At 53.6% G+C, this 115,343-nt stretch carries 113 protein-coding genes and 1 other annotated feature (2 of these 114 running past the window's edge); of the genes, 112 read left to right on the top strand and 1 reads right to left on the bottom strand.

Annotated elements, in window-relative coordinates; translation table 11 throughout:
- From sucC to K2F33_RS28480, 102 genes are all read left to right on the top strand, one after another.
- A protein-coding gene (sucC, locus tag K2F33_RS28985) for an ADP-forming succinate--CoA ligase subunit beta (protein WP_076168179.1) crosses the window boundary here: on the top strand, nucleotides 1–412 show its 3' portion. It extends 749 nt beyond the left edge of the window; only the last 412 of its 1,161 coding nucleotides appear in the window; its start codon lies off the left edge, out of view; it ends in the stop codon at nucleotides 410–412.
- A gap of 34 nt (nucleotides 413–446) precedes the next feature.
- Nucleotides 447–1,376 (top strand): succinate--CoA ligase subunit alpha, encoded by a 930-nt coding sequence (sucD, locus tag K2F33_RS28980; protein ID WP_076168177.1) that lies wholly within the window; start codon nucleotides 447–449, stop codon nucleotides 1,374–1,376.
- A gap of 128 nt (nucleotides 1,377–1,504) precedes the next feature.
- On the top strand, nucleotides 1,505–2,623 hold the full coding sequence (gene dprA, locus K2F33_RS28975) for a DNA-processing protein DprA (protein ID WP_263880262.1): 1,119 nt from the start codon (nucleotides 1,505–1,507) through the stop codon (nucleotides 2,621–2,623).
- Nucleotides 2,624–2,676: 53 nt separating this feature from the next.
- Entirely contained in the window at nucleotides 2,677–4,779 is a 2,103-nt protein-coding gene (gene topA / locus K2F33_RS28970) for a type I DNA topoisomerase (protein WP_076168175.1), read from the top strand.
- A 25-nt stretch (nucleotides 4,780–4,804) separates the two neighbouring features.
- Nucleotides 4,805–6,145: an FADH(2)-oxidizing methylenetetrahydrofolate--tRNA-(uracil(54)-C(5))-methyltransferase TrmFO gene (trmFO, locus tag K2F33_RS28965; RefSeq protein ID WP_089546541.1), complete on the top strand. Its 1,341-nt coding sequence runs from the start codon at nucleotides 4,805–4,807 to the stop codon at nucleotides 6,143–6,145.
- An 18-nt stretch (nucleotides 6,146–6,163) separates the two neighbouring features.
- Nucleotides 6,164–6,706: an ATP-dependent protease subunit HslV gene (gene hslV, locus K2F33_RS28960; protein ID WP_076168171.1), complete on the top strand. Its 543-nt coding sequence runs from the start codon at nucleotides 6,164–6,166 to the stop codon at nucleotides 6,704–6,706.
- Nucleotides 6,707–6,722: 16 nt separating this feature from the next.
- Nucleotides 6,723–8,126, top strand: coding sequence for an ATP-dependent protease ATPase subunit HslU (gene hslU / locus K2F33_RS28955; RefSeq protein WP_076168169.1), 1,404 nt, complete (start codon nucleotides 6,723–6,725; stop codon nucleotides 8,124–8,126).
- A 532-nt stretch (nucleotides 8,127–8,658) separates the two neighbouring features.
- Complete coding sequence (gene flgB / locus K2F33_RS28950) at nucleotides 8,659–9,066, top strand: flagellar basal body rod protein FlgB (protein WP_076168168.1); 408 nt, start codon at nucleotides 8,659–8,661, stop codon at nucleotides 9,064–9,066.
- Nucleotides 9,067–9,078: 12 nt separating this feature from the next.
- A complete protein-coding gene (gene flgC / locus K2F33_RS28945; protein WP_234489631.1) occupies nucleotides 9,079–9,522 on the top strand; it encodes a flagellar basal body rod protein FlgC in 444 nt (147 codons plus the stop codon).
- A 41-nt stretch (nucleotides 9,523–9,563) separates the two neighbouring features.
- Nucleotides 9,564–9,875, top strand: a complete 312-nt coding sequence (gene fliE / locus K2F33_RS28940) for a flagellar hook-basal body complex protein FliE (protein ID WP_076168164.1) — start codon at nucleotides 9,564–9,566, stop codon at nucleotides 9,873–9,875.
- 99 nt (nucleotides 9,876–9,974) lie between these two features.
- A complete protein-coding gene (fliF, locus tag K2F33_RS28935; protein ID WP_076168162.1) occupies nucleotides 9,975–11,555 on the top strand; it encodes a flagellar basal-body MS-ring/collar protein FliF in 1,581 nt (526 codons plus the stop codon).
- An 11-nt stretch (nucleotides 11,556–11,566) separates the two neighbouring features.
- A complete protein-coding gene (fliG, locus tag K2F33_RS28930; protein WP_076168160.1) occupies nucleotides 11,567–12,583 on the top strand; it encodes a flagellar motor switch protein FliG in 1,017 nt (338 codons plus the stop codon).
- On the top strand, nucleotides 12,576–13,421 hold the full coding sequence (locus tag K2F33_RS28925) for a FliH/SctL family protein (RefSeq protein WP_076168158.1): 846 nt from the start codon (nucleotides 12,576–12,578) through the stop codon (nucleotides 13,419–13,421). Before fliG ends, K2F33_RS28925 begins: the two co-directional genes overlap by 8 nt.
- Nucleotides 13,408–14,727, top strand: coding sequence for a flagellar protein export ATPase FliI (fliI, locus tag K2F33_RS28920; protein ID WP_076168156.1), 1,320 nt, complete (start codon nucleotides 13,408–13,410; stop codon nucleotides 14,725–14,727). The genes K2F33_RS28925 and fliI overlap by 14 nt, the downstream gene beginning before the upstream one ends.
- A gap of 9 nt (nucleotides 14,728–14,736) precedes the next feature.
- Nucleotides 14,737–15,186 carry a flagellar export protein FliJ gene (gene fliJ / locus K2F33_RS28915; protein WP_263880261.1) on the top strand — a complete coding sequence of 150 codons (450 nt, stop codon included), beginning with the start codon at nucleotides 14,737–14,739 and terminating at the stop codon, nucleotides 15,184–15,186.
- A gap of 42 nt (nucleotides 15,187–15,228) precedes the next feature.
- On the top strand, nucleotides 15,229–16,164 hold the full coding sequence (locus K2F33_RS28910) for a MotE family protein (protein WP_089546543.1): 936 nt from the start codon (nucleotides 15,229–15,231) through the stop codon (nucleotides 16,162–16,164).
- Nucleotides 16,165–16,242: 78 nt separating this feature from the next.
- Nucleotides 16,243–17,709 carry a flagellar hook-length control protein FliK gene (locus K2F33_RS28905; protein ID WP_263880260.1) on the top strand — a complete coding sequence of 489 codons (1,467 nt, stop codon included), beginning with the start codon at nucleotides 16,243–16,245 and terminating at the stop codon, nucleotides 17,707–17,709.
- 18 nt (nucleotides 17,710–17,727) lie between these two features.
- The gene (locus tag K2F33_RS28900) at nucleotides 17,728–18,354 is read left to right on the top strand and encodes a flagellar hook capping FlgD N-terminal domain-containing protein (protein ID WP_212983212.1); all 627 of its coding nucleotides are present in this window, start codon (nucleotides 17,728–17,730) and stop codon (nucleotides 18,352–18,354) included.
- The gene (locus K2F33_RS28895; protein ID WP_116231250.1) at nucleotides 18,351–18,740 is read left to right on the top strand and encodes a TIGR02530 family flagellar biosynthesis protein; all 390 of its coding nucleotides are present in this window, start codon (nucleotides 18,351–18,353) and stop codon (nucleotides 18,738–18,740) included. The genes K2F33_RS28900 and K2F33_RS28895 overlap by 4 nt, the downstream gene beginning before the upstream one ends.
- Before the next feature lie 83 nt (nucleotides 18,741–18,823).
- The gene (gene flgG / locus K2F33_RS28890) at nucleotides 18,824–19,642 is read left to right on the top strand and encodes a flagellar basal body rod protein FlgG (protein WP_094593773.1); all 819 of its coding nucleotides are present in this window, start codon (nucleotides 18,824–18,826) and stop codon (nucleotides 19,640–19,642) included.
- Between the two features lie 56 nt (nucleotides 19,643–19,698).
- Nucleotides 19,699–19,923 carry a flagellar FlbD family protein gene (locus tag K2F33_RS28885; RefSeq protein ID WP_076168142.1) on the top strand — a complete coding sequence of 75 codons (225 nt, stop codon included), beginning with the start codon at nucleotides 19,699–19,701 and terminating at the stop codon, nucleotides 19,921–19,923.
- A complete protein-coding gene (locus K2F33_RS28880; RefSeq protein WP_076168140.1) occupies nucleotides 19,920–20,387 on the top strand; it encodes a flagellar basal body-associated FliL family protein in 468 nt (155 codons plus the stop codon). Before K2F33_RS28885 ends, K2F33_RS28880 begins: the two co-directional genes overlap by 4 nt.
- 34 nt (nucleotides 20,388–20,421) lie before the next feature.
- A complete protein-coding gene (gene fliM / locus K2F33_RS28875; protein WP_076168138.1) occupies nucleotides 20,422–21,420 on the top strand; it encodes a flagellar motor switch protein FliM in 999 nt (332 codons plus the stop codon).
- Entirely contained in the window at nucleotides 21,410–22,684 is a 1,275-nt protein-coding gene (gene fliY, locus K2F33_RS28870) for a flagellar motor switch phosphatase FliY (protein WP_076168136.1), read from the top strand. Before fliM ends, fliY begins: the two co-directional genes overlap by 11 nt.
- A 26-nt stretch (nucleotides 22,685–22,710) precedes the next feature.
- Entirely contained in the window at nucleotides 22,711–23,076 is a 366-nt protein-coding gene (locus tag K2F33_RS28865; RefSeq protein ID WP_076168133.1) for a response regulator, read from the top strand.
- Nucleotides 23,077–23,084: 8 nt separating this feature from the next.
- Entirely contained in the window at nucleotides 23,085–23,618 is a 534-nt protein-coding gene (locus tag K2F33_RS28860; protein ID WP_076168131.1) for a flagellar biosynthetic protein FliO, read from the top strand.
- Complete coding sequence (gene fliP, locus K2F33_RS28855; protein WP_089546549.1) at nucleotides 23,615–24,367, top strand: flagellar type III secretion system pore protein FliP; 753 nt, start codon at nucleotides 23,615–23,617, stop codon at nucleotides 24,365–24,367. Before K2F33_RS28860 ends, fliP begins: the two co-directional genes overlap by 4 nt.
- A 32-nt stretch (nucleotides 24,368–24,399) precedes the next feature.
- Entirely contained in the window at nucleotides 24,400–24,669 is a 270-nt protein-coding gene (gene fliQ / locus K2F33_RS28850) for a flagellar biosynthesis protein FliQ (RefSeq protein WP_076168126.1), read from the top strand.
- 12 nt (nucleotides 24,670–24,681) lie between these two features.
- On the top strand, nucleotides 24,682–25,470 hold the full coding sequence (gene fliR / locus K2F33_RS28845) for a flagellar biosynthetic protein FliR (RefSeq protein ID WP_089546550.1): 789 nt from the start codon (nucleotides 24,682–24,684) through the stop codon (nucleotides 25,468–25,470).
- A 22-nt stretch (nucleotides 25,471–25,492) separates the two neighbouring features.
- Entirely contained in the window at nucleotides 25,493–26,581 is a 1,089-nt protein-coding gene (gene flhB / locus K2F33_RS28840; protein WP_240913006.1) for a flagellar biosynthesis protein FlhB, read from the top strand.
- A gap of 21 nt (nucleotides 26,582–26,602) precedes the next feature.
- A complete protein-coding gene (gene flhA / locus K2F33_RS28835) occupies nucleotides 26,603–28,636 on the top strand; it encodes a flagellar biosynthesis protein FlhA (RefSeq protein WP_076168118.1) in 2,034 nt (677 codons plus the stop codon).
- Nucleotides 28,633–30,066, top strand: a complete 1,434-nt coding sequence (flhF, locus tag K2F33_RS28830) for a flagellar biosynthesis GTPase FlhF (protein WP_263880259.1) — start codon at nucleotides 28,633–28,635, stop codon at nucleotides 30,064–30,066. Before flhA ends, flhF begins: the two co-directional genes overlap by 4 nt.
- Nucleotides 30,063–30,977 (top strand): MinD/ParA family protein, encoded by a 915-nt coding sequence (locus K2F33_RS28825; protein ID WP_263880258.1) that lies wholly within the window; start codon nucleotides 30,063–30,065, stop codon nucleotides 30,975–30,977. The genes flhF and K2F33_RS28825 overlap by 4 nt, the downstream gene beginning before the upstream one ends.
- Nucleotides 30,978–31,012: 35 nt before the next feature.
- Nucleotides 31,013–32,407 carry a protein-glutamate methylesterase/protein-glutamine glutaminase gene (locus tag K2F33_RS28820; protein WP_263880257.1) on the top strand — a complete coding sequence of 465 codons (1,395 nt, stop codon included), beginning with the start codon at nucleotides 31,013–31,015 and terminating at the stop codon, nucleotides 32,405–32,407.
- A gap of 13 nt (nucleotides 32,408–32,420) precedes the next feature.
- Nucleotides 32,421–34,505 carry a chemotaxis protein CheA gene (locus K2F33_RS28815; RefSeq protein WP_263880256.1) on the top strand — a complete coding sequence of 695 codons (2,085 nt, stop codon included), beginning with the start codon at nucleotides 32,421–32,423 and terminating at the stop codon, nucleotides 34,503–34,505.
- An 80-nt stretch (nucleotides 34,506–34,585) separates the two neighbouring features.
- The gene (locus K2F33_RS28810; protein ID WP_076168106.1) at nucleotides 34,586–35,047 is read left to right on the top strand and encodes a chemotaxis protein CheW; all 462 of its coding nucleotides are present in this window, start codon (nucleotides 34,586–34,588) and stop codon (nucleotides 35,045–35,047) included.
- Between the two features lie 36 nt (nucleotides 35,048–35,083).
- On the top strand, nucleotides 35,084–35,677 hold the full coding sequence (locus tag K2F33_RS28805; protein ID WP_285855177.1) for a chemotaxis protein CheC: 594 nt from the start codon (nucleotides 35,084–35,086) through the stop codon (nucleotides 35,675–35,677).
- Nucleotides 35,670–36,167: a chemotaxis protein CheD gene (locus K2F33_RS28800; protein WP_076168100.1), complete on the top strand. Its 498-nt coding sequence runs from the start codon at nucleotides 35,670–35,672 to the stop codon at nucleotides 36,165–36,167. Before K2F33_RS28805 ends, K2F33_RS28800 begins: the two co-directional genes overlap by 8 nt.
- Before the next feature lie 2 nt (nucleotides 36,168–36,169).
- A complete protein-coding gene (locus K2F33_RS28795; RefSeq protein ID WP_076168097.1) occupies nucleotides 36,170–36,568 on the top strand; it encodes a hypothetical protein in 399 nt (132 codons plus the stop codon).
- Between the two features lie 12 nt (nucleotides 36,569–36,580).
- A complete protein-coding gene (locus tag K2F33_RS28790) occupies nucleotides 36,581–37,369 on the top strand; it encodes a FliA/WhiG family RNA polymerase sigma factor (protein ID WP_116231242.1) in 789 nt (262 codons plus the stop codon).
- 30 nt (nucleotides 37,370–37,399) lie between these two features.
- The gene (locus K2F33_RS28785; RefSeq protein ID WP_263880255.1) at nucleotides 37,400–38,809 is read left to right on the top strand and encodes a flagellar assembly protein A; all 1,410 of its coding nucleotides are present in this window, start codon (nucleotides 37,400–37,402) and stop codon (nucleotides 38,807–38,809) included.
- A gap of 108 nt (nucleotides 38,810–38,917) precedes the next feature.
- Nucleotides 38,918–39,229, top strand: a complete 312-nt coding sequence (locus K2F33_RS28780; protein WP_076168090.1) for a hypothetical protein — start codon at nucleotides 38,918–38,920, stop codon at nucleotides 39,227–39,229.
- 45 nt (nucleotides 39,230–39,274) lie between these two features.
- Nucleotides 39,275–39,868 (top strand): hypothetical protein, encoded by a 594-nt coding sequence (locus K2F33_RS28775; protein ID WP_263880254.1) that lies wholly within the window; start codon nucleotides 39,275–39,277, stop codon nucleotides 39,866–39,868.
- A complete protein-coding gene (locus tag K2F33_RS28770; protein ID WP_263880253.1) occupies nucleotides 39,865–40,500 on the top strand; it encodes a hypothetical protein in 636 nt (211 codons plus the stop codon). The genes K2F33_RS28775 and K2F33_RS28770 overlap by 4 nt, the downstream gene beginning before the upstream one ends.
- Before the next feature lie 206 nt (nucleotides 40,501–40,706).
- A complete protein-coding gene (gene rpsB / locus K2F33_RS28765; RefSeq protein WP_076168084.1) occupies nucleotides 40,707–41,405 on the top strand; it encodes a 30S ribosomal protein S2 in 699 nt (232 codons plus the stop codon).
- A 151-nt stretch (nucleotides 41,406–41,556) separates the two neighbouring features.
- Nucleotides 41,557–42,207: a translation elongation factor Ts gene (gene tsf, locus K2F33_RS28760; RefSeq protein WP_076168081.1), complete on the top strand. Its 651-nt coding sequence runs from the start codon at nucleotides 41,557–41,559 to the stop codon at nucleotides 42,205–42,207.
- Nucleotides 42,208–42,408: 201 nt separating this feature from the next.
- On the top strand, nucleotides 42,409–43,137 hold the full coding sequence (pyrH, locus tag K2F33_RS28755) for a UMP kinase (RefSeq protein ID WP_076168079.1): 729 nt from the start codon (nucleotides 42,409–42,411) through the stop codon (nucleotides 43,135–43,137).
- Nucleotides 43,137–43,691: a ribosome recycling factor gene (gene frr, locus K2F33_RS28750; protein ID WP_076168076.1), complete on the top strand. Its 555-nt coding sequence runs from the start codon at nucleotides 43,137–43,139 to the stop codon at nucleotides 43,689–43,691. Before pyrH ends, frr begins: the two co-directional genes overlap by 1 nt.
- Before the next feature lie 71 nt (nucleotides 43,692–43,762).
- Complete coding sequence (locus K2F33_RS28745) at nucleotides 43,763–44,530, top strand: undecaprenyl pyrophosphate synthase (RefSeq protein ID WP_076168074.1); 768 nt, start codon at nucleotides 43,763–43,765, stop codon at nucleotides 44,528–44,530.
- 21 nt (nucleotides 44,531–44,551) lie between these two features.
- Nucleotides 44,552–45,352, top strand: coding sequence for a phosphatidate cytidylyltransferase (locus K2F33_RS28740; RefSeq protein ID WP_145134901.1), 801 nt, complete (start codon nucleotides 44,552–44,554; stop codon nucleotides 45,350–45,352).
- Between the two features lie 18 nt (nucleotides 45,353–45,370).
- Nucleotides 45,371–46,510: a 1-deoxy-D-xylulose-5-phosphate reductoisomerase gene (locus K2F33_RS28735; RefSeq protein WP_263880252.1), complete on the top strand. Its 1,140-nt coding sequence runs from the start codon at nucleotides 45,371–45,373 to the stop codon at nucleotides 46,508–46,510.
- 216 nt (nucleotides 46,511–46,726) lie between these two features.
- Nucleotides 46,727–47,998, top strand: coding sequence for an RIP metalloprotease RseP (rseP, locus tag K2F33_RS28730; RefSeq protein WP_076168067.1), 1,272 nt, complete (start codon nucleotides 46,727–46,729; stop codon nucleotides 47,996–47,998).
- A gap of 52 nt (nucleotides 47,999–48,050) precedes the next feature.
- Nucleotides 48,051–49,499, top strand: coding sequence for a proline--tRNA ligase (gene proS / locus K2F33_RS28725; RefSeq protein WP_263880251.1), 1,449 nt, complete (start codon nucleotides 48,051–48,053; stop codon nucleotides 49,497–49,499).
- 197 nt (nucleotides 49,500–49,696) lie between these two features.
- Nucleotides 49,697–54,013, top strand: coding sequence for a PolC-type DNA polymerase III (locus K2F33_RS28720; protein ID WP_263880250.1), 4,317 nt, complete (start codon nucleotides 49,697–49,699; stop codon nucleotides 54,011–54,013).
- Nucleotides 54,014–54,208: 195 nt separating this feature from the next.
- On the top strand, nucleotides 54,209–54,670 hold the full coding sequence (gene rimP, locus K2F33_RS28715) for a ribosome maturation factor RimP (protein WP_076168060.1): 462 nt from the start codon (nucleotides 54,209–54,211) through the stop codon (nucleotides 54,668–54,670).
- Nucleotides 54,671–54,708: 38 nt separating this feature from the next.
- The gene (gene nusA / locus K2F33_RS28710) at nucleotides 54,709–55,806 is read left to right on the top strand and encodes a transcription termination factor NusA (protein WP_076168058.1); all 1,098 of its coding nucleotides are present in this window, start codon (nucleotides 54,709–54,711) and stop codon (nucleotides 55,804–55,806) included.
- A gap of 25 nt (nucleotides 55,807–55,831) precedes the next feature.
- Nucleotides 55,832–56,140, top strand: a complete 309-nt coding sequence (rnpM, locus tag K2F33_RS28705; RefSeq protein WP_076168056.1) for an RNase P modulator RnpM — start codon at nucleotides 55,832–55,834, stop codon at nucleotides 56,138–56,140.
- Entirely contained in the window at nucleotides 56,133–56,456 is a 324-nt protein-coding gene (locus tag K2F33_RS28700) for a YlxQ family RNA-binding protein (protein ID WP_076168054.1), read from the top strand. The genes rnpM and K2F33_RS28700 overlap by 8 nt, the downstream gene beginning before the upstream one ends.
- The gene (gene infB / locus K2F33_RS28695) at nucleotides 56,449–59,073 is read left to right on the top strand and encodes a translation initiation factor IF-2 (protein ID WP_076168052.1); all 2,625 of its coding nucleotides are present in this window, start codon (nucleotides 56,449–56,451) and stop codon (nucleotides 59,071–59,073) included. The genes K2F33_RS28700 and infB overlap by 8 nt, the downstream gene beginning before the upstream one ends.
- Before the next feature lie 14 nt (nucleotides 59,074–59,087).
- Nucleotides 59,088–59,441: a 30S ribosome-binding factor RbfA gene (rbfA, locus tag K2F33_RS28690; protein ID WP_076168050.1), complete on the top strand. Its 354-nt coding sequence runs from the start codon at nucleotides 59,088–59,090 to the stop codon at nucleotides 59,439–59,441.
- A 25-nt stretch (nucleotides 59,442–59,466) separates the two neighbouring features.
- Nucleotides 59,467–60,444 (top strand): DHH family phosphoesterase, encoded by a 978-nt coding sequence (locus tag K2F33_RS28685; protein WP_076168048.1) that lies wholly within the window; start codon nucleotides 59,467–59,469, stop codon nucleotides 60,442–60,444.
- The gene (gene truB, locus K2F33_RS28680; protein ID WP_263880249.1) at nucleotides 60,441–61,361 is read left to right on the top strand and encodes a tRNA pseudouridine(55) synthase TruB; all 921 of its coding nucleotides are present in this window, start codon (nucleotides 60,441–60,443) and stop codon (nucleotides 61,359–61,361) included. Before K2F33_RS28685 ends, truB begins: the two co-directional genes overlap by 4 nt.
- 32 nt (nucleotides 61,362–61,393) lie before the next feature.
- Nucleotides 61,394–62,341 (top strand): bifunctional riboflavin kinase/FAD synthetase, encoded by a 948-nt coding sequence (locus K2F33_RS28675; protein ID WP_163872664.1) that lies wholly within the window; start codon nucleotides 61,394–61,396, stop codon nucleotides 62,339–62,341.
- Nucleotides 62,342–62,502: 161 nt separating this feature from the next.
- Nucleotides 62,503–62,772, top strand: a complete 270-nt coding sequence (rpsO, locus tag K2F33_RS28670; RefSeq protein ID WP_076168040.1) for a 30S ribosomal protein S15 — start codon at nucleotides 62,503–62,505, stop codon at nucleotides 62,770–62,772.
- Nucleotides 62,773–62,922: 150 nt separating this feature from the next.
- Nucleotides 62,923–65,019, top strand: coding sequence for a polyribonucleotide nucleotidyltransferase (gene pnp, locus K2F33_RS28665; protein WP_263880248.1), 2,097 nt, complete (start codon nucleotides 62,923–62,925; stop codon nucleotides 65,017–65,019).
- Nucleotides 65,020–65,496: 477 nt separating this feature from the next.
- Nucleotides 65,497–66,486, top strand: coding sequence for a polysaccharide deacetylase family protein (locus K2F33_RS28660; RefSeq protein ID WP_212983226.1), 990 nt, complete (start codon nucleotides 65,497–65,499; stop codon nucleotides 66,484–66,486).
- 190 nt (nucleotides 66,487–66,676) lie between these two features.
- Nucleotides 66,677–67,906 carry a M16 family metallopeptidase gene (locus tag K2F33_RS28655; protein WP_412974024.1) on the top strand — a complete coding sequence of 410 codons (1,230 nt, stop codon included), beginning with the start codon at nucleotides 66,677–66,679 and terminating at the stop codon, nucleotides 67,904–67,906.
- Nucleotides 67,881–68,327 (top strand): dUTP diphosphatase, encoded by a 447-nt coding sequence (gene dut, locus K2F33_RS28650; protein WP_263880247.1) that lies wholly within the window; start codon nucleotides 67,881–67,883, stop codon nucleotides 68,325–68,327. The genes K2F33_RS28655 and dut overlap by 26 nt, the downstream gene beginning before the upstream one ends.
- A 250-nt stretch (nucleotides 68,328–68,577) precedes the next feature.
- Nucleotides 68,578–69,477, top strand: a complete 900-nt coding sequence (dpsA, locus tag K2F33_RS28645) for a dipicolinate synthase subunit DpsA (protein ID WP_263880246.1) — start codon at nucleotides 68,578–68,580, stop codon at nucleotides 69,475–69,477.
- Nucleotides 69,474–70,070: a dipicolinate synthase subunit B gene (locus tag K2F33_RS28640; protein ID WP_076168024.1), complete on the top strand. Its 597-nt coding sequence runs from the start codon at nucleotides 69,474–69,476 to the stop codon at nucleotides 70,068–70,070. The genes dpsA and K2F33_RS28640 overlap by 4 nt, the downstream gene beginning before the upstream one ends.
- Nucleotides 70,071–70,527: 457 nt before the next feature.
- Nucleotides 70,528–71,745 (top strand): aspartate kinase, encoded by a 1,218-nt coding sequence (dapG, locus tag K2F33_RS28635; RefSeq protein WP_263880245.1) that lies wholly within the window; start codon nucleotides 70,528–70,530, stop codon nucleotides 71,743–71,745.
- Between the two features lie 50 nt (nucleotides 71,746–71,795).
- Entirely contained in the window at nucleotides 71,796–72,683 is an 888-nt protein-coding gene (gene dapA, locus K2F33_RS28630) for a 4-hydroxy-tetrahydrodipicolinate synthase (protein WP_263880244.1), read from the top strand.
- A gap of 304 nt (nucleotides 72,684–72,987) precedes the next feature.
- Nucleotides 72,988–74,667: a ribonuclease J gene (locus K2F33_RS28625; RefSeq protein WP_076168017.1), complete on the top strand. Its 1,680-nt coding sequence runs from the start codon at nucleotides 72,988–72,990 to the stop codon at nucleotides 74,665–74,667.
- 254 nt (nucleotides 74,668–74,921) lie between these two features.
- Nucleotides 74,922–75,683, top strand: a complete 762-nt coding sequence (locus K2F33_RS28620) for a ClpP family protease (protein ID WP_076168014.1) — start codon at nucleotides 74,922–74,924, stop codon at nucleotides 75,681–75,683.
- Nucleotides 75,680–75,898 (top strand): YlzJ-like family protein, encoded by a 219-nt coding sequence (locus tag K2F33_RS28615; RefSeq protein WP_076168012.1) that lies wholly within the window; start codon nucleotides 75,680–75,682, stop codon nucleotides 75,896–75,898. The genes K2F33_RS28620 and K2F33_RS28615 overlap by 4 nt, the downstream gene beginning before the upstream one ends.
- Nucleotides 75,899–75,973: 75 nt before the next feature.
- On the top strand, nucleotides 75,974–78,655 hold the full coding sequence (locus K2F33_RS28610; protein ID WP_263882477.1) for an FtsK/SpoIIIE family DNA translocase: 2,682 nt from the start codon (nucleotides 75,974–75,976) through the stop codon (nucleotides 78,653–78,655).
- Between the two features lie 220 nt (nucleotides 78,656–78,875).
- Nucleotides 78,876–79,700: a spore cortex-lytic enzyme gene (gene sleB, locus K2F33_RS28605; RefSeq protein WP_076168007.1), complete on the top strand. Its 825-nt coding sequence runs from the start codon at nucleotides 78,876–78,878 to the stop codon at nucleotides 79,698–79,700.
- 181 nt (nucleotides 79,701–79,881) lie between these two features.
- Entirely contained in the window at nucleotides 79,882–81,162 is a 1,281-nt protein-coding gene (yfmF, locus tag K2F33_RS28600) for an EF-P 5-aminopentanol modification-associated protein YfmF (protein ID WP_076168004.1), read from the top strand.
- Nucleotides 81,163–81,165: 3 nt separating this feature from the next.
- On the top strand, nucleotides 81,166–82,446 hold the full coding sequence (gene yfmH, locus K2F33_RS28595) for an EF-P 5-aminopentanol modification-associated protein YfmH (RefSeq protein WP_089546572.1): 1,281 nt from the start codon (nucleotides 81,166–81,168) through the stop codon (nucleotides 82,444–82,446).
- Nucleotides 82,446–83,219 carry an elongation factor P 5-aminopentanone reductase gene (ymfI, locus tag K2F33_RS28590; RefSeq protein ID WP_076167998.1) on the top strand — a complete coding sequence of 258 codons (774 nt, stop codon included), beginning with the start codon at nucleotides 82,446–82,448 and terminating at the stop codon, nucleotides 83,217–83,219. Before yfmH ends, ymfI begins: the two co-directional genes overlap by 1 nt.
- 103 nt (nucleotides 83,220–83,322) lie before the next feature.
- On the top strand, nucleotides 83,323–83,577 hold the full coding sequence (locus tag K2F33_RS28585; protein WP_076167995.1) for a DUF3243 domain-containing protein: 255 nt from the start codon (nucleotides 83,323–83,325) through the stop codon (nucleotides 83,575–83,577).
- Between the two features lie 189 nt (nucleotides 83,578–83,766).
- Complete coding sequence (locus K2F33_RS28580; protein ID WP_076169541.1) at nucleotides 83,767–84,534, top strand: DUF3388 domain-containing protein; 768 nt, start codon at nucleotides 83,767–83,769, stop codon at nucleotides 84,532–84,534.
- Nucleotides 84,535–84,559: 25 nt separating this feature from the next.
- Entirely contained in the window at nucleotides 84,560–85,666 is a 1,107-nt protein-coding gene (locus tag K2F33_RS28575) for a helix-turn-helix domain-containing protein (protein ID WP_145134874.1), read from the top strand.
- 100 nt (nucleotides 85,667–85,766) lie between these two features.
- Nucleotides 85,767–85,937, top strand: a complete 171-nt coding sequence (locus tag K2F33_RS28570) for a hypothetical protein (protein ID WP_163872676.1) — start codon at nucleotides 85,767–85,769, stop codon at nucleotides 85,935–85,937.
- Nucleotides 85,938–86,164: 227 nt separating this feature from the next.
- The gene (locus tag K2F33_RS28565) at nucleotides 86,165–86,656 is read left to right on the top strand and encodes a YajQ family cyclic di-GMP-binding protein (protein WP_076169539.1); all 492 of its coding nucleotides are present in this window, start codon (nucleotides 86,165–86,167) and stop codon (nucleotides 86,654–86,656) included.
- Between the two features lie 255 nt (nucleotides 86,657–86,911).
- A complete protein-coding gene (pgsA, locus tag K2F33_RS28560) occupies nucleotides 86,912–87,499 on the top strand; it encodes a CDP-diacylglycerol--glycerol-3-phosphate 3-phosphatidyltransferase (RefSeq protein WP_076167990.1) in 588 nt (195 codons plus the stop codon).
- A 128-nt stretch (nucleotides 87,500–87,627) separates the two neighbouring features.
- Nucleotides 87,628–88,914 carry a competence/damage-inducible protein A gene (locus tag K2F33_RS28555; RefSeq protein WP_192714727.1) on the top strand — a complete coding sequence of 429 codons (1,287 nt, stop codon included), beginning with the start codon at nucleotides 87,628–87,630 and terminating at the stop codon, nucleotides 88,912–88,914.
- A 333-nt stretch (nucleotides 88,915–89,247) separates the two neighbouring features.
- The gene (recA, locus tag K2F33_RS28550; RefSeq protein WP_145021827.1) at nucleotides 89,248–90,309 is read left to right on the top strand and encodes a recombinase RecA; all 1,062 of its coding nucleotides are present in this window, start codon (nucleotides 89,248–89,250) and stop codon (nucleotides 90,307–90,309) included.
- Nucleotides 90,310–90,468: 159 nt separating this feature from the next.
- Nucleotides 90,469–91,245 (top strand): regulatory protein RecX, encoded by a 777-nt coding sequence (locus tag K2F33_RS28545; protein ID WP_263880243.1) that lies wholly within the window; start codon nucleotides 90,469–90,471, stop codon nucleotides 91,243–91,245.
- A gap of 326 nt (nucleotides 91,246–91,571) precedes the next feature.
- Nucleotides 91,572–93,113 carry a ribonuclease Y gene (gene rny, locus K2F33_RS28540; protein ID WP_076167981.1) on the top strand — a complete coding sequence of 514 codons (1,542 nt, stop codon included), beginning with the start codon at nucleotides 91,572–91,574 and terminating at the stop codon, nucleotides 93,111–93,113.
- Between the two features lie 70 nt (nucleotides 93,114–93,183).
- Entirely contained in the window at nucleotides 93,184–93,978 is a 795-nt protein-coding gene (locus K2F33_RS28535; protein WP_145023162.1) for a TIGR00282 family metallophosphoesterase, read from the top strand.
- A 131-nt stretch (nucleotides 93,979–94,109) separates the two neighbouring features.
- The gene (locus tag K2F33_RS28530; protein WP_006286829.1) at nucleotides 94,110–94,370 is read left to right on the top strand and encodes a stage V sporulation protein S; all 261 of its coding nucleotides are present in this window, start codon (nucleotides 94,110–94,112) and stop codon (nucleotides 94,368–94,370) included.
- Between the two features lie 162 nt (nucleotides 94,371–94,532).
- Entirely contained in the window at nucleotides 94,533–95,513 is a 981-nt protein-coding gene (locus tag K2F33_RS28525; RefSeq protein ID WP_318671450.1) for a dipeptidase, read from the top strand.
- A 194-nt stretch (nucleotides 95,514–95,707) separates the two neighbouring features.
- On the top strand, nucleotides 95,708–96,280 hold the full coding sequence (pduL, locus tag K2F33_RS28520) for a phosphate propanoyltransferase (protein WP_076167976.1): 573 nt from the start codon (nucleotides 95,708–95,710) through the stop codon (nucleotides 96,278–96,280).
- Nucleotides 96,281–96,511: 231 nt separating this feature from the next.
- Complete coding sequence (gene miaB / locus K2F33_RS28515; RefSeq protein ID WP_263880242.1) at nucleotides 96,512–98,074, top strand: tRNA (N6-isopentenyl adenosine(37)-C2)-methylthiotransferase MiaB; 1,563 nt, start codon at nucleotides 96,512–96,514, stop codon at nucleotides 98,072–98,074.
- Nucleotides 98,075–98,106: 32 nt separating this feature from the next.
- Nucleotides 98,107–98,550, top strand: coding sequence for a YlbF/YmcA family competence regulator (locus K2F33_RS28510; protein WP_076167971.1), 444 nt, complete (start codon nucleotides 98,107–98,109; stop codon nucleotides 98,548–98,550).
- A 318-nt stretch (nucleotides 98,551–98,868) separates the two neighbouring features.
- Nucleotides 98,869–99,270 (top strand): PaaI family thioesterase, encoded by a 402-nt coding sequence (locus K2F33_RS28505; RefSeq protein ID WP_263880241.1) that lies wholly within the window; start codon nucleotides 98,869–98,871, stop codon nucleotides 99,268–99,270.
- Nucleotides 99,271–99,460: 190 nt separating this feature from the next.
- Nucleotides 99,461–100,213 (top strand): NUDIX hydrolase, encoded by a 753-nt coding sequence (locus tag K2F33_RS28500; RefSeq protein ID WP_076169533.1) that lies wholly within the window; start codon nucleotides 99,461–99,463, stop codon nucleotides 100,211–100,213.
- A gap of 14 nt (nucleotides 100,214–100,227) precedes the next feature.
- Nucleotides 100,228–100,776 carry a cysteine hydrolase family protein gene (locus K2F33_RS28495; RefSeq protein WP_251674603.1) on the top strand — a complete coding sequence of 183 codons (549 nt, stop codon included), beginning with the start codon at nucleotides 100,228–100,230 and terminating at the stop codon, nucleotides 100,774–100,776.
- 65 nt (nucleotides 100,777–100,841) lie between these two features.
- Nucleotides 100,842–102,293, top strand: a complete 1,452-nt coding sequence (locus K2F33_RS28490) for a nicotinate phosphoribosyltransferase (protein WP_076167962.1) — start codon at nucleotides 100,842–100,844, stop codon at nucleotides 102,291–102,293.
- A gap of 390 nt (nucleotides 102,294–102,683) precedes the next feature.
- Nucleotides 102,684–103,685 carry an acrylyl-CoA reductase family protein gene (locus K2F33_RS28485; protein ID WP_263880240.1) on the top strand — a complete coding sequence of 334 codons (1,002 nt, stop codon included), beginning with the start codon at nucleotides 102,684–102,686 and terminating at the stop codon, nucleotides 103,683–103,685.
- A gap of 108 nt (nucleotides 103,686–103,793) precedes the next feature.
- The gene (locus tag K2F33_RS28480) at nucleotides 103,794–104,303 is read left to right on the top strand and encodes a hypothetical protein (protein ID WP_076167956.1); all 510 of its coding nucleotides are present in this window, start codon (nucleotides 103,794–103,796) and stop codon (nucleotides 104,301–104,303) included.
- 73 nt (nucleotides 104,304–104,376) lie between these two features.
- Here the strand turns inward: K2F33_RS28480 and K2F33_RS28475 are convergent, their stop codons facing one another.
- Nucleotides 104,377–104,898 (bottom strand): MogA/MoaB family molybdenum cofactor biosynthesis protein, encoded by a 522-nt coding sequence (locus K2F33_RS28475; protein ID WP_263880239.1) that lies wholly within the window; start codon nucleotides 104,896–104,898, stop codon nucleotides 104,377–104,379.
- A 212-nt stretch (nucleotides 104,899–105,110) separates the two neighbouring features.
- On the opposite strand from K2F33_RS28475, the gene K2F33_RS28470 reads away from it, so the two are divergent.
- From K2F33_RS28470 to K2F33_RS28425, 10 genes are all read left to right on the top strand, one after another.
- Nucleotides 105,111–106,220: a CobW family GTP-binding protein gene (locus K2F33_RS28470; RefSeq protein ID WP_263880238.1), complete on the top strand. Its 1,110-nt coding sequence runs from the start codon at nucleotides 105,111–105,113 to the stop codon at nucleotides 106,218–106,220.
- 77 nt (nucleotides 106,221–106,297) lie between these two features.
- Complete coding sequence (locus K2F33_RS28465) at nucleotides 106,298–106,636, top strand: four-helix bundle copper-binding protein (RefSeq protein WP_076169531.1); 339 nt, start codon at nucleotides 106,298–106,300, stop codon at nucleotides 106,634–106,636.
- 167 nt (nucleotides 106,637–106,803) lie between these two features.
- Nucleotides 106,804–108,717: an OPT family oligopeptide transporter gene (locus K2F33_RS28460; RefSeq protein WP_263880237.1), complete on the top strand. Its 1,914-nt coding sequence runs from the start codon at nucleotides 106,804–106,806 to the stop codon at nucleotides 108,715–108,717.
- Between the two features lie 4 nt (nucleotides 108,718–108,721).
- On the top strand, nucleotides 108,722–109,120 hold the full coding sequence (locus K2F33_RS28455) for a PqqD family protein (protein WP_263880236.1): 399 nt from the start codon (nucleotides 108,722–108,724) through the stop codon (nucleotides 109,118–109,120).
- Between the two features lie 83 nt (nucleotides 109,121–109,203).
- Nucleotides 109,204–109,454, top strand: a binding site (T-box leader).
- 59 nt (nucleotides 109,455–109,513) lie between these two features.
- The gene (argS, locus tag K2F33_RS28450) at nucleotides 109,514–111,214 is read left to right on the top strand and encodes an arginine--tRNA ligase (RefSeq protein WP_263880235.1); all 1,701 of its coding nucleotides are present in this window, start codon (nucleotides 109,514–109,516) and stop codon (nucleotides 111,212–111,214) included.
- A gap of 30 nt (nucleotides 111,215–111,244) precedes the next feature.
- On the top strand, nucleotides 111,245–112,198 hold the full coding sequence (locus K2F33_RS28445; protein ID WP_263880234.1) for an ABC transporter ATP-binding protein: 954 nt from the start codon (nucleotides 111,245–111,247) through the stop codon (nucleotides 112,196–112,198).
- Nucleotides 112,195–112,905, top strand: coding sequence for a hypothetical protein (locus K2F33_RS28440; RefSeq protein WP_263880233.1), 711 nt, complete (start codon nucleotides 112,195–112,197; stop codon nucleotides 112,903–112,905). The genes K2F33_RS28445 and K2F33_RS28440 overlap by 4 nt, the downstream gene beginning before the upstream one ends.
- A 163-nt stretch (nucleotides 112,906–113,068) precedes the next feature.
- A complete protein-coding gene (locus tag K2F33_RS28435; RefSeq protein WP_105443582.1) occupies nucleotides 113,069–113,551 on the top strand; it encodes a hypothetical protein in 483 nt (160 codons plus the stop codon).
- Between the two features lie 88 nt (nucleotides 113,552–113,639).
- A complete protein-coding gene (locus K2F33_RS28430) occupies nucleotides 113,640–114,596 on the top strand; it encodes a protease complex subunit PrcB family protein (protein ID WP_263880232.1) in 957 nt (318 codons plus the stop codon).
- A 259-nt stretch (nucleotides 114,597–114,855) separates the two neighbouring features.
- Nucleotides 114,856–115,343, top strand: the 5' portion of a protein-coding gene (locus K2F33_RS28425; protein ID WP_263882476.1) for an ABC transporter permease. Its footprint extends 403 nt past the window's final position; the window shows 488 of its 891 coding nt (coding positions 1–488); it begins with the start codon at nucleotides 114,856–114,858; the stop codon falls past the right edge of the window.

The raw sequence follows: 115,343 nt of genomic DNA, 5'->3' as shown, positions 1-115,343 counted from the left end.
GAGCTACATAGCTCTCGACGGCAACATCGGCTGTATGGTCAACGGCGCAGGCCTTGCCATGGCCACGATGGATATTATCAAGTACTACGGCGGAGACCCGGCCAACTTCCTCGACGTAGGGGGCGGTGCCACGAAAGAGAAGGTTACCGAGGCGTTCAAGATCATCCTGTCGGATGAGCAGGTCAAAGGCATTTTCGTCAACATCTTTGGCGGAATTATGCGCTGCGACGTCATCGCCGAAGGCGTGGTTGAAGCTGCCAAGCAGCTCGGTTTGACCCGTCCGCTGGTTGTGCGTCTTGAAGGAACCAACGTGGATCTGGGCAAGAAAATTTTGGCCGAATCCGGCCTGAACATCGTGCCTGCCGACTCCATGGCTGACGGCGCCCAAAAAATTGTCTCACTCGTAAAATAGAATCTTTAAAATACGATAGGGGATGTGAACAAACGTGAGTATTTTGGTCGATAAAAATACAAAAGTCATCACACAGGGCATCACCGGGAAAACCGCCCTTTTCCATGCGAAAGGCGCCCTTGACTACGGCACGCAAATGGTCGGAGGAACTTCTCCGGGCAAAGGCGGCACCAAGGTTGACATTACGCTGGAGAACGGCCAAACGGTCAGCCTGCCCGTATATAACACGGTTGTAGAAGCCAAGGAAGCGACTGGCGCAACTGCAAGCGTTATCTACGTACCGCCGGCATTTGCGGCCGACTCCATCATGGAAGCCGTCGATGCGGAAATGGAACTGGTCATCTGTATTACAGAAGGCATTCCGGTGCTGGACATGGTCAAAGTGTCCCGTTACATGGAAGGCAAGAAAACCGTCCTGATCGGACCAAACTGCCCAGGGGTCATTACACCTGGAGAATGCAAAATCGGTATCATGCCTGGGTACATCCATACTCCGGGACATGTGGGCGTTGTATCCCGCAGCGGAACGCTGACCTACGAAGCGGTTCATCAATTGACGACCCGCGGGATCGGCCAGTCCTCTGCGGTAGGCATTGGCGGCGACCCGGTAAAAGGCTCGGAATTCATCGATATTTTGAGCCGCTTTAACGATGATCCGAACACTTATGCTGTGATCATGATCGGCGAAATCGGCGGAACGGCGGAAGAAGAGGCAGCGGAATGGATCCGCGCCAACATGACCAAGCCGGTCGTCGGCTTCATCGGCGGCGTTACTGCGCCTCCAGGCAAGCGCATGGGACATGCGGGCGCTATTATTTCCGGCGGTAAAGGCACGGCGAAAGAAAAGATCGCCAAGCTGGAGGAATGCGGCATCAAAGTCGCTCCGACGCCTTCGGAAATGGGATCTACACTGGTAAGCGTTCTGGAAGAACGCGGCCTGCTGGAAAAATGCACGACTCACTAATATAAACCGGCGTTATTTACGGTTCAAAGGTAAGCAACCTTTTATTTCTCCATCCGGGGGATAAAGGGTTGCTTTTTTGTGTTTTCAACACCAAAAAACTGGAAAATATAAGGAAGGGCGGGATTGGCGTGAAGGACGAACGGTGGCTGTTGATCGCACTGCACGAGACCGAGGGGATCGGAAGGAAGAGTATTGCCAGGCTGCGCGGGCAGCGTATGTTCTCCGGGGACATGCTCCATTATAATAGTAGAGATTGGGAGGAAGCAGGTTTTCCCGAGGAAAAGGCGAAGCTTTTATCTGAACGAATCACAACCGATTTGATCGAAGAGCTGAAATCCCGTAAGCTTGAGGGAGGCGCCGGCATCCTGACTTTTTTGGATGAGGATTACCCTGCGTATTTAAAGGAGATAGCGGAGCCTCCATGGGTATTGTACTGCACTGGAAAACGGGGATTGCTGCAAACGCCCGGCGTCGCCATGGTCGGGACAAGGGTACCTACGGCCTATGGCCGTAAGGTCGGCCAGGAGCTGGCGGAGGGCATCAGTGCGGCTGGGTTCACGATCGTCAGCGGCATGGCCAGAGGCATCGACAGCGTGTGCCATGAAGCCGCTCTTGCCTGCGGAGGCAATACGATTGCGGTGATGGGGACCGGACACGGCGTGATCTATCCGCCGGAGAACAGAGGATTGTATGAGCGGATCGCCGAGGATGGACTCATTCTGACGGAGTATCCTTCCGGGACCAAATCGCATCCCGGTTTGTTTCCGCAACGCAACCGTATCATCGCCGGCTTGACGCTAGGGACACTGGTCGTCGAAGCGGACTCGCGCAGCGGTTCTTTGATTACCGCGGATTTGGCGCTCGAAGCCGGCAGGGATGTGTTCGCCGTGCCTGGGCCGGTCACCTCGCCCAAGAGCCGCGGGGCGCTGAACTTGATTAAACAAGGGGCCAAAATGGTGCTGAATGCCGAAGACGTCATCGAAGAATATGATTCATGGTTGCCAAAAGGGTTTGAAGATACATACAATAGGGAGCGTCAGATGTTGGAGGACACGCGGCTGCCTGCAGATCATTTGACAATGGATGAGCTTGGGATATACCATATATTGGAACAAGGGCCGTCTACATTGGATGAGCTGCTGCAGCAGACCGGATGGGATTTTGGACATTTGCATTCAGTTCTGTTATCTTTAATCATAAAAAAGCAGATTACCCAATTATCTGGTGCTATATACAAGCTTATATAACAAGAGTCTATTGACTAACATTCACAGAATTGTTCGGAAAGGGGGATGAACCTATGGCTGACTCACTTGTCATCGTAGAATCGCCGGCCAAGGCGAAAACGATCGGCAAATATTTAGGCAGCAAGTATATCGTAAAAGCTTCGATGGGTCACGTGCGTGATCTCCCGAAGAGCCAAATCGGAGTTGAGGTCGAGAATGACTTTAATCCGAAATATATTACGATCCGCGGAAAAGGCTCCGTATTAAAGGAACTCAAGGACGCCAGCAAAAAAGTGAAAAAGGTTTATCTCGCAGCTGACCCCGATCGCGAGGGTGAAGCGATTGCCTGGCATCTTGCCCATGCCCTGGAGCTCGACGATACGGATAGCTGCCGCGTCGTGTTTAACGAAATTACGAAGCAAGCGGTCAAGGATGCATTTAAAACGCCGCGCAAGATCAATATGGACCTGGTCAACGCACAGCAGGCCAGACGTATTCTGGACCGGCTCGTCGGTTACAAGATCAGTCCGCTTTTGTGGAAAAAGGTAAAGAAAGGTTTGTCCGCGGGCCGCGTTCAATCGGTTGCGGTCAAGATTATCATCGACCGGGAGAACGAAATCAACGCGTTTATTCCGGAGGAATACTGGTCCATTACGGCCCAGCTCGCCAAGGGAGATTCCGTTTTTGAGGCGAAATTCCAGCAGCTGAACGGCCAGAAGAAAGAACTGTCGCGAGAGGATGAAGTAAACGAAGTGCTCGCTGCCATTAAGGGAGCCACCTTTAAAGTCAGCGAAGTAAAGGAAAAGGAACGCCAGCGGCATCCTTCGCCTCCGTTTACGACAAGCTCCCTGCAGCAGGAAGCTGCCCGGAAGCTTAATTTTCGTGCCGCCAAAACGATGTCCGTCGCCCAGCAGCTGTACGAAGGCGTAGAGCTCGGGAAAGAAGGGACCGTCGGCCTCATCACTTATATGCGTACGGACTCCACCCGGATTGCCGGATCGGCCCAGGAAGAAGCCAAGGAATTTATCAGCGGGAAGTACGGGGAACCGTTTGTCCCTGAAACACCGCGGGAGTATTCGAAAAAATCGGCGAACGCCCAGGACGCCCACGAAGCGATCCGCCCGACCTCGGTCATGCGCGATCCCGACTCGGTGAAGTCGTTCATGAGCCGTGACCAATACCGTCTTTACAAGCTGATTTGGGAACGTTTCGTTGCCAGCCAGATGGCTTCCGCCATACTGGATACGCTTTCCGTTGATATTGCGGCCGGGCCTGCCGTATTCCGCGCATCCGGTTCGAAAGTCCGCTTCCAGGGCTTTATGAAGGTATACGTGGAAGGCAACGACGACGGCACGACGGAAGAAGAGAAGTTTTTGCCTGCCTTGGCCGTAGGGGATAAGCTGAAGAAGGAAGATATCGAGCCGAAGCAGCACTTCACGCAGCCGCCTCCGCGCTACACCGAAGCCCGGTTGGTCCGGGCGATGGAGGAGCTCGGCATCGGACGGCCAAGTACGTATGCGCCGACGCTGGAGACGATCCAAAAGCGCGGTTACGTGGCGATCGAAGAGAAAAAGTTCGTTCCGACAGAACTGGGTGAATTGATCATCGAGCAAATGGAACAATTTTTCCCGGAAATTCTTGATGTGGAATTTACGGCCCACATGGAAGACGATCTCGACCATGTCGAGGAAGGCTCGGAGGATTGGGTCAAGGTGCTTGCCGAGTTCTATTCTTCCTTTGAAAAGCGCCTGGAAGTAGCCGAAGAAGAAATGAAGGAAATCGAAATCGAGGACGAGGTATCGGACGAGATTTGCGACAAATGCGGCCGACCGATGGTATACAAATTGGGGCGGTTTGGCAAATTCCTCGCCTGCTCCGGATTTCCGGACTGCAGGAACACGAAGCCGATCGTCAAAGATATCGGCGTCACCTGTCCGAAATGCAAGGAAGGGCATGTGGTCGAGCGCCGCAGCAAGAAGGGGCGGATTTTCTATGGCTGCGACCGTTATCCGGAATGCGATTTCGTATCCTGGGATAAACCGTCGCCGAAGCCTTGTCCGAAATGCGGCTCTCTGATGGTTGAGAAGCGCAACAAGCAGGGAGCACGTCTCCAATGCACGGCATGCGACCATACCGAGCCCCTGGAAGAGAACGAAGACAACGAAGAATTGATGTAATTGTAAACAGCAGGGGGTAATGAAGTTGACAGAAGTACAGCAGGTAACCGTCATCGGCGCGGGTCTGGCAGGCAGCGAGGCTGCCTGGCAGATCGCAAGCCGGGGGGTTCCCGTGAAATTATACGAAATGCGCCCGGTCGTGAAGACGCCCGCGCACCATACGGACAAGTTCGCCGAGCTCGTCTGCACCAATTCGCTGCGCGCCAACGGACTTACGAACGCAGTCGGCGTCATCAAAGAAGAAATGCGGATGCTGGATTCGCTGATCCTGAAGTCCGCCGATAAAAATGCGGTTCCTGCCGGAGGCGCTCTGGCGGTGGACCGCGACGGTTTTTCCGGGGATATTACGAGCACTCTCCATAACCATCCGCTGATTGAAGTCGTAAACGAAGAAATTCAGCATATACCAGAAGAAGGGATTGTCGTCATCGCCACAGGCCCGCTGACCTCGCCTGCACTCTCCGCCGAGATCAAAGCACTTATGGGCGAAGAGTATTTCTACTTCTACGATGCTGCGGCTCCAATCGTCGAGAAAGACTCCATCGATATGAGCAAAGTATACCTGGCTTCCCGTTATGATAAAGGCGAAGCGGCTTACTTGAACTGTCCGATGACCGAAGAGGAATTCAACGCGTTTTATGACGCGCTGGTCAATGCGGAAGTCGCGCAGTTGAAAGAGTTTGAGAAGGAAGTATACTTCGAGGGCTGCATGCCGATCGAGGTCATGATGAAGCGCGGCAAGCAGACGGCGCTGTTCGGGCCGATGAAGCCGGTAGGGCTGGTCAACCCGCACACGGGTGAGCTGCCTTATGCGGTCGTGCAGCTGCGTCAAGATAATGCCGCCGGTACGCTGTACAATCTGGTCGGCTTCCAAACCCACCTCAAATGGGGAGAGCAAAAGCGCGTATTCTCCATGATTCCGGGGCTGGAAAACGCGGAATATGTGCGCTACGGCGTCATGCACCGCAATACGTTCATCAACTCTCCGAAGCTGCTCCAACCGACCTATCAGCTGAAAACGAATGAGAACCTGTTTTTTGCCGGTCAAATGACGGGGGTAGAGGGATATGTGGAATCTGCCGCATCCGGGCTTATAGCGGGCATTAATGCAGCGAGAAAGGCGCTTGGACAGGACCTTGTCGTGTTCCCTGACACAAGCACACTCGGCAGCATGGCTCATTATATTACGACCGCGGATTCGGAGCACTTCCAGCCGATGAACGCCAACTTCGGCTTGCTGCCGAAATTGGAGAAGAAGATCCGCAACAAAAAGGAAAAGAACGAGGCGCTGGCCAATCGGGCTTTGGAGACGATTGCCGCGTTTATCAAGGAAGCCGGTCTGGCAACCGAACATCAGGAAGTATAGATTAGGAGGTCTGTAGGTATGGATTTATCTTTTCATGCGACAACCATTTGTGCTGTACGCCATAACGGAAAAGCGGCGATCGCCGGTGACGGCCAGGTGACCTTCGGTGAAAATGTCATTATGAAGCAGACCGCCAAAAAGGTGCGCCGCCTGTACAGAGGCCAGGTCGTTGCCGGCTTTGCAGGCTCCGTGGCGGACGCCATTACTCTTTTTGAAAAATTCGAAAGCAAACTGGAGGAGCATCACGGCAATCTGCAGCGTGCCGCCGTGGAGCTCGCCAAGGACTGGCGCCAGGATCGCGTTCTCCGCAAGCTTGAGGCACTCATGATCGTTATGGATAAAACTGGCATGCTGCTCATTTCCGGAGGCGGTGAAATCATCGAACCGGACGACGACGTGCTGGCGATTGGCTCGGGAGGCAATTTTGCGCTCTCCGCCGGACGGGCGCTGAAGCGTCACGCCCAGGACTTGGAAGCGAAGGATATCGCGCGGGAAGCTTTGAAAATTGCTTCGGAAATTTGCGTATACACCAATGGAAATATCATTGTGGAAGAGCTGTAAGGGTGGAGGAATGCATATGGATAACCAAAGTTTGACGCCAAGACAAATCGTGGCCGAACTGGATAAATACATTGTAGGCCAGAAGCAGGCGAAGAAATCCGTCGCCGTCGCACTGCGCAACCGTTACCGCCGCAACCGGCTTCCCGAGGATGTTCGGGATGAGATTGTACCGAAGAACATCCTGATGATCGGTCCGACGGGTGTGGGCAAGACCGAAATTGCCAGACGTTTGGCGAAGCTGGTCAATGCGCCGTTTGTGAAGATCGAAGCCACCAAATTTACGGAAGTGGGATACGTCGGCCGCGACGTGGAATCCATGGTTCGCGATTTGATCGAAACGTCCATCCGCATGGTCAAAGCGGAGCGTACGGAAAAAGTAAAAGACCGCGCCGAGGAGCTCGCCAACGAACGAATCGTGCAAATTCTCGTTCCGCCGGCTGGCAAAAACAAGGCGCAGCGCAACCCGTTTGAAATGCTGTTCGGCAATGGCAACCAGAACGCACAGGATACGGAAGAGGATAAGGAGCAGGACAGCACCGTGACCGAACGCCGACGCCAGGTGAAGTTTAAGCTTCAGTCCGGCAGCCTGGAAGACGACATGATCGAAATCGACGTGGAGGACAACTCGCCGACGATGATGGATATGCTGGCCGGGCAGGGGAATGACCAGATGGGCATGAACATGCAGGAAATGTTCGGTAGCCTGCTGCCGCGCCGGACGAAGAAGCGGAAGCTGCCGATCCGGGAAGCGCGCAAGGTGCTGACGCAGGAGGAAGCGACCAAGCTGATCGACATGGACGACGTCATCGCCGAGTCGATTCTTCGTGCAGAGCAGTCGGGCATTATCTTTATCGACGAAATCGATAAAGTTGCCAGCCAGGGCAAAGGCTCTGGGCCTGACGTGTCCCGTGAAGGCGTCCAGAGGGATATTCTGCCGATCGTGGAAGGGTCGACGGTCATGACCAAATACGGCCCCGTGAAGACGGACTTTATTTTGTTTATTGCCGCAGGTGCATTCCATATCGCCAAACCTTCGGACCTCATTCCCGAGCTTCAAGGCCGGTTCCCGATCCGCGTGGAGCTGAGCAGCTTGTCTCTCGACGACTTTGTGTCGATTCTGACCGAGCCGAAGAACGCCTTGACCAAGCAGTATACCGAGCTGCTCAAAACCGAGGACATCGAGGTCGAATTCTCATCTGAAGCGATCCGGGAAATTGCCAAAATTGCTGCGACCGTCAATCAGAATACCGAGAACATCGGTGCGCGCAGGCTGCATACGATTTTGGAGAAGCTGCTCGAGGATTTGTCGTTTGAGGCGCCTGAATTGACCTTGGAGAATATGACCATCACGCCGGAATACGTGCGCGAAAAGCTGGGCGACATCGCCCAGGACCGCGATTTGAGCCAATATATATTGTAAACCGACAACCGTCACAGTGTCAGTGGGGACATGTCAGAAGGATGAAGATCCTTCGGGCATGTCTTTTTTTGTTGTGCTAAGGAAGGGACCACTGGAAGGACAGTGGCGACATCGTAAGAACCTCTCTGGGAGGTATAACTATAATCCTGCGCTCGTATGCAAGGGAGGGGTTATTTTACGACACTTTCGCAAATCTGAAATTCTAGGACTATTCAAGCTGAGTTTTTATCGAAATGTGACAACAGGCCTGTCCTATGTAAGCCCACAAACCCTTATCCTGCAAAGATTTAGCAAAAATTTCAGAGAAATTAAGAACAAAGACCTTCTTTCTGGTAAAAGATAGGGCTTTTTTCTTATTGTAATATGTCCCAATCTTTAAGAAACTTAGGATATACGACAATATAGTAATTTTTTCTACTTTAGACCTAGAATAAGCAATATTTCTAAGGACTTTTGTCGAAAAAAAGTGAAATTGGGAAGAATGTTCCCCACGGACAAATAGTAAATTTATGGAAAATAAGGGGGATACGGAATGGATTTGCTGAACAGCGTCAGCTTTCAACGTTTGGAAGGCGGACTACAGGCCGCAAACGCGCGCCAGAGAGTCATTGCGAACAACATTGCCAATGTCGACACGCCTTATTTCAAACGGTCCGAAGTGTCATTTGAAAGCCTGCTCCAGCAGGAAATTAATGGATCTGCACCTCAGCTTCGCGGCAGGGTCACCGATCCCCGGCACTTCGCCATTGGACCTACGAATTCGGTCCCGGATCCAGTTGTAACGGAGGACCAATCGACAGCGATGAACAACAATATGAACAATGTGGATATTGACCGGGAGATGTCCGCACTGGCTGACAACCAGCTTCAGTACAACGCCTACATCCAGCAGATGAACGACCAGATCAAAATGATGCGGACAGCCATTGAAGGGAGATAATCGCGGGTGAACATGAACAGCAGCTTTGGGATCAGCGCTTCGGCGCTGACGGCACAGCGTTTGCGGATGGACGTCATTTCGTCCAACATTGCGAATGCGGAAACGACGAGAGCGTCGGTGGTTGACGGCAAAGCGGTGCCGTACCGCCGAAAGATGGTTGTGCTTTCGCCGAATGAATCGGATTTCTCCAGCATGCTGGAAGCACAAATGAACGGACAAAGTGCGGGGAAAGGTGTGAAAGTGGCTGCAATCCAGGAGGATCAGACGCCGCTGAAGCCGGTATACAATCCGACTCATCCGGATGCAGATGCACAAGGGTATGTCTACATGCCTAACGTGGATATCGCCAAAGAAATGATCGATATGATTTCGGCCACGAGATCTTACGAAGCGAACGTCACAGCACTGAATTCCTCAAAAGCGATGATCACGAAGGCCTTGGAAATAGGTCGATAAGCCTAGTCTGAATAAATAAATGCAGGTAAGGAGGGACATTGATGATTCAAAACTCGATGTTTTCGACACAAAGCATCCAACCGCTCGACATGAAGCAAAGCGCATCAAGCGCAAGCAAGACGCCAGCCCAATCCCTTAGCGATTTCGGATCTTATCTGGAAAATGCGCTGAACCAGGTGGCCGGGCAAGAGAAAGCCGCCGAAGAAATGAGCAATCAGTTCATGCTCGGACAAGTTGATGTGGACCAGGTGATGGTTTCTTCGCAAAAAGCGCTTCTCAGCCTGGAGCTGACGACGCAGATTCGGAACAAAGCGATCGAAGCGTACCAGGAGATCATGCGGACGCAAATTTAAAGGCTGCAGACAAAAGAGTGAACGAAGGATTTTGGCGGATCGCCTGAACCTATTCATTCATAGATTTATGCTAAGTTTTCGGGTGGGGTGGGTGACGTTGTGAACGAAAGAATCGTCCAGTATAAGGACAAGGTCGTTCAGTACTGGAATCAATTCAGCAAAAAACAGAAAATTTTATTTATTTCTACGATCGCTTTTATTATCATCGCCATTGTCGTGCTGACCATGCAGTTTTCCAAAACGGAGTATGAAGTGGCCTTCAAGGACTTGAATGCCAGCGACTCCGCAGGCATTATGAACTACCTCGATACGAACAACATCCCGTATAAATTGAGTCCTAACGGAACATCCATTTCGGTACCGAGTACGGAGGCGGCCCGCATCAAGGTCGATGTCGGCTCACAGGGACTCATTCAGAACGGATCCATCGGTTTTAAAACGTTCGATCAATCATCATCGATCGGCACAACCGACAGCGAGTTTAACGTCAAGTACAACAACGCATTGAACGGAGAAGTTGAGCAGCTGCTCACGAGCATGAACGGCATAAGTAAGGCTAAAGTCCTAGTGAACCTGCCGAAAGAAAGCGTGTTTGCAAGCGAAGAAGACCAGGAGAAAGCAAGCGCCTCAGTCGTGCTTACCTTTAAGCCGGGTTATCATCCAAGCCAGCAAACGATCGACGGGTACTTCAACTTGGTTAAGACCGCCGTACCGAATCTGCCGGTAGAGAATATTACGATCACCGAATCGGAGGGCAATACAGAGCTGCTGTCGTCGGCCCAAGGCGGTTCGGGAACGCTGTCCTCGTCCGTCGAAGAAAATTTTGCGCTTCAGAAAAAGTTCGAAAGCGAAGTTCGCCAGAACGTCAAAGAATTTCTGAGCCAGTTCATGGGACCGAATAAAGTCGATGTCCTCGTCGTCTCCAAGCTGAATTTCGATAAAGTTCAGAGCAAGGAAAACATGGTGACACCGGTAGATACGGAGAACATGAAAGGCATTGAAATCAGCGTTCAGGAAATTTCGAAGAATTATACGGGTAAGAGCAATCCGGATAGCGGAGTGGCAGGCACGGGCCAAACCCAGGTGCCGGGGTATCCAAGTAACTCGTCCACAGGTGACGTAACTTCCGAGGATTTGTCCAAGACGATCAATTACGAGGTTAACCATATTACCAAAGACATCGTTGCCAGTCCGTATACCGTAAAAGATTTAACCATAAACGTAGCAGTTGAACCACCAACGGGACAAACCAGTGTAGATCAACAAACCAGAGATGCCATTCAGAATATCTTGGTAAATATCGTAAGGGCATCGCTTGCCGATTCCGGTATTACATATACAGACGCTGATTTGGCTAAAAAAGTTTCGGTCTATTCGCAACCTTTCAGTGGTAATGTTACCCAGCCGAGCGGAATCAAGCTTTCCCAAGGCATGCTGTGGGGAATCGGCCTTGCCGCGCTTGCGCTGCTTGCGGGTGGAGGTTACCTGATTTACCGCCGCCGCAAGAACAAAGAGGAAATCGAAGAAGATCTTCCGCTGCCGCCTGCAGCAGAGTTTCCTTCCATTAATCTGGAGAGCGTGACGAACGAAAGTCAGGTGCGCAAACAGCTGGAGACATTGGCGAAGAGAAAGCCGGATGAATTCGTCAACCTGCTGCGCACATGGCTCGCGGATGAATAGGGGGTGGATTTATGGCAAAAGCAAACAGCCAGGCACTGAGCGGGCGCCAAAAAGCGGCCATCCTGCTCATTACGCTGGGACCGGAAGTGTCCGCACAAATTTTCAAGCACTTGCGTGACGACGAGATCGAGCAGCTGACGCTGGAAATCGCCAATGTGCGCAAAGTGGACAGTGTGGAAAAGGACCTCATTATGTCCGAGTTTCATCAAATCTGTCTGGCCCAGGAATATATTTCGCAGGGCGGCATCAACTACGCCAAGGAAATTCTTGAAAAGGCGCTCGGCTCGCAAAAAGCGCTGGAGGTCATCAACCGTCTGACGGCGACGCTGCAGGTGCGCCCGTTCGATTTTGCCCGCAAAGCGGATCCGAACCAGATTTTGAACTTTATACAGAACGAAAATGCTCAGACGATCGCCCTGGTGCTGTCCTACCTGCAATTTGAGCAGGCGGCGGCGATTCTGTCCTCCCTGCCGCAGGAAAAGCAGGCGGATGTGGCAAGAAGAATCGCGGTTATGGACAGCACATCACCTGAAGTTATCGCCCAGGTAGAGCGCGTGCTGGAGCAGAAACTGTCGGCGACCGTGACACAGGATTACACGAATGCCGGCGGCATCGAATCGATCGTCCAGATTTTGAACGGGGTCGACCGGGGAACCGAACGAACGATCCTCGATTCGCTCGAAATTCAGGATCCGGAGCTGGCCGAAGAAATCAAGAAGAGAATGTTCGTATTCGAGGATATCGTCAACGTCGACAACCGTTCCATTCAGCGGATCATCCGCGACATCGAGAACGCCGACCTTCAGCTTGCCCTCAAGGTGGCGAGCGAAGAGGTGCGGGACGTCATTTTCCGCAACATGTCCAAGCGGATGGCCGAAACCTTCAAGGAAGAGATGGAATATATGGGGCCAGTGCGGCTGCGTGACGTCGAAGAAGCTCAGACCCGCATCGTAGGCACCATCCGCAGACTGGAAGAAGCCGGGGAAATTATCATCGCCCGCGGCGGAGGAGATGACATCATTGTCTAATTTGATTAAATCTTCGCAGTACGTACCGGTGGAAGCCCTCAAACGGCTGGATCTGGCAAGGCACTATGCGCTTCCGGAGCAGGATGAGGTAAACAATGAAGTAAAGATTGAAGAGATCCGGGCCCAGGCGGATGAAGAGAGCAAACGGCTCAGCCAGGAAATGCTGCAGGATGCCAAGGAGTTCGCGGAGCGTCACATCCGTGAGGCGTCTGAAGAGGCGCAGCGGATACTGGCCGAGAACGAGGAGAAGATCAATGCCTGGTGGCAGGAGCGCAGGGAGCAGGACGAGCACTTGATCGAGGCCGTGAAGTCGGAAGGCTACGCGGAAGGATACCGGGAAGGCGCTGAGAAAGCGGAAGCGGATCTTGCGGCCAAGCTTCAGGAAATGATGGCCGAAGCCCAGTCGGTTTTGCGGCATGCCTATATGATCAAGGAGCAGATCATTCAGGAAGCCGAGCCCTTTCTCGTAGATCTGAGCTGTGCCATCGCCGAGAAGGTGATCGACAAGCAGCTGACCGTGGACCGGGATTATGCGATCGATCTTATCCGGAAGAACTTGTCCCGCAAACGGGAGCAGGGTGTGATTACGCTTTGCGTGGCGCCGGAGCATTTCGCTTTTGTCCAGGCGGCCCGGGAAGAGCTGAGCGTGGCGATCGATTCGCAAGCGGAGCTGCAAATCCTGCCGGATGCTACAGTCCATGATCACGGCTGCGTCATCCGCTCCTCGTTCGGCAGCGTCGACGCACGCGTGGAAACACAGCTGACCGAAATCAAAAAAGAGCTGATACGTATCGCTCTGGACGAAGGGGAACGGAGAGACCAAAATGAAGGTGCTTGACAGCGGACGGTATATGGAGCATTTGCGGAACATTGATCCGGTCCGGATCAACGGGAAAGTCACCCAGGTCATCGGACTGATGGTCGAGTCGGAAGGCCCGGACGCCAGCGTCGGAGACGTCTGCTACATTTATCCGAGCAAAGGCGCCAAGCCGCTGCAGGCGGAGGTTGTCGGTTTCCGCGACAACAAGGTTCTGCTCATGCCGCTCGGCGAGCTGCAGTCGATCGGACCAGGGTGCGATGTGGTCGGCACGGGCAAGCCGCTAAGCGTTCAGGTAGGCTCCGAGCTGCTTGGCAAGGTGCTGGACGGTTTGGGGCAGCCGCTCGACGGCTCCCTGATTCCTACCCGAATGCCGCACAGCTCGACGTATAACACGCCGCCGAACCCGCTGAACCGGCCCCGGGTGCTGGAGCCGATCAGCATTGGCGTACGGGCCATCGATGGCCTGCTGACCATCGGCAAAGGGCAGCGTGTCGGGATCTTCGCCGGATCCGGCGTCGGGAAAAGTACGCTGATGGGCATGATCGCGCGCAACACCGCGGCGGATGTCAATGTGATCGCGCTCATTGGCGAGCGGGGACGGGAAGTGCTCGATTTTATCGAGCGCGACCTGGGCCCTGAAGGGCTGCAGCGATCGGTGGTCATCGTGGCCACCTCCGACCAGCCTGCGCTGATCCGGATCAAGGGAGCGCTGATCGCGACGACGATCGCTGAGTATTTCCGGGACCGGGGCATGAACGTCATGCTGATGATGGATTCCGTGACGCGGTATGCGATGGCGCAGCGGGAAGTGGGGCTGGCGATCGGCGAACCGCCGGCGATGCGCGGTTATACGCCGTCGGTGTTCGCGAGCCTGCCGAAGCTGCTCGAACGGGCGGGGACAGGGCCGCAAGGTTCCATTACCGCCTTTTACACCGTGCTCGTCGACGGCGACGACATGAATGAGCCGATCGCGGATGCGGTGCGGGGAATCCTGGACGGGCACATCGTGCTGAACCGGGGTATCGCGAACAAGGGCCATTTTCCCGCGATCGACGTGCTTGCCAGCATCAGCCGGGTGATGAAGGATATTGCGCCGCGCGAGCAGACGGACGCTGCGGATAATTTGAAGCGGCTGATGGCTGTCTATAAAGAGTCCGAAGATCTGATCAACATCGGCGCTTACCAAAAAGGCTCGAACGAGCAAATCGATGAAGCCATCGATTCCATCCAGGCCATCTGGGATTTTACCAAGCAGCGCGTAGACGAAAAAGTGACGCTGGAGCAGGTTCAAGAACGTTTGATTTCCGAATTTTCAAGGAGATGACCATAAGGGATGAGATTTCAGTACGCGTTCCAAAAAATTGTCGACCTCAAAAGCAACGAACGTACCCAGGCGGAATGGATGCTGTCCAGCGCCATCGGCAAGCTTCAGGCGGAAGAAAAGTCGCTGGGGGAGCTGCTGGATATCCGGGAGAGCATGGTCAAGCAGCTTCAGGAAGCTGCCGGCCAATGCGTTCCTGTCTCCATGATTCAGGAAATTCAGGCGTATGTCGAATATTTGGACCAATGCATACGGATGAAGCATGTGGATGTGAAAAGAGCCAATATGAAGGTTCAGATACAGCAGAAGCATTTGTCCACAAAGATGCTGGATGAAAACGTCTGGTTAAAAGCGCGGGACAAAGCAAAGACGGCATTTCAGCAGCAGGCGCTCCTGCATGAGCAGAACGAGCTTGACGAGATGGCGACCGTACGGTTTGCCATGGGCGCTAGGGCGAGATGAGTGAACGTGATATAGAGCTGCTGGCTTGGGGGTGGAACAACTGTGGCAAGAACAGGTTTTGAAGAATTAGAGAAAGAATCAACAGGGGGATTTGAACGGTTTTTGTTTCTTGTTATACCAATCATCTTTACGGTGGTGCTCCTGGGCGTGCTTCTGATGCTGCTGAACACCAACGTTCGGAACGAAGTGCTCGGTGTTGCCAACAAAATTCCGGTTGTGAAAAACTGGGTCCCTGACCCGGTCAAGGATCCGGCAGCGGCCAAGCTGGACAAAACGAAAGCACAGGTGGAGAGCGCGACCGCTACGATCAAGGAGCTGAAAAGCCAGCTGGAAGCCAAGGAAGCGGACCTTCAGAAGGCTAAGGAAGACCAGAAGCAGCAGGACAGTAAAATCAAATCGCTGCAGACGCAGATCGATCAGCTCCAAGAGAGCAGCGCGCAGTCTACGGATGCACAGGCGGGAAATACCGCCGACGATTACGAGAAGCAGGTCAAAAACCTGGCGAAAATGTACGCCGGCATGAGCCCGAGCAAAGCGGCGCCGATTCTGCAGAATATGACCACGGAAGAGGTCGTTCAGCTGCTTAGCGCTATGGATGCGGACAGCCGAATGAACATCCTCGCCAAGATGGATCCGAAGATGGCGGCGGATATCACGCTGAAAATGAAGGATTCCGTATCGTCCAGCGATTTGGCGATCGCGGCGCTTCAGTCCAGAGTGAACAAGGACAGCGCCGCGCAGACGACACCGTCGTCAACCGGGCTGGACAAGGCTCAAATCAGCCAGACGTTCGGGTCGATGAACGCGGACAGCGCGGCCAATCTGCTGCTGGCCATGTACAAGATCAGTCCGGACAAAGTACTGACGATTCTAGGCGCAGTGGCAGATTCGACACGGTCAAGCATTTTGGATTCGATGAGCAAAACAGACCAGAAGACGAGCGCTGTCATTCTCAACAAGCTGCTAAGCAGCAAGTAGTGATTCTTTTCAACCAGAGCTTCTTTTCAACAGAGTACTTGAATGTAGTACTGCACGCGAAAGGAGGTGAAAACAAAGATGAGCCTGATATTTCAAAACATTTCCGCAGGTGCGTCAGCCGGAGCGAAGACAGCGGGAACAAGCGGCGGTGCGGCAAACGCCTCGGCGGGAACGGCACTGGTACCGGCATTTGGAGTCTCGTTGACTCAGCTGATGACAGGTACAGCAGGCGGTTCGCAGGAAGCTTCGGCCATGAACGGCGCGGCGTCACTTTTGGAAGGACTGCTGAAAAATGCTCAAACGACGGCGGTTCAAGGGAACGGGGACAGTGATGAGCAGAACACCGCAGCCCTGCTGCAGAGCCTTCTTCTGGATGTCGATCAGCTGGATGAAGCGATTGCCGAAGACCCTGAAGTGCTGAGCGCCCTGCAAAGCTGGATTCAGCAGGTAACCACCTTGCTGCTGAACGTTCAAGGAAACGGCGAAGCACAGCCTGAAGACACCCCGGCTAATGAGGGCGATCAAGCCTTGACGGCACTGGCCAGCCACCCGGCGACGGCACGGTTTGCCGCACAGGATGCGTTGGCCCAGCTGATCACGGTGCTGCAGCAGCCAAATACGGGGGCGGACACCACGGCGCAGGCTGCAGAACTGCTGGAAACGTTCCATAACCTGGTTCAGAACGCCACAGCTCCTGGGAAAAGCAAACCGGCGGCTCTGGTCAAGGACTCGGAATCGGCAGCGCCACAGGATACGGCACCAATATTCCAGCCTAAAGCGGAAGGACAAGCCAGCCGCATCTCCGCGTTGCTGGAAGCGATCCGGCAGCAGCCGGCAGGCGATACTGCATCCGCTGCAAGCGGCAAGGCCGTGCTGAGTACGATCTTGACAAGACAGCAGCCGAATGCCGATGCGCAAACAGCAGCATCTGCTGCAAGCCCTTCTTCCGGAGAAGAGGTGGAAGCGGCGGCGAAGCCGGAGGATCCGCTTTCCAGCCAGACGACGGTAACGGCAGGACATCTCGTGATGAAAGAAGGCATTCAGTCGCCTCATAAAGCAGCGGCGCCAGCGGTGCCCGTTACGCAGTTTGCCAAAGAAATGAGCACATTTGTCGTAAACAAGCTGGAAATCGTGAAGCAAGAAGGCATCTCGGAAGCGAAAATATCGCTGTACCCGGAACACCTGGGCCAGGTCGACATTAAGCTGACGATGCAAAACGGACAGCTCGTTGCCCAATTTACGACCGAGCACGCCGGAGCCAAGGATTTGCTGGAACAGCAGATGAGTCAGCTCCGCAGTACGCTGCAATCGCAGGGTGTGCAGGTTGAGAAACTTGTGGTAACGCAAAACCCTTCGCTGCAGTCCCAAATGTATCACGACGGCCGTCAATCCCAATCGGGTCAGCAGCAGCCGAACCGCCGGCAAAAGGACAAGGACGCTTCCTCCGAAGATGCCTTGACCGTGGCTGAGCTGGGAGACGAGCTGAATGAATGGCTTGCCCGGCAGCAGGCGGACCAAGGAAATACGTTTACAGCCAAAGCGTAAAAACGGAGGTGAACAACCATGTCAGATATCGTATCGACAAGCAACATTTGGCCTAACTACTCGGCTTCCAACGTGCAGAAGGCCAGCACGAAGACGCAGACGCTCGGCAAGGACCAGTTTCTGAGCATTCTGGTGACCCAGCTTAAAAACCAGGATCCGATGCAGCCGATGGAAGACAAGGAATTTATCGCCCAGATGGCCCAATTCACCTCGGTCGAGCAGCTGATGAACATATCCAGCCAGCTGAACGCCATGAGTCAGTCCCTTGGCAACGTATCAGGACTGATCGGCAAACAGATCAGCTGGGTCGATAGCGGAAGCAGCTCCGATCAATCAGGCGAAAGTACGTCTGAGATCAAAACGGGCATCGTGGATTCGATTATCGTCAAGGACGGCGTTCAGTACGCTTCCGTCGGGTCGGTAGCGATTCCGATTACGAAGATCGTCGAAATCATGAATGCCAAGCAGGAAGAGGGTACTCCTCCGGCTGATACCGAAACGCCATCAACTGACGGTGCGTCGAATGCGGGCGGCACGGCAGAAGGTTCTGCGGGCAGCGCCTCTGAAACCGGAGAGACAGGCGCCGAGGCAGCAAGCGCAGCGGCAGGAGAGGGCACGACAGGCGGGAACGGGGAATCGGCATGAACGAACGGATGACGATCGGACAGCTCTATCCCGGAAGGATATATCCGGCAGCACCCGTCAAGACTTCGAAACCGGCCGCAACGCCGGACGCCTCGTCCCAGACGTCATTTGATGAACTGCTGCAGGGAAGCCTGCTCAAGTTCAGCAATCATGCGGCCAAGCGGCTGGAGCAAAGAGGGATCGAGATCAAAGGGGAACAGCTGGACAAGCTGAACCAAGCCGTTGAAAAGGCTGCCGCCAAAGGCAGCAAGGAATCGCTGATCCTGATGAAGGATATGGCGCTCATCGTCAACGTTCCTAACCGGACGGTCGTGACGGCGATGGACGGCAAATCCATGAAAGACAACGTGTTTACCCAAATCGACAGCGCGGTCGTGCTGTCGTAAGCTGGCTGGCCCGAACCGGAAAGCCAGGGAACTGCTGACCGACTGACGCAGTTCATTTCACAAACCTAGGAGGAAACAGACCAATGTTGAGATCGATGTATTCAGGCGTTTCAGGGATGCGCGGATTCCAAACCAAGCTCGACGTAATCGGCAACAATATCGCCAATGTCAACACGACGGGGTTTAAATCCGGCCGGGTCATGTTTAAGGATGTTATGAGCCAGACCGTATCGGGCGTGACAGCGCCGGACGGAACAGACCAAGCCGGAGTTAATGCCAAGCAGATTGGTCTCGGCGTGTCCATCGGTTCGATTGATACCGTTCATACGGCTGGAAGCGCGATGACCACCAACGTTCCTACAGACCTGCGGATCGACGGAGACGGATTCTTTCTTATTAAACTGTCAGGCGATCAGGAAACACCATTTCTGACCCGCGCCGGTGACTTCCATGTGGATGCGCAAAAAAATCTGGTGACTTCAGATGGGATGTTCGTTTGTGATTCCGATGGAACTCCTATTACTCTTCAAGCGGAGACCGTTTCATTCTCGATTTCCCAAGATGGAACCATTATTCAGAAACTGGCTGACGGGACTACCGATAATGGAACGATTATAGGTGTGGGTAAGGTGACGAACCCGGAAGGTCTAGAGAAAATCGGCGGTAACCTGTACCGGATGACTTTGAACGCCAACGATGGTGGAACGCTTACCCCTACAACGGGGAATGACGCAGATGCAGGAACTGGCGCAATCGTAGCCGGGCAGTTGGAAATGTCCAACGTTGACCTGACCGGCGAATTCACCGAAATGATCGTCGCCCAGCGCGGCTTCCAGGCGAATTCCCGGATCATTACGACCTCTGACGAAGTTCTGCAGGAAATTGTCAATCTGAAGCGTTAGTAGAGTGAAGTGACGGGGGAGGCCTGTCCTCCTCCGATTTCCATAGGAGGCCTGCTATGATTTTAGTTACCCGGTTAAACGGCTCACCATTATGGCTGAATGCCCTGCTTATCGAAACAGTGGAAGAAACGCCGGACACGTATATTACCCTGGTTACGGGCAAACGAATGATTGTTTTGGAAAAAGCGGCGGAAGTCATTTCCCTGGTGAAGCAATACAATCAGGAAATCGGCGTTCACAACGCAACTATTAAAGTGCAACAAACGGAGGAATCCCCATGAAAAAGATGCTGCCCTGGCTAATAACGATACTGCTGGCGATTACACTGATCGTGCTTGCCGCATTTTTGCTGATGGATAAATATTTCGGGAGCAGTTCAAACGAAACGAAATCGGCCGCCCAAACGATCGAGGCTCCAAAATTATCGGCAGACGAGCTTGTGGAAATCACTTCGGAGATTACGGATATCAAGACCAATCTCGCGGATCAGGATTATATCGTATTGATGAATTTTGCGTTCCAATTGAACGACAAAAAATCGAAGGAAGAATTCGATAAGATCAAAGAATTCGAGATCAAGCCCATCATTATTAAGACGCTCGCCGATACGAGACCCGAGGAACTGAAGGGCTCCAAAGGAAAAGACCAATTAAGCGCAAAATTGATCAATCTGATCAATAAAACCTTGACACGAGGGAAACTGACGCAAATCTCCATCACGAACTTTGTTTTGACGCCGCTGTAACATAACGACCGGAAACCGTAAGGGGGTGAGATGATTGGTTGATGTATTATCGCAAAATGAGATTGACGCCCTGCTCGCCGCACTGTCGTCCGGTGAAATGGATGCGGAGGAACTTAAAAAAGAAGAGACCCAGAAAAAAATCCGTTCCTATGATTTCAAGCGGGCCGTCCGCTTTTCCAAGGATCATATCCGAAGTCTGACACGGATTCATGAAAATTTCGCGCGTTATCTGACGACCTATTTTTCCGCACAGCTGCGGACGTTTGTTCAAATTAACGTGGTTCAGGTCGAGCAGCTTCCTTATGACGAATTTATCCGCTCGATTCCGAAGATGACGATTCTCAATATTTTTGAGGCGGAACCTTTGAAAGGAAGAATGGTGCTGGAGGTACACCCCAACGTGGCCTATGCCATGCTGGACCGGCTGCTGGGCGGAGTCGGAAACGCTCCTTCCAAAATCAACTCGCTCACCGAAATCGAAACGACGATCATGGAGCGGATTTTCAGCCGGGCGTTCGAGAGCTTGGCGGAAGCGTGGAAAACGGTGCTCGATATCTCCCCACGGATGGAAGCGATGGAGACGAATCCGCAGTTTATGCAGATCGTCTCACCGAACGAAACCATCGCCCTGATTTCGCTCAGCACCAAAATCGGCGATACGACGGGCATGATCAACCTCTGTATTCCACATGTAGTGCTGGAGCCGATCATGTCGAAGCTCTCGGCCCATCAGTGGTTTGTATCGGAGAAGAAGTCCAGCGTGCCGGAGGAAGCCGAGTCGCTCAAAAACCGGATCAGCCAAGCCAAGCTGAGCATGATCGCCGAGCTTGGGGAGTCTTATATCTCCGTATCCGAGTTTTTGGGATTGAATGTAGGGGACGTCATCAGCCTGGCCAAGCCGGTACATTCGGGACTGAAAATCAAGGTTGGTGACCGGTTGAAGTTTATAGGAAGCCCGGGTACCGTCAAAGACCGCGTGGCCGTGCAAATCGACGAAATTGTCAGCGAAGGAGCTGAGGAACTTGACGAGTAAAGATTATTTATCCCAGGAAGAGATCGACGCCCTGCTGAAACAGACCGAAGCGGCCGACTTCTCCCGAAATGCGGGTTCGACGGTAGACGATTATTTAACGCCTCTGGAGCAGGATGCACTGGGAGAGATCGGCAACATTACGTTTGGCAGTGCAGCCACCGCACTTTCGACGCTGCTGGGCAAGAAGGTGGATATTACGACGCCGAAGGTGTCTATCATTACCCGCAGCCAGTTTGAGGAAGAGTTCCCCAAGCCCCATGTGGCTGTTCATGTCACGTATGTGGACGGTTTTGAAGGGATCAACTCTTTGGTCATTAAAACGCGTGACGCGCAGGTCATCGCCGACCTGATGCTGGGCGGAGAAGGTGATCCGCAGGATGCGGAGCTGAACGAAATCCATATCAGCGCGGTTCAGGAAGCGATGAACCAAATGATGGGCTCTTCGGCCACTTCGATGTCGACGATATTTAACCGGTTCGTCAATATTTCGCCGCCAGGCATCGACATTCTGGACATGGCCAACGGCGACGGGGTCAACAGCCTGCCTTCCGAGCAAACGCTGATCAAGATCTCTTTCCGGCTCAAAATCGGAGAATTGATCGATTCCACGATCATGCAGCTGCTTCCGGTCCAGTTCGCCAAGGATATGGTCAGCATGCTGATTCATGGTTCGGACGAGGCGGAGCAGTCGATGCAGCAGGCGGCTCCAGCGGTTGAAGCGCCTGAGCGGCCGGCATCTCAGCCTGAGGCCTCTTACCCGCCTCCGACAGCCAGTCAGCCGGCTCCGCAGCAGCAGGATTATGGAATGCCGTCCGGCGCGCCGGGCTACGGTGCTCCAGCTGCCGGGATGCCCGCTTCCATGCCGGGGCAAGCGTACGATCCGAACATGCAGAATCCTTATGCGGCCATGCCGCAGCATTACGGGTCTATGCCTAACCGCAACGTCAACGTGCAGCCCGTGCAATTTGCGAATTTACAAGGTGGCTCGTTCGGCCAGGTCGATCAAAATAATTTAAACTTATTGATGGACATTCCTCTTAAAGTCACCGTAGAATTAGGAAGGACCCAGAAGCAAATTAAGGATATCCTGGAAATGTCTCAAGGTTCAATCATCGAACTGGACAAGCTGGCGGGCGAGCCGGTTGACATCCTGATCAACAACAAGCTGATCGCTAAAGGCGAGGTTGTCGTTATCGATGAAAACTTCGGGGTGCGTGTCACGGATATTCTCAGCCAGTGGGACCGAATACAAAAATTACAATAGCAAAATTTAGGGAGGATTTTTAATCAATGGCAAATCGAATTCTTATCGTGGATGACGCTGCATTTATGAGAATGATGATCCGTGATATTTTGACTAAAAACGGTTTTGAGGTAGTCGGAGAGGCCCAGGACGGATCCCAGGCGATCGAGAAGTTTAAAGAGCTTCGTCCGGACCTGATTACGATGGATATTACGATGCCGGAAATGGACGGGATCGCCGCGCTGAAAGAAATCAAAAAGATCGACCCGGCCGCGAAGGTCATCATGTGCTCCGCCATGGGACAGCAGGCGATGGTCATCGACGCCATCCAAGCAGGCGCGAAGGATTTTATCGTCAAACCGTTCCAGACCGACCGCGTTATTGAAGCCATCAATAAGACGCTGGGAGTTTAGGACTTTAGATGAGTAATCCAGATACGCCGCTTCCCGGCTCCGGTAATTACGCTCTCAGCCTGGTTTATGTCATCATCGTCCTGGCGGTGATTATTGCACTCATTATTCTTCTGATCCGTTTTCTCGGCCGGAAAAATAAAACTTGGTTCAGCAGCCGTTCGATCCGGACGCTGGGGGCTGTCGGGCTGGGGCCGAACAAATCGCTCCAGGTCATTGAAATCGGCAGCAGCGTATATTTGGTCGGCGTAGGCGAAGATATTCGCCTCGTCGATAAAATTACCGACCCTGACGAGGTCGCCGTCATCCTGGCATCGTTTGAACAGGATCCGGCATACTCGCAGAACGGGTTATCGCCATTGGTGGCCAAGCTTGCTGCAAAGCTGCGCAAAACGGGACCGGTATCCGAGGAGATCAGCCTGGAGGAAACGCCGGAATTTCATGAAGTATTTGACGAGAAGCTGCGCCGGATGTCAAACCGTAAAGAGAAGATGGAAGAGCTCCTGCGGGAAGACAATACTACAGATCGGTTGAGGGAGCCATGAAAAAGAAGGTTTTGTTCGTTTGTATCATCGTTACATTGATCAGCCTGCTCTCGGTGACGGCCGCCTTTGCGGATCCGATACCGAATATCGATATCCAGGTAGGGGACTCCGGAGGGAAGCCAAGCACCAGCTCGCTCTCGATTCTGCTTCTCATCACGGTCATCAGCATCGCGCCGGCGCTGCTTGTGCTGATGACCAGTTTTACGCGGATCGTGATTGTGCTCGGTTTTGTCAGAACGTCGCTTGGAACTCAGCAGATGCCCCCTAACCAGGTCATCGTAGGGCTGGCTCTTTTTTTGACGCTGTTTGTCATGACGCCAACCTTTTCCTCCATCAACGATGTGGCCCTGCAGCCGTATTTAAAAGGAGAACTGACACAGACGCAGGCTTTGGACAAAGCGGCGGAACCGATGAAAAAGTTCATGTTCTCCAACACAAGGGAGAAGGACCTGCTGCTGTTTATGAAATATACCAAGATCGAAAAGCCGAATACCTACAAGGACATTCCGCTCACGGTCATGGTGCCGGCGTTCGCGATCAGCGAGCTCAAAACGGCCTTTCAGATGGGATTCATGATCTTTATTCCTTTTCTCATTATAGATATCGTCGTATCCAGTACCTTGATGGCGATGGGCATGATGATGCTCCCGCCGGTCATGATCTCGCTGCCGTTTAAAATTTTGCTGTTTGTGCTGGTGGACGGTTGGTATTTGGTCGTCAAGTCGCTGCTGATGAGCTTTAATACCTGAATGAGTATGAAGAAGGGGCGGGATGTTCAGCCATGAATTCGGAATTTATTATCGGTCTCGCCGGCCAGGCGGTATATACCGTGCTGAAGGTCAGTGCGCCCATGCTGCTGCTGGGGCTCATCGTCGGTCTGGTGATCAGCATTTTCCAGGCGACAACCCAAATTCAGGAGCAGACGCTGGCATTTGTGCCAAAGATCGTGGCCGTACTGCTGGCGATTCTTTTCTTTGGGCCATGGATTCTGACGACGCTGGTGGACTTCACTTTTAACATTTTGGACAACTTGTACAAATATATCGGATAGGCGGACTTATTCATGAACATGCTGCTGGAAAGTCTGCCGGTTTTTATGCTTATTTTTTGTCGAATTACAGCCTTTTTTGTTGTCGTTCCGGTGCTTTCTTCCAAAGGAGTCCCGAATATTTTCAAAATAGGCATCGCTTTTTTCGTATCTGCGCTTGTGTACCTAACTTATGGCGTGCATCAGAGCGTTCCGGCAGATGTGACGTACGTCCTCCTGATCATCAGGGAAGTGCTGATCGGGCTGCTGCTCGGATTCGTTGCCTATGTGCTGTTTATGGTGATCCAGACGGCCGGCTCCTTCATCGACATCCAGATCGGCTTCGGGATCGCGAACGTGCTGGATCCAATGACGGGCACCTCAGCGCCAATGCTGGGCAACTTCAAGTACATGTTCGCCCTGCTGCTGTTTCTGACGATGAACGGGCATCACTATTTGCTGGACGGCATCATCCGGAGCTATGACTGGGTTCCGCTTTCCAACGAGTTGTTTATGAGAATGGCGGATGGCAGCTTGTCGGAATTTTTGATCAAGACGTTCGGCCAGTCGTTTGTCCTTGCCTTTCAAATGTCGGCTCCGCTCGTCACGGCGCTGTTCCTGACAGACATCGGGCTGGGATTTCTGGCACGCACCGCACCGCAGTTCAACGTATTTGCCGTCGGGATGCCGCTGAAAATTATTGTCGGACTGATGATTCTGTTTTTGCTGGTACCGAGCTTTTCCTATATTTTCGGCGACTTGTTCGGAATCATGTTTGAGTCGATGCAGACGCTTCTGGGGATTATCGGTCACAAGCCTGCGTAATGTGAGGATGGAGGGAAGGAACGTGTCCTACAGGTATCCCCTGGATCTGCAGCTGTTTGGCGGAGAAAAAACCGAAAAAGCGACCCCGAAAAAGCGGCAGGATACCCGGAAAAAGGGCCAGGTCGCCAAAAGCCAGGATTTAACCGGTGCGGTCGTTCTGCTGGCTTCCTTTTTCAGCCTTCTCATGTTCGGCTCATCGTTCAAGGAGCGGCTTGTCGGACTGTTCAAGGACATTTTTCTGAACCGCCTGACCATGGATTTGTCGATTAACAACGTCATGAGCCTCGCCGTGGAATACGGCATCGACATTTTGCTGCTGCTGGCGCCGGTGTTTCTTACCGTCGTCGTCATGGCGCTCGCCGCCAATTTGATGCAGGTCGGTTTCATGCTGACGGGGGAATCGCTGAAGCCCAAATTCAGCAAGCTGGACCCGATCAAGGGGTTTAAAAATATATTCTCGGTCCGTTCTCTGGTCGAGTTCGCGAAATCGATCTTAAAGCTGGTGATCATCGGCTTTCTCGTTTATCAAACGCTTAGAGGAGCTATCGCGGATATCGGCAAGCTGTCCGAGGTTAATATTGAGAAGACGTTTCATTTTGTGGCCAGTTTGACGATGACGCTCGGCCTAAAAATAGGGGCCGCCCTGTTTGTGATGGCCGCACTGGATTTTTTGTATCAAAAGTATGAGTTCGAGAAAAGCATTCGGATGTCGAAACAGGACATTAAAGATGAGTATAAAAAAATGGAGGGGGATCCGCTGATCAAGGGGAAGATCAGGGAGCGGCAGCGCCGGATGGCGATGCAGCGGATGATGCAGGAAGTGCCGAAGGCCGACGTCGTCATCACGAACCCGACCCACTTCGCGGTGGCCCTGAAGTACGAGGGCTCGAACATGGAAGCCCCGCAAATCGTAGCCAAAGGGCAGGATTTTGTGGCTCTGCGGATCAAGGAGATCGCCAAAGAAAACGGCGTGATTACGATGGAAAACAAGCCGCTGGCCCGGGCGCTGTTTCAAAGGGCGGAGATCGGGGACTCGATTCCCGCCGATTTGTTTCAAGCCGTGGCTGAAGTACTGGCTTATGTATATAAATTAAAAGGCAAAGTGAGATAAGGGATCGGAGGTAAGGAAGCTTTGAAATTAAAAGAGATAACGATACTGACTGGCGTCATCGGCATTGTAATGATGATGATTCTTCCGATCCCGTCCTGGCTGCTCGACGTGCTGCTGGTCATCAATATTTCGCTCGCGCTCATTATTTTGCTCGTCGCGATGAATACGCAGGAAGCGCTGCAGTTTTCCATTTTCCCTTCGCTTCTGCTCATTACGACGCTGTTCCGGCTGGCGCTGAACATTTCGACGACCAAGCTTATCCTGTCCGAGGGCTTTGCCGGCGACGTCGTCAAAACGTTCGGCAGCTGGATCGCCAGAGGGGAAATCGCCGTCGGCTTTATCGTCTTTCTGATTCTGGTCGTCGTGCAGTTCATCGTCATCACGAAGGGATCGGAACGCGTGGCGGAAGTCGCCGCCCGGTTCACACTCGATGCGATGCCCGGCAAGCAGATGAGCATTGACGCCGACCTGAACGCCGGCATGATCAATGAGCAGCAGGCCAGGGAGCGGCGCCGCAAAGTGGAACGCGAAGCGGACTTTTACGGCGCGATGGACGGTGCGAGCAAGTTCGTCAAAGGGGACGCGATTGCGAGCATCATCATCCTGCTGATCAACCTGGTCGGCGGTTTTATTATCGGGATCGCCATGCGGGGCCTGTCCTTCCAGGATGCGATGTCCACCTACTCGGTATTAACTATCGGGGATGGTCTGGTCAGTCAAATTCCCGCACTCTTAATTTCAACGGCTTCCGGATTGATCGTGACGCGTTCTTCTTCGGAAGGCAATTTGGCGAACGATCTGACCAAACAGCTGCTGTCGTACCCGAAGCTGCTGTACATTGTGGCGGCGACGATTGCCCTCCTCGGGCTGTTTACCCCGATTCATCTCATCACGACGCTTCCGCTGGCCGGGCTGCTCGCCTTTGCCGCTTACCGGATGCAGCGGAACATGGACAAAAAGCAGATCGAGGTGGAACAGCTGGAAGAGGAACAGCAGATCGAAGAGGTGCGCAGTCCGGAAAGTGTCATCAACCTGCTGCAGGTAGACCCGATCGAATTCGAATTCGGTTACGGATTGATTCCTTTGGCGGATACACAGCAGGGCGGAGATTTGCTTGACCGGATCATTATGATCCGCAGGCAGTGCGCCTTGGAGCTGGGACTTGTGGTACCGGTGATCCGGATCCGCGACAATATTCAACTAAAACCGAACGAATATGTCATCAAAATTAAAGGGAATACCGTCGGAAGCGGTGAATTACTATTAAATCACTACCTGGCCATGAGTCCCGGTTACGATGACGAATCGATCACGGGAATTGAAACTTTGGAACCAGCTTTCGGACTCCCGGCCTTGTGGATTGACGAAGCGACGAAGGATCGCGCGGAGCTTTCGGGCTATACGGTAGTGGATCCGCCGTCCGTCGTGGCGACCCATTTGACCGAGCTGATCAAAAAGCACGCCCACGAGCTGCTTGGACGGCAGGAGACGAAAACGTTGGTCGACAATTTGCGCGAAAATTATCCGGTTCTCGTCGACGAGCTCATTCCGTCGGTGCTGTCGATCGGAGATGTTCAGAAAGTATTGGCCAAGCTGCTTCGTGAGAAAATTTCGATTCGGGATTTGGTGTCGATCTTTGAAACGCTGGCCGATTACGGCCAATATACGAAAGATCCCGATGTGCTGACCGAGTATGTGCGGCAGGCATTATCCCGGCAAATTACGCAGCAGTTCTCAAGAGAAGGCGAGACGCTCAAGGTCATTACAGTAGGGCCAACGCTGGAGAAAAAGATTGCCGACAGCGTCCAGCAGACGGATCAGGGGAGCTATCTGGCGATGGATCCGGTATCTACCCAGACGGTGTACCAGAAGCTCAGCGAGCAGATCAACCGCCTGCTTCAATCGGGGCAGCAGCCCATTTTGCTTGCCTCGCCGACCATCCGGATGTATTTGCGCCAGGTGATTGAGCGGACCATGCAGGATATTCCGGTTCTTTCTTACAGCGAGCTTGAACCCAATGTAGAAATTCAAAGTGTCGGAGTGGTGAACTTATGAGAGTAAAGCGATATGTGGTCGATACGATGCCTGAAGCTATGCTCCAAATCCGCAATGACCTGGGCAGCGATGCCGTCATTCTGAGCACGAAGGAGACCAAGCTGGGCGGCTTCCTGGGCATGTTTAAGAAGAAAAAAATCGAGGTCATCGCCGCGGTGGAAGCAGACGAACAGGCGAATACAGCAACGAAACAGCGGCAGGCCCCGGCTCCTCAAAAGGCGGCCGTCCCACAGAAGGCCGTGCCGCAGGCATACAAGAAGACCGCCGAGCTGACCCTTGCCGCAACCGGCGCCAAGGATTCTGCTGATCAAGCCCAGCCGGAGACCACTCCTGCTCGTCCGGAGCCTCGGGGGGCGGAGATGACATCCGTTCAATCCGGCCAGGCCGTGACCCAGGCGGCAGGCTATGGGGAATCAGCAGCTGCGAACGAGACGCCGCCTTCCAACGTAACGTTCCCTCTTTCGGAACGGGGGCAGAACACCGGAGCGCTCAGCCGCTCTGAACAGCCTCGGCCGGCAGAGGATAGAGAGCCGGAGGCAAGAAACAGCGTGGAGGCCAAGCTGCTGGAAGAGCTGCAGGAAATGAAGGCGTGGATGGCCAAAATCTCCCGTCAGTCGATGATGAAGCAGCAGCTGCCGGCTGTGCTGGAGAAGCTGCAGGAGCGGTTGATCCAGCAGGAGGTCGACTTTAACCTGATCGAGGAGTGGATTACCTCCTCCTTCGATCTTTGGGAAGAGAGCGGCCGTACGCTCGGGGATGCGGAATTATTTGCACATGTACGCAGCCAGGTGCTGGCGTTCCTTTCGGAGCGGTTTGGCGGAGGCATAGCCAACCGGACACGGATCGTCTATGTCGCAGGTCCTACGGGGGTCGGCAAAACGACGACCATCGCCAAGCTGGCTGCGGAACAGCTGCTGCGTTTTCACCGGAAAGTTGGCCTGATCACATCCGATACTTACCGGATATCGGCGGTAGACCAGCTTCGGACGTACGCCTCCATTCTGAATGTCCCGCTGGAGGTGGTGCAGTCGCCCGGTGATATGCAGCGGGCGTTTCAGCGCCTTCAGGACTGCGACATCATCCTGATGGACACGGCCGGCCGCAATTATCGTAACGAGCTGCTCGTTTCGGAGCTGCAAAGCCTGTTTTCCGCCATAACGGACCACAGCGAAACCTTTCTGGTGCTCAGCCTGACATCCAAGAGCCAGGATATGAAGAAGATTACAGAACACTTCAGCAAGTATGGGCTGGACAAGGTGATCTTCACCAAGCTGGATGAGACCGGAAGCTGCGGCTCCGTCTTTAACCTGATCCGGGAATACCCGCTGTACCTGTCCTACATGACCAACGGCCAGAACGTGCCTGAAGACCTTCTGCTTCCGGACAGCAAGAAGCTGTGCGGTATGCTGCTTGGAGAAGAGGCGCCATGATGGACCAGGCACAAGCATTAAGGGATTTGATCCGGCAGCGGGGATCCGGCGGGAGAGGAGCCGAAGCCGGAATGGAACCCAGGCTGACCGGAAAGGGGAAAACCGCCAAGCTGATCACCGTTACGAGCGGAAAGGGAGGCGTAGGCAAATCGAACTTTACGCTCAACTTTGCCCTTGCCCTGCAGGCGATGGGACGGAAAGTGCTGGTGTTTGACGCCGATATCGGTATGGCCAATATCGATGTACTGATGGGCATCTCGCCAAAATTCAACCTGTATCATTTACTCCAGCGTGAGAAGTCGGCGAGCGAAATCATCGAGAAAGGACCGCATTCGTTGTCTTTTATCGCCGGCGGCTCCGGGCTATCCGAGCTGTTGTCACTCTCCGAGCAGGATCTTGCTTATTTTACGGAGCAGATTGAAGGACTGGCAGACGAGATGGACTATATCATCTTCGATACCGGCGCTGGGCTGTCCAAGGAGAACCTGAATTTTATCCGTTCGGCGGATGAATGCCTGGTTGTGACTACCCCGGAGCCGACCTCGATCACCGACGCCTACGCTTTAATCAAGGTGGTCAGCGGCGCGGAACCGGGCGTTACCTTCAAACTGATCATTAATCGGGCGGGCGATGAGAAGGAAGCGGCTCAAACCGCCGACAAAATCGCCATGGCAGCCCGGCGTTTTCTGGGCGTGGAAACGACCATGCTCGGTTACATCGCCGATGACTGTCATGTTGTACAAGCCGTGAAGAAGCAGGTTCCCTTTTCCCTTGCATACCCGAACTGCAATGCAGCGAAGGATCTGCAGCGGATCGCATACCGTTACTTGCTCGTACCGGCTCCCCCGGAACCAAGTGCCTTGACAGGAATCAAAGGGTTTATGCATAAATGGCTTCGTCGTACAAAATGATTTTCTGTACTAAGGAACAGAGGTGAACAAGCGGCATGACGCCATACAAAGTCATAGTAGTGGACGACTCGGCTTTCATGCGGAAGATCGTATCCGATCTCATTGAAAAGGATCCCGCATTTCGGGTCGTTGATACGGCCGTTAACGGAAAGGAAGCCGTAGACAAAATTTTAAGCCAGCAGCCGGACCTCGTCACGATGGACGTGGAGATGCCGGTGATGAACGGACTCGAAGCGCTTACGGTCATCATGCAGGCGCATCCGCTGCCGGTAATTATGCTGTCCGGCATCAATGAGGCAGGCATGAGGGAAACGATCAAGGCGCTTGAAGCCGGAGCGTTTGATTTTATCCGCAAGCCGTCCGTAGCGCATGCGCAGCAGATCGATGACGTTCGGGATGCCCTGCTTGAGCAGATGAAGGCAGCTATGGCGGCCAAGGAACGGAGAGCGCTTTGGAAAGCGGAGGAAGAGAAGCGGAAGAACAAGCCCGCCGTGGCTGCACCGGTTTCAACGCCAGTCCTGCCAAAGCTTGGGCGGAAGCGGCCGCTCCCGGACCTGGCGAAAGAAACCGGCACTCGTAACGGGGCAGCCGCGAAGGAGAGCGCTCCCGATAAGGAGGTTGTCCTGCAGCAGCCTGACAAGCCCAAGGCGACGAAGCTTTCCAAGCTTGGAGCAGGAAAGAAACATCAGGACTCCCCGAATAGCAGGACAACGCGCGAACTGTCGCACCAGGTGCTGGAATCCGCTCCTTCGGCGCAAGAAGCGAAAACAACCAAGCCGGCGGGAACGGATGCCGCCAAGCCCAGCCGGACAGCGGAGGGCAGGGCAGCAACCGCGTATACGCAGCTTGTTGCGGTCGGCTGCTCCACCGGCGGACCGCGGGCGCTGAAGACGCTCCTTGAGGGCATACCGGCCGATTTTCCGGCACCCGTTGTCATCGTGCAGCATATGCCGCCCAATTTTACGAAATCCCTCGCCCAGCGGCTGAATACGTTCAGCCCGCTGACCGTGGTTGAAGCCGAGCAGGGAATGACATTGGAGCCAGGGTTCGCTTATATTGCCCCGGGCGGCTATCATACGAAGATCGTACCGGATCAGAGCCGGGGCCTAATGATCTCGCTGACGGAGGAGAGTCCGGTGGGCGGCCACCGTCCGTCGGTGGATGTCATGTTCGAATCCCTGCTTGAGCTTCCGTCCCTGAAACGCCACGTGGTGCTGATGACCGGGATGGGAAGCGACGGGGCAAAGATGATGAAGCGGCTGTACGATGCCGGGGTTACCAGCACGTTCGCGGAGAGCGAGGAGACCTGCATCGTATACGGCATGCCGCGTTCCGCAGTGGAACTTGGCTGCGTGAGTCATGTGTTACCGCTTCACAATATTGCCGCAGGGCTCGTCCAGGCTGTAGGCAACGGAAAGCAAACTTATTAGGAGGTGTCTCATAATGGACATGAATCAGTATTTATCCATGTTTATCGATGAGTCCAATGATCATCTGCAATCCTTGAATGAAAACATGCTGCTGCTCGAACAGACACCGAATGATCTCTCCATCGTCCAGATTATTTTTCGCTCGGCTCATACGCTGAAAGGGATGGCGGCTACGATGGGCTTTGAGGACCTGGCGTCGCTGACCCACCAAATGGAGAACGTGCTCGACCTGGTACGGAACGAAAAGCTGGTGATGCAGGACTTTATCTTCGACACGCTGTTTAAAGGGCTCGATGCACTTGAGGCTATGGTGGAGGATATCACCCAGGGCGGCGAAGGGAAAGCCGACGTATCGGCCATCGTTGCCGACCTTCAGGCGATCGTTCGCGGAGAAGCCCCTTCCACCGGCAGCGCGAAGTCCGCAGGCTCCGCTCCGGCCAAGCAAGAAACCAATACCGCCATCCAGCTTGATGAATTTCAATACTCCGTTTTACAGCAGTCCATAGGGGAAGGGCACCGCGTGCTGTATATTGACGTCGCCATTCGGGACGATTGCCAGTTGAAGGCGGTCCGCGCCTATATGGTGTTTGATCTGCTGGAGAAGTCCGGCGAAGTCATTAAGTCCCATCCAACCGTGCAGGATATTGAGCAGGAAAAATTCGAAAAAAGCTTCTCACTCTACTACATAACACAAAAAGATCCTGCCGAACTCAAACAGCAAATTTTGAACGTTTCGGAGATTGACCAAGCCTCAGTAGTAGAACTCGATCACGAATCCCTGCAGCAAATGGCCGAGATGGGGGCGGCATCCGCTCAATCCGCGGCGGCTGTGGCCGAAGAAACGAAACCTGACACTGCCGCTCCGGCAGCCGCTGCGCCAACGGCTGAGAGCAAGGATAACAAGCCTGCGGCAGCCGCCAAGCCGGCCGCCAAAACCGGCGGTGCCCCGGCCCGCACGATCCGGGTTGATATCGAACGGCTCGATGTGCTCATGAACCTGTTCAGCGAGCTGCTGATCGACCGGGTACGCCTGGAACAGCTGGCTTCGGAGGTGCAGAACCATGCTTTGACCGAGACCGTAGAACACATGAGCCGCGTCAGCTCCGATTTGCAAAATATCGTACTGAAGCTGCGAATGGTCCCGGTCGATACGGTGTTCAGCCGGTTTCCGCGGATGGTCCGCGACCTAGCCAAATCACTGGATAAAAAGCTCGAGCTGGTCATTACCGGCGCAGAAACAGAGCTTGACCGGACCGTTATCGATGAGATCGGGGATCCGCTCGTTCACCTTTTGCGCAATGCGGTCGATCACGGCATCGAGTCGCCCCAGGACCGGGTTGCCGCCGGCAAACCGGAGACGGGTACCGTACACCTTCGGGCTTTCCACAGCGGGAATCATGTCTTTATCGAAATAGAAGAAGACGGGCGCGGCATCTATCGCGACAACGTCCTGAAATCCGCGCTGAAGAAAGGCATCGTTACCGAGGAGGAAGCGAAGGGCATGTCGGACGAGCAGGTGCACCAGCTGCTGTTCGCGCCGGGCTTCAGCACCGCCGAAAAAATCTCCGACGTATCGGGCCGGGGAGTCGGACTGGATGTCGTGAAGGCAAAGATCACTTCGCTCGGCGGGCAGGTGACCATTTATTCGACACCGGGGAAAGGAACCAATTTCTCGGTGCAGCTGCCGCTCACCTTGTCGATCATCGCCGCGATGCTCGTGAAGATGGGATCCGAGAAATATGCCATCCCGCTCAGCTCGATCGTGGAAACCGGCATCGTCAAGAAGGAGCAAATCCGCCAGGTGCATGGCAACAAAATGGTGGATTTCCGCGGATCGATGATCCCGCTCATTTCGCTCAGCCGCATTTTTGAAGTTCCTGACTTTAATGAAGAGGACGAAAGCGAAACCGAGATCATCGTCATCCACAAGGGAGACCGTTTGGCGGCTTTGGCCGTCGACGAATTTATCGGACAAAACGAAATCGTCCTGAAAAACCTTGGCAAATATCTGCCGCAAATCAAAGGGATTTCGGGGGCAACCATTCTGGGCGACGGCCAGGTGGCCTTGATTCTGGACCCGAACGTCTTCATTAAATAGGAAGGCTTGCGATAAAGGAAGGCTTGCGGCGACAGTAAAGAATTGCAAATACGCCGCATTTAAATAAGGAGGTTTAGGGCATGGGAGAAGATATCAAAGTCATTGTATTTAAGCTGGGCAGTGAAGAGTACGGAATCGAAGTCGACAAAGTCCAAACGATTGAGCGCATGCTTCCCATTACACGCGTTCCGAAGACATACACGTTCGTTAGGGGCGTCATCAACCTGCGGGGCGTCGTCATTCCGGTGATCGACCTGCGGGGACGCTTCGGTCTTCCGGAAACCGAATATACGGACCAAACCCGGATCATTATCGTGGTGGTAGGCGAAATGGAAGTGGGCTTTATCGTCGATTCGGCCAATGACGTCATCGATCTGAACAGAGACCGGATCGAGACTCCGCCGGAAGTCGTCGGAGGCATTAAAGCCAGATACCTGGACGGCGTGGCAAAAATCGGCGATGACCGTCTGCTCATCATGCTGAACTTGTCCGAAGTGCTGAAGAAGAGCGAAATCATTCAGCTGGAAAGCCTAGAGGAGTAGTTCGTGGAGGTCTTTAAGCATTTTAAGGAATTCAAAATGGATGTCCTGAAGGAAGTCGGCAATATCGGGGCGGGCAATGCGGCAACGGCGCTGTCCCGCCTGCTCGATAAGCCGGTCGATATGGCGGTTCCCAAAGTGCAGCTGCTTCCCTTTGAAGAGATTGCCGACAGGGTCGGCGGGGCCGAGCGAATCGTCATTGCTATTTTTCTGAGGGTGGAAGGCGACGCTCCAGGCAATTTGTTCTTTATTCTAAGCCCGGAAGCAGCCAAAAGCCTGCTGAAGAGGCTGGCCGGCATGCAGGTCGACCAGGACGGGATGTTCGATGAGATGGAGCAATCGGCACTCTGCGAGATCGGCAATATTTTGGCCGGTTCGTACCTGTCCTCGCTCGCCGACTTTACGAAGCTGGATTTGTCCCCGACGGTCCCTGGCCTGGCGATGGACATGGCCGGCGCCGTTCTGAGCTACGGGCTGCTCCAGTTTGGCCAAATGGGTGATGATGCGCTGCTGATCGATACGACTTTTCTCGAGGGCGATCATGAGGTGGAAGGGAAGTTCTTTCTGATCCCCGATCCGGACTCGTTCGCGAAAATTTTTCAAGCCCTGGGAGTGCCTCTAGAGAATGATTGAAGAGCAAAGCATCGTTAAAGTAGGCATGGCCGACATGAACGTCGTGCGCGATCCCGGGGTCATCCGCACGCTGGGCCTCGGATCATGCGTCGGAATTACCCTTCACGACCCTCTGCTCAAAATTGCGGGTATGGCTCATATTATGCTGCCGTCCTCAGACATTGCCCGTGAAGGGCAGCTGAATATCGCCAAATATGCGGATACCGCAGTGCCTGCTTTGCTGGAGCGGCTGGTGGCCATGGGGGCCTCGCCTTCCAGAATTGTCGCCAAGATGGCCGGAGGATCGCAAATGTTCCTGATGGCCGGTACCGGGGATACGATGAGAATCGGTCCCAGGAATGTGGAATCATGCAAAATGATGCTGTCAAATCTTCATATCCCGTTAATCGCCGAAGACACGGGCGGAAGTCACGGACGAACCATTGAACTGGATTCAGGCAGCGGAATCCTGTCCGTGCGCAGTGTACAAATGGGTATAAAGGAATTGTAGCCATGAAAGGAAATTTGTTGTTTAACCTTGTGTTTGGTGCTGTCGGATTCGTGCTGACGCTGCTGATCTCGATGGGAAACAACCTGTTTATGACCAGCTTGATCAGAGGGCTGATATCCTTTGTCATCTGGTTTCTGCTCGCCTTTTTGCTCCGCTGGGTATGGGGTGTGGTCAGCGTTCCCGAAGCGGAGCAGGAAGCAGCAGCCGAACAGGAGCGGGGTGCCCGGTTCGATGTGACGACCCCGGATGAGAGCGATGAGTTAAATGATCTGTTGACGCCGAAGCCTGCCTCCGTTCAAGAGGATGGGGGAGGCTTTACACCACTCAATCCGCCGAAGCTGGTTTCGGCGAAAGATCCGGAAGAACTGGCGAAAGCCGTTCGACACCTGTCAGAAAAATAGGGGGTGGGGGAAATGAGCGAGCGCAAAGCTTCTCACCTGAATCATGCCGAGCTCTGGGAGCAATGGAAAGAACACGGAAATATTGAAGCAAAAAAGTCCCTGATCGAGAAACACCTCCACATTGTGGATTATGTTTCCAGCCGCCTTGCTATCGGCCTTCCAAGGAATGTTTCCAAGGATGATCTGGCCAGCAACGGCGTCATGGGGCTGATCGATGCTATTGACAAATTTGACTATAAACGCGGACTGCAGTTTGAGACCTACGCTTCTTTCCGGGTAAGGGGAGCTATTCTCGATTCTCTGCGACAGGGAGACTGGGTGCCCCGCTCCGTCCGGGAGAAGGCCAAGCGGATCGAGGACGCCTATCAGCAGCTTGAACAGAGGCACCTGCGGACGGTGACGGATTCGGAGATGAGCGAATATTTGAACGTATCCGAGAAAGATTTTCACCAAATGCTCCAGGAAGTTGCCGTGATGTCGCTCTGCTCGCTGGAAGACCCGATTCGCGAGGAGGAATCCGAGACACGTCTTTCCGTGATGGTCGATGACAAGGCCAAAAATCCGGATTACAAAGTCAACGAGTTTTATTTGCGGGAGTCTCTCATTAAAGGAATTGAGAAGCTTACCGAGAAAGAAAGAACTGTCGTATCCCTGCTGTATTATGAGGACTTATCTTTAAGCGAAATCGCCGAAGTCATGTCTCTTTCACCTTCAAGAATATCCCAGCTTCATTCCAAGGCCATTTTGCGGCTGCGCGCAACGCTGGAGAAGAACCGGGATTTACTGATGCAAAACGATTAACCGTTGCACGAGTAGAAAGGAGGAAAACGATTGACAGCTCCAATCGCGCTTGAAACCTATTTGGATATTACCTTTTCGGAGGATAAAAGCGTCGCCTATCTGCAGTTCTCCAAGCGTTCCGAGGATTTTGAGGTGACAGAGGAAGAGCTTCAGCTCTTTTTGAGGAGCCATCAAGTCCAGTTCGGCATGGACCAGGCGGTCCTGAGCCGGATTTGCAGCCATCCTCAGGAGTACATGTTTGGACGGACCGCGATTGCCTTCGGTGAGCAGCCGGTCAGCGGCAAGGACGGCCGGGTCGAGTTTGCCTTCAACCTCAGAGATGACAAGGAGCACAGGCCGCTCGAGACCGAAGACGGCAGAGTGGACTATAAAGAACTGATCAGTCTCAACAATGTCATGAAGGGCCAGCTGATCGCCAAACGGATTCCGCCCGAGCCAGGCAAACCGGGACTCAGCGTTACCGGGGAAATGATTCCGTTCAAGCCCGGCAAAGAAGCCTATTTTAAGGTAGGAAAAAATGTGGTGGTCGACCCGGAAAACACAGCCATGTATGCCGCCATCGACGGCCTGATCGCCACGACGGATAAAGGAAAAATCAACGTTTTTCCCGTCTATGAGGTGAATGGGGACGTGGATTACAGTGTGGGCAACATCGACTTTGTCGGTACCGTGGTCATCCGCGGGAACGTTCTGACCGGATTCCGTGTGAAAGCGGCAGGGGATATCCGGGTAGTCGGCGGTGTAGAGGGCGCGGAGCTGGAAGCGGAAGGGTCCATTGAAATTACGAGCGGGATCATCGGTTACAACAAAGGTTATGTGAAAGCGGGCCAACATGTAAAAAGCTCTTTCATCCAGGACGGCAACGTCATCGCCGGGGAAGATGTCATCGTCTCGCAGAGCATCATGCACTCCAACATCCGGGCAGGAAGAAACGTACTGTGCAACGCTACCAAAGGGCTGATCGTCGGCGGCGTCATTCAGGCGGGAGAGCGGGTCATTGCCAGAACCATCGGCAACAGCATGTCCACCATGACGACGATTGAGGTGGGGGTTCTGCCCGAGCTTAGAAACGAGCTGGCCGACCTGCGGGGCAAGATCAGGCAGCTGGTGGAGGCGCAGGACAAGACAGACAAGGCATTGTATTTGTTGAATCAGCTGGCTGCTTCAGGACAGTTGCCGCCCGACAAGATGGCGCTTAGGCTTAAACTGAACGCCACCAAGAAATCGAATGACCGGGAGCAGATGGAAGCGAAAGAACGTATACTGGAAATCGAGAAAACATTGGAAGATTCGGTGAGGGCCCGCGTCGACGTCGTGAAAGTGGTCTACGGAGGCTCTAAAATAGTTATCGGCAGATACACCAGATTTATTAAGGACCCGGCGGAACGGGTTTCATTTTATTACCATGATGGCGATATTACGATGGCTCCGTACATTTAATATAAAGTGCGAGTTCAAAAAGGTGTCAAAAGCGGTCTTTTTGAACAATCTCTAAAAAGAAGCAAAGTACTCTGGATACGATTCCTATCGATAAGAGGGGGAAGACGAATGAGTATGAAGGCGGTTGAAATGCAAATTGCGATCCCACGGACCAGCGAGGTCGGGAAGGTGCAAAATGAGCTCCAGCACCGGCCTGCACAGGATCAGCAGTTTTTGGCTGAACAGCAGCTTAAGAAAACGGCGGAAATGAGCAAGCGCAGCGAATCGGTGGACGAAGCGGCGGATGCCGCCGTCCGGGATGAGGGCGGACGGAACAGGCAACGGCGAAATCAAACCGCAAGCACATCGGCAGAGGAGCATGAGGACCTGCAAAATGCGCAGCACCCCTTCAAGGGACATCATCTGGATGTGTCCCTATGATCCGATGCCCCGTCATGAATATCACAGTCAAAGGAGAGCCGTTACTTGGAACCTTGGTTAATCGTCGTTATATTGGGCGCTGCCGCGTTGGTATATGCCATGATGCTTCCTAAACGGAAGGAGGAGCAGAGCCAGCAGGGCAGCGTGGTCAAGCAGGTCGAAGCTACACTGGAGCAGTACATGGCCGAAATTGAAAATGAAAACGTCGAGCTCGTAGAGCTGGTTTCCCAAATGAAGCAGGATATGGCGGCCAAGCAGCTGTCCCAGCAGGAACAGCTGTCGGAGATGCGTCAGCGGCTCGTTTCGCTTGAACAGCAGGTTGCACAGCAGGATGCCAGGCTTTCGAAAATGGAGAGCCTGCCTGCCGGACAGGCCACGATTAGCCGTGAAACGGCCGCGGCCGTGGAGCCGGAAGCTTTCCTGGGGTCAGCAGCTGCGGCTGGTGCAGATTCAGAGGGTCAGGATGGAACGGAATCGACGCTGCCTGAGCAGCAGCCATCGATCAGGGACAGGTACCCGGAGCTGTTCGAGTTGTACAGCACAGGCAAATCCATTGATGCGATCGGAAAAATGACCGGTATGCACCGCGGCGAAATCCAGTTGATTCTTCAGCTTGCGAAACAGGAGGAGACGCTGTGATCAGAAATCGGACATTCATGATGGGACTTGGCCTCGGTCTCCTGCTTGGAGCCCTCCTGCTGCAGCTGATGATCCTTGGGCAGGGTGCCGGACGCCCGGCCGGAGAGGTCCCGTCAGCTGCCAGCCTGACGAAGGAAGAGCTTGAGCAGCAGGCGGAGACGATGGACCTGAAGGTCGTCGGCAAGGAGGACAAGCTGATGACCGAGGAGGAATGGAAGCAGCAGATGGTTGAGCAGAGCTCGGTTCCCAAAGGTGACGCAGCGAAGGCGCCGAAGGCCGCGGACGCGGGTAAACAGCCGGCTCAGCCGGATAAGCCGCAGCAGCCTGCCGCTTCGAAGCAGCCGCAGTCGGTCACTCCGGGATCCGGTGAGGCTTCAACAGCCAAGCAGCCGCAAACGCCTTCTGTGCCGGCGGCCAAAGCGGTTGAAGTGAAAATCGCCAGCGGGAACAACTTGGAAGACGTCGCCGGCAAGCTGGAGAAGGCGGGGGTCATCGCCGACGCTGACCAATTCGTGCAAAAAGGCAGATCGCTCAAGATCAGCACGAAAATCCAGACCGGCCAATATACGTTTTCACCCGGCGAGGAATTCAGTTCCATTATCGCTAAAATTACGACAAAACCGTCACGCTAACGACAATCGGCTGGACGGTTTTTTGCATGTAAAAAAAGCCGTCCCTTAGGCGTTGCATCGAGCTTTTAGATATGGTATATTAAATGACGGTGTTAAAACACACGCTGTCGGATTTCGTAAAGGGTGCTTTCCATATGGGGAGTCTTGACGGGAAATGAAAGCAGCGGAGGACACAATAAAAAACCAAACTTAGGAGGTGTGTGAAGATGGCAGTTATCTCCATGAAGCAGCTTCTCGAAGCTGGCGTTCACTTCGGTCACCAGACACGTCGCTGGAACCCGAAAATGGATAAATATATCTTCACTGAAAGAAACGGAATTTACATTATTGACCTGCAAAAGACAGTTAAAAAGGTCGAAGAAGCTTTTAACTTCGTGAAAAGCGTGGCAGAAGAGAACGGAACAATTCTTTTCGTCGGCACGAAGAAACAAGCCCAAGACTCCGTCAAAGAAGAAGCAGAACGTTGCGGCATGTACTACATCAACCAACGTTGGCTCGGCGGAACGCTGACTAACTTTGAAACGATCCAAAAACGGATCAACCGTTTGAAAGAACTCGAAAAATGGGAAGAAGACGGCACATTCTCCGTTCTTCCTAAGAAAGAAGTCATCCTTCTCCGCAAAGAGAAAGATCGTCTTGAGAAATTCCTGGGCGGCATCAAGAATATGAGAGGCCTGCCAAGCGCCCTGTTCATCATCGATCCGCGCAAAGAGCGCATCGCGGTTGCCGAAGCCCGCAAATTGGGTATCCCAATCGTAGGTATCGTTGACACGAACTGCGATCCGGACGAAATCGACTACGTTATTCCTGGTAATGACGACGCGATCCGTGCCGTTAAGCTGTTGACTGGCAAAATGGCTGACGCTGTGGTGGAAGCTCACCAAGGCGAAGAAACTTCTGCCTAAGTTTCAACAGTTACGTAATATAGACATGAATTAAATGAAAAGGGTGGTTGGTAGGTGGATAACCTCTCACTGCCCTTTTTTTAAGATGAAAACAAAGATCAGGTGTGACGCCTGGCTGAAAAATTAGCATCCTATTTGGAGGGAATATTCGATGGCAGTAAGTGCTAGTGCGGTAAAAGAACTTCGTGAAAAAACAGGCGCAGGTATGCTCGATTGCAAAAAAGCGCTGGAAGAAGCAAACGGTGATATCACCAAAGCAACAGAACTCCTTCGTGAAAAAGGTCTGGCTGCAGCAGCAAACAAAGCTGGACGCGCAGCTACAGAAGGCGTTGTAGAAGCTTACATCCACGCTGGCGGAAGAATCGGCGTTCTGGTTGAAATCAACTGCGAAACCGACTTCGTTGGTAAAACAGACCAGTTCAAAGAGTTCGCACGCGACATCGCGATGCATATCGCGGCTTCGAGCCCGCGTTACGTTTCCCGCGAAGAAGTACCTCAAGCAGAAGTAGAGAAAGAAAAAGAAATCTTGAAAGCCCAAGCTTTGAACGAAGGCAAGCCTGAAAAAATCGTTGAAAAAATGGTTGAAGGCCGCATCGGTAAATACTACGAAGAGTTCTGCCTTCTGGAGCAATCCTTCATTAAGGATCCGGACAAAACGATTTCTCAGCTGCTGAACGAAAAAATCAGCACCATCGGCGAAAACATCTCCATCCGCCGCTTTGTTCGTTACGAACTGGGCGAAGGTCTCGAGAAAAAAGTCGACAACTTCGTTGAAGAAGTTATGGCGCAAGTTAAACAATAAGAGCCCTTTTTTTGCGGCATCTATAACTAGAACAAGAGAAGAGCGGAACACGCAGTGTTCCCTCTTTTTTAAAAGAGCAGACGTTTTTTTCTGAAGAGAATGACATCGGTTTGGTGTGGTGTTTACCGGATAGGGCCCGCCGAACGTTAGTTGCAGCAACTGGCGCCATATGGTGATGTCTTTAAAGTGGAGGGTAAACATTTGGAACAGCCTGTATTTAAACGAGTTGTCTTGAAGGTCAGCGGGGAATCCCTCGCAGGTCAGAACGGTTATGGTATCGATGCGGAAACGATCGGATCCATTGCAGAGCAAGTCAAAGAAGTGGTGGATCTTGGCGTTCAGGTTGCAATCGTCTGCGGCGGCGGCAACATCTGGCGCGGCATCGCCGGCAGTTCCAGCGGGATCGACCGCGCGACAGCCGACTACATGGGGATGCTCGCGACGGTCATGAATTCGCTGGCGCTTCAGGATGCCCTGGAGCAAATCGACGTGCCGACGCGCGTACAGACATCGATTGCCATGCAGCAAATTGCAGAGCCTTATATCCGCCGCAGAGCGATCCGCCACCTGGAGAAAGGCCGCGTGGTCATTTTTGCCGCAGGAACGGGTAACCCGTTCTTCTCGACCGATACTACCGCTGCCCTGCGTGCGGCTGAAATCGAGGCCGAAGTGATTCTGATGGCCAAAAACAAAGTGGATGGCGTGTACTCCGCCGATCCGTTCAAAGACAGTACGGCCGAGAAATATGAACAGCTTACTTACATGGACGTGCTGAACAAGAATCTGGGTGTGATGGATTCCACGGCATCATCCCTCTGCATGGACAACAACATTCCGCTGATCGTATTTGCTGTTACCGAGCAAGGGAACATCAAACGGGTCGTTTTGGGTGAAAAAATCGGAACGATTGTTAAAGGGAGCGTAGACTAATGCCAGAAACGGTAAAAAAACACGCAGAAGAACGCATGGAAAAAGCCATCGGCGCTTTGAAGAGAGACCTCGCCACACTGCGCGCCGGCCGCGCCGCCCCGGCACTGCTTGACCGGATCCAAGTGGAGTATTATGGAGCGATGACACCGGTGAACCAGCTGGCCAATATCAGCACGCCGGATCCGCGCACGCTGCTCATCCAGCCTTGGGACAAATCTTCGCTGGCCGATATCGAAAGAGCGATTATGAAGTCCGACCTCGGACTTACGCCGGCTAATGACGGCAACATCATTCGTCTTTCGATTCCGCCGCTGACCGAGGAACGCCGCACGGAACTCGTGAAATTGACGAAGAAGTTCGGCGAAGAGGCGAAAGTGGCGATCCGCAACATTCGCAGAGATGCCAACGACGACATCAAAAAGATGGAGAAAACCGATATTTCTGAGGATGAATCGCACCGTCATCAGGAAGACATCCAGAAGACGACGGATAAATTTATTGCGGAAGTCGACAAGGTGCTCGTAGCTAAAGAAAAAGAGATCATGGAAGTATAAGAGACTTGCGGCCCCTCCTTTTATGGTGGGGTTTGTGTCTTTTTTGCAGAAACCCGCTTGGAGGAACTAGAATGATCAAACGAGTTCGATCGTGGTGGAAACAGAAGGACCCGCAGCTTTTGCCAGAGCGATCCATGGACAACGTTCCTGAGCATGTGGCCATCATTATGGACGGCAACGGGCGTTGGGCCAAAAGTCGCGGGCTGCCGCGAATCGTCGGGCACCAGACCGGGATGAAGGCAGTGAAGCGGGCAACCATTGCTGCCGACGAGCTGGGCATTAAATATTTAACGCTGTATGCTTTCTCTACGGAAAACTGGAAGCGTCCCAAAGACGAAGTCGACTTTCTGATGCGTCTGCCGCAGGAATTTCTGGCGATCGAGTTGGACGAATTGATCCAAAAAAATGTGCAGGTCCGCATGATGGGTGACCGCGACGGTCTGCCGCAGCACACGCTGAATGCCATGGAGGAAGCGATGCGCCGGACGGCCGGCAATGACGGGCTTGTCCTCAATTTCGCCCTCAACTACGGCAGCCGCAAGGAAATGACGGATTGCATGAAGGAGCTGGGTAAACAGATTCAGGAAGGCAGGCTGTCGCCTGACGAGATTTCCCCTGAGCTGATTGACCGTCATCTGCTGTCGGGAGGCATGCCGGATCCGGACCTCATTATCCGGACGAGCGGCGAAATGCGGCTCAGCAATTTTATGCTGTGGCAGCTCGCGTACAGCGAAATGTGGTTTACCGATATTTACTGGCCTGAATTTAACCGAAATCATTTATACGAAGCGGTTGCTGAATACCAGCGCAGAACGCGTCGATACGGCGGACTGACTTAGCCTGATGGGGGATGAATACCGTTGAAACAACGACTGATCACAGGAATTGTTGCGGGTGTCGTTTTTCTGGGATTTTGCCTGCTTGGCGGCCTGCCGTACCACATTCTAGTCCTGGCGATGGCAATGATCGGATATTATGAATTTGTAAAAATGACCCGGGTATCCCCGTTTAGCGGTACGGCCATGCTGGGGTACCTGGGCGTGCTTGTGTTTATGTTCCCGTGGAAGCTGCTGGATATCAGCTTTCCGCTTCCACTCGGGCACGTCATCTGGCTGCTTCTGTTCCTGTTCCTGCTGGTGACCGTCGTTACCAAAAACAAGGTGGACATTCAGATGACTTCCCTGCTCTTTTTGGGAGCCGTTTATGTGGGCGTCGGCTTTTCGTACATTGCCGAATCCCGCAGCGCCCCGGACGGGCACGGGGTGTTTTGGACGTTTTTGCTGCTGGTGTCGATCTGGGCGAGCGATGCGGGAGCTTACTTCGTGGGCAAATGGATTGGCAGCCACAAGCTGTGGCCGGCGATCAGTCCGAATAAAACGATCGAAGGCGCCCTTGGCGGTGTCATCATCGCCATGTTGACATCGGCGGTCTTTGCGCTTCTGTCGGGCGGTCTGCTCACGATCGGACGAGCGCTGGCGATCGGCCTGGCATGCGCGGTGGCCGGTCAGCTTGGGGATCTGGTCCAATCGGCGTACAAGCGTGTATACGGCATCAAAGATTCGGGAAATCTGCTGCCGGGTCATGGGGGAATCCTAGACCGCTGCGACAGCTGGATTATTGTATTTCCGTTCGTACATATCATGATGCTGATGCCTTATTAATACGAGAGAAGGTTCAATATGAAGAAATTAAGCGTTCTCGGCTCTACCGGCTCGATCGGCACGCAGACGCTGGATGTCGTTTCGAAGCATCCGGAGCATTTTCAAATTGAAGGGCTTGCGGCCGGGTCGAACGTGGAGCTGCTGCTCCGGCAGGTTCATCAGTTCAGACCGAAGAAGGTTTCGGTCGCGACCAAAGAACTGGCTGAACAGGTGAAGACGCAGGTTTCGCCAGGTACGGAAATTTTCTATGGAAATGAAGGGCTGGTGGAGGTAGCGGCCGGCACGGACGCCGATACGGTCGTAACGGCAGTGGTAGGCAGCATGGGGCTGCACTCCACGCTGGCGGCGATCGAAGCCGGGAAGCACATTGGACTGGCCAACAAGGAGACGCTTGTAACCGCAGGACATCTTGTCACTGAGGCCATTAAGCGAAAAGGCGTGAATATGCTGCCGATCGACAGTGAGCACTCGGCTATATTTCAATGCCTGAACGGTGAACGCCGCGATGACTTGGCCGGCATCACGCTGACCGCTTCCGGCGGTTCGTTCCGGGATTTGACCCGGGAGCAGCTCCAATCGGTGACGGTGGAGGATGCCTTGAAGCATCCCAACTGGTCGATGGGGGCGAAAATCACCATCGATTCGGCGACGATGGTCAACAAGGGGCTGGAAGTGATTGAAGCCCATTGGCTGTTCGGCCTGCCGTATGAGCAGATCCACGTGCTGCTTCACCCCGAGAGCATCATTCATTCTTTCGTGGAATTCCGCGATACGAGTATCATCGCCCAGCTGGGCAATCCGGACATGCGCGTACCGATCCAGTACGCACTGACCTACCCGGAACGCTGGGATTCGCCTGCCAAACGGCTGTCGCTGGCCGAAGTGGGCAAGCTGCATTTTAGAGAAATGGACATGGAGCGGTTCCCTTGTTTAAGACTTGCCTTTGAATGTGGTAAAATAGGTGGTACAGCAACCACCGCTTTTAACGCAGCCAACGAAGTGGCGGTAGGCCGGTTTCTAAACAGGGAGATTTCGTTTTTACAAATAGAGGATATTATTGAGGAAGTGCTTGACCGGCACGCCAACATTTCGAATCCGCAGCTGGCGGACATTGAGGAGTGCGACCGGAATACGCGGCTGCTTGCTGCCAAGCTGTAAGCGGGCACGCAAGCGGCATAACAATACATCACTCTACTCCCCTGATTTTAAAAAATGACGAGAATGTGATTCTCTTGTGCGGGACCGGAGAATAATGATAATCTATATAGACTGAATTAAAGACGAGCTTCTTTTCGCGCTGTGGGCTTTAATCCATCTGATGATATAGATGCGACAGAAACTTCGGTCTCAGACAAATTAAGGGGGATGCGACGCTTGGAAATGGTGCAGGTAGTATTTTTGACGGTACTCATGTTTTTCGTCATCGTGACGGTGCATGAATGGGGCCATTTTTACTTTGCCAGACGCGCCGGCATACTGGTACGGGAATTTGCGATCGGTTTCGGTCCGAAACTGTTTTCTTATAAACGGAATGAAACGCAGTTTACGCTGCGGCTGCTGCCTTTTGGCGGTTATGCCCGGATGGCGGGGGAAGATCCTGAAATTGTGGAAATTCACCCCGGCCAGACTATCGCGGTCCGCGTCAGCGGCGGCGAAGTCAAGAAAATATATCTGGATCAGCTGGACAACCGAAAGAACGTCATCCGCGGAGAAGTGGAATTCATCGATATGGTCGATGATTTGAAGGTTCGCCTGAACGTGGACGGCGAGAGCCAGCAGTATCCGATTTATCCGAAGGCGATGCTGGTCGCCAAATCCCATGAGACGCAAATAGCCCCGAGAGACCGCCAGTTTGCCAGCAAGACGGTGGGGCAGCGCGCGCTTTCGATTTTTGCGGGGCCGCTGATGAATTTTATTCTGGCCTTCGTACTCTTCGGGGTCCATCTGCAGATGGCGGGGATTCCGCTGGAAAATCCGACGTACGTGCAGATCGGCGACATCTCCAAAGGAATGCCTGCCTATGAAGCGAACCTGAAGAAGGGCGACATCATCGATTCGATCGATGGCGTGAAGATCGGCGCGGATTATCAGAAAATGATCGATCTGACCTCCAAATCCAAGGACAAGCCGATGGAATGGACGATCCGCCGGGGAGACGAGGTATTTAATGTGACGCTGACTCCGCGTGCAATGGAAGGCCAGGAAGGCGGCAAGGTAGGCATTACGCCGCAGCTGCCAAGCCGCAAAGCGTCGATCGGCGAAACGTTCAGCGGAGCGGGAGTCGCGATGGTCGATACGACCAAAATTATTTTCGAGGGCTTCGGCCAACTGATCAAGCAGTTTAACATGGACGATCTGGGCGGACCTGTCCGGACGTTCGAGGTGACGGGCCAGATCGCGAAGCAGGGCATCGTGCAGCTGACGTATTGGGCGGCGATTCTCAGCCTCTACCTGGGGATCTTCAACCTGCTGCCGATCCCGGCGATGGACGGAAGCCGGCTGGTGTTCCTCGGTGTCGAAGCGCTGCGGGGCAAGCCGATCGATCCGAGCCGGGAAGGCATGGTCCATTTTGTGGGCTTCGCCATGCTGTTCCTATTAATGATTGCCGTAACCTACAATGATATATTACGATTGATTAACGGATAACTAATGATGTCCCCGGCTAGAACGGGGTGAACTTGGGAGGAAGTCCATTTTTATGTCAAACGATAAACAATTTGTGACGGAGATTACGCCGCAGGGAGAAGATTTTTCCCGCTGGTATATTGATGTGATCAAGAAAGCCGATCTGATGGATTATTCGCCGGTCCGCGGCTGCATCGTCTTCCGTCCGGACGGCTACGAAATCTGGGAGCACATCCAGCGTGATCTGGACCGCCGTTTCAAGGAAACGGGTCATCGCAACGCCTATTTTCCGCTCTTTATTCCGGAGAGCTTTTTCCAGAAAGAAAAAGAGCATGTCGAAGGCTTTAATCCCGAGCTTCCCTGGGTAACTGAGGCAGGCGGAGACAAGCTGGAGGAGCGTCTGGCGATCCGTCCGACGTCGGAGACGATGTTTGGGCACATGTACGCCAAATGGATCCAATCCTACCGCGACCTGCCGGTGCTCATTAACCAGTGGGCCAACGTCGTCCGCTGGGAGAAGCGCACGCTGCCGTTCCTCCGCACGAGCGAGTTTTTGTGGCAGGAAGGCCATACCGCTCATGAGACGGAAGCCGAAGCACGCGAAGAAACGATGAAGATGCTGGAAGTGTACCGTCAATTCGTGGAAGAGTTTTTGGCGATTCCGGTCATTACCGGCCAGAAGACGCCTTCCGAGAAATTCGCCGGTGCGGTGGAGACATTCTCCATTGAGGCGATGATGAAGGACGGCCGCGCGGTTCAGGCGGGAACCTCCCACTACCTGGGCACGAACTTTGCGGTGGCGTTTGACATTCAATACTTAAGCAGAGACAACAAGCAGGAATACGTGCATACGACATCCTGGGGCACGAGCACGCGCCTGATCGGCTCGATGATTATGGTGCACGGAGATGACCGCGGCCTGGCGCTGCCGCCTAAGGTGGCTCCGACGCAGGTGATCATGATTCCGATCGGCCCGCCGAAAACATGGGATGCCGTCGTTGGCCGTACGGACGAGCTGTTCGCGGAGCTGAAGCAGGCAGGCATCCGCGTGCGCGTGGACGACCGCAGCGACCTTCGTCCGGGATGGAAATTCAACGAATACGAAATGCGCGGCGTTCCGGTCCGTTTGGAAATCGGTCCACGTGACATGGAGAACGGCGTCTGTGTGCTCGTCTCCCGGATTACCGGCGAGAAGAAGGTCGTTCAGCAGGCCAACCTGGTTGAAGAAGTTCAGACGATGCTGGATCAGGTACAGAAGGAAATGTTCGATCGTGCGAAGCAGTTTATGAACGACCATTTCTATTCGGTGGATACGCTGGAGGAAATGAAGAGCAGCATGGAACAGCAGCGCGGATTTACGCTGTCAGGATGGTGCGGTTCGGAAGCCTGCGAGAGCAAGGTGAAGGAAGAGACCGGGGCAACCAGCCGGAACATTCCTTTCGAGCCTGCGGAAGAGAAGCATACCTGTCTGGTATGCGGGCAGCCTGCCAAGCACACCGTCGTTTTTGCCAGAGCGTATTAATACTGCGGCAGCCAAGCTGCGAATTTGATTCGTTTCCCGCATAAGCAGGGAAGAACCCGGCGGATCGGTAGAGAGGCCGGATGAAATAATGAATGAGGAGCTTCTGCCAGAAATGAGTCGGTGCACGAGATCGAGACATTTTTGTGAACAGAGGCTCTTCATGTTTATGGATTAGCGCTTTAAAGGGGGAGGAGAGCATGGAAAACGTGGGGGAAAAGAGAAAACGGTTCGAGCTGCTGATGAAGCAGGGGGAAATACCGCCCGCGATCGTGGATCCCTATTTTCTGGATGGTCATATCGAACAGGTGGAGATCAGCCGGAGCAATCAGGAATGGAGAATCACCATTTGGAAGGAAACCTTGGTCCCCGGTGAGGTGTACCGGACGTTCTGTCTGAGGCTTCAGGAGAAAATGCAGCATATTGCAAAGCTATCGTTTGTGTTCAGATATGCAGACGAAGTAGACCGCAAAGACATTGTTGGCGCATACTGGAACCTTTTCCTGGAGTGGGTTCACCGCGAAATACCTTCCGTCAACGGCTGGATGGCCAGGGCTAAGCATGAGCTGGACGGGGAAACCCTTATGGTCACGATGTCCGACAATACGTCGCTGGAGCTGGCGAGAAAGAAGCAGATCGACCAGGCGCTCACTCGTTTCTTCGCGCATTACTTCGAGGTTCCTCTCCGCGTCAAAATTCAAGTCGGCGAAATCCAGCGGGAAATGTACGAGGAGTTCGAGCAGAAGAAGCTCGAGGAAGAGCGTGAGGTTATCCAGAAGATGATTTCCAGCATGGAGGCGGAATCGCGCGCAGCCGAGGGTGACGATGAGGAAGTCTTTCTTCAGGTCGGTTACGATATCAAGGAGCAGCCGGTTCCGATTCAGGAAATCCAGGACGAAGAGAAGAAAATTACGGTTCAGGGCACGATTTTTGGCCTGGACCGCAAAGAGCTGCGCAACGGCAGCACGCTGTTCATGTTTAACCTGACGGACTTTACGGATTCCCTGCAGATGAAAATGTTTGCCAAGACGAAGGAAGACGTCAAAGTTCTGAGCCTGCTCGCCAACGGCAAATGGGTGAAAGCCCGCGGACGCGTCGAGATGGACCGCTTTATGACGATTCCCGAGCTGGTTATGATCCCTTCGGATTTGATCGAAGTCCAGGCGCCACCTACCCGCAAGGATAACGCTCCGGAGAAGCGGGTGGAATTCCATCTGCATACAACGATGAGCACGATGGACGCCGTGACGCCAATCGACCAGTACATCAAGACAGCCGCCAAGTGGGGCCACAAAGCGATTGCCGTGTCCGATCACGGCGGCGTGCAGTGTTATCCCGAAGCGGCGAAAGCCGCGAAGAAAAACGGGATCAAGATGATTTACGGCGTCGAGGCCAACGTGGTGAACGATTCCGTTCCGGTCGTCATGCAGCCGAAGCCGATGGACTTGAAGACTGCGACTTACATCGTATTCGATATCGAGACCACCGGCCTGTCGATCACGAACAACAAAATCATCGAGCTTGCGGCCGTCAAAATGCATGAAGGCAAGGAAGTCGACCGCTACGCTACGTTTGTTAACCCGCATGAAAAAATACCGTATCACATCCAGCAGCTGACCAACATTAACGACGAGATGGTCAAGGATGCGCCGGAGCTTGAGCCTGTCATCCAGGACTTCGTCAAGTTTGTCGGTGACGGCGTACTTGTGGCTCACAACGCACGGTTCGACGTGGGCTTCATCCAGGCTGCCCTGAAGGGGCTCGGCATGCCGGAACTGGACAACCCGGCGCTGGATACGCTGGAGCTGGCCAGATTGCTTCACCCGACGATGAAAAACCACCGCCTCAACACATTGGCGGATAAGTATAAAGTGGCGCTGGAAAGCCACCACCGGGCGATTGACGATACGATTGCCCTCGCCGGCATTCTGGACGGACTGCTGGCGGATGCCGAGAAGATCAAAGGGCTGACCCGCCTGGAACGCCTGAACGATTACGTCGGCAAGGATCTATCCAATTCTCGTCCGTTCCACTGCGGAATCTACGCGCTGAACCCGATCGGCAAGAAAAACTTGTACAAACTGGTGTCGATGTCGCACACCGAATATTTCAAACGGGTGCCATGCATCCCGAAATCGAAGCTGGAGGAGATGCGCGAAGGGCTGCTGGTCATCTCCGGCTGCGAGAAGGGCGAGTTCTTCGAAACCGTGCTGAACAAGACGGTGGAGGAAGCGACCGAGGTGGCGGAGTTTTATGATATTTTGGAAATTCAGCCGCTGACGATGTACATGCACCTTGTAGAAAAAGGGCTCGTCGGAAGCACAATAGAGCTGAAGAACGCCATCAAAACCGTGTGCGAGATCGGGGAAAAGCTGAACAAGCCCGTGATCGCCACCGGCAATGTGCACTACTTGGAGCCGCGGGACAAGCTGTTCCGGGACATTACGATTCACGGCATCACAGGCTTCAGCCCGCTGAAGGATATCCGCAAGCCGGATGCCCATTTCCGGACAACGGAAGAGATGCTGGAGGAATTCGAGTTCCTTGGTCCGGAGAAGGCGATGGAAGTGGTTGTGAAGAATACCAACGATCTGGCCGACCGCTTTGAGGAATACGAGCTGTTCCCGGACAAGCTGTTTACGCCGATTATCGAGGGGGCGGATGAGGAAATCCGCAACACTTGCTATGCCACGGCGCGGTCGATTTATGGCGAAGACCTGCCGGAAGTTGTCGTCGCACGGCTGGAGAAGGAGCTGGAGCCGATTATCAAATACGGCTTCTCCGCCAACTATCTCATTTCCGAGCGGCTGGTGAAAAAGTCGAACCAGGACGGCTACCTTGTCGGTTCGCGGGGATCCGTCGGATCGTCCGTCGTCGCGACCTTCCTCGGCATTTCCGAGGTTAACCCGCTGCCCGCGCATTATATTTGCAAAAATCCGGAATGCAAGCACAGCGAATGGTTCCTGGACGGCAGCGTGCCGAGCGGATTTGATCTTCCGGACAAGCAATGTCCGAACTGCGGCCAAATGCTGAAGGGCGAAGGCCAGGATATCCCGTTCGAAACGTTCCTTGGCTTTAAGGGCGACAAGGTTCCCGATATCGATTTGAACTTTTCCGGGGAATATCAGCCGACGGCACACAACTATACAAAAGAGATTTTTGGCGAAAAATGTGTTTTCCGCGCAGGAACCATAGGTACCGTGGCGGAAAAAACGGCATTCGGTTATACAAAGAAATACGAAGAGGAATACCATAAAAAGTGGCGCGGAGCGGAGCTGAACCGGCTCGCCGCCGGATGCACCGGCGTCAAGCGGAGCACGGGCCAGCACCCGGGCGGTATCGTCGTTGTCCCTGACTACATGGAAGTGGAAGACATCACGCCGGTTCAATACCCTGCTGACGATACGAACGCGGAATGGAAGACGACCCACTTCGATTATCACGCCTTCGACGCGAACCTGCTCAAGCTCGATATTCTGGGGCACGATGATCCGACCATGATGCGGATGCTGCAGGATTTGACAGGGGTCGATCCGACGACGATTCCGATGAACGATCCGAAGGTCATGAGCATGTTCAACTCAACGGAGGCGCTCGGGGTAACGCCCGAACAAATCCGGACACCGGTGGCCACCTACGGCGTGCCGGAGATGGGGACGAAGTTCGTCCGCCAGATGCTGATTGAGTCAAAGCCATCCTCCTTTGCCGACTTGCTGCAAATCTCGGGCCTGTCCCACGGAACGGGCGTATGGCTCGGCAATGCACAGGAGCTCATCAAGAACGGCACCTGCAACATCAAAACGGTGATCGGCTGCCGTGACGACATCATGCTGTTCCTGATTTATAAAGCCGGCATGGATGCGAGCCTGGCGTTTAAAATTACGGAAAGCGTACGTAAGGGCAAGGGCTTGACGCCGGAATGGATCGAGGAGATGAAGCGGTGCAAGGTACCGCAGTGGTATATCGATTCCTGTCTAAAAATCCAGTACATGTTCCCGAAAGCGCACGCCGCTGCATATGTTATCTCTGCGGTGCGCACGGCTTACTTCAAGCTGTACCATCCGATCGAATATTATGCCACTTACTTCTCGGTCCGGGCAGAAGACTTCGATATCGAGCTGTGCTGCCAGGGCTATGAGGCCATCTACCGGCAAATCGAAGAGATCGAGCAGAAGGGCTTCCAGGCGACGACCAAGGAAAAAAGCATGCTTTCGATCCTCGAGATGGCGCTGGAAATGACCGCACGCGGCTTTACGTTCAAGCCGATCGATCTGTACCGTTCCGATGCGACCCGGTTTACGGTGGACGGAGAATCGCTGATTCCACCGTTCTCGGCGCTGGCCGGCATCGGGGATAACGCGGCAAAGAACATCGCCGCCGCCCGCGAATACGGGGAGTTTCTCTCCATTGAGGATTTCCAGCAGAAATCCAAAGCGAGCAAGACGATCATCGAGCTGCTCACGGGAATGGGCTGCTTCAGGGGGCTTCCGGAGAGCAACCAGCTTTCGTTATTTTAATTCCGTCTTTTGTGTGCAGCGCCCTAACCCCTTGCTGCACAAGGTTTAGTCAAGGCATCATACTTGTCAGTACTGCCAGACTATGTTATAATTTTTTTGGTAATCATGTAGATAAAACCGTTGTTTAAAGAGTGGGGCGACCCACTCTTTACTCTTTGGTATATAGGATATTTGAAGCCTTGGAGGTTATAATCTTTGAGCACACCGAAGATCAAAGGAATTGTGGAACAAATGGTACAGCCCTATTTGGATGAGCATAACTTCGAGCTTGTCGACATCGAATACGTGAAGGAAGGCAGCAACTACTTTCTTCGCGTCTTTGTTGACAAGGAAGGCGGCATCGACATTGATGACTGCGGGATGATCAGCGAGTATCTGAGCGGGAAGCTGGACGAGAACGATCCGATTCCCGAAGCTTATTTTCTGGAAGTTTCCTCCCCTGGCGCCGAACGTCCGCTCAAGAAGAAGGAAGACGTAGCCAAAGCCGTCGGCAAAGATGTTTTTGTAACGGTTTACGAGCAGGTAGAAGGCCAGAAGGAATTTGAAGGCCGGCTTCTTTCGTTCGAGGACGACGTTCTTGTCATTTCTGCGGGCAAGAAGGAATACAGCATCCCGTATGCAAAAGTTGCCAGCGCCAGACTGGCGATTATTTTTTAAATACAAGGCTGCACTTTGAAAGGGGGAATTGATTTCCAATGAGTATGGATTTTATTGAAGCGATGAATGAGTTGGAAAGAGAGAAAGGAATCAGCAAGGACATTTTGTTCGAAGCCATTGAGGCGGCGCTGATCTCCAGCTACAAACGGAATTTTAACACGGCGCAGAACGTTCGCGTCGACATGAACCGGAATACCGGGGTTATCAAAGTGTTTGCCCGCAAGCTGATCGTGGAAGAGGTGCTGGATCCCCGCACCGAAATTTCCCTGCCTGCAGCCCGCGAGATCAATCCGCATTTCCAAATTGACGATATTGCGGAAATCGAGGTCACTCCCCGGGATTTCGGACGGATTGCCGCCCAGACGGCCAAACAGGTCGTTACACAGCGGATCCGCGAGGCGGAGCGCGGCCTGATTTATAACGCCTTCGTCGACAAAGAAGAGGATATCGTGACCGGTACGGTCCAGCGCCAGGATCCTCGCAACTTCTACGTGGATCTGGGCAAGGTGGAAGCGGTGCTGCCGCTCAACGAGCTGATGCCGAACGAAAAGTTCAAGCACGGCGACCGGATCAAAGCCTACATCACGAAGGTGGAGAATACGACCAAGGGGCCGCAAATTATGCTGTCCCGGACGCATCCGGGGCTCTTGAAGCGATTGTTCGAGCTGGAGGTGCCGGAAATTTTTGACGGTGTCGTGGAAATTCGCTCCGTCGCCCGTGAAGCCGGATTCCGCTCGAAGATCGCGGTGTATTCCCGCAACCCGGAAGTGGATCCTGTCGGCTCCTGCGTCGGGCCGAAGGGCTTGCGTGTGCAGACCATTGTCAATGAGCTGCGCGGTGAAAAAATCGACATCGTCCGTTATTCCGAACAGGTGGAAGAGTATGTGGCCAATGCCCTCAGCCCTTCCAAAGTTCTGGAAGTGATTGTATTTGAAGATGAGAAGATGGCACGTGTCATCGTGCCGGATTATCAATTGTCTCTCGCAATCGGGATCAAAGGGCAAAACGCCCGCCTTGCAGCCAAGCTGACAGGGTGGAAGATCGATATTAAGAGTGAGAGCCAGGCGGAACAGGAATTCGGCAGACCGAAAACATCCTCGGGTGAAATGCACCAAGATTCCGTCTCCGTCGATTAATTCCAAACAGGACGGGGGTCGCGGCATGAAACAAAGAAAAGTCCCGCTGCGCAAATGCGTGGCATGCCAGGAAATGATGCCCAAGAAGGAACTGATCCGTATTGTCAAAACGCCGGAAGATGAAGTACTGATCGACCTGACTGGCAAGAAGTCGGGCCGGGGGGCTTATCTCTGCGGCAAAGTATCTTGCTTTAAACTGGCACAGAAGAACAAATCACTGGATCGGGCTCTGAAGCATCATGTCAAACCGGAAATTTACGAACAGCTCGCAGATGACTTTGTGCTCGTGGAAGACGAATTTTTGGCCGTAAAGGAACGTTCGGTTGATGAGTAAAACTTTATCCCGCCTGGGTCTTGCCATGCGGGCGGGGAAAGTGGTCACCGGCGACGAAATCGTCCTGAAAGCGATCCGGTCTTCCGAAGCGAAACTGGTCATGCTGGCGGCTGACGCCTCAGCCAATACACAAAAAAAGTTCCGCGACAAATGCGGAACATACAACATTCCTCTGGTGATCGGATTTGACCGGGAAAGCCTGGGCACAAGCATTGGAAAGCCCGAAAGGGTTGTGCTCGCCATTACGGATCAAGGATTCGCAGAAATGATCTCCAAGAGTCTTGGAGATAATTCGGAGGTGGAGTATATTGAGTAAACAGGACAGTAAAGATAAGCTGCGCGTGTACGAATATGCAAAATCACTTAATATGAGCAGTAAGGAAATCATAACCATTTTGAAAAGGCTTGATATTCCCGTTAACAATCATATGAGCGTTATGGAGAATGATGCGGTCTCGAAAGTGGAACAATTTTTCAAGGATATTAAGTCGAATGCGGCCGCCAAGCGGGAAGGCGGAGACCGCCAGACCGTGGCGAGCACTTCCGCGGTCAGAAACGAGGCAGGCACTCAGCGTAACCAGGGCGGCCGGGCAGCCGGATCGGACCCATCACAAAAACAACAGGAAAAGCAGGTAGGTATGAATAATAAATTGAATAACACCACACAAACAGGGTCGCAAAGACCGCAGGGCGGGCAAGATTCCCGCAGAAGTCACTCAGGATCTCAGCAAAGCAGACCGCAAGGTCAATCGAATGGATCGGGCAACCGTCCGCAAGGCGCGGGTGCCGGATCGAATAACCGGAATCAAGGTTCCCAAGGAGGCCGTCCGCAAGGATCCGGCCAGGGCGGCAATCGCCCCCAAGGATCCGGTCAAGGCGGCAATCGCCCTCAAGGATCGCAGCAGGGTGGCGGCCAGCGCTCGGGCGCAGGACGCCCGCAGCAGCAATCCACCGGAAACCGCGGTCCTCAAGGAAACGCCGGCGGCGACAACAACTTCTCCAGAAGCAACGATAACCGCGGAGGCGGCAATCGCGGTCAGAACCGCGGCAATAACAACGGTTCGAAACGCTTTGACGACAACCGCCAGGGCGGAGGATTTAACCGGAACAATCGCGGCGGTAAGAACAACCGCGGCAGACAACAGTCTCAGCAGCCGCCGCGCGAGAAGATCGACAACACGCCGAAGAAGATTATCGTCCGCGGCAACATGACCGTTGGCGAAACAGCCAAGCTGCTTCATAAGGATGCTTCCGAAGTCATTAAGAAGCTGATCCAGATGGGCGTCATGGCAACGATCAACCAGGAACTCGACATCGATACGATATTGCTGCTTGCCGGCGAATTCGGCGTCGAAGTCGAAGTGAAGATCGTGGTCGAGGACGATCGCTTCGAGACCGTCGAAGAGAACGACGATCCGGCTGATCTGAAGTCGCGTCCGCCGGTTGTCACCATCATGGGTCACGTCGACCATGGTAAAACGACGCTGCTGGATGCCATCCGTTCCACGAACGTAACCGGCGGCGAAGCCGGAGGCATCACCCAGCACATCGGTGCTTATCAGGTGGAAATCAACAACAAGAAGATTACTTTCCTTGATACGCCGGGCCACGAAGCGTTTACGGCCATGCGTGCGCGCGGTGCGCAAATTACCGACATTACGATCATTGTGGTCGCTGCCGACGACGGCGTCATGCCGCAGACGGTTGAAGCTATCAACCACGCGAAGGCAGCCGAGCTGCCGATCATCGTGGCGGTGAACAAAATCGACAAACCGGATGCTAATCCGGATAAAGTGAAGCAGGAGCTGACCGAATACGGTCTCGTTCCGGAAGAGTGGGGCGGAGACACGATTTTCGTCAACGTATCCGCGAAGCAAAGAATGGGGCTTGAGGATCTGCTTGAGATGATCCTTCTGGTCGCCGAAGTGAATGAATACAAAGCGAATCCGGACAAACGCGCCCGCGGTGCGGTGATCGAGGCCGAGCTGGATAAAGGCCGAGGACCGGTAGCCCGCGTGCTGGTACAGCACGGTACGCTGAAAGTCGGGGATGCGTTCGTGGCAGGCAACTGCTTTGGCCGCGTCCGGGCGATGGTCAACGACAAGGGACGCCGTTTGAAGGAAGCCGGACCGTCTACGCCGGTGGAAATCACCGGTCTGACCGAGGTTCCGCTTGCCGGCGATCCGTTCATGGTATTTGAAGACGAGCGCAAGGCCCGTTCGATTGCCGAGAAACGTGCCATCACCCAGCGTCAGTCCGATCTTGGCAGCAACGTCCGCGTCACGCTGGACGATCTGTTCAAGCACATCAAGGACGGCGAGATCAAGGACCTGAACGTCATCATCAAAGGCGACGTGCAGGGTTCGGTCGAAGCGCTGAAAGGCTCGCTCTCCAAGATCGAAGTGGAAGGCGTTCGCGTCAAAATCATCCACAGCGGCGCAGGGGCAATTACCGAGTCCGATATCATTCTGGCAGCGGCGTCCAATGCGATCGTTATCGGCTTTAACGTCCGTCCAGATCCGCAGGCCGGCGCAACCGCCGAGCAGGAGAAAGTGGATATCCGCCTGCATCGCGTCATTTACAACGTCATTGAAGAAATCGAGCAGGCCATGAAGGGCATGCTGGATCCGGAATATAAAGAAGTGGTTATCGGCCACGCGGAAGTGCGCAACCTCTTCAAAATCAGCAAAGTGGGTACGATTGCCGGATGTATGGTTACGTCAGGCAAGATCGCGCGTAACGCCGAAGTCCGCCTGATACGCGACGGCATCGTCATCCATGAAGGTAAGATCGATACGCTCAAACGTTTCAAGGACGACGCTAAAGAAGTGGCACAGGGTTATGAATGTGGCATTACTTTGGAAAGCTATAATGACGTCAAGGAAGGCGACGTTATTGAAGCGTTCATCATGGAAACGGTGGAGCGCAAGTAGAGAGGTGAACAGGCATGGCTAAAATTCGGGCTGGACGGGTTGGAGAGCAGATCAAGAAAGAGCTGAGCCAGCTGATCCAAAGCGAACTGAAGGACCCGCGCATCGGTTTCGTTACCGTAACCGGTGTGGATGTGACGAACGATTTGTCGCAGGCGAAAGTTTATTTAAGCGTTCTGGGGGATAACGAGCAGAAGAACAACACGCTGAAGGCTCTGGAGAAGGCGAACGGCTTTCTCCGCTCGGAGCTCGGCAAGCGAGTCCGGCTGCGCCATACCCCGGAGCTGATTTTTAAGTTTGACGAATCCATCGCGTATGGCAGTCACATCGAGAAGCTCCTCGGTGAAATCGGAAAAAACGAAGATAACTAAATAAAAGATTTAAAGGAGACGGCCAATGCAGACCTATGAACAATCGCTTGAGCAGGCAAAGGAGTTTTTGCTGACGCATGATGATTATCTTGTAGTGTCTCATATTCAGCCGGACGGAGATGCAGTCAGTTCCACAGTTGCCGTGGGCTGGCTTCTCTCATGTCTGGGCAAAAAATTTACTCTGATCAATGAAGGGCCGATTCCTGAACGGATGAAATTTTTATGCCTGTCAGAGCAGATTGTGAATATGGAGCTTCATCCACCGGAACGTTCATTCAAGCATGTCATTTGTGTGGATTGCGCCGATTTTGGGAGAGTGGGATTGACGCAGCAATGCTTCGCTCCGGATGCCTTGATCTTGAACATCGATCACCACCCGACCAACAACGGTTACGGGAGTGCGACGCTGATTAAGCCGGACGCTGCGGCAACGGCCGAAATTTTGTATGATCTGATCCATGCGTTCGGATTTCAATGGACGAAGGAGATTGCGACCGCGATCTATACCGGGCTGCTGACGGACACCGGCGGTTTCCGTTATTCCAATACGTCCCCTAAAGTGATGGCGGCGGCTTCCGAGCTGCTCGGCTATGGGGTCAACGGGCCGGAGCTGTCGGAGACCCTGCTCGAGGCAATGACCCTGCCCCAGATGAAGGTGCTGGTCAAAGCGTTGAACACACTCGAGATGACGCCGGACGGCAAAATCAGCTGGGTATACGTCACTCCCGAGCATATGGTGGAGGCAGGCGCGGCCAACGATGACCTGGAAGGAATCGTGAACTATCCGCGGAATATTCAGGGCGTCGAGGTCGGCATTTTATTCAAAGTGATCAATGACCAAGCGGTCAAAGTAAGCATGCGTTCTGCAGGCAAAGTTGACGTGGCCGCCCTGGCGCAGACGTTTGGTGGCGGCGGGCATGTCCGCGCAGCGGGGTGCCGTATCGAAGGAACACTGGATACGATTATTCCTCAGGTTATAGAACGGGTGAGACAATTTTTATGAGCAGCTTAGAAGGTGTATTGGCCATCGATAAGCCGGCGGGGATGACTTCCCACGATGTCGTTGCCAAGGCGCGCCGTATATTGAAAATGAAGCGGATTGGGCACACCGGAACCTTGGATCCCGAAGTTACCGGTGTTCTGCCGCTCTGCCTTGGCCGGGCGACCCGGGTGGTGGAGTACATGCAGGAGCTTCCGAAGGAATATGCAGCTACCCTGCGGCTGGGCATTGCCACCGACACCGAGGATTTGACCGGTACGGTCACGGAATCTGTGGACGGGGTCCATGTCACGCCGGAAGATGTGGAGAAGGTGCTCCACTCTTTTGAAGGGACGATTTCCCAGGTGCCCCCCATGTACTCTGCGGTCAAGGTCGGAGGCAAACGGCTCTACGAGCTGGCCCGGGAGGGCAAGACGGTTGAGCGCAAAAGCCGCGAGGTGACGATTCACGAAATTGAAATGACCGGCTCGGCCTGGCAAGGGCCTTATCTGGACATTTCCTTTCGGGTTCTGTGCTCCAAGGGGACGTACATTCGGACGTTATGCGTAGATATCGGGCGGGCTCTGCAGCTGCCGTCAACGATGGTGAAGCTGGAGCGCACGATGTCGGCAGGAATTCCCGCTTCGAAGTGCCTCACGCTCGAAGATATCGAGCGCCTGACGGCGACGGGTGAGCTGGACGAGCATTTGATTCCGGTCGACGAAGCGGTCCGGCATCTTCCGGCACATACCGTGGCCGAGGACAAGGCGGCTGCCGCCTTGCAGGGTCAGAGGCTCTCGGGCAGAGCGGTTACGCCGGAGGTCATGCTGCCCGGATGCATACGACTGTATGATCCAAAGGGAATGTTTCTCGGCATTTTCGAAAAACAGGCAGAGACGGGGGCTATCGCTCCGGTCAAGGTATTTCTGCCAGAGTCATAATGATTATCTATGGAATTGCAGGTGAAAGAACAGTGAAGACCGTATATTTATCGTACCCGCTGCCTGCGGAGGTCATCCGGGAGCATACCCAGCCGCAGGTCGCAGCCATCGGACAGTTCGACGGAGTGCACCTTGGTCATGCCAGCGTCATCTCTTCTGCGGTGAACCTGGCAAAGGGCAAGAACATCCCTTCGGCCGTCATGACATTCCATCCGCATCCGAAGGACGTGATGAAGAAAGGGGACTACGAGGGCAGCCTAACGCCTCTGCAGGAGAAGCAGGAGCTGCTGGCCGGCCTGGGGGTCGATATCGTATACGTCGTTGAGTTTAACGATTCCTTTTCCCATGTAAGTCCGCAGGAATTTGTAGAAGGCGTGCTGTTTCCCTTGGGCATCGAGGCGGCCGTGGTCGGTTTCGATTTCCGCTTTGGCCACAAGGGGGAAGGCAATGCCGAGATGCTCCGCCTGCTGGGGGACGGCCGGCTGAACGTCGAAGTTATCCCGCCGTTCGAACTGGAAGGCGGCAAGGTCAGCAGTACGGAAATTCGCAAAGCGCTGCAAAGGGGTGACCTGGAGCGGGCCGGCCGTCTGCTCGGCCGCAGCTACCGGCTGCGCGGAACCGTTGTCGGCGGAGAAAAACGCGGCCGTACCATCGGTTTTCCGACGGCCAACCTGAAACTGGACGATAAGTTTGTCATTCCGGTTAAGGGTGTGTACGCGGTACGAGCCTTTTTGAACGGAAGGATTTTTCCCGGCGTCATGAATGTGGGGGTTAAACCGACATTTCATGAGAACGAAACGGTGCCAAGCTTTGAGGTTCACTTGTTTGACTTTGACCGGGAAATTTACGGCGAGCATGTCTCGGTGGAACTGGTCCATTTTATCCGGAATGAGCGGAAGTTTCCTTCCGTACCGGAACTCATCGCCCAGATCCAGGCGGACGCGGATCGCGCCAGAGAACTTTTGAAGTCGGGCCGCTAAAGCTTACGCGCTGGCGAACATTTACTTTTGCCGGTGAAGTATGCTATACTGATAAACGTTGCTGGATGCCCATGGGCTGAAGGAAACCTTAGCTTGGATACACGATCTCACCGACGGTTTCTAGGCTAACGGCGATTATTTATGTTAAGGAGGTGAACAGGATGGCATTGACTCAAGAACGCAAACAACAACTGATCGAAGAGCACAAAACTCATGAGTCCGATACAGGATCTCCTGAAGTGCAAATTGCTATCCTTACGGAGAACATCGTTAATTTGACAGACCACCTGCGTACGCACAAGAAGGATCATCATTCCCGTCGCGGTCTTTTGAAAATGGTCGGTCAACGCCGTAAGCTGTTGGCATACTTGAAAAACAAGGATGTTAAACGCTATAGCGCTCTGATTGAAAAACTTGGATTGCGTCGTTAATAATCCATATTGTTCTACGGAAAGCAGCCTGGTTGTTCACCGTTTGTCCTTCTAGGAGTGACAGCGGGGCAACCGGGTTGCTTTTTATGCAGGACTATATGAATTATCCCCATCTGGGGAATACTGATTGAGTAATAAAGGAGGGATTTCATGGAAAGTCGTGTTGAAATGCAGTTGGGCGGCAGAACCTTGGTCATGGAGACCGGACGCCTCGCGAAGCAGGCTAACGCCGCCGTGATGGTCCGCTACGGGGAAACGGCCGTACTTTGTACAGTGACCGCCTCCAGCGAACCGAAGGATCTGGACTTTTTTCCGCTGACTGTAAACTATGAAGAAAGATTGTATGCCGTAGGTAAGATCCCGGGGGGCTTTATCAAACGGGAAGGCAGACCGAGCGAGAAGGCCATTCTGGCCAGCCGTCTGACCGACCGTCCGATTCGTCCGCTGTTTCCGGAAGGCTTCCGTAACGATGTGCAGGTGCTGAACCTTGTCATGAGCGTGGATCAGGACTGCTCGCCGGATATTGCGGCCATGATCGGTACTTCCGCAGCGCTGAGCATTTCGGACGTGCCATTTGACGGACCGATCGGCGGTGTCATCGTAGGACGCGTAGACGGACAATTTATTATTAATCCGGACATCGCGCAGCAGGAGAAAAGTGACATTTACCTGGTCGTCGCAGGCACCAGAGACGCCATCATGATGGTTGAAGCCGAGGCGAACGAGGTTCCTGAGGAAACGATGCTGGAAGCGATTATGTTCGGTCACGAGGAGATCAAAAAGATCGTGTCCGTCATTGACGAACTGACGCAAAAAGCCGGCAAACCGAAAATGGAAGTGAAGCTTCATGCGGTTGACGCTCAGGTTAATGCCGAAGTACGCGAATTCGCTGCAGAGCGTCTCGTAGAAGCGGTACGCATTGCCGAGAAGCATGCGCGCCAGGATGCGATCGATGCGATCAACGAAGAAACGGTAACTTTCTTTGAACAAAAATACATAGAGACGCCTGAGCTCTTGAAAGATGTCAAAGAAGTGCTGCATGATATTGTCAAAGAAGAAGTAAGACGCCTGATCACCCACGATAAGGTCCGTCCTGACGGCCGGGGTCTGGACGAGATCCGTCCGATCGAATGCGATACGAGCATTCTGCCGCGCACGCATGGTACAGGCTTGTTCACTCGTGGTCAAACCCAGGCTCTCAGCGTGTGTACGTTGGGTGCGCTCGGTGACGTGCAAATTCTGGACGGCATCGATTTGCAGGAAACCAAACGCTTTATGCACCATTATAACTTCCCTCCGTTCAGCGTAGGCGAAGCCCGTCCGCTTCGTGCACCGGGACGCCGCGAAATCGGCCACGGCGCGCTGGGTGAACGCGCTCTGTCGAAGGTCATTCCATCGGAGACCGAGTTCCCGTACACGATTCGTCTCGTTTCCGAAGTGCTGGAGTCGAACGGTTCCACATCCCAGGCAAGTATTTGCGCAAGCACGCTGGCCATGATGGATGCCGGGGTACCGATCAAGGCGCCGGTTGCTGGCGTAGCCATGGGTCTGATTAAAGACGGAGAGCATGTATCCATTCTGACGGATATTCAGGGGATGGAAGACCATCTGGGCGATATGGACTTCAAAGTGGCCGGTACGGCTGAAGGGGTAACCGCCATTCAGATGGACATCAAAATTGCCGGCATTGACCGCCAGATTTTGAACGACGCTCTGAAGCAGGCCAAAGAAGGTCGGATGTTTATCCTGAGCAAAATGATGGAAGCGATCCAGAAGCCAAGAGAGACGTTGTCTCCATATGCTCCGAAGATCATCGTCATGAACATCAATCCGGACAAGATCCGCGACGTGATCGGCGCAGGCGGCAAGATCATCAACAAGATCATCGAGGAAACCGGCGTGAAGATCGACATCGAGCAGGACGGACGCGTCTTCATCGCATCGTCCAATGAGGAAATGAACCAGAAAGCCCGCTCTATTATTGAAGGCATCGTCCGTGAAGTCGAAGTCGGCGAAATCTATGTCGGCACCGTCAAACGGGTCGAGAAATTCGGCGCTTTCGTCGAAGTGCTTCCGAATAAAGAGGGACTTGTGCACATTTCTCAGCTCTCGACCGAGCGTGTCGGCAAAGTTGAGGACGTCGTGAATGTCGGAGATACGATCACCGTCAAAGTGACCGAGATCGACCAGCAGGGGCGTATCAACCTGTCGCGCAAAGCGGTATTGGTTGCAGAATCCAAGGCTTAAATCAAGCGGAGCGGCTTCGTCAAGAAGCCACGCTTGCTACCATATGCAGTCTAAGAGACAGAAAGTACTCACTTCTGGCTCTTTTTTTATAATATCAGATAGTATAAACTCCAGAGCCATTGCCTCCTGATATTGCAAGAAAAAACACCTTTAAACGCGGTCTGTCTTCTCTGAAGGTGCTTCGATAGACGCTTTTCTTATAATATCAGATAGTATAAACTGCAGAGCCATTGCCTCCTGATATTGCAAGAAAAAACACCTTTAAACGCGGTCTGTCTTCTTTGAAGGTGCTTCGATAGGCTTTTTCTTATGAGATCAGAATGGATAAACTTCAAAGCCATTGCCTCTGATATTGCAAGAAAAATTACCTTTGAATGCGGTCAAAACCTCCGGATGCTCTCTCGCGGCCTCCATTCATAATCCCGCTCGTCCCTTCATATGATGGGACAAAGTATGTTAAGGGAGATGAGCGGAAAAATGAACGGGAGACGGACAGCCATCGTGCTTGCCTGTTTTGCCACCATCGTCGGGCTCGCGCAGACCGGTGCGGTCGGGGACTATTTTCAGGACGTACGGCACCACCTGACTGCTCAAACCGCGTTTGAGCCCCAGACGGACGAGAAGCAGCTGGATCCGCTGTACAAGCAGATTCAGGAGAAGGCCGAGGCCACGAGGATTCCACCGGTGGATGCGGTCGTGGACCGCGTCTGGAAGGCCATTCCGGGGTACAACGGCCTGGAGATCGACGTAGACGAGACCTATAAGCGGGCTAAGGCCCAGGGAGCCACGGCTCCGATTACATATGTGTACCGTCAAATTCCCCCCAAGGTGAACCTGGGCGATTTGGCGGCTGAACCGATTTATAAAGGGAACCCGAAAAAGCCGATGGTTTCCCTGATGATTAACGTCGCGTGGGGGGACGAGTACATCGTTCCGATGCTCGATACGCTGGATGCGGAGAACGTAAAGGCAACCTTCTTTTTTGACGGAAGCTGGTTGAAGAAAAATCCGGAGATGGCCAAGGAGATCCAAAAGCGGGGGCATGAGCTGGAGAACCATGCGTATACGCACCCCAACATGAGTCAGCTGAGCCGCGAACGGGCCACGCTCGAAATCAGCAAAACCCAGCAGCTGTTGAAGGATACACTGGGTGTGACGAACAAGTGGTTTGCGCCGCCTTCCGGAGATTTTAATCAGCAGACAGTCCAAATCGCCGCCAGCCTCGGCCTGAAGACGGTTCTGTGGACACTGGACACGGTGGATTGGCGGAAGCCTTCACCGGATTCCATCGTCAACAAGATCTCGGCCAAAGTGGAGCCGGGCACCTTGATTCTGATGCATCCGACCTCCTCCTCCTCCCAGGCGCTGAAGGGCATGATCCGGGTGATCAAGGCGAAAGGCCTTGTACTGGGTACGGTCAGCCAGACGCTGTCCCCCGAGAGAGTCACGGCGCCCAAGGTTGAGTGAGACGGCTTTTTTTGATAGGATAGGGATTGCGCTGGCTGTAGTCAGGAAAGTTACGGCTCGGCCATCATTTGCATGAAGAACGGATAACTAGTTAGAACTGGACAGGGGCAGCCTGGAGGTTCATTGGATTAATTTTAGGAGGGCCTCTCGCGTGAAAAAAATAAACTTAAGCAACGGCCTTAGAGTAGTTATGGAGAAAATTCCGACGATGCGTTCGGTTTCCTTTGGCATTTGGGTAAAGACAGGCTCCCGCCACGAAACCTTGGCCAACAACGGCATTTCCCATTTTATCGAGCACATGCTGTTTAAAGGGACTGAACGGTTTGACGCCAAGGCGATTGCCGAGGAATTCGATGCCATTGGCGGCAATGTGAATGCCTTTACTTCTAAGGAATATACCTGTTTTTATGCCAAGGTGCTGGATGAGCATCTGCCGATCGCCGTAGACGTGCTCGCCGATATGTTCTTCCGTTCCAAGCTGGACGGTGAGGAGCTGGCCAAGGAGAAGAACGTCATTCTGGAAGAGATTTCGATGTACGAAGATACGCCGGACGACATGGTGCACGACCTAATGGCTAAGGCGGTCTACGGGGATCATCCGCTCGCCTATCCGATACTGGGAACGAAGGAACAGCTGGAAAGCATGGGATCTTCCGACCTTCGCGCCTACATGGATGACCACTATACGATCGAGAACACCGTCATCAGCGTGGCAGGTAACATTGACGATAACATTGTGGAGCTGCTGGAACGCCATTTCGGCGGTTTCCAAACCAGCGGGCGGGTGAGCGAATTGACCGTGCCTTCATTCCAGAGCGGGATCTTGTATCATAAAAAGAAGACAGAGCAGAATCATATCTGCCTGTCCTTCCCGGGATGCTCGATTCACGATCCGCTTCAGTATGCCATGATTCTGCTCAATAACAGCATCGGTGGCGGGATGAGCTCGCGGTTGTTCCAGGAAATCCGGGAAAAGCGGGGACTCGCTTATTCGGTATATTCCTACCACAGCTCCAACGAAGACAGCGGTTTGTTTACGATCTATGCCGGAACCGCGCCGAAGCAAACCAATGAGGTCATGGGCTTAACCAAAGAGGTGCTGGCGGATGTGGCCGTACACGGGATGACCGAGGACGAACTCCGGAAAGGCAAGGAGCAGCTGAAGGGCAGTCTGATCCTGAGCCTTGAGGGCACTGGAAGCCGTATGAACCGGCTCGGCAAAAACGAGCTGATGCTGGGCAAGCATTTTTCGCTCGATGACATGATCGAAAAGATCGAAAACGTGACGATGAACGACGTGAACGCGGTGCTGGACCGGATGTTCAGCCAGCCGTTCGCGCTGGCGATGGTCGGATCGACGGACCGCGCCATTGCTGGGTTAAGGAGGGACGATTTTGTCACACTACGTACAAATTCATAAATTGCCGGGTCACGAGGATGTGCGGCTGCCGGAGAAAATGTCCGGCTCCGCCTCCGGCTATGACCTGTACGCCGCCGTTGAAGAAGAAGTCGTCCTCCAGCCGGGGGAGCGCAGGCTCATCCCGACCGGGTTTGCCATCGCCATGCCCGACGGGCTGGAAGCACAAATCCGCCCGAGAAGCGGGCTGGCCCTGAAGCACGGTATCACCTGCCTTAATACGCCGGGAACGATCGACGCCGATTACCGCGGGGAAATCAAGGTGCTGCTGATCAACCTCGGCCAGGAGCCTTTTGCGATCACCCGAAACGAGCGCATCGCCCAAATGGTGTTCGTGGAAGTGCCGCAGGTGACGTTTGAGCAGGTGGACGTACTGTCCGAAACCGTTCGCGGTGAGGGCGGATTCGGACACACCGGCAAATAATTTATAGTTCAATACAGCCTGGAGTTCGTTCCCGAAAGGGTTCGGTCTCCAGGCTTTTTTACATAGAAGGAAATATAGGCTTCAGAGACCCAGCTTCCTATATCGCAAGGGAAATTGCTGCTACATGCGGTCCGGCTTCCTGAACAGTGCGCCTACAAACGTTTTTTATTTGACGGGCGTCTTTCACCCCTCCTTAGGCAGCGGCATATGATGGATTCATAACAGTGTTTTTGAAAGGAGTGACATCCTTGTGCTGACTGGAGTTCATATTGTGTTCCTAGGCGGGGATGCACGGCAGATCGAGGTGATCCGTAAATGTTCGGAGATGGATGCTACCGTCAGCGTGGTCGGATTCGACAAGCTGAATGAAAGGGTCCTGGGAGTCTCGTGGGAACGCCTCTCTTCTGAACTGCTTTCTGCGGCAGACGTTCTCGTGCTGCCTGTTGTCGGGTGTGATGATACAGGAGCGATCCAGACGCCATATTCTGGAGAGTCCTTAAAGCTGCTGGATGAGCATTTGGCCGCTCTTCCGTCGCATTGTACCGTTTATACGGGAATGGCCAAACCCTATCTGCGCAGCCTATGCGCAAGCCACGAGGTACGCCTGTTGGAACTGCTGGACCGGGATGATGTTGCCATTTTTAATTCCATCCCAACGGCGGAAGGCGCACTGGTGATGGCAATCCAGAATACGCCGTTTACGATCCACGGTTCGGATTGTATTGTGCTGGGATTGGGTAGAACCGGGTTTACGATGGCGAAAAGCCTACAGGGACTCGGGGCGAAGGTGAGGGCCGGCGTCAGGTCGGAAAAGGATTTTGCCAGAGCGGAGGTCATGGGCTGGGAGCCTTTCCTGACAAGGGATTTGGCGGATCATGTGCGAAGTGTCGACTTGATTTTTAACACGATTCCGACTATGATAGTCACAGCGCAAATCCTGTCAAGAATGCCCCAAAGCGCCGTCATTATTGACCTTGCTTCGGCTCCCGGAGGATGTGATTTCCGGTATGCGGAGAAGCGGGGTATTAAGGCCTTGCTGGCTCCTGGATTACCTGGAATCGTAGCTCCCAAAACAGCTGGAATGATTATTGCCAATGCTTTGGTACAGTTGATTTCGGACGAGATCAAGATTCGGGGGGATGGGGAATGAACTTGCAGGGTAAAACGGTAGGTTATGCGATTACGGGTTCACATTGTACGCTTGCTGAAATTATGCCGCAGATTCAACGATTTATGGACGCCGGTGCCAAAGTGGTGCCGATTGTATCCAATTCGGTGCAGGTAACGGACACCCGCTTCGGCACATCCGCGAGCTGGCTGGAACAGCTGAAGAACATCACGGGGAGCGACATCATCACCTCAATTGTGGATGCGGAGCCTCTGGGACCGTCCAAACTGCTCGACGTGCTGGTCATTGCGCCTTGCACGGGCAATACGACAAGCAAGCTGGCCAATGCCATTACGGACAGTCCTGTCTTGATGGCCGCCAAGGCCCAAATGCGGAATTTGCGTCCGCTGGTGCTGGCGATTTCCACCAATGACGGATTGGGATTAAACGCAGCGAATATCGCCAAGCTGCTTGTGACCAAGAACATTTATTTTGTTCCGTTCGGTCAGGATAATCCGGTGCAGAAGCCCAATTCGCTGGTTGCGAACATGGAGCTGATCCCCGAAGCGTGCGATGCGGCTCTTGAAGGAAGACAACTGCAGCCTATGCTGATTCAACGCATGTTTTCCGCGTAATCCAGATCGGCTGCATTCGTTTCGAGTTCCGGCACCCGAAACTGCATTGTCCAGCCCCAAGCAGATGCTGCGGGCGGTAATTTTGCGCCCCATGCCGTAAGACACGGGGCTGTTTGCATCGTTTATTCCGGGCCGCCGTAATCGGATAAATATCAGTGTACAGGACATAAGTTGAATGAACCAAATGGTCGTAGAGACCAAATAGTAAATGTAGGACGACTCGATCGAAGTGATCGCAGCCTGTTTTGCTTATCCCGGTTGGATGCGGCACCGGATCTTGTGAGGATGCCGATTCGGGCGGGAACAGGAAACTAGGCTGCGATTACGAACTGCTGGCCAAAGGCATGTGTTCATGCTTTGGCTCTGAGGAAGGGTACAGCCGACACGGCTGTACACGTCACAGGAAATCGACGCAGCTAAACGTTCTGCCGTTCTTATCTAGCATGGGGGAATTGAAATGAGCATCTTAGTACAGAAATTCGGCGGTACATCTTTGTCGACTCCGCAAGCAAGGGAACTCGTCATCAAGCACATTAGACGCGAACTGGACAACGGTTATCAGCTTGTTGTCGTCGTTTCCGCCATGGGACGCAAGGGGGAGCCGTATGCGACAGACACGCTCCTGGACTGGGTTTCCCAGAACGGGAACGCTCTTCCGTCGCGGGAGCGGGATTTACTGCTGTGCTGCGGTGAAATCATATCGGCTGCCACGCTGTGCAGCCTGCTGGAGGATGAAGGCATCACCTCCACGGTGCTGACCGGGGCTCAGGCCGGATTTGTCACCGATGATCAATACGGCAACGCGCGGATTAAGGACGTCCGTCCGGAGCGGATTGTGAAGGAGCTCGAAACGCATCAGGTGGTCGTCGTCACCGGTTTTCAGGGTCAGACCGAAACCGGGGACTTTACCACTTTGGGGCGGGGCGGAAGCGATACTTCGGCAACGGCGCTGGGTGCGGCGCTGCGTGCCGAAATGGTTGACATCTACACGGACGTCAACGGGATTCTGACAGCGGATCCCCGGATCGTCGAAGACGCCAAACCGCTCTCCGTCGTAAGCTACGCTGAAATTTGCAACATGGCCCAATACGGAGCCAAGGTTATCCACCCGAGAGCCGTTGAAATTGCGATGCAGGCGCATGTGCCGGTGCGGGTGCGGTCCACCTTTTCGGAAGATGAAGGAACGCTGGTTACCCAGCCGGAAGGCTTCAGGGACGTTCAGCTGGGCTTCATGGACCGGTATGTGACGGGAATCGCCTACGTGAGCAACGTCACTCAAATCACGGTGGAATGCGAGAACGAAGGAGATAATCTTCAGCTCAGAGTGTTTAAAGCCATGGCTGAAAATTCCATCAGCGTCGATTTTATTAATGTTACCCCGACAGGAGCGGTCTATACCGTTTTTGACCATGATTCGGAGAAAGCGGTCCGGGTGCTTCAGGAATTGGGATTCCGGCCTAAGAGCCTTTCCGGCTGCGCCAAGGTTTCCGTCATCGGAGGCGGGATCAACGGAGTGCCGGGAATCATGGCCAAAATCGTCGAATCCCTAAGTGAACAAAATATCCAAATTCTGCAGTCGGCAGATTCGAATACGACCATATGGGTGCTGGTGAAAAAAGAGGATATGGTACAGTCTCTTCGGGCGCTGCACGCCAAATTCGAGCTGCATCGGTAGTCATAAATCTGGAAAACGCACTTTTACGTCCTATTAGGAGGTTGTACAAGATGGATTTCGGTAGGTTGATTACGGCCATGGTGACTCCCTTTGATGAGCAGGGAAATGTGAACTGGACAGAAACCGCCAAGCTGATCGATTACTTAATTGAGGACCAGCGGTCCGAATCACTGGTTGTCTGCGGAACGACCGGTGAGTCCCCGACGCTGACGGAGGAAGAAAAGCTCAAGCTGTTCGAATTTGCGGTAGACCATGCCAAAGGGCGCTGCAAAATTATTGCCGGTACCGGCAGTAACAGCACCGCGCATTCGATCCATCTGACCCAGGAAGCCGAGAAGCTCGGGGTCGATGGCGTTTTGCTCGTTGTGCCTTATTACAACAAGCCGAACCAGGAGGGGTTGTACCGTCATTTCGAAGCCATTGCCCGCAGCACGAAACTGCCGGTTATGCTGTATAACGTCCCTGGACGGACCGTCGTAGGCCTGAGCACCGAGACGACGCTTAGACTGGCTGAAATTCCGAACGTGGTCGCCACCAAGGAATGTGCTTCGCTCGAGCAGGTAACCCAGATCGCAGCCGGGGCGCCGGCGCATTTCCGGGTTTATTCCGGTGACGATGCATCGGGTCTGCCGGCTATGGCCGTAGGAGCATACGGTATCGTGAGCGTGGCCGGACATATTATCGGCGCTTCCATGAAGGACATGATTACGGCCCATTTGGAAGGTGAGCAGGTGCAGGCCGCACGGCTTCACCAGAAGCTGTTTCCTGTATTCAAGGGCCTGTTTGAGTCCCCGACTCCGCTGCCGAATCCGGCTGCTGTCAAGTATGCGCTCAATTTGTTGGGTCACTCCGTCGGAGGCGTAAGGCTTCCGCTCATCGGACCGAATGAAAAAGAAGCGGAATTTATCGAACGGTTGGTTCATTCGCTTGCGGAATAATTGAATCCTCTTATAAGCTGACAGAAACAGCGTCCTTACCAGGGCGCTGTTTTTATGTGTTTAGGATGCATGTCTTTGGGTTAAGGCCTAAGCAGGGACGCTGCTTTTGAACGGGCTTTTTGTCAATAGGGATATTTCAAATAAACAGCATGGATTTGGGGAACTCTAATGCCTACTTTCAGGGTGACTTGTGTTTTGACTTTTTTATCATGTATAATGAGGTCAAGTGACTGGGTGCGGTATATTTTTGAAATATAAATATTAAATGGTACGACGTCCAAAACCATAGGAGGGTTAGATTCATTTGTCTAAAAAAAATAATAACGATAAATTGGCGATTTTCGCGTTGGGCGGCGTCGGTGAAATCGGGAAAAACATGTATGTCATCCAATACGGCAATGACATCGTAGTCGTAGATGCCGGATTGAAGTTTCCAGAGGAGGACATGCTCGGGATCGATATCGTCATTCCCGATATTTCCTACCTGACGGAGAATCGTGACAAGGTGAGAGGCATTTTGCTGACGCACGGACACGAGGATCACATCGGTGGATTGCCTTACGTGCTGAAGCATCTGAACGTTCCTGTATACGGAACCAAGCTGACGCTTGGCCTGGTGGAGAACAAGCTGAAAGAAGCCAATCTCCTTGGCGAAACGAAGCGGATTCTGATTCACGAAGATTCCGAAGTGGCGCTCGGCTCCACGCTGAAAGCAACGTTCTTCAGAACCAACCACAGTATTCCGGATTCGGTCGGGATTTGCATCTCAACGCCGGAAGGCAACGTGGTTCATACAGGCGACTTCAAGTTCGATCATACGCCGGTTAACGGACAATATGCGAACTTGCAGCGGATGGCCGCTATTGGAGAAGAAGGCGTATTGGCGCTTCTGTCGGATAGTACCAATGCTGAGAAACCGGGCTTCACGCCATCGGAGAAAAACGTGGGTGTCGTCCTTGAAGATATTTTCCGGAAATCATCCCAGCGCGTAGTTATCGCTACTTTTGCTTCGAATGTTCACCGGATTCAGCAGGTGGTCAATGCGGCGGAATCCACAGGACGGAAAATTACCGTCATCGGACGCAGCATGGTAAACGTCGTTTCCATCGCAGCCGAGCTTGGATACCTTCACGTGCCGGACGGCATGTTGATCGAGCCTGAAGAAGTTAACAAGATGGCCGCTGACCGTGTCGTCGTATTGTGCACAGGCAGCCAAGGAGAGCCAATGTCCGCATTGACGCGGATGGCCCGTTCCACACACCGCAAGGTTGATATTCTGCCGGGTGATACCGTTATCATTGCCGCGACACCGGTACCGGGAAATGAGAAATATGTCGGCCGTACGATCGACGAGCTGTTCCGTCTCGGAGCGGATGTCATCTACAGCGGTTCGAATTCCGGAGTACACGTATCGGGTCACGGCAGTCAGGAAGAATTGAAGCTCATGCTGAATTTAATGAAGCCGAAATTCTTCATCCCGATCCACGGTGAATATCGCATGCAGCGCCGTCACGCACTGCTGGCCGAGTCTGTCGGCGTAGATCCGGACAATATCTTTATTACGGATATCGGCGAGATCGTCGAAATCCAGAACGGATCTGCCCGTAAAGCCGGTAAAGTAACAGCTGGCAACGTGCTGATTGACGGATTGGGCGTTGGAGACGTTGGCAACATCGTCCTCCGCGACCGTAAACTGCTGTCACAGGACGGAATTCTGGTTGTAGTCGTTACGCTGAGCAAACAAGACGGCACGATCATGTCCGGACCGGACATTATCTCCAGAGGATTCGTATATGTTCGCGAATCGGAAGGGCTGTTGGATGAAGCGAACCGCATTGTTTCCAGTACACTGCAGAAATTGATGAGTGAAAATGTTAATGAATGGGCTTCCTTGAAGACAGGCGTGAAGGATGCGCTGGGCCGGTTCCTCTATGAGCAGACCCGCCGCAGACCGATGATTCTGCCGATCATCATGGAAGTGTAATCAATTGAATAAACCAGCGTCTTGAACAGCACACAGTCGCCCCCTTTCCGCAGGCAATATTGGACGGTTTCCTGCGGAAGGGGGCTTTTTGTCGTTTAATGACAATGTAATAGGAGATTCTGAAAGGAACTGGAACCTGAAGAGACGGCCGGGCATAGGCTCTGTGAATAGGGTTATTTTTTCGGTATAATTCATGTCTTTCCTCCACCATACTACAATGACAGGAAATTATATGGTTAGGAAAGGACGATGACATGATGACACAAAATACACGCCGTGCGCCGATGAGCGAAACGGAGGCGCCGGAACAAGCCCCTGCTGTAAACCCGGAACCGACGGCATTGGATACGCTGAAGCAGCTGGGACAAATGAACGTGCCGCAGGGAACCGAGTCGAACATTTTTTGCCTGACGATCATCGGACAAATCGAAGGGCATCTGGTCCTTCCGCCGCAGAACAAAACGACGAAATACGAGCACATTATTCCCCAGCTGGTTGCTGCGGAGCAAAGCAAACAGGTGGACGGAATAATGATTATTCTCAATACAGTAGGCGGTGATGTGGAGGCTGGACTGGCCATCGCCGAAATGATCACGTCCCTTACCAAGCCTACCGTCACCGTCGTCGTCGGGGGCGGGCACAGCATCGGTGTGCCGATCGCGGTAGCTTCGACGTACTCGCTTATCGCCGAGAGCGCCACCATGACCATTCACCCGATCCGCCTGAACGGACTTGTGATCGGTGTGCCGCAGACGTTCGAATATATGGAGAAAATGCAGGAGCGCGTCGTCCGCTTCGTCACCTCCCATTCGCGGATTACGGAGGAGCGGTTTAAAGAATTAATGTTCCGCACCGGCGAGCTGAACCGGGATATCGGTACGGCGGTGGGCGGACTGGATGCCGTTAAATACGGCTTGATGGACGAAGTAGGAGGCATAGGCCAGGCTCTGGCCAAGCTGAACAAGCTGATCGATGAGCGTAAACAACCGATTGAGGCGGAGGGGATTACTCAATGACGCTTCATACCATTATGCCGCTTGATGCTGTGTGGGAGGAGGGCTTTACCCCTGTCCAAACGGCGGAGGTAAGGCTGCAGGGCGTCCTGATGGAAGTCAAACCGCTTGATGCGGGCCGGGCCGAAATCGTCCGGCTGCTCGACTGCCCGCTTGAATCGTACCTCAACCCGGCGTTTGCCCCAGGACAGGTAATACGCTACATTCCGACACTGTAAAATGGACCTTTAGCAGCAGAAACAGAACATAGGTGCCCCACGGTATTATATGGTATAATATTGGCCGGGGGTGACATTTTGGCTAAGCGAAGAAAGAAGAAGAAGGCAGTACTGACCAATGTGCTGAAATACGAAATATACGGAATTATACTGATCACCCTTTCCGTTATCGCCTTATCCGGTGAAGCGACGGTAGGGTGGTCATTATCCAAAATGTTCGGACTGCTGTTAGGGCGGTTTTATTTTGTGATCCCCCTGGTGGGAATCTACTTGGGCCTCAGCGTCATGATTCAGCGAAAATGGCCGAAACGGTGGAATACGCGGAGAAGCGGAATTCTGCTGTTGATACTGGCCTTGGTACTTATGAGCAGCATTTCTTCATTGGAAAAGAAACTGGGTCCGGTTGGCGCATTGAGCACCGGGAACATATTATCCCAGGTACATACGGACTTGCAGGGAGCGCTGCTGTCGCCATCGGCCCGCGGCGACCACTCCATGCTGAATAAGGACATCAGCGGAGGCTACATCGGCGCCATCGAGTTTGCGGCGCTCTATTGGCTGTTTGGGACCTTGGGCTCGAAGCTGATGATGATCGTTATGTTTATTATCAGCTTTATGCTGATTACGAATCTGTCGTATGTCGATCTGATGCGAATCTTCCGCAGCAGGCTGTTGAAGGCCGGCGAGAATGTCCAGAAGCGGATGGACAACCGCCGCCAGTCGTCCAAGGTCGCTTCCAAACGGGCGGCTTCGTCCAGGCAGAAGAAACCGCAGCCGCTCCCGGCTGACGACGATGAGGATGAATTGGACGAGGACTTCGTGCCGCCGAAGCCGAAGCGGAGCGCCCCGGTGTTCTTCCAGCTGTTCGGCAGCAGGTTTGCCAAGAACGAAGCACAGCCTCCGCTTGCTGATGATGAGCTGGACGGCAGCGATATTCTTGAACCGGTCAGGGACAGCCGTTCCGCTGCAGGCGAGCGGTTCAGCGAGGCGGTGGAGCCAGAGGAGAACGATGCATTCGACCTGCACGAGGAGCCGCTGTGGGCGGAACCGAAGCGGAATGAATCTTCGCCGATCATCCGCGACTTTTTCGAGCATGTGAAATCCGAAGGCAACGTCGATCCGGAGGAATCGGACGAAGCATACGCCGGATCTGCCGGGGCCGCTTTTCCGCCTGAAGGCATCAGCACGGAATTCCATGAGGATACCGCTGGGACGCCGGACGGCGGGGCGCCGGCAGCCGCTGCGGATCTCCAGGGAGAATCCGCGGGAAGTCCGGCTGAGCCGGCGGAGGCGCTGGAGCTTGCGATGACGCCGCCAGCGCCTCCGCCGAAGCCGTACAAGCTCCCGCCCTTCAGGCTGCTCTCCAAGCCCCAGAATGGCGGCAAGGCAGGCGATCAGAACGATTATAAGCAAACCGCCCGCAAGCTGGAGGCGACGATGGAGAGCTTCGGCGTACGGGCGAAAGTGCTTGAGGTCGTTCGCGGGCCAGCGGTGACGCGGTACGAAATCCAGCCGGATATCGGCGTGAAGGTCAGCCGGATTGTCGGGCTTACGGACGATATCGCGCTGGCTTTGGCCGCGAAGGATATCCGGATGGAGGCGCCGATCCCAGGCAAATCGGCCATCGGCATCGAGGTGCCGAACAATGAGGTTTCGCTCGTGACGATGCGCGAAGTTATGGAAACGCCGGTCTTTCAAGACGCCTCGTCGAAGCTGTCGATCGCTTTCGGCCGGGACATTTCGGGACAGACGATCGTCGGCAATCTGGCAAAAATGCCCCATTTGCTCGTCGCCGGCGCCACCGGTTCCGGTAAATCGGTCTGTATTAACGGCATCATTACGAGCATCCTGTATAAGGCGAAGCCGGATGAAGTGAAATTTCTGATGGTCGATCCGAAGATGGTCGAGCTGAACGTGTATAACGGCATTCCGCATTTGATGGCGCCTGTCGTGACCGATCCGAAGCGTGCTTCCCTGGCGCTGAAGAAGATCGTGGTCGAGATGGAAAAGCGCTATGAGCTGTTTTCCAAATCCGGCACGCGCAATATTGAAGGCTATAACAACCTGATGAAGGACAATCCGGCCGCGGTGCTGCCTTATATCGTGGTCATCGTCGACGAGCTGGCCGACCTGATGATGGTCGCCGCGCATGACGTTGAGGAAGCGATCACCCGCCTCGCCCAAATGGCGCGGGCCGCGGGCATTCACCTGATCATCGCCACCCAGCGGCCGTCCGTCGACGTCATTACGGGTGTCATTAAGGCGAATATCCCGTCGCGGATCGCTTTCGGGGTATCGTCCCAGGTCGACTCCCGGACGATTCTCGACATGGCAGGCGCCGAGAAGCTGCTGGGCCGCGGGGATATGCTCTTCATGCCGATGGGAGCGTCCAAGCCGATCCGCGTGCAGGGGGCATTTATGACCGATCAGGAAGTCGAGATCATCGTTAACTATGTCCGCGACCAAGGGGAAGCCAAATACGATGAAAGTCTCGTTCCCGAAGTGGAGGAAACGTCGCAGGATGCCGACGACCAGCTGGACGAGCTGTACGATCAGGCCGTTCAGATCGTGCTGGAATCCAAACAGGCATCCGTGTCGCTGCTGCAGCGCCGGATGCGGGTGGGGTATACCCGTGCGGCCCGCTTGATCGATTCGATGGAAGCGCGGGGGATTATCGGACCTTACGAGGGAAGCAAACCGCGTGAGGTGCTCGTCTCCCTGGAGCAGTATCAGCAGCAGAACCGCATCAGCTCATAGTCCGGTAATTATTGCCGGATGTGCTATATATTCCTTGGAGGCCTCTCATGATCGTTCATGAGGGGCCTTTTTGGCGGTGATTTGCATGGGAATACGCTTGAAAGCTTCTATCGGCAGAACACATTCTTTCTCTTGGGCAGGGTGTATAGGAAATGGGGCCTGTTGTCATAATAACCGTAGCCATCCTGTCAAACCCACAAGAGAAAGGTAGAGCTAACCCATGAAAAACGCAAAATTATGGATCATCATCGGTTTGGTGTTTCTATTGTCTGCGGCGGTCTATGCAGGTGTAAGACCCCATACGGATTCCAAAGCTTCGTCCAAAGCGGCGGTGGAGCCTGCGGAACAAACCATACCTACATTCGGATCAACGGTTTTGAAGTATGGATCCTCAGGCCAGGATGTGTATGAACTGCAGGGGCGCCTGAAATTTTTGGGCTTTTATAATGGAAAGATTGACGGACAATACGGATGGAGCACGTTGAAATCCGTCAAATGGTTCCAGTCCGAATTCGGGATGAAGGTGGACGGAACGGTCGGAGCCAAAACCAAGCTGAAGCTGTACAATGCCACCAAAAATTGGCAGCCATCCGCAGCCGAGTCCGGAAACGCCGCCGGCAAACAACCGAGCACAAGCGGCAATCAGAAAAACACAAGCGAACCGATGGCCTCGGCCAACACGATGGGCCTGTCCGAAAACGATCTGAAAATTATGGCTAATGCGGTGTACGGCGAATCCCGCGGTGAACCGTTTGAAGGACAGGTTGCCGTGGCAGCGGTCATTCTGAACCGTGTCAAATCGCCAAGCTTTCCGAATACGCCCCATGGCGTTATATTTCAGCCGGGCGCATTCACGGCGGTAGCCGACGGACAAATTTATCTCACGCCGAACGAAACGGCCCGCAAAGCGGTGCAGCAGGCGTTAAACGGCTGGGATCCGACCGGCGGATGCCTGTACTACTTTAACCCGAAAACAGCCACTTCGAAGTGGATCTGGTCCCGGCCTCAAGTCTTGACGATCGGACAGCATATTTTCTGCATGTAAAAGGATTGGACGTAAGTTTGGCACCGTAACTTCGTTCGTTCCCCGAAGCAGATTGCGCATGAGGGAAAACAGCAACCGGAGGGTTTGTCTTCGGTTGCTTCTTCACTTTCCAATGGTATAGAATGGAACTTGATCAAAAGCGTGACGCTTTATAAATTCATGGCTAAAGGAGTTTTGGACCTTGAATACAACTGCTTTTCAACATGGAAACGCCAAGCGGATCCGGATTCACGTTCTGCCGACGAAACGCTTTAAGACGTTTGCAATATCGCTCTACGCAGGCATCCCGCTTGCAGAGGACACCGTAACGCCTACGGCCTTGACTCCTTTTGTACTCCGCCGGGGTACCGTTACATATCCGGAGACCCGCCAGTTCCGCGAACAGCTGGAGCAAATGTACGGGGCCGGCTTCGGTTTTGATGTGTATAAAAGAGGCAACTACCAGATGGTGCACTTCCGGATGGACACAATTAACGATTCGTTCGTAAAGAGCCAGGAGAGCCTGCTCGCATCCTCATTTGCTTTTCTCGGCGAAGTGGTGACGCGTCCCGTTTTGGAGGGAGGCCGTTTCCGCAGTTCTTACGTTCAGGCGGAGAAGGAGAACGTCCGCAAGAAGCTGGAATCCATCGTCAACGATAAGATCCGCTACGCCTCCGAGCGCTGCATCGAAGAGATGTGCCGCAACGAGCCTTACCGTCTTCACGCGCTCGGACAGCGTCAGGACCTGGAGAAAATTACGCCGGAGAGCCTGCACGACGGGTACCGCAAATGGCTGAGTGAAGCCAGCATGGACCTGTATGTGGTCGGGGACACGACGCTCGAGGAAGTGGAGAAGCTCGTCAACGCGCACTTTGATCTCGGTTCTGAACCGGGAATTACGTATAAGACCGAGACGCCGGTGCGCCAGTCGGGCGAGCCTCGTACCGTAGTGGAGAAAATGGAAGTGAGCCAGGGCAAGCTGAATCTGGGGCTGCGCACCTCCATCACTTATGGGGATGATCATTATGCGGCAGCGTTAATGTACAACGGCATTTTGGGCGGATACCCGCATTCCAAGCTGTTCATGAACGTAAGGGAAAAAGCGAGCCTCGCCTACTACTGCTCTTCCCGCTATGACGGGCACAAGGGAATTGGAACGATCCAGTCCGGCATTGAAGTGCAGAACTACGAAAAAGCGCTCGATATTATCAAGGGCCAGCTTGAGGAAATGCGCTCCGGGCGCATTACCGATCTGGAGATGTCGCAGACGAAGGCGATGATCCGGAATCTGCTTCTTGAAATTGAAGATTCGGCTTTTGAAATGATCGCTTACGACTTCAACCGTCAATTCTCCGGCAAAGACCGATCAAGAGAAGAGCTGCTGCAGCAGGTGGAAGATATTCAAGTCGCGGATGTTCAGGCGGCCGCGTCGACTTTTGATTTGGATACGATTTATTTTCTGAAGGGTCAGAAGGAGGAATAGCCGGTGGAAAAACTTCAGTACGACAATTTGCAGGAGACTCTCTATTATGAAGTGATGGATAACGGCCTTCACGTCTACGTGCTTCCGAAGCCGGGTTTCCAGAAAACCTATGCGACGTTTGCCACTAAATACGGTTCTGTCGACAACCACTTCCGGGTGGAGGGACAGGACGAAATATCGGTTCCTGACGGGATCGCCCATTTCCTGGAACATAAAATGTTCGAGGAGCCGGAAGGCGACATTTTCGCCACATTCGCCTCCCACGGCGCATCCGCCAACGCATTTACGAGCTTCGACCAGACCGTGTACCTGTTTTCAGCAACCGAGCACATTCCCGAGAATCTGGAGACGCTCGTGAACTTTGTGCAAAATCCTTATTTCACCGACCAGAACGTCGACAAGGAAAAGGGGATTATCGGGCAGGAAATCAACATGTACCAGGATAACGCCGACTGGCGCGTCTATTTTGGCCTGATCGAAGCGATGTATAAAATCCATCCGGTGCACATCGATATTGCCGGTACGGTGGAATCCATCAGCACGATTACGAAGGAGACGCTGTACACCTGCTATAACGCCTTTTATCATCCGAGCAACATGCTGCTGTTCGTCGTCGGCGGAGTAAAGCCGGAAGAAGTGTTCGACCTCGTCCGTGCCAACCAGGCGAAGAAAGATTATCCGCCTCAAGGCAAAATTGAGCGTATCTTTGAGCCGGAGACGGTCGGTGTTGCGGAAAAACGCCGGGTTAACAAGCTGCAGGTGTCCATGCCGAAATGCCTGTTCGGGTTTAAGGAAAAAGAAGTGGGACTGACCGGCAAGGAGCTGCTGAAGCGCGACCTGACAACAAAGCTCATGCTTGATTTGCTGTTCGGGTCAAGTACGGAGCTGTACCAAAAGCTGTACGACGAGGACCTGATCTCCGACAGCTTCTCGCATGAATACAGCAGTTCTCCGCAGTATGCCTTTTCGGCCGCGGGCGGAGACACCCGTGATCCCGACCAGCTTCTTGCCCGGATCCGCGAAGAGGTCGACGGCATTCTGGCATCCGGCTTCAAGGAAGAAGATTTCGAGCGCGCCCGCAAGAAAAAAATCGGCGGATACCTGCGCATGCTGAATTCTCCGGAAAATATCGCGCATGAATTCACCCGCTACCAGTTCCGCGGCGGCGACTTCTTCAGCGTGATTCAGCTGTATGAGTCCATTACGCTCAGCGATGTGAACAACCGCCTTAAAGAGCATGTGGACTGGGATCAGCTGGCGGTATCGGTCGTGGTGAATCCTTAATGCAGCATAGGGGAGAGGAGAGCCTGCACAAGCCGATCGGAGAGACGACGGTGCTCGTCACCGGGGCGAGCCGCGGCATCGGTGCCGCCATCGCTGAGCGTTTTGCAGCGGTAGGGATGAACGTGGTGATCCACTACGGATCATCGCACGAAGCCGCCAATGATGTGGCCCGGCGCTGCATGCAGTCCGGAGCCAGGGTCATGACGGTCTCCGCCGATTTGCGGGATAAAGACCAGATTTTGCGCATGCGCGACAAGCTGGACACCCACGGTTTGCTGCCGGACATTTTGGTGAACAATGCGGGCGTCTCTCACTACGGCCTTCTTTCGGACGTGACCGAGGAAGAATGGGACGAAGTGATGTCCGTTAATTTAAAAGGCATGTTTCTGTGTACACAAGCTTTTATGCCTTATATGATTTCTCAGCGAAGCGGCCGCATTATCAACATATCCTCCGTCTGGGGGATTTCGGGCGCTTCCTGCGAAGTGCTGTATTCGACTACCAAAGGCGGTATTAACGCTTTTACCAAAGCGCTTGCCAAAGAACTTGGCCCTTCTGGCGTCACGGTGAACGCGGTAGCTCCGGGCGCGGTGGATACCGAGATGCTGAATCATTTGGACGACGAGGAAAAACGGATGCTCGAGGATGAAATTCCGGCCGGACGGCTGGCCAGACCCGACGAAATTTCGTCCCTCGTTTATTTTCTCGCGCTGCCCGAATCCGGCTACATCAACGGTCAGGTAATAAGCCCCAACGGTGGATGGATTACCTGAGCCGCCAGGACGGTCTTCCCTGCATAGGCGCGCCCCAAACAGGTTATATTACAACTGTTGATTTCAAATCTCATGCGCCACAGCAAAGGGAGGACTTATCAATATGTCAACAGTAGTAAAGAACTTTGATGCCTGGAAAAAGTTTCTTGGGGAACGCGTCGCACAAGCCGAAAAAATGGGGATGAGCGAAGACACCATCGCCAAGCTGGCTTACGAGATCGGTGACTTTCTCGATGAGAAAGTCGATCCGGCCAACGCTTCCAACCGTGCGCTGAAGGAGCTGTGGGAAGTGGGCAACCGTGAAGAGCGCCAGACGATTGCCCGGCTGATGGTTAAATTAGCCAAGAAAAACGCTTAACATTAGGAAAAAGCCCCCATTTGGGGGCTTTTCTCTAATGTTTACAGAGTTGACCTTGTTTTTCATATGTATTTTATATATCATTAACGTGACCCATGAAATAAAGGCGATTTTTTGGAAGCCTCACCCGAAAGGGCTGCAGGTTTATTTTATTGGAAAACATGGGAAAAGGTCAGATGGGGTGTCGAAGTGGAAGCGAAACAATGGTATATGGAATATAAGATACATAAGAACCGTCCGGGTCTGCTCGGGGATATTGCATCCCTGCTCGGTATGCTGGAGGTTAACATATTGACAATTAACGGGGTTGAAGGCAAAACGCGGGGAATGCTGCTGGAAACCAATGATGATGAGAAAATCCAATTGATGGGTGCCATGCTGAAAAAGGTCGACAGCATAACGGTTTCCGCGCTGCGGACGCCGAAGCTTGTCGATATTTTGGCTGTGCGCCACGGCCGGTACATCGACCGCGATTCCGATGACCGGAAAACATTCCGTTTTACGCGTGACGAACTTGGGTTACTGGTTGACTTTTTGGGTGAAATATTTAAGAAGGAAGGAAATCAGGTGATCGGGCTTCGCGGGATGCCCCGCGTAGGCAAAACCGAGTCCATCATCGCAGGCAGCGTGTGCGCCATGAAGCGCTGGACGTTCGTATCCTCGACACTGCTGCGGCAGACGGTCCGAAGCCAGCTCTCTGAAGACGAAATGAACCGGAACAACGTGTTTATTATCGACGGAATCGTCAGCACGATCCGTTCCAACGAACGCCACTACAACCTGCTGCAGGATATCATGAACATGCCGAGCACGAAAGTGATCGAGCATCCCGATGTATTCGTGCAGGAGTCCGAGTATACGTACGATCATTTCGATATTATTATCGAGCTGCGCAACAATCCGAATGAAGAAATTATTTATGACACTTTCACAAGCACATACAACGACGATCTGTAAGTAATTTGATGAGGAGGTGATGGTGTTGTCTGAACTGGGTCAACAGTTAAGAGAAGCCAGACTGCAGAAGGGCATGAGCCTGGACGACGTGCAGGAAATGACAAAAATCCGCAAAAGATACTTGGAAGCCATCGAAGCAGGGGATTACAAGGTGCTCCCCGGCAGTTTTTATGTGAGGGCTTTTATTAAAACATATGCCGAAACCGTGGGACTCGATCCGGACGTTCTGCTTGAAGGCCACAAGAAGGAAGCTCCTCCGGAGCCGGAAGCGACAATGGAGCCGGTCATTCAGAAGCGGTCCAGCAGCCGCTCCTCGTCGCCTGAACGAAACGTGAAGTGGCTGTCGACCGTGCTGATGTGGACGTTCCCGATTCTGATCATTGTCGTTATTTATTTGTATGCGAACAACGCAAGTTCGCCAAAGAAAGACAACAGCATCGATTCGTCCAAGGTTACGGAGCAGCAGGATCCGGCAACGGCGCAAAATCAGGATCCGCCCGCAACAACAACTACGCCGCCGGACAATGCCACCAATCCGGGGGATGACGGCAATAAGGACAATTCCGGTAATTCGGATACCACAACGACGGATAACACGAATACCGACAGCGGAAATACCGGAGGCCAAGACACAACCACGCCGCCGGATCAAAATGGCACGGATTCTTCAGGCACCGGGACAGATACAACGGGAACCGGTACGGACTCGACGGATACGACGAACCAAGGCAATCAAGGCGTAACCGTAGCTCCGGACGGCAAGAAGGGCAAAACCACGATCTTTAAGGTAGCAGCAGCCCAGGGAACACCGGTTCAGGTGGAAATCAAAGCGACGGGCAAGAGCTGGCTTGAAGTGTACAAAGGCGAAAATACTTCCGGCGAGAAGCTTTCCTTCGGTAATACGAAGGAGGGGGATACGCTGACGTTTACGCTGGATTCTTCCGGCATGTACATTAAATCGGGATATTCTCCTGCAACGACGATTACGGTAGCAGGGCAGACGGTGGAGGACGGTAAATCGACTTCGCGCATTCTGCTGAAGCTGGACGACTCCGGTACGGGCGGTACTTCGACCGGTAATGATTCGTCGACAGGGGATTCCTCCGATCAATCGGATAACAGCAACGGCTAAACGGCGGGACAGGCTCGACTGAATAATGCCATACACTCCAGGGGACAATAGATCTAGCTTTAAGTCCTTTTTACTCCGGATAGAAATGAGGTGTATGGTTATGACAGTCAGCTGGATCACCACGATTGTGGGAATTATCGTCAGCCTGCTCGGTTATTACCTCACTCCCAGCGCTTGGGGGTACGGCATTCTTGGATTTGGACTGGCATGGATCGTATTGGGCATTTTGGATATGTTCCGCCAGCCAACCCGTGACCGCAGCCGATCGTAATATAAGAACGAGACATTCCCGGAACCAAGAGCCGGCGAATGTCTTTTTTTTGAGGTCCGTGTTCATTGCTTGTAGGCTTCCGCTAATCGCGTCCTGTCTTCTACCTAAGCAGTGCCGAACGCCGTGAGATAATATCCGTGAACGGAAGGAACGCTGTTTAGGATTAGACTTGTCCCGGTTAATTTCATATAATATGACATGAAAAGGAACTGAAAGGGCGTGTAATGATGAGTTCGGAAAATTCGTTTGACATTGTTTCCAAATTGGACTTCCAGGAAATGATCAACGCGATCAATCAAACGGAGCGTGAAATCGAAACCCGTTTTGATTTTAAAGGGAGCAAGAGCAGCCTGAAGCTGGAGAAGGAGACGCTGGTCATTACCTCCGATGACGAGTATAAGCTCAATGCGGTGATTGACATTTTGCAGTCCAAAATGATCAAGCGCGGTTTGTCGCTCAAAAACGTGGATTACGGCAAGGTCGAGCCAGCTTCGATGGGAACCGTCCGCCAGCGGATCACCCTGAAGCAGGGAATCGATCAGGACAACGCCAAGAAAATCAACGTGCTGATCCGGGACTCCAAGCTGAAGGTCAAAAGCCAAATCCAAGGCGATCAGATCCGGGTGACCGGGAAGAGCAAAAACGATCTGCAGGCGGTCATGCAGCTGCTCCGCAAGGCGGATCTGCCGCTGGACCTGCAGTTTACCAATCTGAAATAATGCGGGCGTATACCGAACGGCAAACGGGCGGGAAGAGGTGCTTACTCCTCTTTTGACAGTGTATAAATTGATATATTATACTGTAACTTGTCCCGCTGTCTTGGCGGGGTTGCCGGCTTGCCGCAAGCTGTGCCTGCTGCCCCCAAGTAGAGGATTCATACATAATGGATGGTCTGGGTGCAATATTATTCATTTTCGGCCTGCCGTGCATGTGAATGTCGTTTCTTAGTTTGATTTATCCGGGGAGGGTTTACAGTGAATCTGCCCAACCGTATTACCATTTCAAGAATCTGTTTGATTCCGGTCATGATGGTGTTTCTTCTGGTCGACTTCAAGTTCTATCCGGAACCGATTACCTGGAATTCATTCGAGCTGCCGTACAATCAGCTGATCGCTGTAATTATTTTTATTCTGGCAGCAAGCACAGACGGTATAGACGGTTATTTGGCGCGCAAAAACAACTTGGTTACAAATCTCGGAAAACTGCTGGACCCGCTGGCCGACAAGCTGCTTATTACAGCGGTGCTGGTTTCGCTCGTCGAAATGGGGAAGTGCGACTCCTGGATCGCTGTAGTTATTATCAGCCGCGAGTTTGCCGTTACCGGCCTGCGCCAGATTGCGCTGCTTGACGGGGCTGTCGTGGCGGCCAGCAAATGGGGCAAGGTGAAGACAGTCATTCAGATTGTCGCCATCGTGGCGATTCTGATCAACAACTTCCCGTTCGAGATGATCGGCCTGCCGTTCGACGATATTGCCATCTGGGCAGCGGCTTTGATCACGATATACTCGGGGATCGATTATTTTGTCAAAAATAAAAAACTGCTTCAGCTTTCCAATGTGTAAGGCAATAGGGATATCCTATTGCTTTTTCTTTCCACCAAACGCTGTGATACGGATAGGCTAAAAACGTGTAAAGTGTTCAATATAGGTATATCCATTCTACTTTACGATAACAGGGAGGCCAATCAAGGATGAAAGCAGAAATCATTGCAGTCGGTACGGAGCTGCTGCTTGGACAAATCGTGAATACCAACGCGCAGTACTTGTCGCAGGAGCTTGCGGCAATGGGAATAGACGTCTACTACCAGACGGTCGTCGGCGATAACGCCTCGCGGCTTCAGGGCGCCATTGAGCTTGCTTCGCAGCGCGCGGATATCCTGATCCTGACCGGAGGCATCGGCCCGACCCAGGACGACCTGACCAAGGATGCCCTGGCCGCGCATGTCGGCCGCTCCCTGCACATTGACCGGCTGGCGATGGATCAAATCGAAAGATTCTTCGCAGGGCGGGGGATCAACATGACGGAGAACAACCGCCGTCAGGCGCTCGTCATCGACGGCAGCACGCCGCTGCCGAATGAAACGGGATTGGCCGTCGGACTCGCGCTTGCCCAGGAGGATAACTTCTACATCGTTCTGCCGGGTCCTCCAAAAGAGATGAAGCCGATGTTCGACCAGCAGGCGAAGCCGTGGCTCCTTCAGCACGCCCTGACCGACGAAATGCCGATTTACTCCAAAATGCTCAAGTTTGCCGGCATCGGCGAATCGCTGCTGGAGGATCGGCTTCTGGACCTGATCGACGGGCAGACCGATCCGACGATCGCTCCTTATGCGAAGGAGGGTGAAGTGACCGTACGCATCTCCACCAAAGCGCCTACAGAGCAGGAAGCCATGGAGAAACTGAATGCGATGCAGGGGCAAATTCAAAGCCGGCTCGCAGACCATATGTACGCCAGCATGGACGTGCCGATCGAACGGATCATCGTTGACATGATGGCGGACCGCGGGATTACGCTGAGCGCCGCTGAGAGCTGCACAGGAGGCATGCTGATGGAGAGCATCACGTCCATTCCGGGCAGCGCCACCATGTTCGTGGGAGGGATCGTCTGCTACTCCAACGAGATGAAGGAGAAGCTGCTGCATGTCCCGCATGCGTTGCTGGAGGGAGACGACGCACCGGGAGCAGTGAGCGCCGAAGTGGCCGAGGTGCTTGCCGAGAACGTGCGGATGATCACGGACAGCGACTTCGGCTTATCCGTCACGGGTGTCGCGGGTCCGGGCTATTCCGAACGCAAACCGGTCGGCCTTGTGTACGTCGGGATCGCCCAGCGCGGACAGAAGACCGAGGTGTTTGAGCTGAAGCTGAACGGCAACCGCGAAACGATCCGGGTCCGCTCGGTTAAAACGCTGCTGTACCGGTTGTGGCAAAGACTGGTATCTACCGATCCGGCCACCGGGGAGTCCAAGGATCAGGTTTGAAGTTGTGCAGCCGCCGGCCAGGCGGTATAATATAACCATACGGAAGAACCGTGCAAAAATAAGTTTGCCGCGGTTCTTTTTCTTATGGTTGGAGGAGGGTGTAAGCCTGTTCCAGTTCGGACTCTTGCATCCGATCATCATAGAAAAACAAACCCCAGCGGGGACCCCCATATTTGGCAGGCTTTCCTTGCGGAGGTTGGTTTGAGGTACGGCGGCATGATGATGAGAGGAGAATGCCCGGCAAAAAAAACGAATGTATGTTCGAAAAAATGCTTGGCAAACGTTCCAAAACAAGGTATCATAATAGTATAAACGGTGAAGGATGTGAGTTTATTGTCAGATCGTCGTGCTGCGCTTGAAATGGCGCTTCGTCAAATAGAGAAACAATTCGGTAAAGGTTCGATTATGAAACTCGGTGAGTCGACACATATGCAGGTGGAAGTTGTTCCCAGCGGCTCCCTGGCTCTAGATATAGCACTTGGTATTGGCGGACTTCCAAGAGGCCGCGTTGTTGAAGTATATGGACCGGAATCTTCCGGTAAGACGACGGTGGCCCTCCATGCCATCGCTGAAGTACAGAAAGTCGGTGGACAAGCTGCTTTCATCGATGCGGAGCATGCGCTTGATCCGTCGTATGCCAACAAGCTTGGCGTCAACATTGACGAGCTGCTGCTGTCTCAACCGGACACCGGTGAGCAGGCGTTGGAAATTGCGGAAGCCCTCGTACGCAGCGGCGCCGTTGATATTATCGTCGTGGACTCGGTTGCCGCGCTCGTACCGAAAGCGGAAATCGAAGGCGAAATGGGGGATTCCCACGTAGGTCTGCAGGCTCGTCTGATGTCCCAGGCACTGCGTAAGCTGTCCGGTGCGATTGCGAAGTCGAAGACGATTGCGATCTTTATCAACCAGCTTCGTGAGAAAGTCGGCGTCATGTTCGGGAACCCGGAGACGACCCCTGGTGGCCGTGCGCTGAAGTTCTATTCTTCCGTTCGTCTGGATGTACGCCGTATTGAGAGCATCAAGATGGGCAATGATGTAGTGGGTAACCGTACGCGGATCAAGGTCGTCAAGAACAAGGTGGCTCCTCCGTTCAAGCAGGCGGAGATCGACATCATGTACGGCGAAGGCATTTCCAAGGAAGGCAGCATTATCGATATCGGTACGGAATTGGATATCGTCAATAAGAGCGGTGCCTGGTACTCCTATGAAGGCGAGCGCCTGGGTCAAGGCCGCGAGAATGCGAAGCAGTTCCTGAAAGAAAATCAGCCTATTTCGGAAGCGATCGAGAACAAGATCCGTGAGGCAAGCAATTTGACGACGACGGTGAGCGCGCCGACCGCAGAGGAAGCAGCGGCCGAGGAACGCGAAGAGCAGGAATTGTTAGAGCTAGAATAAGGTTATCGTTTGAAATCGTATTCTGTGAATGAATTGAGACTATAATGAGGACGCTCGGTGATAACCTGTCACTGGGCGTCTTTTCTCATATAGAGAGTACGTTAAGAATGCGGTTCAGTTATACGACTTACATTGAACACGTGATGGGATGTGAGAGAGATGCGAAAAGGAAATAGCCATGAACATCAGGAAGGGCAAGGGATTCATGAAAAGCAGGGAATCCATGAAGAACAGGGAATTCATGAAGGACTGGCCGGGTTCCCGGACGATGAAACCCTTTGGATCACGGAGGTAGAGCGTCTGGCCAAGCCCAGAGGGCGTTATTTGATATCGTTCGGACCCTACACCCTTTCCGTCCACGAAGACGTCCTCGTGAAGTACCGGATGGTCAAGGGGAACGCCTTTACGAAGCAGGAGCTGGAGGAAATCGTCGTAGCGGACGAGCGACAGCAGGCTTATGTCGAAGGCTTAAAGGCGCTGGAGCGGAAGCCGCGGACACGCAAGGAAATTGAGATGAAACTGCGGCAGAAAGGCATCGAAACGGGATCGATTGAGTATGCGCTGAACCGGCTGGTGGAAGAAAGGCTGGTGGACGACGAAAACTATGCCAGGCAGTGGGCGCAGCAGCGAATCAGGAACCATCGCAAAGGCAAAGCCTGGATCAGGCAGGAGCTTCAGCAGAAAGGCGTCGATAAGTCGATTATATCCGAGGCGCTGGCCGAAGTCAGTTCCGATCAGGAATTTGAAGCAGCCCTGGCAGCCGGCCGCAAGAAATGGAACCAGACGAAGGGGGAAGCCGCCGATCGCAAGCGTAAAACGGGGGCTTATTTGATGAGGCGGGGATACTCCGGAGAACAGGTCCGAAAGGTCATCAACCAGCTGCTCAAGGAGGATGCTTATCCCGAGGATGAAGAGGAATATTTTTCATTCGACTGAGGAAGAAGTTGACACAATATGAAATGCCCTCTCTTGACAATATCTTTTCACAAATACTAAAATGAAGATGAATCTATTCCTGTAAAAAGCTCTTTTTTCCTTCCAAAAAAAGGTTTTTTAATGAAAGATTCTAATTTCTCTCCAATTCATATGAACTACCCCCGCCTTATCCCGCCTCTAGGGTAGCACGGGTTTTGTACAACCTTCCCATGGGGAAGTTGTGCAGATGGAAAATGATTGAAGTACGTATGATGAATTGAAATGAATGGACAACTGTAGAAGATCCCAAGGAATACCTTGGAGGAACCAACGAGGAGGTGAACTGAATGCCTATATGGCTATGGGTCGTTCTCGTTGTTGCCGCATTGTTCTTGGGGTTCGTGATTGGATATTTTATTCGCAAATCTCTTGCAGAGGCTAAAATTTCTAGTGCTGAAGAAGCTGCTGTACAAATCGTGGAAAACGCGCGTAAGGAAGCAGAAGCACTGAAGAAGGAAACGGTACTGGAGGCTAAAGACGAAGTACACAGAATCCGGACCGAAGCTGAAAAAGACACTCGTGAGCGTCGAAATGAAATTCAACGGCAGGAAAGACGATTGTTGCAAAAAGAAGAGTCGCTGGATAAAAAAATTGAATCGCTTGAACGTAAAGAAGAGCAAGTGGCCAACAAGGAGAAACGCATCGAAGAGACTCAACAGCAGATCGATTTGATTTACAAAAGCCAGGTCACGGAGCTGGAACGCATTTCCAGTTTGACCATGGAAGACGCACGAAGCATTATTTTGAGCAATGTAGAGCAGGAAGTTCGCCATGAAACCGCTCAAATGATTAAAGATATTGAGCAGCAGGCGAAAGAAGAAGCTGACAAGAAATCCCGTGAAATCGTAACGCTCGCCATCCAGCGCTGCGCTGCAGATCATGTGGCGGAGACCACCGTATCTGTGGTGACGCTGCCGAATGAGGAGATGAAGGGACGGATTATCGGGCGTGAAGGCCGGAACATCCGTGCACTGGAAACTCTGACCGGTATTGACCTCATTATTGATGATACGCCTGAAGCTGTAATTTTGTCGGGATTTGATCCGATCCGCCGGGAAATTGCCCGGACCGCTTTGGAGAAATTGGTAGCAGACGGACGCATTCATCCCGCTCGGATTGAAGAGATGGTGGAGAAATCCCGTAAAGAGGTTGATGAGCGGATTCGCGAGTATGGCGAACAAGCGACATTCGAAGTGGGAGTACATGGTCTGCATCCGGATTTGATCAAAATTTTGGGACGGCTCAAATTCCGCACCAGTTATGGTCAGAACGTGCTGAAGCATTCCATGGAAGTGGCTTATCTGTCCGGTCTGATGGCCGGAGAGCTCGGCGAGGATATCGTATTGGCTAAGCGTGCAGGCTTGCTGCACGACATCGGTAAAGCGCTGGATCATGAAGTGGAAGGCTCACATGTTGAAATCGGCGTGGAGCTGGCCAAGAAATACAAGGAACATCCGGTGGTTATCAACAGTATTGCATCCCACCATGGCGATGTAGAGGCAACTTCGGTCATCGCGATGCTGGTTGGCGCAGCCGACGCCTTGTCAGCTGCAAGACCGGGAGCGCGCCGCGAAACGCTCGAAACGTATATCAAGCGTTTGGAGAAGCTGGAGGAAATCTCCGAATCGTTCGAAGGCGTCGAGAAATCGTTCGCGATTCAGGCAGGACGCGAGGTCCGCGTTATGGTACAGCCTGAGAAGATCGATGATGCCGAAGCATTCCGGCTGGCTCGTGATATTACGAAGACGATTGAGAATGAACTGGATTATCCGGGGCATATCAAAGTGACGGTCATCCGCGAGACTCGCGCGGTTGAATACGCGAAATAATGTAAATGATGAAAAGTGGCCGCTTTGGGGGCCACTTTTCATATTTGTTCATCTTAAGGAGGAGACCAACATTAACGTATTATTTATTGGAGATATCGTGGGCAGTGTAGGCAGAAAGGCGCTTAAAGCGACGCTGCCGTCGTTAAAAACGAAGTATAACCCTCATATCATTATTGCGAACGGCGAAAATGCCGCTTCCGGCAGAGGGATCACGCAGTCGATTGCCAAAGACTTTTTCGATTGGGGTGTCCATGGGATTACGCTGGGCAACCATACGTGGGATAACAAGGAGATTTTTGACTTTATCGACGACGAGCCGCGCATGGTGAGACCGGCCAATTTTCCGCCGGGGACGCCGGGATTGGGACATACGATCATTAAAGCGAACGGCAAAGAACTGGCCATCGTGAATTTGCAGGGACGTACGTTTCTGCCGGCCATTGACTGCCCGTTTCGGGCCAGCGATGAGATTGTCGACCAGCTCCGCAAGAAGCACAAGCACATTCTTGTTGATTTTCATGCCGAAGCGACATCCGAGAAAATCGCCATGGGCTGGCATCTGGACGGCCGTGCTTCGATCGTCGTAGGAACACATACCCACGTGCAGAGCAATGATGATACTATTTTACCGAACGGAACGGCCTATCTCACGGATGCCGGCATGGTCGGTCCTAGAGAAGGCATTTTAGGCATGGAACGCGATGCGGTACTCCGCAAATTCAAAACACAGCTGCCGGTCCGGTTCCAGGTCGACAACGGAAAATGGCACTTCCACGGCGTATTTGTCCAGCTGGACGATGCAACCGGCAAGGCGCTGAAAATGGAAAAAATTCGGATTCTCGAAGACGATTGGATCATGGATTGACCGAGTTTTCCTCTGAGACTATTGGCGGATTTATGGCTGAAAAATTGTCAGAAAGAAGGAATTATTTCCGGACTCCCGAATAACATCTAGTATGTGGAAGCTTATCATCATTCCCAGGGGAGGTACTTACCATGGAAGTATTAAAAGTTTCAGCAAAGTCCAATCCAAATTCTGTTGCCGGTGCTCTGGCAGGCGTGCTTCGTGAACGCGGGGCGGCTGAACTGCAAGCCATCGGAGCAGGCGCACTCAATCAAGCGATTAAAGCGGTAGCCATTGCCCGGGGATTTGTAGCACCCAGCGGAGTAGACTTGATTTGTATTCCAGCCTTTACGGATATCGTTATTGACGGGGAAGACCGAACGGCGATCAAGCTGATCGTAGAGCCCAGATAAGGGAAATGGCAGAATATGCCATCATTTGATGAAACCTGTTTATTGATATAAGCTGAATGAAGCCGGATTAGAGGTGCTCGGCGAGTACCCGGACTTTGATTCAGTTTATATGGGATAGACAGGTTTTTTTGCTTGCGTACCGCGGAAAGGAGAGGCATAAGCATGACAATTCCGGTGGTGGATTATCATTGTGATGTATTAAGTAAAATGGTGAAGGATAAAAGCCTCTCCTTTGCGGACGATCCGATGCTGGATGTGACCTACAAGCGTCTGCAGGAAGGAGGGGTGGCGCTGCAAACCTTCGCTATCTTTTTGTCCGAGGAACGGGGGATACCCCGCTTTGAGCATATATTGGATCAGATTGACGTGTTTACCTCCCGCGTCGTTCCCGCGGCGGAAGGCGTCCGGTGGATGAAATGGAGAGAAGACGCAGCCTCGCTGGAGCATGCCGTGAAGGCGGCGGAGCAGCACTCGGGTCAAAGCCACGCTCTTCAGCCGTGGGGACTGCTGTCCGTGGAGGGCGCCGACGGATTCGAGGGAAACTTATTTTATGTCAAAGTGTGCTATGATCTGGGCGTGCGGTTCCTTGGGATTACGTGGAATCATGCGAACTGGGCCGCCGACGGCGTGATGGAGAAGCGCAAGGGAGGCTTTACCGAAAAAGGGAAACAGCTCATTGAGCTGTGCAACGAAACCGGTTTGCTGCTGGACGTATCCCATTTATCGGAGGCCGGGTTTTGGGAACTGGCCGAACGATCGAAACGGCCGTTTATCGCTTCCCACTCCAACGCAAAGACGGTGTGCCCGCATCCCCGTAATTTGAACGATGAGCAGATCCGGGCAATCGCAGCGATGGACGGGCGCATCGGGATTACGTTTGTGCCGTATTTTGTAAAAGAAGGTCCAGGGCCGGTCGTTCCTGCAGATGTTTTCCCCCATATTGAGCGGATGTGCGAGCAGGGAGCGGGTAACATGCTCATGTTCGGCTCCGATTTTGACGGAAACTTGGATTCAGGATTTGGAGCATCCCGGACGCTATCCGGCCTTTATCGATCTGCTGCTTGCCCGCTATCCGGAGGATCTGGTCAAAGGATGGATGTCGGGCAATGCACTCTCTTTTCTGAGCAGGCATCTTCCGGCTAAACCGGTTTGATTCGAGTGAATTAAACCATGTTTTGGCAATACGGAGCAGACATTTTGACAATCTTGTAGCAGAATGGCAGGAAATGCATGAAAGTTGGAATGAAAGCGGTGACGTCTTTTTCTTTTTTGGGTAAAAGGATGTATAATGAGTCTGGCCTGTACAGAACATAGAGAAAATTTAAGGAGTGATCCACGTGAGTAAAACTGTACCTGTAGGCGTGTCCGCACGACATATCCATCTTACCCAAGAACATATTGAAGCTTTGTTTGGTCAAGGCTATCAGCTGACCGAATTTAAACCGCTATCCCAACCCGGACAATTCGCCGCCAATGAAACGGTGGCCGTTATCGGTCCGAAGGGTCAATTTGATAAGGTTAGAATTTTAGGGCCTGCCCGTTCGGCAAGCCAGCTGGAAATTTCCCGTACGGATTCTTTCGCCATCGGCGTAAAAGCTCCGGTCCGTGAGTCCGGAAATATTGAAGGAACCCCAGGCATCAAGGTAAAAGGTCCGCAAGGCGAGATCGAACTGGAGAAGGGCGTGATCGTTGCTGCTCGTCATATCCATTTTCACACGAGCGACGCGGAAGGCTGGGGCATTGCCGACAAGCAGCATCTGAAAGTGCGCATCGGCGGCGAGCGCGGACTGGTGTTTGAAAACGTCATTGCGCGCGTATCCGATTCGTTTGCGCTCGACATGCATATCGACACGGACGAGGCCAACGCAGCTGGCGCCAAAACCGGAGATACGGCTGAAATCATTGACTAACAACGACTTACCAGGCCGGCAGGCCTGTAGAACGGGGGAGCGATCCTCCGTTTTTTTGTTGTTCAATCAGTGGCGTGATGCACGAAAGATGTCTTTCGATGCAACGATTCGGCTATGCTTATACATAGATGGAAGTCCCGGCAATCAGTAGATATGCCATTAGGTTCATGCTATAATTTATTAGAATGTCGTTTAACAGGGGATCCCTGGATTAAAGGAGTGGTCAACAGCATGGCGAAGGAAACGAAGGATTACTCCAAATATTTTGATTTCTCCGATGCCAAAGTTCTGTCAGAGGACGAATTCGGAAAGAAGATCCGGATCAAGGGCCGTGAGATTCATATTATTTCGGAGCCTAACCATAGACAAAGCAAGAAACGGCGCAAGGAAGACGTTCAAGTGCTGTATGAGAACGCGGTGCCGGAAGAGCTTCAAGGGATTGGAGCAGGGAAGCATTATATCGTGTACACGTTCGGCTGCCAGATGAACGAGCATGACTCCGAGACGATCAAGGGCATGCTGGAGATGATGGGCTACACCGCTACCGAAGACCGCAAGGAAGCTGACATCATTCTGCTGAACACATGCGCCATCCGTGAGAATGCAGAAGACAAAGTGTTCGGCGAGCTCGGCCATCTCAAGCACCTGAAGACGGAGAAGCCCGATATGCTGCTTGGCGTTTGCGGCTGTATGTCTCAGGAAGAAGGCGTCGTCAACCGGATAATGCAGAAGCACGGCTTCGTAGACATGATCTTCGGTACGCACAATATTCACCGGCTGCCGATGCTCATCAAGGAAGCGCTGTTCAGCAAAGAGATGGTCGTGGAAGTGTGGTCCAAGGAAGGCGACATCATTGAGAACCTGCCGAAGAAGCGTGAAGGACTGCGGGCGTGGGTCAACATTATGTACGGCTGCGACAAGTTCTGTACATACTGTATCGTTCCGTTTACCCGGGGCAAGGAGCGCTCCCGCCGGCCGGAAGACGTGATCGCCGAGGTTCGCGATTTGGCGCGCCAGGGCTTCAAGGAGGTTACCCTTCTCGGCCAGAACGTGAACGCTTACGGAAAGGATTTTGACGATATCCGGTACACGTTTGCCGACCTGATGGACGATATCCGCAAAATCGATATCCCGCGCGTCCGGTTTACAACGTCGCATCCGCGCGACTTCGACGATCATCTGGTGGAGGTCCTCGGCAAAGGGGGCAACCTCGTTGAGCATATCCATTTGCCGGTGCAGTCGGGCAACAACGAAATTCTCAAAATCATGGGCCGGAAGTACACCCGCGAAATTTACCTGGAGCTGGTTCGGAAGCTGAAGGAAACCGTGCCAGGACTGGTGCTGACGACCGACATCATCGTCGGCTTCCCGGGCGAAACCGAAGAGCAGTTCGAGGATACGCTGAGCCTGGTGCGCGAAGTCGGGTTTGACTCGGCGTACACCTTTATTTATTCCCCTCGGGAAGGTACGCCGGCGGCCGTCATGGAAGACAATGTGACCATGGAAGTGAAGAGCGAGCGGCTGCAGCGCCTGAACCGAACGATTGAGGAGTACAGCCGCAAAAGTCACGAAAATCTTCGCGGGCAGATCGTCGAGGTACTGGTGGAAGGCGAGAGCAAAAACAACGCCTCCATCCTGGCGGGAAGAACCCGCACCAGCAAGCTTGTCCATTTTGAAGGCAGCAAGGAATTGATCGGCAGCTTCGTAAACGTCAAAATTACGGATGCGATGACGTGGTACATCAAAGGCGAAGTCGTGGATGTGCCGCAGGCCGAGGCAGCGATAACTCAGTAAATTCCATAACAGAATAGGGGTATTGAACCGAGATGGAGAAGGGTCATATCAATAAATACGGCATGATGTCCTATGATACGAAGGATCTTGTGATCCGCGACGATATTATGTCCAAGGCCAAGGAACTGGCCGAACTGATTTCCGGAAGTGAAGAAGTGCAGCAATTCCAGAAGGCGGAGGAGAAAATCCGCAATCATGAGCGCGTACAAAGCCTCATTGCTACCATCAAGAAGAAGCAGAAAGAGATCGTGGCCTTCGAATCCTTCCAAAATCAGGAAATGGTTGCCAAAATCGAGAAGGAAATCGAAGCGCTGCAGGATGAGATCGATGCGATTCCTCTCGTGAACGAATTTCAGCAAAGCCAAAGCGATATTAACTATTTGCTGCAGCTGGTCATTTCCGTCATCCATGATACGGTGTCGGAAAAGGTCAACGTGGAAGCGGGAACGGAAGCGCCTCCTTCCAGCTGCGGCTAACCTTTACAAGGCTGCGGACGAGACGTCCGCGCCTTTTTTTCAAATGCAGATCGCATGGCTTTCGTGGTTTCGCTGAGTACCAGAATAACATCGGAGCGAAGGCCCCACGCCGCTGTGGGGTTATTTTTCGTCATCGGGAAACGCGGGAACTCAAGCCAGGCTGCAGGTTATTCAGCCGACATATGGGATAGAGCAGACGAATTTGGTTAAACATGAACGTAAACAGTTATCGCTGACAACATAGAGCAACGAAGGCGGCTCCTCCGGCAAAGGATGCTGGGGCAGTACGCGAAAAATGACAGCATGGGGGAGACGACAATGAACGCATTGGAACAAATGGTGGCCCGGGGACAGGATTCGTTCTGGGCGTATCTCGGCTGCGAGCTGGTATCCGCAAACAAGGAAGAAGTGGTCATTGCGCTCGATGCCAAGCAGCACCACACCAATTCCATGGGCATCATCCATGGGGGCGTGCTGACATCCTTGATGGACCAGGCGATGGGGATGGTAGCGACGGCGGTTAAAAATATCGACAGCTGCGTTACTACCGACATTAACGTACACTTTATGAATGCGATGGTTCCGGGGAGATTAACGGTGACGGCCAAGGTGCTGCACGAAGCGGGCCGGTCTCTCGTCACCGAAGCAAAAATTAACGACAGTGAAGGAACCCTGGCTTGTATGGCGACGGCTACGTTTCGGGTAGTAAACCGCAAGTAGCCATTAGGGGATCCTTGCTTTCTTATGCAGGACCAAACAATCAGAACGCGGCTTACACAACATAGACAGAATGACTTGACTTTTTTTATCTATAGTTCATAATGAAAGTATCAAAAAGATGTTATGTGGTGATAAGATGACTGAAAATGAGAAAGCAAGCGGCAGACCGAAAGAGAAGACCGCCGAGGAGATGGGGTACTCCCCGAAGAAGTACCGCACGCCTGACGGTGTACCCGCGGACATTGTGATGTTTACGCTAACCAAGCGCGAGCGCAAGACCGTGACCAAAACGCTGCCGATCCGAGAGCTCAAGGTCATGCTGATCCGCCGGAAGTCGTGGCCGTTCGCAGGGATGTGGGCGCTGCCCGGAGGATTCTGCCAGGAAAGCGAATCGATTTACGACGCGGCGAAGCGTGAGCTCAAGGAAGAAACCGGCGTCGACGGTGGACACCTCGAGTATTTAGGCGTATACAGCAAGCCGGGAAGAGACCCGCGCGGCTGGATTATCAGCAACGCCTTCTTCGCTCTGGTGGAAGAATGGATGCTGGAGAGCAGACAGGCGGCGGACGATGCCGGCGAGGTTGGCCTGTTCGGCATCGATGAGGTGCTGAATGAGCTGGAGCTGGCCTTTGACCACCGGGAAATCATCCAGGATGCGTACCACCGGATTCAGCAGCAGATGCTGCATTCCACGATTGCGCGGCAATTTTTGCCCGAGCAGTTTACGTTAAGCGAGCTGTACCAGGTCATCCAGACCGTCGTTCCGGAATTCAGCGAGCCGAATTTTATCCGTAAAATTACGTCTACGCGCAGCCGGCAGGGGATCCTCGAAGAAGTACGCGACGAGAACGGAAAGCCGCTGAGCTCCAACCAGTATTCCCAGCGACCGGCACAACTGTACCGGTTCACCGATTACGTACCGCTGCTGTCCATTTATACCTAAGGGAGTGAAGGTAGATGAAAGCACTGATCGTTATCGATTTTACGAATGATTTTGTCGACGGAAGCCTGCCTGTAGGCCAGCCTGCGGTAGATATCGCGCCGGCGGTAGCCGCCATCACTAAAGACTTCATCGATCGCGGCGACTGGGTCGTCATGGCTGTGGATCTGCATGAGAAGGACGATCCTCATCATCCGGAGACGAAGCTGTTTCCTCCCCACAACCTTCGCGGCACGCAGGGAAGAGAACTGTACGGCCCGTTGGAGAAGGTATACAACGACCATCGCGATGCGATTTACTGGATGGACAAAACGCGGTACAGCGCTTTTTGCGGAACGGATCTCGAACTCAAATTGAGGGAGCGCGGCATCACCGAAGTGCATCTGATCGGGGTATGCACCGATATTTGCGTGCTGCACACCGCTGTAGAGGCGTACAATAAGGGCTTCGGCATTACGGTGTACGAAGACGCTGTAGCCAGCTTCAACCCGGATGGGCATACGTGGGCATTGCAGCATTTTAAAAACAGTTTGGGTGCGCAGGTTGTCAAAGGAGCAGAGCAGTAAATACGATGGCCCGGGACACCGGGCCTGCCTGATATGACAGGCGTATCAGCAAGGAGGAACTAGGGATGCAGACGATGGGTCTGGCCTTACACACGGATAAATACCAAATCAACATGATGTACGCGCATTGGGTGAACGGCTCGCACCGGCAAAAAGCGGTGTTCGAGGCTTACTTCCGCAAGCTTCCCTTCGGAAACGGGTATGCGGTTTTTGCCGGCCTGGAGCGTATCGTGCATTACATAGCCAATCTCCGGTTTACCGATGAGGATATTAAGTATTTATCCGAGCAGGAAGAGAATTACGATTCGGCGTTTTTGGAGGAATTAAAGCAGTTCCGGTTTTGCGGCACACTGCACTCGATGAAGGAAGGCGCGCTCGTCTTTCCGAACGAACCGTTGGTCCGCGTGGAAGGCACCATTATGGAAGCCCAGCTGGTGGAAACGGCGCTGCTCAATTTCATGAACTTCCAGACGCTGATTGCCACGAAGGCGTCACGGATCAAGCAGGTCGCCGGCGACGATATTTTGCTCGAATTCGGCACGCGCCGTGCGCAGGAAGCCGATGCGGCGGTATGGGGGGCACGGGCCGCTTATGTGGCCGGTTTTCACGCAACCTCCAACATGCTCGCTGGAGAGAAGTTCGGTATCCCGACAAAAGGAACGCATGCCCATTCATGGGTGCAGACCTTTGAAAGCGAACAGGCGGCGTTCGACGTCTATGCCAAGGTCATGCCGGATCAAGTGACGCTCCTCGTGGACACGTACGACACGCTCAAGAGCGGTGTGCCGCATGCGATCGAAACAGCCAAGAAGCTGGAGGCGATGGGCAAGAAGATGAACGCCATCCGCCTGGACAGCGGTGATCTAGCGTACTTGTCGATCAAAGCGCGCGAGATGCTCGATCAGGCCGGATTGAACTATGTGAAGATCGTGGCCTCGAATGACCTCGACGAGAACACCATTTTTAACTTGAAGGCGCAAGGGGCGCGGATCGATACGTGGGGCGTAGGCACCCAGCTGATTACGGCGGCCGACCAGCCGGCGCTGGGCGGTGTTTATAAGCTTGTGGAACGCGAGATTAAGGGCGAGATGGTTCCGACGATCAAAATATCGGGCAATCCCGAAAAAGTATCGACGCCGGGCAAAAAGGACGTCTACCGGATCGTGGACCGGGTCAGCGGGAAAGCGACGGCAGATTACATCGCCTTCCCTGGCGAGGAGAAGCCGCATGACGGCCTCCGTCTGAAGCTGTTTAATCCGCAGCATCCGTACTTGCAGAAATACGTAAAAAACTATGATGCCATCGAAATGCTCACACCGGTTTTCGAGAACGGCCTGCTGGTGTACAAACTGCCGTCGCTGGATGAAATCCGGGAATACCACCGGGAGCAGATGGATTTATTTTGGCCGGAATACTTACGCAAGTTGAACCCGGAAATTTACCGCATCAATATCAGCGAGAAAGTATGGGACTTGAAGCAAAAGATGGTGGCCGAATATATGCAGCAGGATGAGTAGCTGCGGAACGAGCCGATGAGGGGGGACCAAGGGTCGCCCCTTTTTTTATATATTAGACTGTATTAGTATCTGGAGTCCGTCAGTCTTACCGCTTAACCAATAATAATATCGAGACGGGTTCTTCTCGTGCGGATATTTAGGGTGGGAAGCAGGGCATTATTTCTCGGGAAAGCGCAGAATCAGGCATACTCCGATACACTTCCCGATGGTTCGACAGTTGTCGATCGCACGGTAGGTTGATGACTGGCTTATCCATGCCAAGCTCCCAACATTTCATGCCATGAACTATTTGGTACTGGGAGGGGGCAGGGCATCGGGTTGCGTCTTGTATTTTGAAAGGGACCACGTACAGCGGTATAATATGGACAATCTTAAGGAGGGACGACGCATATGGAAAAGTTTCAGGCATTTATGGTCCGAAAAGACGAGAATGGCGGATTCCGGAGCGGGATCGAAACGCTGAACGAAGATCAGCTGCCGCCGGGTGATGTAACGATCCGCGTTCATTATTCAGGAGTGAATTACAAGGACGGATTGGCAAGCTTGCCTGATGGGAAGGTCGTCTCCAGGTATCCGATGGTGCCGGGCATTGACCTTGCTGGCGAAGTCACGCATTCGGAGCACCCGGCGTTTAAGCCAGGGGACCAGGTGCTGTGCACGGGGTACGGTGTAGGGACCGACCACTTTGGAGGATTCAGCGAATACGCCCGCCTTAAAGGAGATTGGCTCGTACACCTTCCGGAGGGACTCAGCATGCGTGAGGTTATGGGAATCGGGACGGCCGGGTTTACCGCCGCCTTGTCAGTGGACGCGTTGATCCGGAGCGGCCTCACGCCGGACAGCGGGGAAGTGCTGGTAACCGGAGCGACGGGCGGTGTCGGCAGCTTTGCCGTCAGCATATTGTCGCGGCTCGGATATCAAGTGACTGCCAGCACAGGCAAGCTGGAAGCCCAGAAGGAATGGCTCACAGGGCTCGGGGCGAGCGCCGTGGTCGGGAGGGAAGAGATATCCGCCCCGGTTCAAGGCGTGCTGTCCAAGAGCCGATGGGCCGGCGTGGTCGACCCTGTCGGCGGTCCACAGCTGGGGACGCTGCTGAAAAGCGTTAAATACGGCGGCAGCATCGCCCTTTCCGGATTGACCGGAGGAACGGCTTTCGACAGTACGGTTCATCCTTTTATCCTGCGCGGCATTAACCTGTTCGGGATCGATTCCGTGTTCTGTCTGATGGAAACCCGGAGCCGGGTCTGGAAGCTGCTCGGATCGGCGTGGAAGCCGGAGACGGCTTTGTCTCAAGGATTAACCGAATGCGGATTGAGCGACCTTCCGGACGTCCTGGAGGCTATTCTGCGAGGAAAAGCTGTGGGACGAACGCTGCTCCGCTTGGAATCTTAGTCCGAGTGAACCGCGCTGCATAAACCGTTTGCTTTGATGGCATTCTAACCCTATATCAGCTTAGTGCCGCTACAATCGGCAACAGGAATCTGGAAGGGATGAACCATCATGAAGAAACGGGTAGCGGGAGTTCTGGCCGGTGTGCTGGTTACAGCCGCCATGGCCGGATGCGATTCGCATGAAGTCGTCAAAAAGGAAACGAAACTATATAATATGCAGTCTTATTCGGAGGGAAACCTTCGGGCGCAATCCCAGGGCAAAGGGCTGAACGGCAAGTTTCTGAAGGAGATGCAGATTCAGTTCGGGCATGAAGGGGTCCCTCTAACCCATGAGATGTACGCGGAGGACGGAAGAGGCAATATCAGTTATATGTACATGATCGCCGGCAATCCGCTGCAGTATATTACGCTGCATGTCTTTTCAAACGAAGCGGAGCGGATCGAGCGGATTCATAACTGGTACGGTGACCAAAAATTGATCGATACGCCGCGGTCCCGGACGGTCATCTATAACTATTCTACCGCTTCGCTGATTTACACGTCCTCCGGCAAAGAGAAAGGCAAATACGACCCGGAAGTAAAAAAGGTGTTTAATTCCCTGATCGAACGGATGAAGTAATTTCAGGGAAAAAACGAAATGCCGGCTCATCCGCGATGAGTCCGGCATTTTTGTGTTTGCGTTCACCCGCAGACTATTCCTTCTTGTAAATTTCCCGCATGACATGCCGGAGCTCCGGCACGATGATCTTTTCCAACGCCAGCTTGACGGCCTCTCTGGACCCCGGCATAGAAAAGACGGCGGTCTTACCGACCGTACCGGCGATGGCCCGGCTCAGGATCGCTGCCGCTCCGATATCCTCCGTATAACTCAGATACCGGAATATTTCTCCAAAGCCGGGCATTTCCTTGTCCAGCAGGGAAGAGACCGCCTCGTACGTCGTGTCTCTCGGCGAAATGCCGGTTCCCCCGGTGAGCAGCAGAGCCTCGACATCCGGACGCGCTGACGCTGCGTGCACCAGCTCGCGGATTCCCTCGTAATCGTCCGTCACGATGGTATAATCGGCAATCCGGTAGCCCGCTTCCTCCAGCAGAGAGATCATCAGCTGTCCGCCGGTATCAGTTTCTTTGGTACGGGTATCCGAGACGGTCACGACCATGCAGGACACGGTCGCGGGTGCCTGGCTTCGATGCTCGTCCACTGACTTCATGTTCATACGTTATCAACTCCTTCGATCTTTTCTGGCTATTTCACTAGGATAGTCTTTTCCAGAATGCCTTGCAAGTTGATGGTGACAACGGCAGTGACTTAGCAGTGGAAAGCTACAGGGGGCGGCAGGGGAGGGGAAACGGAGTGCCTTGCGGCAGTGCTGGGTGCTGTAGTACACTGTGCTAGTCATGCAAGGAAGGATAACGGAGGAGATATCTTATGAGCCAAACGACGCCAATTTACATATTGTCCGGATTTCTCGGTAGCGGAAAAACGACATTACTGCAGCAGCTGATAGATTATTGGCAAGGCGAGGGATTGCTGCCGGCCGTCATCATGAACGAGGTTGGTGACGTGAACCTCGACGGGCTGCAGGTGCAGGAGCAGGTCCCGATGACGGAAATGCTGAGCGGCTGCATCTGCTGCTCGATCCGCGGGGACTTGAGCGGGGAAATCGCCGGTCTGATCCAGCGCGAGGCACCGGATGTCATCGTGGTCGAAGCGACGGGCATCGCCAATCCGATGGAAATTTTGGAGGGGGTGTCCGAGGCAGCTCTCTATTTGCCGATCGACCTGAGGGGCATCATGACGGTCGTGGACTCCGCTCACTTGCTGGAGCTTTACAACGTCCAGAAGGGCAAAACCTACCGGCTCATGCAGGAGCAGATCCGCTGTGCATCGGCATTGATCCTGAATAAAATGGACAGGGTCACAGAAGAGGAGGAGGGCCTGCTGCAAAGCATTGTTGAACGGTGGAACGGATACGCTGGGGTGTGGAAGGCGGTCCGGTGCCGGGTGGACATCCCGGCGCTGCTTGATGCTCTGGGAGGAGTCAAGGCAGACTGGACTCGCGCGGCGGACAACGAGAGCAAGCAGGCTCCGGGAGAGCTTGTACCGCAAAATGGCCGGGAGCAGAACGCCGAACCGCACGCTGAATCGGCTTCGAATCATGGCGGGGAATCGGAACCTTTGCACCACCCGCATCATACCCATGAATCGCACAACCATGAATCACATGCCCATGAATCACATGACCATGTTATGGTTTACACCCATTATTTTAAAGGTCCCGTTGAGAGCCTGGCCTTTGAACGGTTGATCGCCAATCTTCCGCGGGACGTGTACCGGGCCAAAGGTGTGCTTACCTTCAGCGATACGGCCAGCCGCTTCCTATTCCAATATGCCTTCCGGGAGTCCGATTTTATGAAAATCACACCGCAGGGAAATGTTCCGGATGTTGCGGTTTTCATCGGCGAGCACTTTTCGCGGAGTGAGCTCGAACAGGCTCTGCTCAGCCTCGAACAAGGCGGGCTGCGGGAGACAGACTGAATTTTCCTGGTTATAACGCCTCCCAAACGGTTAATAGATGTGCAGAGCAATCAATCACGGGAGGTAGATCGATCATGATGAATCAGGAACAACAGTACAAGGATTGTATCGAAGCCTGTTTGCAGTGCATGAATGCCTGTAATGTGTGTTATGTGTCCAGTCTGAAGGAGTATGAGCTCGCCATGCTGCGTGAATGCATCCGTCTGGACCGGGAATGCGCGGATATTTGCGATTTGGCGGCGCAGTCGATGCTTCGCCATAGCCCGTTTGTGACGCAGATCTGCGAGCTGTGCATCACGGCCTGCGAAGCGTGCGCCGAAGAATGCAGCAAGCACGAGCACGATCACTGCCAAGCATGCGCCGAGGCCTGCCGCCGCTGCGCCGAAGCCTGCCGTCAAATGCTCGTCGCGGCCTGACCGATCATTATACAGCATTGAACGACTGCCTGATTGCCGGGGGATGACCCGGCGGTCAGGCTTTTTTCGTTTCAGGGTTACACATCCGTCTATGCGATTGTTTTTCCATGGATCCGGGTAACATATGGATGGTTACTACAACCTGTATCGGCAGAAGGGAGAACAACATGGACAAGCAAAAGACCAAGGAATCTTCAAGTTTCATCCCCTACATACCTGCATCCAGAACGCTGCCGGAACTTACGGTGCTGGCCGTCATTCTGGGCATCATCCTGGCGGTTGTATTTGCGGCTGCCAACGCCTACCTGGGACTTAAAATCGGGCTGACGGTCAGCGCATCCATTCCAGCCGCCGTCATATCGCTCGGTGTCCTGCGAGGATTGTTTAAACGAAAATCGATTCTGGAAAACAATATCGTGCAAACGATGACGACGGCGGGCGAGGCGGTGGCAGCCGGGGCGATCTTTACCCTGCCTGCCCTGTATATGTGGAATCAAGTCCCGGGCATCGGAACCGTCAGCTTCATCGTGCTCGTCGGGGGATTTTTGGGCGTCGCGATGATGATCCCGCTGCGGCGGCTGCTGATCGTCAACGAGCATCAGACGCTTCCTTACCCGGAAGGCACCGCCTGTGCCGAGGTGCTCATATCGGGAGAAACCGGCGGCAAGAGCGCAAAAATGGTGCTGTACGGATTTATCGCCGGCGGGCTGGTGAAAGCGCTGGGTGATGGCTTCAAGTGGTTCAAGACCGAGATCGAAACCGGCATTTACCGGTTTAAAAACGCGGTCATCGGCATGGATACATACCCTGCGCTGCTTGGCGTTGGCTACATTATCGGTCCGGCGATTTCGGGGCAGATGCTTGCCGGTGGGATCATGGCCTGGCTCGTGATGATTCCGATGATCGGATTTTTCGGCGGAGGCGCACAGGCTGTGCTGTCACCGGCCGAAGCACCGATTCCGCAGCTGGACGCCTGGGGCATCTGGGAAGGCTACATCCGCTACATTGGCGCGGGCGCTGTGGCGGCAGGGGGATTGATTACGCTGGTCAAAACCCTGCCCATGCTGTTCAGTTCGCTGGCGGCGACTTTGTCCGGCTTGAGCAAACGAAACGAGCAGAAGGTGACGCTGGACCGCACCCAGTTTGACATTCCCGGCTTTTGGGTGACGATCATGATTGCACTTCTTGTCATTATCATCGCGTTTGCCCCGCTGACCGACGTGGGGATCATTGGCGCGATAGCCATCGCCATTTTCGGCTTTTTGTTCGTAACGGTCGCTTCCCGGATTGTCGGCCTGGTAGGCAGCTCCTCCTCACCGGTGTCCGGCATGACGATTGCGACGCTGCTCATCGTAACGTTTATTTTTAAAATGACCGGGTTATCAGGTATGGGCGGGATGATCGCCGCACTGACGGTTGGAGCGATCGTCTGCGTCGCGTTGGCTGTGGCTGGGGACATTTCCCAGGATTTGAAAACAGGTTACCTGGTGGGCGGGACGCCTTGGAAGCAGCAGGTGGCGATGATGATCGGCGTACTCGTATCCGGTCTGGTGATCGGCTTCATTCTGTCGGTACTGAACGAAAGCTACGGACTCGGATCCGAGCAGCTTCCTGCGCCGAAGGCCGTATTGATGCGGCTGATTGTGGAAGGGATCATGTCGAACAATTTGCCGTGGGAGCTGATTTTTATCGGTGCGGCTTCGGCGGTTGTGTTCGAGTTCTTGGGTCTCAACTCGCTGACCGTAGCGGTCGGCATCTACCTGCCGATTCATGTTAGCACCCCGATCATGGTCGGCGGTATCGTTCGCTGGTTTGTGGAATGGCGATCACGGAAGGACGCCGGATTGCTCAAAGCTAGGGTGGAAACGGGGACGCTGCTGGCTTCGGGCCTGATCGCCGGAGAATCGCTGATCGGGGTGATCATTGCGATCCTGATCTGGCTCGGCGTTCCGATTCCGGGAGACGTTCTGGTCTCCAGCAATGTGCTTCCGCTGGTCATTTTCCTGCTTGTCGTTGTGATGCTGGCCTGGATCTCTCTCCGGCAAAAGAAAGAGTCCGTCGTGACGAAGCGGGAGGTGTAGCAACATGCTGGGCTACCGGAAACAGCGGAAGGACGCCGCGGAAATACCGATCAACTTGCTGGATTTGGTTCCGGTGCTGCATTCGAAGGTGACGGCAGAAAAGAACGAAGGGATCGTGACGTTGTCCGTGCCGCGGGAGGGATGGCTGGCCCGCCAGTCGGTCAAATGGCTGAAGCAGCCGGCGGTCGTCCAAATCCGGCTGGATGCGCTGGGCAGTGAAGTGGCCGCCTGCTGCGACGGTTCCCACTCGGTGGCGGATATCGCAGGCAAGCTCCATGCCCGGTTCGGCGAGCAGGCGGAGCCGCTGCTGCCAAGGCTGGCCAAGTTTATCGAGCTGCTGGAAATGAACGATTTGGCCGTATGCCGACCCGGTGATTCCTGCCAACGGGCACAGGATGCATAAGAGGTAACCATGAACAGGCAATCCTGCGGCAGAAAATTGGGGTGTTGCATTCTTTGCTGTCCCCCGTGTATACTATTGAAAATTGAACGTCATGGAACGGGAGAGTAGTGAAGCGTCAGGGCATCAAGCGAGCCGGGGATGGTGGAAGCCGGTATGCCGCGCCTTCATGAAGCGCACCCGGGAGATGGCCTTTTGAACGATAACCGCATGATGGGTGCGGAGTAGAGAGGTCCGGTTAGCCGCCGTTACAGGCTTCAAGGGAAACGGATGCCGTGCTGGCGCATGGACCGTTTACTTAGAGTGGTACCGCGGGAATTCAGCTCTCGTCTCTATATTAGAGACGGGGGCTTTTTAATTTTTGATAGGCGTTACGATATGGAAAGGATGATTGTTATGTTACAGGAATGGATCGCGTCGGCGCTCGAGCCGCACGTGCCGTGGACGAAGCAGCAAATGGTGGATCTGCTGGAAATCCCGCCGCAGCCGCAGATGGGGGATGTCGCTTTCCCATGCTTTACGCTGGCCAAAACGTTTAAAAAATCGCCTGCGGACATCGCCAAAGAGCTGGCTTCCCAATTTGACGGGCGAGACGGAATACAGGCGGAGGCCGCCGGCCCTTATGTCAACTTCAGGCTGGACCGGAAGCGCTACGAGCAGCAAATCATGGACGAGTTAACGGCGTCGGATCAGAGACCGAACCTGGGAAAAGGAGAAAAAGTGCTCATCGACATGTCCTCGCCGAACATCGCGAAGCCGATGGGCATCGGGCATCTGCGCTCCACCATGATCGGTGCCGCCCTGTACAACATGTACAAATTGGCGGGGTACGACGTGGCCAGCATCAACCATCTGGGAGACTGGGGCACGCAGTTCGGCAAGCAAATCGCCGCATACAAACGCTGGGGGAACGATGAAGCTATTGCTGCCAATCCGATCAAGGAATCGCTGAAGCTCTACGTTCAGTTTCATGAGGAAGCACCCCATGATGAGACGCTGGAGCCGGAGGCCAGGGACTGGTTCCGGAAGCTGGAATCCGGGGATGAGGAAGCTTACCGGCTCTGGAAATATTTCGTGGACGTCAGCTTGAAGGAGTTTCAGCGGATGTACGACCGCTTGGGCGTCAGCTTCGACTATACGCTCGGGGAAAGCTTTTACAACGATAAGATGGATGCCGTCGTGGATCAGCTGCGCGACCAGCATCTGCTCGAAGAGAGCGAGGGCGCGCTGGTCGTGCGCCTGGATGAAGAGGGGATGCCGCCTTGCCTGATCATCAAAACGGACGGAACGACCATCTACCCGACGCGTGACCTGGCAACCGCCCTTTACCGGCACGATGTCTTGAAAGGCGACAAGCTGCTGTATGTCGTGGGCGGCGAGCAGAGGCTGCACTTCCAGCAGGTATTTGCCGTGCTGCGCCGCATGGGAGCAGACTGGGTGGATCAATGCGAGCATGTGCCGTTTGGCCTGATGCGCTTTGAAGGAAAGAAAATGTCCACCCGCCGCGGCAAGATCGTCTATCTTGAGGAGGTACTGGATGAGGCGGTTGCCCGGGCATTGCAAATCATCGAAGAGAAAAACAGCAGCCTCGAACATAAGGAGGAGGTCGCGGAGGCGGTCGGCATCGGGGCGATTATTTTCGGGGACTTGAAAAACAACCGCCTGAACGAAGTGGATTTTTCCCTGGAGGAAGCGCTGAATTTCGACGGGGAGACAGGGCCGTATCTTCAGTACACGTATGCGCGTACCCAAAGCGTGCTGTCCAAAGGACGCGCGGCCGGGGAACCGGAGAGTGGAACGGCCTTGCCTGCTCAAGCGGCTAATGGCCAGCTCGGAGATTCCGGATGGGAACTGCTGAAGCTGCTGACCCGCTTCCCGGATCAGCTGGAGCGCGGAATCCAGAACAACGAGCCGTCGGTGATGGCGCGGTATGCGCTGGATGTAGCTCAAGCGTTCAACCATTTTTACAACAAGGAACGGATTGTCACCGAGGACAGCAGCCTGAGGGAAGCGAGACTGAAGCTGACGGAGTTGACGGGCGCTTCATTAGCGAGAACGATGCATCTGCTCGGATTAAAAACGCCTCAGCGGATGTGACGCTATCTGTTGAACAGGGAGGAGAGTTGGTTGGCTGTACATCAGCAAGGAACCGGCCGGCGGAACACGCCGGCGGAGATCATCCTCCGGCTGGAGGATGTCAGCAAACGCTACGACCGCCGGGCAGTGATTGAGCATATGACGCTCGAGATCGCCAAAGGGGAGTGCACGGCGCTGGTCGGGAAAAACGGCTCGGGCAAAAGCACGCTGCTGCGCTTGCTGGCCGGATTATCCCGTCCTACCGAGGGAAGACGGCGAGTGGAGGACGTCCGAAGCCCCACGATTGGACTTGTCGCCGAGAAGTTTCCGGCGCTGCCGTTTACGCCGGGCGAGTTTTTGATGAGCATGGGCATTACGCGAGGGATGGACAAGCGGACCGTCCAGTCGGAAATATCCGAATGGCTCAAGAGACTGGGGATGGATTCGTACAGGGATGTTCGAATGAGCCATTTTTCGAAAGGCATGCTGCAGAAGATCAATCTGGTTCAGGCGGTGATGGGGAAACCAAGGCTTCTGCTGCTGGATGAGCCTTTGTCCGGGATCGACACCCCCACGCAGAAAGAGGTGGTCCGCCTGCTGATGGACATCAAGGGGATGGGGACCGCGATGGTCATGTCCGTCCATGAGCCGGAGCTGATCAACGAAATGGCCGATCGTATCGTACTGCTTGAGAACGGAAAGATCGTGAAGGAGGAACGCAGGTTCCGCATAGAAACGGTCCGGTATGCGACTATTCTTGTTCATGGAGATCCGCTGCGCGTCCGCCAGTCTTTAGAGGGGATCGGCGATAGGGAAGTGGCTTGGGTAAAAGAGGGGGCGGATTCCGAGATTCATGTAAGAACGGATTTAAGCGATCATGTGCTGCAGCGGATCCTTAACGGCGGCGGTCATATCGTATCCGTTTCGCAGCACGAACCGTCCGAAGTGGATCTAGGCGAGCTGCTCAAAACTGCGGCGGCTGCCTTAGAAGGTGGAACGCTATGATCCGTCTCGCTTCTTTTTTACTTGCCAGCTACATCCGGTCTTACCGATACTTTGCTCCTGTGGGGAGCATGCTGATTGCGATGATGCTTTTGTACTCCTACAAGCCGAACCCGGTGATGGACAGCTATGCGGTCACTTCCGCATTTCTGTTTGTCGGCGGGGCATGGTTGTCGTTCAGCTTCCTGAATCATGCGGGCGCCGTATTGGAACAGCTCAGCGTGATCCACGCAGGGAGCATGCGGAAATATGCCGCAAGCCAAATGCTGGCTCTGCTCGCCTTCATTGTCTTTTTAAGCGCCTTTTTCCTGCTGTATCCTGTAGTGATGAACATGTTCGCCGAAACGGTCAGCGCACGGCAGTGGCTTATCGCTTCTTCCGGGCATCTGGCATTGGGCATGCTGGGCGCAGGCATCAGCTATTTCCTTCAAGCCGCTTACATCCGCAATATCAGCCGCGCGACGGCGATTCTGCTGATCATCGTCATTTTATCGATTGGGGCGAGGCAGATTGCGGCCAAGCTGCCCGCAGGGTTATCCTGGATCCGCTGGGCCTTCCCTCCGGTGGCTGAAATGATCGACACCTTGATGCGAAGTGATACCGCTCTTCTTACAGGCGTATGGGGAGTAATCGGGTATGCGTACCTGTATGCTTTTGCTTTAGCCGCAGCCTATTGGATATTATCCGCATACCGTGATGCCAGAACATAGGCTGATACATTTGGCTTTTTCTCAGAACATTGGAACCGTTGATTTCCTTCTACCCCCGGGTTGTGATTGGACCGTAAGCACGGTAACATGGAGATAGGTCTGTCCAATCAGGAATTTTTACATAAGAGGTTGAACCTCGGCAGCAGGAGTCAGGAGGAAAAGCATGAAATCAGTCGGTCTACAAGGTATCGAGCAGCAATCGAAGGAACTGTTCGCGTATTTCGGCTTGGCCGTATACTATTCGCAGGCATTGGAGCAGCAGCTGACCAATCTGCTGATGCTGATGAAGCTGTCGAAGGGGGAGGTTCCCTCCGAAGAGGAACTGACCGAGCTGTACCGCCGCAAGCTCAGTAGTTCCCTGGGCCAGCTCGTCAACGAAATCCGGCATCACTTTCCTTTTACGGAAGAAGAGACGCTTCTATTAAAAGAGGTATGGAAGCAGCGGAATTATATCGTTCACGATTATTTCAAGGAACGGATCAAAGAGACGTTCACGCCTGACGGTCGAGCACGGATGATCCGCGAGCTGACCGCTTTTCGGGATCAAGCCCAGGAGCTCGAGCAGAAGCTGCAGGGGTATACGAATGAATTATACGTCAAGCTGGGGCTGGAGAATGATCAGCCGGGAGTTTCCAATCCGCACTGACTCGTCATAAAATAGGCATTCCGGCCTACAGGCATATTGAAACATTTGCGGGAGGTTCCCCGTCTGAGAGGCTGAGGAGGTGATTTGGATGAAAATCACAAAGAAATGGGCTGCGTTCATGGTGGCGGCAGGCTGTCTGGTGTCGGCGTCTTCCGCGTATGCGTTCTCGGATCTGCCGAATAAGCAGCAGGAGGGTATCGCCGAAGCGCTGCAAACGCAAGGGGTCATTCACGGCATTTCCGCCGACCGGTTCGGTCCGGCCGAGCCGTTGACGGCAGCCCAAAGCGTGCAGATGCTGGTGAAAGCGATGAAGCTTCAGCCGGATGCAGGTGCGGCGAACGCCGGGACGCTGGCGGTTCCATCCACAGCCTGGTATGCTCAAGCAGCCGAAACGGCGCTGGATCACGGGCTTGTGGCATCGACCATCGGCAGCTGGAACGACAAGGTCACGAAGGAAGAGTTCGCGCAGATGCTCTACAAAGCCGTCACCGCTACCGGTGACTACCCGCTGATCAAAATGTACGTCACGGTCCAGGATGAGAACGACATGGCTTCCGGATCGCGGGAAGCCGTCCAGTTTCTGCTCCTTACCCACATAGCCGAACTAGATGCGCAGCAGAAATTCCATCCAAGGGACAACATCACCCGGATGGAGGCGGCGAAGATGGTCTATCACGCCATGAATTTCGTTGCTTCGCATCAGCCGGTAAATCAGCCGGAGAACGATGACCAGGTCGCTGTCAGTGTAGAGAAGGTGAACGACCAGGTGAACCGGATCGTCCTTACCAAAGAGGACATGCCGAATCCGGGATACGGCCTCAAGATCGACCGGATCGAATTCGTCTCGGAAGGAAAGGCGGTCGCCTATTACACCGTCACGAAACCCGCCCCCGGCATGATGTATCCGCAGGTCATTTCCACGGCCAAGGCTTCCTTTTATATGGACAGCAAAATTCAGGTCAGCGTCAAGCAAACCGGCGGCGGCCTCGGTACGGGCATTTCCCTGAAGGGATCGCTCGTAGAGATGCCTTCCGTTACCCAATAAACAATGAATCGTATCGTCCGCACATCGCGGTGATACTGGATCCCCCTGCTTTCCGGATACCGGAGACAGGGGGATTTTTTTGCGGCTGGATCAAGAATAGGAATATTCCGGTTAAAAGTATCATTTTTCGTTGACGAGGCAAATAGTATCGCGGCACCCATCCCGTTTACAATGTTGGCAAGGGGGGAAGAGGATGTCGCAGCTTGCGAACAGCGTGCCCATCACCGAGAGGAGGAAAAAGCGGGGATTGGCTTACCGGATGCTCAGGCAGTGGGATATTCAGCTGATGGTCATACCGGCGCTCATTTTGATTTTTATTTTTTCATACATACCGATGTACGGCGTACTGATGGCTTTTCAGGACTATAACATTTTTAACGGGTTTTGGAACAGTCCTTGGGTGGGATTCAAGCATTTCAGCATGTTTTTTCATGCACCCGAGTTTTGGACGATTCTGCGCAATACGATCATCATCAGCCTGCTGAAGTTTGGTATCGGGTTTCCCGCGCCGATCATTCTGGCCCTGATGCTGAACGAAGTCAGGCAAATGTTCTTCAAAAGGGTGGTTCAGACGATCAGCTACCTGCCGCACTTTCTGTCCTGGGTGATCGTAGCCGGGTTTGCCATGTCGATCCTGTCCACGGATAACGGCAGCCTGAACATCCTGCTGCAGAAGCTGCATTTGATTAAGGAACCGATCGGCTTTTTGGGACAGGCGGAGTATTTCTGGGGCATTATCGTCTCGAC

Source organism: Paenibacillus sp. PSB04 (assembly GCF_025809195.1).
Classification (GTDB): domain Bacteria; phylum Bacillota; class Bacilli; order Paenibacillales; family Paenibacillaceae; genus Paenibacillus_AQ; species Paenibacillus_AQ favisporus.
This window is presented reverse-complemented; position numbering and strand designations above follow the sequence as displayed.

Excerpts from the sequence above, each read along its gene's own strand:
- topA (WP_076168175.1), top strand. The coding sequence starts at position 2,677 with ATGGCTGACTCACTTGTCATCGTAGAATCGCCGGCCAAGGCGAAAACG.
- hslV (WP_076168171.1), top strand. The coding sequence starts at position 6,164 with ATGGATTTATCTTTTCATGCGACAACCATTTGTGCTGTACGCCATAAC.
- hslU (WP_076168169.1), top strand. The coding sequence starts at position 6,723 with ATGGATAACCAAAGTTTGACGCCAAGACAAATCGTGGCCGAACTGGAT.
- flgB (WP_076168168.1), top strand. The coding sequence starts at position 8,659 with ATGGATTTGCTGAACAGCGTCAGCTTTCAACGTTTGGAAGGCGGACTA.
- flgC (WP_234489631.1), top strand. The coding sequence starts at position 9,079 with ATGAACAGCAGCTTTGGGATCAGCGCTTCGGCGCTGACGGCACAGCGT.
- fliE (WP_076168164.1), top strand. The coding sequence starts at position 9,564 with ATGATTCAAAACTCGATGTTTTCGACACAAAGCATCCAACCGCTCGAC.
- fliG (WP_076168160.1), top strand. The coding sequence starts at position 11,567 with ATGGCAAAAGCAAACAGCCAGGCACTGAGCGGGCGCCAAAAAGCGGCC.
- fliI (WP_076168156.1), top strand. The coding sequence starts at position 13,408 with ATGAAGGTGCTTGACAGCGGACGGTATATGGAGCATTTGCGGAACATT.
- fliJ (WP_263880261.1), top strand. The coding sequence starts at position 14,737 with ATGAGATTTCAGTACGCGTTCCAAAAAATTGTCGACCTCAAAAGCAAC.
- K2F33_RS28905 (WP_263880260.1), top strand. The coding sequence starts at position 16,243 with ATGAGCCTGATATTTCAAAACATTTCCGCAGGTGCGTCAGCCGGAGCG.
- K2F33_RS28900 (WP_212983212.1), top strand. The coding sequence starts at position 17,728 with ATGTCAGATATCGTATCGACAAGCAACATTTGGCCTAACTACTCGGCT.
- K2F33_RS28895 (WP_116231250.1), top strand. The coding sequence starts at position 18,351 with ATGAACGAACGGATGACGATCGGACAGCTCTATCCCGGAAGGATATAT.
- flgG (WP_094593773.1), top strand. The coding sequence starts at position 18,824 with ATGTTGAGATCGATGTATTCAGGCGTTTCAGGGATGCGCGGATTCCAA.
- K2F33_RS28885 (WP_076168142.1), top strand. The coding sequence starts at position 19,699 with ATGATTTTAGTTACCCGGTTAAACGGCTCACCATTATGGCTGAATGCC.
- K2F33_RS28880 (WP_076168140.1), top strand. The coding sequence starts at position 19,920 with ATGAAAAAGATGCTGCCCTGGCTAATAACGATACTGCTGGCGATTACA.
- K2F33_RS28865 (WP_076168133.1), top strand. The coding sequence starts at position 22,711 with ATGGCAAATCGAATTCTTATCGTGGATGACGCTGCATTTATGAGAATG.
- K2F33_RS28860 (WP_076168131.1), top strand. The coding sequence starts at position 23,085 with ATGAGTAATCCAGATACGCCGCTTCCCGGCTCCGGTAATTACGCTCTC.
- fliP (WP_089546549.1), top strand. The coding sequence starts at position 23,615 with ATGAAAAAGAAGGTTTTGTTCGTTTGTATCATCGTTACATTGATCAGC.
- fliQ (WP_076168126.1), top strand. The coding sequence starts at position 24,400 with ATGAATTCGGAATTTATTATCGGTCTCGCCGGCCAGGCGGTATATACC.
- fliR (WP_089546550.1), top strand. The coding sequence starts at position 24,682 with ATGAACATGCTGCTGGAAAGTCTGCCGGTTTTTATGCTTATTTTTTGT.
- flhF (WP_263880259.1), top strand. The coding sequence starts at position 28,633 with ATGAGAGTAAAGCGATATGTGGTCGATACGATGCCTGAAGCTATGCTC.
- K2F33_RS28825 (WP_263880258.1), top strand. The coding sequence starts at position 30,063 with ATGATGGACCAGGCACAAGCATTAAGGGATTTGATCCGGCAGCGGGGA.
- K2F33_RS28820 (WP_263880257.1), top strand. The coding sequence starts at position 31,013 with ATGACGCCATACAAAGTCATAGTAGTGGACGACTCGGCTTTCATGCGG.
- K2F33_RS28815 (WP_263880256.1), top strand. The coding sequence starts at position 32,421 with ATGGACATGAATCAGTATTTATCCATGTTTATCGATGAGTCCAATGAT.
- K2F33_RS28810 (WP_076168106.1), top strand. The coding sequence starts at position 34,586 with ATGGGAGAAGATATCAAAGTCATTGTATTTAAGCTGGGCAGTGAAGAG.
- K2F33_RS28805 (WP_285855177.1), top strand. The coding sequence starts at position 35,084 with ATGGATGTCCTGAAGGAAGTCGGCAATATCGGGGCGGGCAATGCGGCA.
- K2F33_RS28800 (WP_076168100.1), top strand. The coding sequence starts at position 35,670 with ATGATTGAAGAGCAAAGCATCGTTAAAGTAGGCATGGCCGACATGAAC.
- K2F33_RS28795 (WP_076168097.1), top strand. The coding sequence starts at position 36,170 with ATGAAAGGAAATTTGTTGTTTAACCTTGTGTTTGGTGCTGTCGGATTC.
- K2F33_RS28790 (WP_116231242.1), top strand. The coding sequence starts at position 36,581 with ATGAGCGAGCGCAAAGCTTCTCACCTGAATCATGCCGAGCTCTGGGAG.
- K2F33_RS28780 (WP_076168090.1), top strand. The coding sequence starts at position 38,918 with ATGAGTATGAAGGCGGTTGAAATGCAAATTGCGATCCCACGGACCAGC.
- rpsB (WP_076168084.1), top strand. The coding sequence starts at position 40,707 with ATGGCAGTTATCTCCATGAAGCAGCTTCTCGAAGCTGGCGTTCACTTC.
- tsf (WP_076168081.1), top strand. The coding sequence starts at position 41,557 with ATGGCAGTAAGTGCTAGTGCGGTAAAAGAACTTCGTGAAAAAACAGGC.
- frr (WP_076168076.1), top strand. The coding sequence starts at position 43,137 with ATGCCAGAAACGGTAAAAAAACACGCAGAAGAACGCATGGAAAAAGCC.
- K2F33_RS28745 (WP_076168074.1), top strand. The coding sequence starts at position 43,763 with ATGATCAAACGAGTTCGATCGTGGTGGAAACAGAAGGACCCGCAGCTT.
- K2F33_RS28735 (WP_263880252.1), top strand. The coding sequence starts at position 45,371 with ATGAAGAAATTAAGCGTTCTCGGCTCTACCGGCTCGATCGGCACGCAG.
- proS (WP_263880251.1), top strand. The coding sequence starts at position 48,051 with ATGTCAAACGATAAACAATTTGTGACGGAGATTACGCCGCAGGGAGAA.
- K2F33_RS28720 (WP_263880250.1), top strand. The coding sequence starts at position 49,697 with ATGGAAAACGTGGGGGAAAAGAGAAAACGGTTCGAGCTGCTGATGAAG.
- nusA (WP_076168058.1), top strand. The coding sequence starts at position 54,709 with ATGAGTATGGATTTTATTGAAGCGATGAATGAGTTGGAAAGAGAGAAA.
- rnpM (WP_076168056.1), top strand. The coding sequence starts at position 55,832 with ATGAAACAAAGAAAAGTCCCGCTGCGCAAATGCGTGGCATGCCAGGAA.
- K2F33_RS28700 (WP_076168054.1), top strand. The coding sequence starts at position 56,133 with ATGAGTAAAACTTTATCCCGCCTGGGTCTTGCCATGCGGGCGGGGAAA.
- rbfA (WP_076168050.1), top strand. The coding sequence starts at position 59,088 with ATGGCTAAAATTCGGGCTGGACGGGTTGGAGAGCAGATCAAGAAAGAG.
- K2F33_RS28685 (WP_076168048.1), top strand. The coding sequence starts at position 59,467 with ATGCAGACCTATGAACAATCGCTTGAGCAGGCAAAGGAGTTTTTGCTG.
- truB (WP_263880249.1), top strand. The coding sequence starts at position 60,441 with ATGAGCAGCTTAGAAGGTGTATTGGCCATCGATAAGCCGGCGGGGATG.
- rpsO (WP_076168040.1), top strand. The coding sequence starts at position 62,503 with ATGGCATTGACTCAAGAACGCAAACAACAACTGATCGAAGAGCACAAA.
- pnp (WP_263880248.1), top strand. The coding sequence starts at position 62,923 with ATGGAAAGTCGTGTTGAAATGCAGTTGGGCGGCAGAACCTTGGTCATG.
- K2F33_RS28660 (WP_212983226.1), top strand. The coding sequence starts at position 65,497 with ATGAACGGGAGACGGACAGCCATCGTGCTTGCCTGTTTTGCCACCATC.
- K2F33_RS28655 (WP_412974024.1), top strand. The coding sequence starts at position 66,677 with ATGGAGAAAATTCCGACGATGCGTTCGGTTTCCTTTGGCATTTGGGTA.
- K2F33_RS28640 (WP_076168024.1), top strand. The coding sequence starts at position 69,474 with ATGAACTTGCAGGGTAAAACGGTAGGTTATGCGATTACGGGTTCACAT.
- dapG (WP_263880245.1), top strand. The coding sequence starts at position 70,528 with ATGAGCATCTTAGTACAGAAATTCGGCGGTACATCTTTGTCGACTCCG.
- dapA (WP_263880244.1), top strand. The coding sequence starts at position 71,796 with ATGGATTTCGGTAGGTTGATTACGGCCATGGTGACTCCCTTTGATGAG.
- K2F33_RS28620 (WP_076168014.1), top strand. The coding sequence starts at position 74,922 with ATGATGACACAAAATACACGCCGTGCGCCGATGAGCGAAACGGAGGCG.
- K2F33_RS28615 (WP_076168012.1), top strand. The coding sequence starts at position 75,680 with ATGACGCTTCATACCATTATGCCGCTTGATGCTGTGTGGGAGGAGGGC.
- sleB (WP_076168007.1), top strand. The coding sequence starts at position 78,876 with ATGAAAAACGCAAAATTATGGATCATCATCGGTTTGGTGTTTCTATTG.
- ymfI (WP_076167998.1), top strand. The coding sequence starts at position 82,446 with ATGCAGCATAGGGGAGAGGAGAGCCTGCACAAGCCGATCGGAGAGACG.
- K2F33_RS28585 (WP_076167995.1), top strand. The coding sequence starts at position 83,323 with ATGTCAACAGTAGTAAAGAACTTTGATGCCTGGAAAAAGTTTCTTGGG.
- K2F33_RS28570 (WP_163872676.1), top strand. The coding sequence starts at position 85,767 with ATGACAGTCAGCTGGATCACCACGATTGTGGGAATTATCGTCAGCCTG.
- K2F33_RS28565 (WP_076169539.1), top strand. The coding sequence starts at position 86,165 with ATGAGTTCGGAAAATTCGTTTGACATTGTTTCCAAATTGGACTTCCAG.
- K2F33_RS28555 (WP_192714727.1), top strand. The coding sequence starts at position 87,628 with ATGAAAGCAGAAATCATTGCAGTCGGTACGGAGCTGCTGCTTGGACAA.
- K2F33_RS28545 (WP_263880243.1), top strand. The coding sequence starts at position 90,469 with ATGCGAAAAGGAAATAGCCATGAACATCAGGAAGGGCAAGGGATTCAT.
- rny (WP_076167981.1), top strand. The coding sequence starts at position 91,572 with ATGCCTATATGGCTATGGGTCGTTCTCGTTGTTGCCGCATTGTTCTTG.
- K2F33_RS28530 (WP_006286829.1), top strand. The coding sequence starts at position 94,110 with ATGGAAGTATTAAAAGTTTCAGCAAAGTCCAATCCAAATTCTGTTGCC.
- K2F33_RS28525 (WP_318671450.1), top strand. The coding sequence starts at position 94,533 with ATGACAATTCCGGTGGTGGATTATCATTGTGATGTATTAAGTAAAATG.
- miaB (WP_263880242.1), top strand. The coding sequence starts at position 96,512 with ATGGCGAAGGAAACGAAGGATTACTCCAAATATTTTGATTTCTCCGAT.
- K2F33_RS28510 (WP_076167971.1), top strand. The coding sequence starts at position 98,107 with ATGGAGAAGGGTCATATCAATAAATACGGCATGATGTCCTATGATACG.
- K2F33_RS28505 (WP_263880241.1), top strand. The coding sequence starts at position 98,869 with ATGAACGCATTGGAACAAATGGTGGCCCGGGGACAGGATTCGTTCTGG.
- K2F33_RS28500 (WP_076169533.1), top strand. The coding sequence starts at position 99,461 with ATGGGGTACTCCCCGAAGAAGTACCGCACGCCTGACGGTGTACCCGCG.
- K2F33_RS28495 (WP_251674603.1), top strand. The coding sequence starts at position 100,228 with ATGAAAGCACTGATCGTTATCGATTTTACGAATGATTTTGTCGACGGA.
- K2F33_RS28490 (WP_076167962.1), top strand. The coding sequence starts at position 100,842 with ATGCAGACGATGGGTCTGGCCTTACACACGGATAAATACCAAATCAAC.
- K2F33_RS28485 (WP_263880240.1), top strand. The coding sequence starts at position 102,684 with ATGGAAAAGTTTCAGGCATTTATGGTCCGAAAAGACGAGAATGGCGGA.
- K2F33_RS28480 (WP_076167956.1), top strand. The coding sequence starts at position 103,794 with ATGAAGAAACGGGTAGCGGGAGTTCTGGCCGGTGTGCTGGTTACAGCC.
- K2F33_RS28475 (WP_263880239.1), bottom strand. The coding sequence starts at position 104,898 with ATGAACATGAAGTCAGTGGACGAGCATCGAAGCCAGGCACCCGCGACC.
- K2F33_RS28470 (WP_263880238.1), top strand. The coding sequence starts at position 105,111 with ATGAGCCAAACGACGCCAATTTACATATTGTCCGGATTTCTCGGTAGC.
- K2F33_RS28465 (WP_076169531.1), top strand. The coding sequence starts at position 106,298 with ATGAATCAGGAACAACAGTACAAGGATTGTATCGAAGCCTGTTTGCAG.
- K2F33_RS28460 (WP_263880237.1), top strand. The coding sequence starts at position 106,804 with ATGGACAAGCAAAAGACCAAGGAATCTTCAAGTTTCATCCCCTACATA.
- K2F33_RS28455 (WP_263880236.1), top strand. The coding sequence starts at position 108,722 with ATGCTGGGCTACCGGAAACAGCGGAAGGACGCCGCGGAAATACCGATC.
- argS (WP_263880235.1), top strand. The coding sequence starts at position 109,514 with ATGTTACAGGAATGGATCGCGTCGGCGCTCGAGCCGCACGTGCCGTGG.
- K2F33_RS28440 (WP_263880233.1), top strand. The coding sequence starts at position 112,195 with ATGATCCGTCTCGCTTCTTTTTTACTTGCCAGCTACATCCGGTCTTAC.
- K2F33_RS28435 (WP_105443582.1), top strand. The coding sequence starts at position 113,069 with ATGAAATCAGTCGGTCTACAAGGTATCGAGCAGCAATCGAAGGAACTG.
- K2F33_RS28430 (WP_263880232.1), top strand. The coding sequence starts at position 113,640 with ATGAAAATCACAAAGAAATGGGCTGCGTTCATGGTGGCGGCAGGCTGT.